We start from the raw sequence: 112,623 nt of genomic DNA, 5'->3' as shown, positions 1-112,623 counted from the left end.
ACTGGCGCAACGGCCTGTCCGCACCCAACCCGCGCTCGCGCGACAAGGTGGTGGCCTGCACCCGCTACCTGCGCCTGACCGAGGCCGAGGCCAACCGCCTGCTCAGCGCGGCGGGCTTGCAGCCCGAGTTTCCGCTGCAGGCCGGGCCGGCCGGCGCCGCGCAGCCGTTTGCCGCCTTCCAAGACCGGCTGTTCGCGCAGCTGGCGCAGGCCGTGCCCTATGCCATCGCACTGCTGCTGTCGCCCGCACACTGGGGCCAGCCGCCGTTCCGGCAAGAGCTGCTGCAGCGCGCCAAGGCGCAGTACGGCGATGGCGCGGTGCTGCACATCCAGCCGCCCTACAGCGTGAGCACCGTGCCGGCCGAATACTTTGCCGCCATCGGCCGCCAGTGCGGTCTGGGCGATGTGGCCACCGACTATGAATTCGAATCCGCCCTGGAGCGCCGGCTGGTCGCTGGCGAGCGCCTGTTCTGCCTGGTCAGCCGGTTCGAGCAGGGCACGCCCGCACTGCGCGAGACCCTGGCGGGCATCCTGCGCAGCCTGAGCGAGATGCACAGCGGCCGCCTGCACCTGCTGCTGTGCGGCGGCGAGGCACTGGCTGACCTCAAGTACCGCAGCGGCGACCTGTCGCTGCTCAACATCGCGCAGGTCCACCATTGGCCCGACCCGTCGCTCGAAGACCTCACGCTGCTGGCCCGCCACCGCTGGCCCGACCAGGCCTGGCCGCAGTCCGTGCTGGCGGCCTTGCAGGACGTGAGCGGCGGCCACCCCGCGCTGTTCGAAGAAGGCCTGCAATGGCTGGTGGACCACGGCGTGGATGAGGCGCAGGCCCGCTCTGCCGCCTTGCGCAGCCACCTGGCCGGCAGCCCGCGCCTGTGGCAGACCCTGCTGCCGCTGGCACAGGCCCCTGCCACGCGCCAGCGCCTGGCCCAGCTGCTGCAGGCCGACGAACTGGGCCGCGCGCGCCCGTACCTGCAGGACGACGAACTGCGCCGCCTGTTCTGGGGCAACCTCATCCATGTGCGGGGCACGGGCGATGCCGCGCGGCTGCACTGGCGCAGCCCGGCCATCCGCGAGGCGGGCCTGATGGTCGTGGAATCCGCGTCCGGCGCTGCATGAGCCCGCTGCTGTCCAAGGCGCTGGTGCGCGCGGTGGTCGTCGCAGCCATCACCCTGTTCGTGGGCAGCGCGCTGCTCACGCCCAAGCTCAATCCGGTCACGCGCGGCTCGGTGCTGGGCGCCGAGAACGCAGGCATCGTCTGGGGCGAACTGGTGCAGTGGCGCGTGGCCCTGATGCAGGCCCACAACGAGCTCGATGCGTGGCCGCAGGACATCCAGAAATACGCGCCCCCCATCGGCAACCCGCAGTTGCGCGTCACGTCGCCCCGGCCCTACGTGCTGCAGGCCGACATTGCCGCCAACCCCGAGCTGGGCAAGCTCGCAGGCACCCAGGTGGTCGTGCAACTCAAGCCCGGCACCACCACCTGGAGCTGCCGGCCCGGGCGCCCACCCATCCCCAGCGGCTACCTGCCCATCAACTGCCTGGAAGGGCAGGGGGACGACTTCACGCCCGTGCCGGCGTCCGAGCGCGACCCGTTCGCGGGCCTGCGCCAGCTCATCTACTGGTGCGCCGGCATCTTCCTGGCCGGCGCCGTGGTCTGGGTGGCGCGGCACCCGCTGCTCGGGCCCGCGCAGCTGCAGCCCGCACGCCTGCGCCGCACGCCGCTGGCGCGGCTGCCCCGGCTCGACCGCCTGCTGGGCTGGACGGGCCGGCGCCAGGCCACGCTGCTCGCGGCCGACATCCGCATGGTGGACTGGCGCCGTGCGGTGCAGTGCGCGCAGCCCGGCCCGCCCGACGCGGCGAACGCACGGGCAGAGGGCCTGGTCCGTGCGCTGGCCGAGCGCGTGTCCGCCCGCAGCCAGCCCAGCAGCGACTGGGCGCTGCTGGGGCCGGTGTTCGAGTGGCAGTTTCCGCCCGACCTGCCCGTGTCGCTGGACCGCTGTCTGGTCTTCGTGCCCACGCCCGGCGTGGACGAGGCCACCGTGCTGCGCCAGTTGCGTGCCGCGCAGACGGGCAGCGACGTGCTGCTGGTGCTCAGCGCGCACAGCGCTGACTCCCCCATGCCCCTGCTGCAGGCGCACGCGGCCGACCACGCCAACCTGCATGTGATGGTGGACAGCGCCAGTCAGACCGAATGGCTGGTGGGCGGCGAGGCCCTGCAGGTGCTGCTGCGCCTGCTGGCGGCCCAGCTGCGCATCACGCGCATCTCGCCATACCAGACGCGGGGCGGCATCACACGCGAAGGCTCGTTCTTCGGCCGGGCCCAGCTGCTGGCCCGCGTGATCAACCGCGAGCCCGCCAACTACCTGGTGGTGGGCGGCCGCCAGCTGGGCAAGAGCAGCCTGCTCAAGGCCGTGCAGCGCCGCCTGCAGGGCCACCCGCACACCGTGTGCCACTACGTGTCGCTGCGTGACCACCGCCTGGCGCCGCGCATGGCGCTGCAGTTCGGCCTGCCGGCCGACACACCGCTCGAAGCCATCGTGGACCACCTGCAGGCGCAGTACCAGGGCAAGCGTCTTTACCTGCTGATCGACGAGGCTGACCTGTTCTTTCGCGACGAGTCGCACAACGGCTACCCGCAGCTGTCCACCCTGCGGGCGCTGAGCGAAGAAGGGCGCTGCTGGTTCATGCTCGCGGGCTTCTGGGACCTGTACGCCACCGCCGTGCTCGACTACCAAAGCCCGCTGCGCAACTTCGGCGAGGTGCTGGCCATCGGTGGGCTGGAGCGCGCCGCCTGCCGCGACCTCGCCACCGAGCCCTTGCGCCGCCTGCGCCTGGGTTTTGCGAGCGACACGCTGGTGGAAAAGCTGGTGGACGCCAGCGGCCAGCGTGCCAACCTGGTCGCCATCCTGTGCCAGGAATGCCTGGAGGCGCTGCAACCCAGCGAGCGCGCCATCGAGGCGCACCACCTCGCGCAGGCCCTGGCCTCGCAGCCGGTGCAGGACGCCCTGGCTGGCTGGGGGCGACTGAGCCACGACGAGGCCGCCTGCCGCCTGGACCGCGTGGTGGTTTACCACACCGCCCAGGCCGGGCACAGCAGCCTGGTCGCCCTGGCCCAGCTGCTGCAAGGCCACGGCGTCCTGGCCGACGCCCAGGCCCTGCGCCAGTCGCTGGCCCGCCTGCAGCTGGCCTATGTGCTGCGCAAGCACGACGCCGAGTACCGCTTCGCCATCCCACTGCTGCAAGACCAGTTCGAATCCGCCGAGCTGGAGTTGCTGCTGCACCAGGAGCTGGCGGTGATGTCCAAGGCCTGAGGCCGCCCGCATCTTTCACCCTGACCTATTCATAGCCCTTCATAGCCCTTCATAGCCCTCCATGGCCACTTCCTCCTCCTCTGTCACCCTGGACTATGACATCGGCTTCGATGCCATCGTTGCCGAACTCGATCGCCTGGTCCGTGCGGGCGTGCACCCGGACCGCATCAGCGTGTCCCACTATGCCGCCGTGCAATGGGTCTGCGAGGCCCACTGGGTGTACTCCGATGGCCCGGACGCCGCCTGTGCCGCCCGGCGCGTGGACGCCCAACTCGCCCTGCTGCGCTTGATGCTGGAGCGTGGGGCGGATCCCAACAAGCGCAAGAACCGCAATTCCACGCCGCTGGCTGTTTGCTGCCGGCAGTTCGCCACCTATTTCCAGGAGCGTGCCCTGGAGAGACTGGGCCTCGTGTTGGCCGCAGGCGGCGACCCGCGCCAGACCAAGGACCCCGCGCTGTGTATTGCCTTGGGCCTGCGCGAGATGCGGGGTGAGGTTTTCGACATGGCGTTCCGCGAGGATGCGTCTCCAGGCCATGCCGATGCGGTTTTCCAAGCCGTCGACATGCTGCTGCAGGCAGGCGCCGACATGGAGGTACTGGAGCACCGTGCGATGTACCGGCCGTTCCTGATGGCGGCGTACATCGGCAGCGTGCCGCTGCTGCGGTGGTTGAAGGACCGGGGCGCCGATGTGCAGGCCACCAACCCCGATGGGTCCAATGCGCTGATGTACGCCGCAGGCGACGTGGACGGCCTGGCCCGCAGCCGCGCGGGGTTCTCGACCACCTGGCATCGGATGGGCGACCCTGTCGCCAGCACGCGCCAACTGCTCGATTGGGGCCTGGACCCGGCCGCCGCCAACGCGCGCGGCCGCACGCCGCTGCGCCTGGCCGTCAGCGCCGGCAACCTCGATGTGGCCGCCGTGCTGGCCGAGGCGCTCGCAGGCCAGGGCAAGCTCTTGGCGGCCGATGTGCGCTTGTTCAGGGGCACCGACCACGAGCCCCGCGTTGCAGCGTTGACCACCTCGGCGCCAGCCAGAAAGCCCGCCAAGCCCAAGGCCGCGCCCGATGGTGTCGCCCAGCGCGCCACCTGGGACCGTGCCCCTGCACTCATCGACGGACCCACCGACTGGCAGCCCAGCCAGTACCCCGAGTGGCTGCGCACCTGTCTCAAGGACGTGATCGCACGGCTGGGATCGGGCGCGGACCCGCGCGTGCCGCCAGGCACGTTGTACCTGGAGTACGACGACTACTCTCGCAGCCTGCGGCTGTCTCGCACCAAGTCGTACCTCAGCCGCAGCGGCGCGGTGGAAATGGGCGTCCACGTGTTCGATTGGTCGATCATGCGCGTGCGCTTCTCGCAGGTGGAGGGCGACGACTGGGTGCTCCGCGAAGCCATCGATCTGCCCATGGCGCCCGGCGCGCCGCCCGCCACCGACGTGCTGTGCGACGCCATCGGGCAGCTGTGCGCCCGCTACCTCAACACCTCGGCTTGAGCACAAGCGCCCGTTCGCCTTCCGGCACCTTCCCACCGTCACCACCCGACCCCATGACCACCAAGCCCAAATGGACCGACCGTCTCTACAGCCCTGTCCGCGTGCTGAACCATGCCGACAAACTTCATCTCGAGAAATTCAGCGACGCCGATCTGGACCAGATCGCGGGCTGCGATGACGTCCTGGACATGGACCTGCGCAGCAACCGCACCGCGCAGCCGGTGGATTTGTCGCGCCTGGCGCACATCCAGGGACTTCGGCGGTTGAGCCTGGAGCGCATGCAGTTCACCAATCTGCAGGCACTCAAGGCGCTGCCTCATCTCAACTCGCTGACCATTGCGCATTGCGACTTCAACGACTTCGACGCGCTCAATGGCCTGAACGTTGAGACGCTGTTCTTGTGGAACAACAAGCTCGCCCGCTTCCCGGCAGGGCTCGACCTGCCCAGGCTGGAGAACCTGTACCTGTCGAGCAACCGCATCACCGACCTGTCCTTCGTCGCCAGCTATCCCGCCCTCAGGTGCCTGCATGCAGACGGCAACCGGATCACTGATTTGTCACCCTTGGCAAGTTGCACGGCCTTGGAGTCCCTGTGGATCGATGACAACCCGCTGGCCACGCTGGCGCCGCTGGCAGGCCGGCGCTACCAGCGCATGCATGTGAGCAATGAGCTGAGCGCCGAGCGAACGGCCCTTGGGCTGGAGTTGCCGGAGGAGCCGTATGTGCGCGACGCGGCAAGCATCGAAGCCTCGCGCATCGCGCAGCTGATGGAGGCCGAGGACTGGCCGCAGCTCTACGCCGTCACCGATGTGGCCTTGTTGGGTGACGCATTCTCCAATCTCGTGCACGGGCACTTCGACGAGGACATGGTGCGCGGCGCGCTGGCACACCCGGCCCCTGGCGCGTTCGATGCGATGGTGACCCACGGCCTGCGTCCGCACTATTGGGACGAGTCCCAACTGTTGGTGACCGTACTGAGCAGCTTTGGCGAGCGCCTGGTGACCCCGCTGACCCAGAGCTTTCACGCCGAACTGGCGTTTTACCCGGAGTACGAACCGTTCTACGCGGGCAAATTGAAGCACGAGCATGCCACCATCGCACGCATCCTGGTAGAGGCACCCCTGCCAGTGTTTGCCGACCTGTTCCTGGCGTTCTTCAACCAGCGCGGGGACTTCTCCGAGGCCCACCTGCACCACTACAAGCGCTTGCTCGACGTGGTGGGCAAGGTGAATTCACCGCAATTGGTGGACCCCATCATCGACCTGCTGCGGTTTGAAAAGCACATCCTGGGTGGTGACGCGGCTTTCATGAAAAAAGTCTTCAAGGCCATTGGCCAGTTGGGCGCCAAGGCCGATGCGGCCGTGCTGGCCAGCCGCTTTGACGTGTCCGCTGAAACCCGGCCTGATGTGGCGGAGGCCTTCGAGGCCACCCTCAAAAAGCTGCAAAAGAAGAAGAGCTGATGCGCCGCAGGTGGCGACCGCCGCTCACCGGGCAGACAATGCGGCCCACAGCAGCCTGTGTGCTGCGCACCCCTGCGGAGGTCTCCCATGCCCATCGAGCTCGATCACCTTCTGGTCCCCGCGCGGGACAAGGTCGCCGCCGCGCGGGTGCTGGCGGGGCTGCTGGGCGTGCCGTGGTCAGACACCGGCGTGGGGCCCTTTGCGCCGGTGTTCGTGAACGACGGCCTCACCCTCGACTTTGACGAGTGGCCGGCGCCCATCCCGCGCATCCACTACTGCTTTCGCGTGAGCGAGGCCGAGTTCAGCGCCATCCTGGCGCGCATCGAGGCAGCGGGCATTGCGTACCGCAGCGCAGTGCACGGGCCGGTGGACATGCAGGTGGACACCGCCCATGGCGGGCGCATCGTGTACTGGAACGAGCCGGACGGCCACCAGTGGGAGATGCTGACCGTGAGCTACGCGCGCCGGTAGCGCTGCACCCGGCGCAAGGCTCCACGGCCGACCTGCCTGATTGAATGCAGATAGAAATCAGGCCGATGAATACCCGGTGCCGTGGTAGCCCGGCAGCCTAGTGGTGTAGAAGTCGGGGTGGATCCAGGTGTAGTGCCCCAGGACGAACGCGCATTTGTCGATGTCCGCCGTCGATAGATTCACGGCATAGCTTTTTTGCAGGTAGTCGGGCGTGGCTTGCTGGGAGTCCTGGTAGGCAAACCCGAACCGGCCATAGAAGGTTTCAGAGCCCCCCACGGTCGTGATGTGCACCTGCGCCGGCGTGGCGTTCTGCCGCAGCAGGGCCATGCGCGACAGCAGCAGCAAGGTGCCCAACCCTTTTTGCTGGTGCGCGGGTGCACCATGCCGAACGAGAGGGTGACAAACTGCTGGCCTTCAACGGGGTCGGCCGTCATGCCACCCACGGCCACCACCGCGTTGTCCTGCTCGATCACCACGATCAGCACTTTTCCATCACGCAGCCATTGCGCAAACATCGGATAGAACCCGGCCGGAAAGTGCAGCGGCTCGTTGAGCAGGTAGATCTGCTCGCACTGCGCAATGTCTTCGGGCTGCAGCAGCCGGACTTTGCACAGGGGCAAGGCGCCGACGAATCCCATCTGGAATTCACCCTCTTTCCGTGCAAAGAAGCGCCTGATCTTTTGAATTGTTCCAGTCATCATTCAAGACGCCCCGTCGCTGACGGTGGCCCCGCGCGGGTGCGTTCGATGGCGCGGCAGCGCCATCGCACCCTGCGCGCCGCCAACACCGATACCGCTACCGCTCAATCATCTCCTGCACCTTGGCCGCCAGCGCCGCCACGTCGAACGGCTTGGTGATCACCTCCATGCCAAACGCCAGCAGCCCGTTGCCCACCGCCGCGTTCTCGGCGTAGCCGGTGATGAACAGCACCTTCAGGTCCGGGCGCGTCACGCGCCCGGCGTCGGCCACCTGGCGGCCGTTGAGGCCGCCGGGCAGGCCCACGTCGGTCAGCAGCAGGTCGATGCGGCGTTCGGACTGCAGCACGTGCAGGCCTGCGGGGCCGTCGCCGACCGAGATCACGTTGTAGCCCAGGTCTTCCAGCTCCTCGGCGATCAGGCCGCGGATGGTGGCCTCGTCCTCGATCACCAGCACCACCTCGCCATCGGCGCGGTGGTCGAAGGTGGGCTGCACGTGCGGGTTCTCCTGGTCGGCCTCGCCCATGTAGCGCGGCAGGTACAGGCACATGGTGGTGCCTTCGCCGGGCACCGAATAGATGCGCACCTGCCCGCCCGACTGCCGCACGAAGCCGTACACCATCGACAAGCCCAGGCCCGTGCCCTGGCCCATGGGCTTGGTGGTGAAGAACGGGTCGAAAGCGCGGGCGATCACCTCGGGCGTCATGCCCACGCCGGTGTCGGTCACGCACAGCGATATGTACTGGCCGGGCGGCAGCTCGCGCTCGGCCGCGGCGCGGTCGTCCAGCCATTTGTTGGCCGTCTCGATGGTCAGGCGGCCCCCGTTGGGGGCCATGGCGTCGCGCGCGTTGATGCACAGGTTGAGCACCGCGTTCTCCAGCTGCGACGGGTCCACCTGCGTGAGCCACAGGCCGCCCGCGCCCACCACCTCCACCTCGACCGACGGGCCCACCGTGCGGCGCACCATTTCCTCGATGCCGCCCACCAGGCGGTTCACGTCGGTGGGGCGCGGGTCCAGCGTCTGGCGGCGTGAAAACGCCAGCAGCCGCTGGGTGAGCGCCGCCGCGCGGCGCACCGCGCCCTGCGCCATGCCGATGTAGCGCTCGGTGTTGTCGAAGTTCCGGGCGTTCAGGCGCTTTTCCAGCACCTGCAGGCTGGCGCTCATGCCCGCCAGCAGGTTGTTGAAGTCGTGCGCGATGCCGCCGGTGAGCTGGCCGATGGCCTCCATCTTCTGCGACTGGCGGAACTTGGCTTCGACCTCCATCAGCTCGTTCGTGCGCTCGGTCACCTTGCGCTCCAGCGACTCGTTCATCTCGCGCAGCTGGGCTTCGTTGGTGCGCAGCTCGGCCTCGGAGCGCGCGCGCTCGGCGGCGGTGCGGGTGCGGGCCGCGATCTCGCGCATGAACTCGCACTCCTCATGGGTCCACTGGCGCACGTCGTCCTGGTTGACGAAGAGCACCGCCACCAGGCGCCCGTGCTCCACCACCGGAATGTTCATGAAGGCGCGGCCGCTGAGCGCATCCAGGGCGTCGGCGGCCATGGCGGTGCGGGTGTCCAGCCGCGCATCGGTCACGCGCACGAACTCGTCCCGCTTGAGCTCGTCGACAAAGGTGCCGAAGTCCCGCAGGCAGAGGCTGCCCTGCAGCGTCTGCACCCCGGGGGCCGTCCAGTCGCACTGCACATGCAGGGTGTCGGATTCGTGGTCCACGCGGCCGTAGCCCGCGCGGCTGACCTTGAGCGTGTGGCCCAGGATGCGGGCGGCGGCCAGGCTGATGTCGTCCACGTCGTCCAAGCCGCGCAACTGGCTGGTGAACTCGATCAGCGCGTCGCGCTTGGCCTCGGCCGCCACGCGCTCGGTCACGTCCAGGCCTTCCACGAAGATGCCGGTCACGGTGCCCGAGGTGTCGCGGATCGGCTGGTACACGAAGTCCATGTACCGCTCGCTCACCGCTTCGCCCGCATGCTGCCGGATGTCGAAGCGGGCGCCGTAGGCCGTGGCCGCCTTGCCGCTGGAGTACACGCCGTCGAGCATGGCCACATAGCCCTGTTCGGCCGCTTCGGGCAGTGCGTCGGCCACCGTGCGGCCCAGCAGGCTGCGGTCGCCCACCATCTCGAGGTACTTGGGGTTGGCCAGCTCGATGCGGTGGGTGGGGCCCTGCAGCAGCACCATGAAGCTGGGCGACTGCTCGAACAGCGTGGCAAAGCGCTCGCGCTCCATCAGCAGGCGCCGGTCGGCCAGCACCTTGTCGGTGGTCTCCACCACCAGCGCCTGGGCGCCCACCGGCGTGCCCTGGTCGTCCACCAGGGGGGAGTAGTTCAGGTCCACCCACAGCGGGCGGTACACGCCGTCGCGGTTCAGGCTCAGTTCCTGGTCGTCGTAATGCAGCGTGCCGCCGGCCAGGCAGACCTTGAGCACGCGGTCGTTCAGGTCGGCCGCTTCGGGCCAGGCCTCGCGGATGTTCATGCCCAGCAGGCCGGGGTGGCGCCCGCCCGCAAAGCCGGCGTACGGGTCGTTGTAGATCAGCACGCCCGGCTCGCCCCACAGCGTGGCAATCGGCATGGGGCAGCGCAGCATGTTGACCAGCGCGCCGGTCAGGTAGGGCGGCCACTGCTCGATGGGGCCCAGGTCGGTGGTGCTCCAGTCAAAGTCGGCAATGAGCCCGGCCATCTCGCCGCCGGCTGACAAAATGAAATTCTTGACGTGGGATGTGCCGTTGGCCATGCGTGCCAGTTCCTGTGATGGGTTTGTGCGCTGGGCGGTGGTCTGGCACCGTTGATTCCGCGCAATGATAAAGACACCGGCTTCCCGGTTTGTAGGCCAGTTGCCTATAGCCCCATCGGAGACAGCAACTTCTGGATACACCTGTGCTATCGGTGCTGCTGGTGCTAGTGGTGCTGTTGGTGCGCCTGCTGCGCCTGCTGCGCCGGTACGGGCGCATGCGCCATCACCAGGGCGTACAGCGCCTGCGCCGCCACCGACAGGCTCTCGTCGCGCCGCCGCACCAGGTAGATCTGCCGCGTGAGGCCTGCCAGCGCCAGGGGGCGTGTGACGAGGCCCGGCTGCTCGAAGTGGAACAGCGTGAGCGCCGGCACCACGCTGATGCCCAGGCCCGCGCGCACCATGCCCATCACGGTGGCCAGTTGCTCCACCTCCATCAGCGTGTGCATGGCCTGCGGGTGCAGGGCGGCCTCCAGGTACTGGCGCACGCTGCTGGTGCGCGCCAGGTGGATGAAGGGCCAGGCCGCCAGGTCCTGCGCGGTGACAGCCTTGCGCCGGCGCGCCAGCGGGTGGTCTGCAGGGCACACCAGGTAGAAGCCGTCGCTGCAAAAAGGCTCGGCCTGCAGCGCAGGGGTGTCGGCGCGGATGGCGGCCAGTGCAAAGTCGGCATGGCCGCTGGCCACGCGCTCGATGCAGGGCTCGGACAGCACGTCGGCGATGTCGATCTCGATGCCGGGGTGCGCTGCGCGGTACTGCGCCAGCACGGCGGGCAGCCAGCCCGCGGCCAGCGACGGCAGCAGCGCCACGGCCACGCGCCCGCGCTGCAGCGTGGCGGCATCGCGCACGGCCGACAGCGCGTTGGTGATCTCTGCGCGGATGCGGCGGGCCGATTCCAGAAAGTTGTGCCCCTCGGGCGTCAAGTCCACATGCCGCGTGCTGCGGTCGAACAGCCGCAGGCCCAGGTCGTCCTCCAGCGCGCGGATGAGCGCGCTGAACGCAGGCTGCGACAGGTGGCACAGGGCTGCCGCGCGGGTGAAGCTGCGCTGCTCGGCCAGCGCGATGAAGGCGTCGATCTGGCGGCTGGAGAGGTGGGCGGTGCTCATGGGTGAAGGCGAGGGCAGAAAAGCCCGCAAGGGCTATTTATCTGCAATGCAAATGGATTCATCATAAATATCGATTTCACAGAATACCGCAGTGTTTCTACAGTGCGGCCCAGGAGACAAACATTCATGGCGAACAACACCCATCTGCGGGTCGGCTGCGCCGCCGGCTTTTCGGGCGACCGCACGGACGCGGCCTTGCCCGTGGTGCAGGCGCTCATCGCCAGCGGCCAGCCGTCGGTGCTCATCTTCGAGACCCTGGCCGAGCGCACGCTGGCCCTGGCGCAACTGGCCCGCCGCACCGACCCCGATGCGGGCTACGAGCCGCTGCTGGCCGACCTGCTGCGCCCCGTGCTCGGGCTGTGCCTGGCGCACGGCGTGCGCATCGTCAGCAACTTCGGCGCGGCCAACCCGCACGGCGCCGCACGCCGCATTCAAGCGCTGGCGGCCGAGCTCGGCCTGGCCCGCCCGCGCATCGCCGTGCTGCAGGGCGACGACCTGAGCGGCCCGGCCCACCGCGCGCTGCTGCAGGACGCCCTGGGCAGCGCCATGCCCACTGAGCCCATCGTGAGCGCCAACGCCTACATCGGCGCACAGGCCATTGCCGATGCGCTGCGCGCCGGGGCCGACATCGTGGTCTGCGGCCGCGTGGCCGACCCGTCGCTCGTGCTGGGCCCGGCGCTCGCGCACTACGGCTGGGCGCTGGACGACTGGGACCGCCTGGCCCGCGCCACCATGGCCGGGCACCTGCTCGAATGCGGCGCGCAGGTCACGGGCGGCTACTTTGCCGACCCCGGCTACAAGGACGTGCCGGGCTTGGCGCAACTGGGCTACCCCATCGCCGAGATCGACGCCGACGGCCACTGCACCATCACCAAGCCGCCCGGCACCGGCGGGCGCATCGACGAGCGCACCGTCAAGGAGCAGCTGCTGTACGAGCTGCACGACCCGGCGGCCTACCTCACGCCCGACGTGGTGGCCGACATCACCCGGGCCCGCGTGCAGGCCGTGGGCCCCGACGCCGTGCGCCTCACCGGCGTGCAGGGCCACGCGCAGCCCGCCACGCTCAAGGTCAACGTGTGCTTTGAATCCGGCTGGTTCGCCGAGGGCGAAATCTCCTACGCAGGCCCGCGCGCCCAAGCCCGCGCGCGCCTGGCGGGCGAGGTGCTGCGCGAGCGGCTGGCCGGCCTGGGCCCGCTGCGCATCGACCTGATCGGCGTGACCAGCATCTTCGGCGACGACACCAGCCGGTGGCTAGATGCGCCCGCCAGCGATAGCAACAGCAACAGCGGCGACGCCCGCAACGACGTGCGTGATGTGCGCCTGCGCGTGGCCCTGCAGCACCGCGACCACGCCAGCGCCCAGCGCCTGGTGCGCGAGGTGACCGCGCTCTACACCTGCGGGCCTGCGGGCGGCGGCGGCGTGCGCACCGCCATGCGCCCACGCCTGGGCACGGTGTCGTGCCTGGTGCCGCGCGATGCGGTGGCAGTGCGCTTCGAGATGGTTGATTGAGGGACCACACACCATGACTTCTGCAACCCCGGCCGCAACCCAGCCCTCCACCACGGCAACCACCACGGCAACCATCACTGTTCCGCTTTATCGCCTGGCCCACAGCCGCACCGGCGACAAAGGCAACCGCTCCAACATCAGCGTCATCGCGTGGCACCCCGCGCTGTGGGATGTGCTGGTCGAGCAGGTCACCGAAGCCGCCGTGGCGCGCCAGTTCGCGCTGCGCCAGCCGCGCCAGGTCACGCGCTACCTGCTGCCGCAGCTGCAGGCCATGAACATCGTGCTGGACGATGTGCTGGACGGCGGCGTGAACGATTCGCTCAACCTCGACAGCCACGGCAAGGCGCTGAGCTACCTGCTGCTGGACATGCCCGTCACCGTGCCTGCCGCGCTGGCACCGCACCTGGGCGGGCCGCCGCCGTAGCGGTCGCTTGTTTGACGGGCTCCCGATTCACCTTCCGCTTTTCCATACCTAAACACAAGGAGACAACCATGAACCGATCCACTTCGCTGTTGAACCAGGGCCGACGCCACGCGATGGCCGCCGCCGTGCTGGCGCTGGGCGCGCTGCAGGGCGGGGCTGTCCATGCGCAGGCCTACCCCGCCAAGCCCATCACCTTCGTCGTGCCGTTCGCGGCCGGCAGCGCCACCGACCAACTGGCGCGCGCGCTGGGGCAGTCCATCACCAACGACACCAAGCAGGCGGTGGTCATCGACAACAAGGCCGGTGCCAGCGGCATGATCGCGGCGTCGGCCGTGGCCAAGGCAGCGGCCGATGGCTACAGCGTGCTCATCACCACCAACACCACGCATGCGGCCAACGAGCATCTGTACAAGAAGCTCTCGTACGACCCGGTGAAGGACTTTGTGCCGGTGACCGGCCTGGGCAAGGGCGGGCAGGTGCTGGTGGTCAACGCCACCGCGCCATACAAGAACGTGGGCGAGCTGCTGGCCTTTGCCAAGAAGAACCCCGGCAAGCTCAGTTTTGGCAGCGGCAGCTCGTCGAGCCGCATGGCCGGCGAGATGCTCAAGCAACTGGCCAGCGTGGACATCCTGCACGTGCCCTACAAGAGCAACCCGCTGGCCATCACCGACCTGCTGGGCGGGCAGATCGACCTGATGATCACCGACACCTCCACCGGCGTGCCCCAGGTCAAGGCGGGCAAGCTGCGTGCGCTGGGCTATTCCACCCAAAAGCGCAGCGCCCAACTGCCCGACGTGCCCACGCTGGACGAGGCCGGCGTGAAGGGCTACGACATGGGCTACTGGTTTGCGGCCTACGTGCCGGCCGGCACCCCCGCACCGGTGGTGGCGCGCCTGAACGAGCTGCTCACGGCGGCCACCAGGAGCGCGGCGGCCAAGAGCTTCTACGACAACGCGGGGTCCGAGGCATGGACGACCACGCCCGATGAACTCGCCAAGTTCCAGGCCGCTGAAACCCAGAAGTGGGGCAAGGTGATCAAGGCCGCCGGGATCGAGGCCGAGTAAGCCAGCAGGCCACCCAAGCCAGCCCACAAGCCGCAGCCCCCGCGCAGGGCCGCGGCTTCTTCCACCCCGTTTTCCGTTCTGCCAGTCCGCCCTCCTTCCCCGGCAGGCGCGGGCGGAGCCTTGCCGCGCGCAGTGCACCAGACGCTGCCGTTTTTCTCCCAGAGCCGCTTGAGCGGCCACCACCCACCATCCATCCCAGGAGACAACATGCAACCCCTTCACGCACTCGGAAAACTCGCCCTCACGGCCGCCGCCGCGGCAGCCCTGGCCGCTTGTGGCGGCAGCGGCAGCAGCAATGGCGACGACGCCCGCAAAGGCCCGGCCCTCAAGCTCCAGATCACCGCCACCGAGGCCTTCCCCGGCAGCTACGGCGACGTGGGCGAGTACGAGCGCCTCACAGGCACCATCAGCGGCGAGGTCGACCCCAAGGACCCCAAGAACGCCACCATCCAGGACCTGGCGCTCGCGCCCACCAACGCCAACGGCATGGTCGAGTACCAGGCCGACTTCGTCATGCTCAAGCCCAAGAACATGGCCAAGGCCGGCGGTGTCTTGCGCTACGACGCACCCAACCGCGGCAACATCCTCACGATGCTCAACCCCACGGCCACGCCCAGCGATGCGGTGTACCTGGAGCGCGGCTACGTGATGCTGTACTCCGCCTGGCAGGGCGACGTGCCCAAGACCACCCCGGCGCGCCTCACGGTGACCGTGCCCGTGGCGAAGAACAAGGACGGCAGCAGCATCACCGGCCCCTACCGTGCCGAGCTGGTGCCCACTGTGGCCAGCGCATCAATGACGCTGCCCGGCGGCGTCTTCAATGGCACCATGATCCCGTACGAGCCCGCCAGCCTGGACAACACCCAGCCCGGCTACTCGCTCACCCGCCGCGCCAACGAAACGGATGCACGCGTGCCGGTGCCCGCAGCCGACTGGAAGTTCGCCACCTGCGATGCGGGCACCAATGCCTTCCCCGGCACCGCCAGCCCCACCAGCGTGTGCCTCAAAGGCGGGTTCGACCCGGCCTACCTGTACGAGCTGGTCTACGTCGCCAAGGACCCCAAGGTCATGGGCGTGGGCCTGGCCGCGCTGCGCGAAACGGTGAGCTTCTTTCGCAGCAAGGCGGCCGACTCGTCGGGCACGCCCAACCCGCTGGCGGGCCGCATCCAGTACACGCTGGGGCAGGGCACCTCGCAGTCGGGCAACGCGATGAAGACGTTCCTGCACCTGGGCTTCAACCAGGCGCTCGACGGCGGCAAGGTGTTCGACGGCATCTTCGCCCACGTGGCCGCGCGCCAGACCCACATCAACACCCGCTTTGCCGTGCCCGGCGGCGGCGGGGGCCTGCGCACCGACCACACGGCCTTCGGCCAGACGGCGCCGCGCGGGCTGGACAAGGACTACAACGACGACATCAGCGGCCGCCAGGGCGGCGTGATGAAACGCTGCGCCGCCACCAGCACCTGCCCCAAGTTCTTTCTGGGCCTGTCGGGCACCGAGTTCTGGCAACTGCAGGGCTCGCCCGTGCTGACCGATGCCCGCGGCACCAAGGACCTGGCCCAGCCCGACAACGCGCGCATTTATTACTACGCCAGCACCCAGCACGGCGGGGCAGGGGGCACGGCCAGCATCGCGTACGCGCCCACGCGCGCTACCTACCCCACGGGCACGGTGGTGCACTTCAACGACACCTTCCGCGCGCTGTTCCTGAACCTGGAAGACTGGGTGGTGCGCGGCACGCAGCCGCCCGCCAGCCAGGTGCCACGCATCGACAATGGCACGCTGGTGCGGCCCGAGGCGCTGGCCTTTCCGGTCATGAAGGGGCTGACCTGGGCGGTGGGCGGCTTGCAGACGGCCATTCCTGAGTTCAGCTACCGGGGCCTGTACAACAACTTCCCGTTGTTCGACTTTGGCCCGCAGTACATCCCGCAGGACGAATCGGGCATTGCCACCATCCTGCCCCCGCGCAACCTGGGCCGCGACTACGCGATCATGGTGCCGCAGGTCGATGCGTCCACCGGCCTCACCCGCGCCGGCATCCGCAGCGTGGAAGCGCGCGCGCCTCTGGGCACCAGCATCGAGTTCAACTACGTCGCCACGCCCGGCATCACCGACCTGGCCAACCTCACCGGCAGCTTCATCCCCTTCCACAAGACGCGCGCCGCACGGCTGGCAGCGGGCGATGCGCGGCCGTCGCTGGAAGAGCTGTACGGCACGCAAGACGGCTACGTGGCGGCCGTGACCGAGGCCGCCAACGCACTGGTGGCGCAGCGCCTGCTGCTGCAGCGCGACGCGGACCTGCAGATTGCGCGGGCCAAGGTGGCGGCGGTGTTGCCTTGAGGTGACTGGGTATTTGGGGTGGGGCTGAGGTTTTGGTGCCGTTGTGCTTCTTGGCGGTGGCCCCCCTCTCCCCAACCCCTCTCCCGCGAGGGGCGAGGGGCTAAGGTCCGCGGGGGCGCATGGCGTTAGGGGCTTAAGCAGACGGCGCCACATGCAGGGCGGGGCGCAGTCCCCTTCGCCGACGCTCCTGCATTCACACCCTCTCCCCTCGCGGGAGAGGGCGGGGGAGAGGGGGTGGTGGATCAAGCATTCATGCATCCTTGCCCACAGCTCCCTCTCCCCGACCCCTCTCCCGCAAGGGGCGAGGGGCGAGGTGCCAGGGCGCCGGGGTGCTGTTGATCGCCTGTCCAGCATCAAGCAAAAAACAGCCTCTACCGCTGGATCAGAAAGCGCTACCAGCTATCGAAAAGATAGCGTTTTACTCATCTGCCACGCCTACCCGCGCCAACTACCAAGGCACCCCTTCAAACCGCTGCACCAAAAAATCCAGCAGCGCCCGCACCGCCGGCGACAAATGCCGACGTGACGGGTACAGCGCGTAGATCGTCATCACTGGCAAATCCCACGCGGGCAGCACGGCCTGCAGCTCGCCACTGCGCAGCAACGGGTTGGCCAGGTACGTCGGCTGCATCGCAATGCCGCCCCCCGCCAGCGCCGCGCGCATCAGTGTGGTGGCCTCGTTGGCGCTGAAGTGGCCCGACACGCCCACGCGCTCGGTCTCTGCGTCCCGGGTCAGCGTCCACACGCTCTTGCCAAAGTTGGCATAGCTCAGGCAGCGGTGCTGCGCCAGATCGGCCGGCACCTGGGGCGTGCCGTGCGTGGCCAGGTAGGCGGGTGATGCCACCAGCACCGAGTCACACCGCGCCAGCGGCCGGCCGATGAGCAGCGGGTCGGGCTCGGCGCTGATGCGGATGGCCAGGTCGATGCGGCGCTCCACCAGGTTCAGCGACCCCTCGCTCGCGTCCAGGTCGATCTTGAGCTGCGGGTGTTGCGCCAGAAAGTCCGCAATCGCCGCGCCCATCTGCGCGAACGCGAACGACACGCTGCAGGTCAGCCGCAACTGGCCGCGCAGCTCGCCCTCGGTGGTGCTGGCGGTTTCTTCCTCCAGGTCTTGCGACAGCGCCAGCATCTGCTGGCAGCGGCGCAGGCAGTGCTCGCCGGCATCCGTCAGCGTCACGCTGCGGGTGGTGCGCTGCAGCAGCCGCGCCTGCAGCCACTGCTCCATCTCGCCCACATAGCGCGTGACCATGGCGCGCGACATCTCCAGCCGCTCGGCCGTGGCGCTGAAGCTGCCGCTGGTGGCCACTTCCACAAACACCCGCATGGCGGTCAGGCGGTCCATATTTGCTCTATTGGTGCAACAAATATGCGCATTTTATGGGGTTTATTGGATCGATTGGCGCAAATAAACTTCGCTTCGACATCAACGCCAAGCCCTGACAACCCCTTCAACGTTCTGGAAAAACCACCATGTTCCGCACCACCCTCATCGCCGCCACCCTCGCCGTCGCCTTCACTGGCGCCCAGGCTGCCCAGCCCCTGCAAGTCAAGGTCTACAACGCCGACGGCAACAGCTTCAACGTCAACTCCACCGTGGTCTACGGCGAGAAGGAAGCCATGGTCATCGACGCCGGCTTCACCCGTGCCGACGCACTGCGCATTGCCGCCAACGTGCTCGACACCGGCAAGGAACTCAAGACCATCTACGTGAGCCAGGCCGACCCCGACTACTACTTCGGCGTGGAAACGCTCAAGGAAATCTTCCCCAAGGCCGACGTGGTGACCACCCCCGCCGTGCTGGAGAAGATCAACGCCAAGCTGGCGACCAAGCTCTCGTTCTGGGGACCCAAGATGGGTGCCAACGCACCGCGCACGCCTGTGCTGCCCAAGGCCATCAGCGGCAACACGCTGAGCGTGGACGGCCAGGTGGTCGAGATCCGCGGCACCACCGGCGTGCTGGCGCACCGCCCGTATGCGTGGATCCCGTCCATCAAGGCCATCGTGGGCAACATCGCGGTGTCGGGCACCAACACCCACGTGTGGACGGCCGACACGCAAACCGTGGCCGAGCGCAGCGCCTGGGTGGCCCAGCTCGACGAGATGGCCGCACTGCAGCCCACGGTGGTCGTGCCCGGCCACATGCCTGCCGGCGGCACGCTCGATGCTGCCAACATCACCTACACCAAGGGCTACCTGCAAGCCTTCGAGAAGCATGCCGCAGCCACCAAGACCAGCGCTGAACTCATCGACGCGATGAAGAAGGCCTACCCCGCAGCGCCCATGGGCCTGTCGCTGGACATCGGCGCCAAGGTCAACAAGGGCGAGATGAAGTGGTAAATCGCTGAATTCTGGAAAGGCCGCGACGAACCTGCGGTTCATCCATCGCTTCCGTTGGCGCTGGTGCCGCCGTTCAGGCTCCCACAACCGCTCGGGCTCTCACGACCGTTCGGCTCCCACACCCGTTCGGGCTGAGCTTGTCGAAGCCCCGCGCGGCGCTTCGACAAGCCTGTCCTGAGCCTGTCGAAGGGCTCAGCGTGAACGGGTGGGAGATGATCGAACGCAGATAGAAAGTTAGTCCCATAGATAGCTATAAGACTTCGTTCTGCAGCGCCACCGCCAGCCATCCGTTTTTCACAAGGAGCCCACCGTGTCCACGCATTCACTCCAGCAAGTCCTGCAGCACCTGCACGCCGGGCGCTGGAACGCGGCGCACGACCTGGTGCAGCACGACGGCTCGATGCTCGCAGCCTGGCTGCACGGCATCCTGCATGTGCAGGAAGGCGACCTCGAAGATGCCGAAAACTGGTACGACCGGGCCGGCCGCCACTTCCGCAGCCGGGGCACGCTGGTAGAAGAGCTCGCACTTTTCGAAGCCGCACTTGCTGCATCAGCACCCCCTGCCGCATCCCCCACCGCATCCCCCACAGCATCCCCTGATCCTGAAAGCCCCTGACCCACCATGTCCTCCATCTCCGTCACCTATCTGTTCGACCCCCTGTGCGGCTGGTGCTACGCCGCCGCGCCCGCGCTGAAGCACCTGCAGGGCGTGGATGGCATCCACGTCTCGCTCGCGCCCACCGGCCTGTTTGCAGGCGCAGGCGCGCGGCCCATGGATGCGGAATTTGCCGCCTATGCGTGGAGTAACGACCAGCGCATCCAGCAGCTCACGGGCCAGCCCTTCACGCAGGCTTACCGCGACCAGATTCTGGGTGCGCCGTCTGGCCGTTTCGACTCAGGCCCTGCCACGCTGGCGCTGACTGCCGTGGCCCACACCGCGCCCGAGCGCGAGTTGGAGGCCCTGCATGCGCTGCAGCATGCCCGCTATGTGGACGGGCGCGACACTGCAGAGCCTGCCGTGCTGGCCGATGTGCTCAATGCCCTGGGCCTGGTCGACGCCGCGGCGCTCAAGCTGGCGCCCGATGCAGCCCTGCGCACGCTGCTGGCTGAACGTGTGGCCTACGCCCAGTCCACACTGCGCGCCGTGGGTGCACGGGGTGTGCCGCAACTGGTGGTGACAGGGCAGAGCGGCGCGCTGCGGCTGTTGGGGGGCGATGCGCTGCTGGGGCCGCGCGAGCAGTTGGTGGCGCTGGTGCGGGCAGCGGCCTGACGGACAGCCACTCGCAGTCAACGAAAAAACAATCACCGTTCACGCGCAGCTCGCCGAAGCGCGGTGAAAGGCTTCGACAGGCTCAGCCCGAACGGTTTTTGAGGGGCTCAGCCCGAACGGTGTGGGGCGAGTGAAGATGCAGCCACAACTACCCGTTCACGCTGAGCCCTTCGGCAGGCTCAGGACAGGCTTGTCGAGGCGCCGCGCAAGGCTTCGACAGGCTCAGCCCGAACGGTGTTTGAGAGCTCAGCCCGAACGGTGTGGGGGTAAGTGAAATGGAATCCCCAATATCCGTTCACGCTGAGCCCTTCGACAGACTCAGGACAGGCTCGTCGAAGCGCCGCACAACGCTCCGACAGACTGTGACCTGCACCGACCCCCGCTCACTCCATCGACGGATCGATCAACACCTTCGCACCCGTATTCCGCGCACCATAAAACGCGATCGCATCGGCGCTCACAGCCCCGGCCAGCGACACCGTGCGCGCATAGTGGCTGGCAAACGTGGTCTTCAACTCCGCCGCCACGCGCGCGCGCAGCGCCTGGGCCGCGGCATCCCCGATCTTGGCCAGGAACGGAAACAGCAGCCACCCGCCAATGCCCCAGGCCATGCCGAACGTGCGGTGGATCTCGGTCGGCCGCGTGTCCAGGTGACCATACAAATACACCTGCTTGTGCACCGCCGATCCATACCGGCTGTACTCCTGCGCCTTGCGGTTGATGGCCGCTTCCATGCACTGCAGGATCTGCCCGGCCAGCGTGCCGCCGCCGGTGGCGTCGAACGCGATAGTCGCGCCCGTGGCCACCAGCGCCTCGGTCAGGTCGGCCACGAAAGTGGGCGCGCTGGTGTCGCACACATACTGCGCGCCGATGCCGCGCAGCAGCGCTGCCTGCTCGGGCTTGCGCACGATGTTGACCAGGCCGATGCCGTCCTTCTGGCAGATCTTGTTCAGCATCTGGCCCAGGTTGCTGGCCGCGGCGGTGTGCACCAGCGCGGTGTGGCCCTCGCGCTTCATGGCCTCCACCATGCTCAGCGCGGTCAGCGGGTTGACGAAGCACGATGCGCCCTCGGCCGCCGTGGTGCCTTCAGGCAGCGGCAGGCACTGCGCCGCCGGCATGGCGCGGTACTGCGCGTACATGGCGCCGCCAATGACGGCCACCGTGCGGCCCAGCAGTGCCTGCGCTGCGGGCGACGCGCCCGCAGCCACCACCAGGCCCGCGCCCTCGTTGCCCACGGGCATGCTCTGGCCCAAACGTGCGGCCATGCCGGGCATGGCGCGGTCGGGGATGCGGGCCGTGGCCACCGGGCGCTCGGCCGTGCCCGTGACCTGCACCGTGGACAAATCGGCGGGGCCCAGCAGCAGGCCGATGTCCGACGGGTTGATGGGCGTGGCCTGCACCTGGATCAGCACCTCGTCAGGCCCCGGCGTGGGCACGGGCGTGGGCTCCAGGCTGATCTGCAAGGTGCCGTCGGGCTGGACGAGCGAGCGCAGTTGCAGTGCGGTGGTGGGAATGTCGGTGGTGGTGGTCATGCTTGGCTTTCGGTAGGAAGAAGGGCGCGCCGTTGGTTCAATTGCGCGCCCCGGTGCCAAACATTAGAACTGGATTGCGCCGCAGCCACGGTCGCGCAAGTGCCTTGCGGCGGCAGGGTTGCTGTCGTGGTCCGCAGTGCCGGCCGGCACGCTGGCCGTGTCGCCACGCACCATCAACTCCCCAGCGTGCGCAGCATCTGCTCGTACATCGCATCCACCGCTGGCGAGCGCAGCGACACCTTGCTGCGCAGCACCGCCACCTCCATCGAATCGAGCAGCGGCAGGTCAAACTCTGCCGGCAGGTCCTGCAGTATCTGCAAGTGCGCGGGCACGCTGCAGCGCGTGAGCACCGCCACGGCCAGGCCGCTCTCCACCGCGGCCAGCTGCCCCGCCAGGCTGGAGCTGTGGTACACGATGCGGTGCGCACGCCGCCGCGCCGCCAGCGCCTTCATCGTGGCGATGCGGGCCAGGCTGGCCGATTCGTACACCGCAATCGGCAGCGGGTCGCGCCGCCACACCTCGTGCTGCGGCGAGCCCACCCACACCAACGGCTCATCAAACAAAAAGTGCCCGCGCTGCGGCTTGTCGCGCGAGACCAGCGCCAGGTCCAGCTCGCCGCGCCCCAGGCGCGGGATCAGCGACGTGGACTGCTCGCACGTCAGCTCGATCTCCACCCCGTGGTAGCGGTGCGCAAAGCTGCGCAGCACCGGCGTGAGGTAGGCGCTGGCATAGTCGTCCGGCACACCCAGCCGCACGCGCCCGGCCAGCTGCGGGCCGAACAGCGCCGTGTGCGCCTCGGCCTGCAGGTCGAGCACGCGGCGCGCGTACGACAGCAGCTCGGCCCCGGCCGGCGTCACCTCCAGGTGGCGCGGCCCGCGCAGCAGCACCGGGCGGCCGAGCGCAGCCTCCAGCTTCTTGATCTGCATGCTGACTGCGGATTGGGAGCGGTGCACCAGCGGCGCCGCGCCCGAGAGCGAGCCTGCGTCCACCACGGCCACAAAGGCGCGCAGCCAGTCGATCTGAAAGTCTGGGTGGTTCATGGTGGTGACAGGGCCTTGGTGGGGGGGCAGTGGTGTGATCTGGCGTCTTGCCGTGTGGCTGGCGACTGCGCAGATTCTCTGGTCCGTCGCACAGGGATTGGGGCGGGCTTCGACAGGCTCAGCCTGAACGGTCGGTGTGAACGTGAGTGTGGGTGTGGGTGTGGGTGTGGGTGCTTATGGCCGCGGGTGGAGACGCAGGGTGTCGTGCACTGTCAAACGCCATTTTTAAAGGCATTCGTTTATCGAATGATATCCGTTCGAATTATCCGTTTTACACCACAACGCTAAACCCCGAGCATCAGCCCCATGAATCTCAAAGCCGGCATCGCAGCGTCCCTATCCCCCGCAGAGCCATCGCAACCACCTGTCCAGCGCGAGCGCGACGGCCAGTGGCTGCTCATCGCCGGGGGCGTGCTGCTGGGCACCATCGGAGTGTTTGTGGAAGAGGCGGGCCAGCACCCGCTGGTGACGGTGTGGTTCCGCTGCGCATTCGGCGCGCTGGCGCTGCTGGCCTGGTGCCTGGCCACGGGCCGGGGGCGCGAGCTGCTGCTCAGCGGCCGCACCCGCTGGGTGGCGTGCGCCACCGGCGTGCTCATGGTGTTCAACTGGGCGCTGTTCTTCGCGGCCATCCCGCGCACCTCCATCGCCGTGGCGACGGTCATCTTTCACATCCAGCCCATCTGGGTCATCGTGTTCGGCGCGCTGTTTCTGCGCGAGGCCGTCTCGCCCACGCAGTGGCTGGCCACCCTGGCCGCGTTGGGCGGCCTGGTGCTGACCACCGGCCTGCTGGACGGCACCGCAGCGGCTGCGGCCGCCAGCAGCAGTGGTGGTGGCGGCGGCTACATGGCGGGTGTGCTGATGTGCCTGGGCGGCTCGCTGTGCTACGCGGGCGTCACGCTGCTGGCCAACACGCAAAAGGCCATCAGCCCCTTTGCGATGGCGCTGTGGCAGTGCCTGGTGGGCGCCGTGGCGCTGGTGTGGGCCCCCTTCGTGCTGGGCTGGCCGCAGCAGGGTGCTGCATGGGCCTGGCTGCTGGGCCTGGGCGTGGTGCACACGGGGCTGGCGTATGTGGTGCTGTTCGCCGGCATGGCCCGCCTGGCGCTGGGGCGCATCGCGGTGCTGCAGTTTGTGTACCCGCTCACCGCGGTGCTGGTGGACTGGGCGGTGTATGGCCGCACGCTCAGCGCCGTGCAACTCGCGGGTGTGGGGCTGATGGCGGCGGCGTTGTGGACGATCCGGCGGCCCCAGTTGTCCGCCAAGCAGGCCTGACGCTGCGCGGGGCGCTTTAGCTGAAGACCGCTGTAATTTCCTGTAATCGCCAAGCCGTCCGGTCGGCGCCACGATGGGCTCGCTTCCTCAACAGGTGATGAAGCCGAGGGCGCCGAAAATCGTCAAAGAGTAGGCATTCAGGAGAGCGGAAAATGAAAAAATTCATGACTGCAGCGCTTGCCGTGCTGCTGTGCGGGACGGCCTTGGCCAGGCCCACGTATGTGTTCCAGCCGGACTGGGATGCAGAAATCAACAACGACGTGAACAATCCCGCCACCGGAAAGCCCTACACGCAAACTCAGGTCCAGACATTTCTGGATAACGTCAAAAACCGAGGTGACGACGAATCCAAGGCCGCCCAGGTTTTGCGCGCGTGTGGGCAGGTCCAGATAAAGAAAGGGTGCCATCAGGCCTCCGAGCCCCACATCACGATCTGGGTGGATGGCCGGGTCAAATCCAACCAGGTCAAAGCCTGCCAGAAGGTCGACCCTGACAGCGCCGTGCATGTGAACGGCTGCGATGCGCGCTGAGCGGCTCCATGTTGTCAGCGGGGCAGACTTGCCGCCGCTGACGAAAACCGCTCAGGGCGCCTTGCCCGCCGCGATGCCTGCCGTTGCAGACGCCGGAATGTGCCGCTGAAAGAACTGCACCACCTGCGCATTGAACACCTGGTGAAACGCCACCCGGTCAAACCCCGGCGCATCGCGGCAAATGTCCGGCGCCACCTCGGCCAACGCCGGCGAGCAGGGCGCCAGAAAGGCATAGTGCCCCGCGTTGGCGGCCAGATGCCAGTCGGGCGCGCGGGGCAGGCCCTGGCGCACGGTTTCCACGCTGTTCAACGTGACGCCGTCGCCACCCAGCGCCGAGGCCCACAACTGCACCGGCACGCCGACCTGCCGAAGGCCCTTGGCGTCGAACACGCTCAAGGGATCGACGATGACCGCCGCCTTGATGCGCGCATCCGGCGCGGGTGTGGCCGGTATCTCGTTGCGGCGGATCTCGCCGCACAGCGGCCGGGTGGACAGCGGTGGGCACAGGTCTGGCCGCAGCGTCCAGTCCGGCACAGCGCCAGTGGCCACCAGCCCCGTGTAGCCCCCGCGTGAAAAGCCGAAGAAGCCGACCTTGCCCGCGTCCAGCTGCGCGCGCTGGGGCCACGCGCCCAGCATGTAAACCGTCAGCCGCTTCATGTCCACGGGCCGCGTGGCAAACGCCGACAGGTGGCCCTGGCGGCTCATGTCCTGAAAGTTGTCGCCCGGGTGGTGGATGGAGGCCACCACATAGCCCGCATCGGCCAGCGCTGCCGCCGTATCGTGGTGCCCCAGGGCCGATCCGCCCGCGCCGTGCGACACCACCACCAGCGGCAGACCTGGGCCGGTCACGGGGCAGTCCCGCGTGCCTTGCAGCACCAGCGGCGCCAGGTCGATGGGGCCCGGCGGCGTGCTGCACGGCGACCACACGGCGCCGCGCAGCGCGGGCCCGTCCTGGTCGGCGGGCACCTCGATGAAGGCAAAGCCTGCGGCGTGGGCCAGGGTGGCGGCGCTGCAGAGCGCCGCGGTGGACAGCCAGCGAAAGGCAATGCCAAAGCCAGAGCGGGCATGCAAGCGGGAGATGAATCCAGTGGAGGTCATGGTGATGGATGGCTGGGGCGGTTGGGAACTGGCAGGCCGGTGCGCAGGTCGGCGTGCGCGGCGTTGCGCCGCACAGTGTGCCGCAGCCTGCGCGCCGGGACCGGGCCGATCTTGCGGCCTTGCAGCGTGGCTGCACCGGTGGTCCGCTCGGCAGTCAACCCTGTGAACCGGTGACGCAGAGCCCTGTGGCTGATGATGGCGGGGCTACCGACGTGCGGCGCAGGGCTTCGACAGGCTCAGCCCGAACGGTTGGGGGAGCTCAAAGAACGGCAGCCAAAACCTCAGTCAAGGTCCGTTGCCGTCGACGCCCACCCATGCCGCCTCGTTATTGCTCGAACACCATCGCCTGGTGCGCGCCCACGCCCGCCAGCACGCCTTCGGCCGACGCCAGCGTGGCGTTGTGCCGCATCAGCGTGGCGTCGCCCGCGGCGTACACGCCGGGCACCGTGGTCATCTTGTTCGCATCGGTGCGGATGCACGGGCCCATGGGGCCGTCGTCCATGGCGCAGCCCAGTTGCTCGGCCAGCGGGCTGGCGGGGCGGGTAGTGGCCGCTACGTACAGGGCGTCCAGCGGCAGCAGGCGCGCGCCGCTGTCGCCGTGGGCCTGCAGGCGCACGCCGTGCAATGCCACGCCGTCGCCTTCCAGCGCCGCAATGCGCGCAGGCTCCACCGCAATGCCCAGCGCCAGCAGCCGCTCGCGCTCGGCGGGCTCCAGCGTGGTGTCGCCGTTCAGGAAGAGGGTGGTGGGGCCCCAGTCGGCGATCAGCTGCGCGTGCATGCCGGACTGCGGCGAGTGGTACAGCACGCCCAGGCGCTGGCCCGCAAACTCGTAGCCGTGGCAATAGGGGCAGTGCAGCACGCTGGTGCCCCAGCGCTCGCGCAGGCCAGCGATGTCGGGCAGGCCATCTTGCACGCCAAAGGCCAGTACCAGCTTGTGAGCCTCCAGGTGCGTGCCATCGTCCAGCACCACGGCAAAGCCGCTCTCCGGCGACCCCGCGCTTTGCTGCGCCGTGGCGGACACGGCCGTGCCCTGGCGCAGCGCCACCGTGGGGTAGGCCAGCAGCTTGCGGCGCGCCTGCTCGATCATCGCCAGCGGCGGCTCGCCGTCCTGCCCGAAGAAGCCATGCGACGCGGCGGCAAACCGGTTGCGCGGCTGGCCCGCATCCACCACGCACACGCGCCGCCGTGCACGCGCCAGCTGCATCGCGGCCGACAGGCCGGCAAAGCTGCCGCCTATCACGATCACCTCATACGCCTGGGTGGTTGTCATTGCTGCTGCCGCCATGAGAAATCTCCTTGTGACCGTGGCACCCGGCCACCATGCGTTGATGAAACTCGGCCGACAGCTGCGCCAGCGTCACCTCGCCCAGGCGGGCCAGCAGCACCTCTTCGGCGGCCTGGTACGCGTCCGTCAGCGCGCGGTTGACGGCCTGCTCGACGATGCAGCCCGGGCTCTCCACCCTGTTGCCCACCGCCAGCAGGGTGGGCGCGCCCAGCGCTTCGTGGATGTCGCGCAGGGTCACTTCGGACAGCGGGCACGACAGCACCCACCCTCCGCCATGCCCCTTGGCCGACGAGACAAAACCCGCATACCGCAGCCCGGCCATCAGGCGGCGGACCACCACAGGGTGGGTCTGCATGGCCTGCGCCAGCGACTCGGACGTGGCGGGGCCATCCATCTCTGCCATGTGCAGCAGCGCGTGGAGGACGTTGGAAAGGCGGCTATCTCGTTTCATGCAACATTCAAAGTTGCGTGATGTTAGCATGGGCCCAGAAGGAGCGCTGGCGGATTCACCGGCCACTACTGAATTGATAGCTGCTAGCGCTTGATAGACAAGCGGTAGGGGCCAATTTGGCTTGATTTTCTGGCCCCTGTGGTGCACCCCCACCCGTTCGGGTTGAGCCTGTCGAAACCCTGCGCCAACCCGGCAAGCCCTTGGCTCACCCCACCGCAAAACGCCATACCCACCGCATCCACCGCACACCACACCATGCCCCATCCCACCACCACGTCCCCCTTCACCGACCCCGCCGCCGTCGCCCGCTACGCCGAAGGCCCGCGCCGCAACGTGCCCGGCTACGACAGCCTGCTGCCCATGGTCCGCATCCTGCTGGCCGAGCGCGTGCCCGCCGACGGCCGGGTGCTGGTGGTGGGTGCGGGCGGCGGGCTGGAGCTGGAGGACATGGCGCGCGCGCACCCCGGCTGGCGCTTCGACGGTGTGGACCCCAGCCAGCCCATGCTGGACCTGGCGGCGCAGCGGCTGCAGAGCGCGGGCGTGTCGGGCGACCGCGTGGCGCTGCACCACGGCTATGTGCAGAGCGCACCGGCCGGGCCGTTCGATGGCGCGACGTGTTTGCTGACTTTTCACTTTGTGCCGCGCGAGGAGCGTGCGGCCATGGTGGCCGAGATCCGGCGGCGGCTGAAGCCCGGCGCGCCGTTCGTCGCGGTGCATCTGAGCGTGGCCGATGGTGAAGGTGCTGGCGTCGAAGGCGGTGGCGAAGGCGGGGCAGGGGAGCGCGACCTGTGGCTGTCGCGCTATGCGGCATTTCAGGTGGCGTCCGGCATGGCGCCGGAGATGGCCGAGCGGGGGCGGGCCAAGGTGGCGGCCGAGCTGGCGGTGCTGACGCCGCAGGAGGACGAGGCGATCCTGCGCGAGGCCGGGTTCGGCGATGTGCGCATGTTCTACATGGGGTTTGCGTTCCGGGGCTGGGTGGCAACGGCCTCCAGTGAACGCGGCGCCCACTCGCCCTGAAACCGTTCACGTTGACTGAGCCCTTCCACAGGCTCAGGACAGGCTTGTCGAAGGGCCGCCGCGCAAGGCTTCGACAGGCTCAGCCCGACGGTTGCTCAACTTCAGGGAACCCCCCGACCAGCCAGCCGTTGGTGCAAGAAAACCCTCAACGCACAGGCGCCAGCGCCCACCGGTCCTTGGCCGCCTTCACCAGAAAATCAATCACCGCCTTCACCCTGGCCGCATTGCGCCGGCCCGGTGACGACACCGCGTACAGCGTGTGCACCGTGCGGGACGCAAAAGGCGCCAGCACCTCCACCAACCGGCCTTGCGCCACATCGGCCGCCGCGAGCGGGCAGGACAGCATGCCAATGCCCGCGCCGCCCACCAGCGCGTGGTGCACCAGGGCCGAACTGCTGGCGGCCAGGCGGGAGCGCACGGTCACCTCCAGTGGCTTGCCCTGTGCGCTGCCGCGTGGATTGAGAAATGTCCAGGTCACCGCCGGCCCCTGCGCGGTGTGCGTGACGGTGTGGTGCTGCTGCAGATCGCTGGGGTCGGCGGGCGTGCCGTGCAGGCGCAAATATTCCGGAGCCGCGTACAGGCGCCGCTCGAAACGGCCCAGCGCGCGCGCAACCACCAAGTCGCTGTGGCCCACGGTGGTGCGCAGCGCCACGTCGATGCCCTCCGTCACCAGGTCGGCCACGCGGTCATCGGCCAGCAGCTCCACCCGCAGGGCGGGGTAGCGCGCCTGCAGGTCCGCCAGGTGGGGCAGCACCAGCGCTTCGCAAATCTCCTGGCTAGAGGCCAGGCGCAAGGTGCCCGCCACGCGGCTGCGCTGGTCCGACAGCGATGCCCCGATGTCCTCCAGCTGCGCCAGCAAGGCACGCGCTTCCTGCGCCAGCTCTGCGCCCTCGGGCGTGGCCGACAGGCCGTGCGTGGACCGGCGCAGCAAGCGCACGCCGTAGCCGGCCTCCAGCCGGTCCACACCACGCGCGACCACCGACACCGCCACATCCATCTCGCGCGCCGCTGCAGAAAACGAGCGCAGGTCGAGCGACCGCACCAGCCACCGCAGGTCGGCCGGATCGGGGAGGAAGGAGCGAGGTTCTTGTTTCATCGAGCGCGCCTTTGCGTGCGGAGCAAAAGCCATTATCGCCACGGGCGGTTTCCGTGGCGGGGCGCAATTTCTACAGTGAAGGCTCGTTCAACCCGATGCATTCAACAGGAGTCCTCCATGCCCATCCTCAACGTCAAAGTGTCTGCCCAACGCACGCCCGAGCTGTCTGCCCGCATTGCAGAAACCCTGCTGGACCTGACCACCCGCGTGCTCGGCAAGCGGCGCGACCTCACCGCCGTGGTCCTCACCTTTGTGGACCCCGCCGACTGGTACATCGCCGGCCGGTCGCTGGCCGACCTGAAGCAGTCAAGCTTCTACTTCGACGTCAAGGTGGTGGACGAAACCAACACCAAGGCCGAAAAGGCGCGCTACATCGCCGAGGCGTTTGAAGCCTTCGAGGGCCTGCTGGGCACGCTGCACCCCGAAAGCTACGTCTACGTGCAGGACGTGCGGGCCGCCGCCTACGGCTTTGGCGGCCGCACACAGGAATACCGCCACCAGCACCCCGAGCAATAAACAAGCAACCCAGCAATCAAGCAATCCATCCACCAACAACTACCCAGGAGCACCGACATGACGATGACGACAACGAACGACCACCTTCTTGCCGACGTGATCGTGGCCCAGACGCTGGAGCGTGCGGGCCTGGCGGGCTGGATCCCCGAAGGCGAAGGCAAGTGGTCCCTGCCCATCCAGTTCCTGCCCGACGATGCGGGCTGGGTGGAGCTGATGCGCCTGTCGCCAGGCACGCGGCTGGGCCTGCACCGGCACACGGGCGAAGTGCACGCCCTGACGCTGGCGGGCGAGCGCCGCCTGAACGATGGCCGCGTGGTGCGGCCGGGCGACTACATCCATGAGCCCGCGGGCAATGTGGACTGGTGGGAGGCGACGGGCACCGAAGAACTGCTGGTGTATGTGGTGGTCAAGGGCAGCGTGGAATATTTGGGGCCGCACCATGCAGTGCTGCAGCGGATCACTATGGCTGATCGGCGGGCGGATTACCGCCGGTGGTGCGAGGCGGTGGGAGTGTCGGCGCGAGATCTTTGCTAGGGGCCCTGCCGGGCGTGGCACGCTATGCAGCGCAGGCTAGTACGTGTCCCGTAGAAATATGAGTTAAAAAGAGCTCCAGCGCTTATTGGTAGAGCGCTCGTAGCTATTGAATAAATAGCAATTTTTTTCCGCCCTTGGCCGCGTGCTGTTGGTGAACGTAGGGCCGTGGAGAGCGGCTTTTGGTTGTCGCGCTATTTGGCATTGCAGGTAGCGTCTGGCATGGCGCCGGAGCTGGCGGACGGCGGATGGACCAAGGTTGCCTCAGAACTGGTTGCGCTGATGCCGGAGGAGGACGAGGCGATGCTGCGCGAGGCCGGGTTCGGCGATGTGCGCATGTTCTACATGGGGTTGGCGTTCAGGGGCTGGGTGGCGAGCGCTTAGAAATGGATTGGATTGGAGGGGACGAGCGTGAGGCTAGGAAGACCGTTAAGCAAAATAATGAATAATTCGTTTTGGGACTTTTTTAAAAATTTCGATCATTATATAAATTTTATTCAATAAATTGGTTGTTGGCGACGTGACTGCAGGCTGCGGTATGCAGCAGTCTGTTGTTCTTCCGAATATTGTCTCATTGAAAAATCATCTGGCCATTCACGCGCACATTTACGTCTAATCTGATAAAAAACTTCTTCTGGGATGTCTGAAGGTCGTCCTTGGCGGAGTTTTTCAACGGCTTCTTGTTGCTGATTTATGCAATAAGCGCGCATCGAAAAATCCTCCGGCCACTCCCGCTCGCAGTGCTGCGCGATGATCTCCCCAGAGGCCGCATAGTCGTCGTCTTGAGATGGTATTTGAGTAGCAGTTACTCCAATTAGGTGTTTATCTACTATGTGCTCTTTTGTTGGGGTTGAGTCAACTGGTATTTCAAGTGTTGTCGCATAGTAAACAAGCGCTTCAAGTTGGTGTTGGTAAACGGCGGGTGACTCGCTTTGAATATGCATTCTTGAGGCTAATTCAGCAATCAATTGGTGAATGTCTGCCATGCTGTCACAGCTTAGCGCATTTAGGCCACGAAGAGGACCTTTTAGCGCTTGAGGGCGTAATCCGGGCGCCAGTAGAGGTATTAGGTGACGTCTAGCCCCCCAGCGTGCTCCTAGTTCAAATAGTACATATGCTGATGCGAGGCTTTGCGAGGAAATTACTCCGATAAAGCACTCTGCGCCTAGCGCTTCTTCGCGCAATTGTTCATCAGTGTCTGAGCCCCCTGGCAGACGATAGCCATCTACGCTTGTGCATCGAATGTCCTGTGCTTTGACCATCAAAGCAGTAACAATCAATTGAACAAATATTGCAGCGAGTTCAGCGTCTTCGCTGCTATGACTGATAAAAAGCTTAATCATAGAATTTTTATCTGATTGCTGGTTGCTGCCAGTAGGGGAGGCGCCAGGAGCTGGCTTCTTTATGATCACCTTGAATATAAAAATACATGCTTGCTATGCTGTTGAGGCGCATTCCGTAAAAACTCGAAGAGCTTTGTTGTATACGGCCGGTTTCTCTGTGCTTATCTTTAGACGTTGAGATAGATCTTCTATTAATTGGAGCATGTCTGGTTCGGAAGATCCGTTGATTGCATGTATCTCGGAGAGTGGGGCTTTTAAGTCATGTGCCTTTGTTCCATTTGTCATGATTGGTGCTAAGTATTTGTTGGCTCCCCATCGTGCACCTAGTTCAAACATGACGTAAATCGATGCCATGCTTGCTGGACTAAGTATTGCGATAAATATTTCACTTTCGAAAACTTCCGCCTTGAGCTGATTATTTGATTCCGCTCCGGCAGATAATTTATAGCCATCGACGCTTGTGCATCGAATGTCGCTGGAGCGTATGTTTAAAGCCAGTCGAATTAAATCAATTAAAGACTCTGCAATTTTTTTATCTACACTGCTGTGGCTAATAAATATTTTCATTGTTGTAGGATTTTCGATTTTTTTTGGGATTGAAAGATCAACATGTTTTAAGAGTGATAGCGCTTCGCTGATTTGTTCGTCGGTGCTTCGTGCCCATATTGGCTGAATGTAAATAACGCCAGGAGACGGTCGAGGAGATGGTCGCCATCGCGCTACGAATTCCTGGGCTTTAGTGAGTAAATAGCTGACTTCCGATACTGATTCTTCAGACGGGTTGCTTAAGAGCAATGAAAGTGCATCCTCCACTAGAGGTGCGATTGAAGCTAGATGCTTAGGTTCGGAAGCAATGGCAGCTTTCGCACTTTTGACTACACTACGAGTTCGATTCCAATAATTCATAGCAGTAAATTAAAAATTTCTCTAAGATGTGCAATAAGAATCCGCATGTTCTGTAACTACGGCCTGAAATCTACTCCACATTACGAGTATGACGGCGAGGATGAATGAAATCTGGGAGATTTGCAATCGAAAGATTTCAACAATGGTCGGGCATTCACATCGGGCGTGTAGAGATGCCGGTCGCACATTTATCCTAACAATTTGCACTTTAGATTCAATGGTGTTTAACCTAAATTAGGTCAAAGTTAAGTCTTGCCCGGCCAAAGTAGACCGCATAGCATCCCTGTCAAGCACCCACCCCCATGAGGTGCTACACAACAACGACAGGAGACAAGCCTTGCCATCCACCCGCTGGAGTCACTGCGGCACCGAAGACCTGGACGTCTTGCAGACCATCTTCTGGTCCGCGGGCGCGTCGCGCAATGCGCTGGCGCAGCGCCTGGCCTATTCCAAGAGCAAGGCCAACGCCATGGTTGCGGCGCTGCTGGACGAGGGCCTGCTCGACGAGGTGGGCCTGCAAGAATCCTCTGGCGGCCGGCGGGCCGAAACCCTCCGCTTGAGCGAAACCCTGGGCGTGGTCATTGGCGCCGACCTGGGCGCAACGAGCATGCAGGTAGCGATCATGCGGCCCGACATGACGGTGCTGGCGCGGCACCGCGAGCCCATCGATGTGCGCCAGGGGCCGGGCGTGATCCTGGCGCGGCTGCGCGGGCTGATGCGGGAGCTGATGGCGCGCTGCGGGCTGGCGGCGTCGCAGGTCATTGCCATCGGCATGGGGCTGCCGGGGCCGGTGGATTTTGAAAGCGGGCAGCTCGTCAACCCGCCGCTGATGCCCGACTGGGACGGCTTCTCCATCCGCGACTACCTGCGCGAGGCATTTGCCGCGCCGGTGTTTGTGGACAACGACGTGAATCTGATGGCGCTGGGCGAGCTGTGGCGGCTGCAGCGCAATCTGCCCAACTTTTTGGTGATCAAGGTGGGCACGGGCATTGGCTGCGGCATCGTGTGCCACGGGCAGGTGTACCGGGGCGCCAACGGGTCGGCCGGTGACGTGGGCCATATCTGCGTGGACCAGAGCGGGCCGCGCTGCCACTGCGGCAACCAGGGCTGTGTGGAGGCGATGGCGGCAGCGCCCGCCATGGCGCGCATGGCGATGGAGGCCGTGGACCGGGGCGAGAGCGCGATGCTGGCCGAGCGCCTGCAGGCCACCGGCACGCTGACGACTGAAGACGTGGCCCAGGCCAGCCGCGCGGGCGATGTGGCGGCCAACGCAATCATTCAGCGGGCGGGCAGCCTGGTGGGGCAGATGCTGGCGTCCATCGTGAATTTCTTCAACCCGTCGCATGTGTTCATTGCGGGGCGGGTGACGGACATGGGGCCGCTTTTCCTGGCGTCGGTGCGGCAGAGCGTGTACCACCGGTCGCTGGCGCTGTCGACGCGGCACCTCGAGATTCAATACGCGCCGCTGGCCGACGATGCGGGGGTGGTGGGCGCGGGTGTGCTGGCCATGCAGCAAAGCTTGGCGCTGTCGCCGCGTGCCTCTTCTTCTGCGACCAAAGCCAATGCCGTGGGGGCCACACGATGAGCGTCGCTGTCGAGTTTCGCAATGTGACCAAGGAGTTCGGCCCCGTGCGCGTGCTGCACGGCGTGGGCTTTGCCCTGCAGCCGGGCCGGGTGTACGGCCTGCTGGGCGAGAACGGCGCGGGCAAGTCCACCTTGATGAAGATTTTGGCCGGGTACGAGAGCCCCACCACCGGCGAGGTGGTGGTGGACGGCGCGGTGCGCGCCCCGGGTGGCGGCTCGCGCGCGGCCGAAGCGCAGGGCATTGTGCTCATTCACCAGGAGTTCAACCTGGCGGACGACCTGACGATTGCGCAGAACATCTTTCTGGGCCACGAGATCAAGAAGGGCCCCTTCCTGGATGACAAGGCGATGCGCGAGAAGACGCGTGCTGCTCTTGCACAGGTGGGTTTGCCGCTGGACCCCGACACGCGCGTGAGGAAGCTCATCGTGGCCGAAAAGCAGCTGGTGGAGATTGCCCGCGCGCTGGCCCGCAATGCGCGCCTGCTCATCATGGACGAGCCCACCGCCACGCTGACCCCGGGCGAGACGGAGCGCCTGTTTGCGCTGATGGCTGGCCTGAAGGCCGCGGGCGTGACCATCATCTACATATCGCACAAGCTCGACGAAGTGGAGCGCACCACCGACGAGGTGGTGGTGATGCGCGACGGCCTGCTGGTGGCGCGCGAGGCCACGGCCAGCGTGACGCGGCGGCAGATGGCCAACCTGATGGTGGGCCGCGAGCTGGCGGATTTGTTTCCGCCCAAGCTGCCAGCGCCTGCGGGTGGAGAGCCCGCCATTCAGGTGCGCGGCCTCACGGTGCCCGGCTGGGCCGAGGACGTGAGCTTTGACGTGCGGCGCGGCGAGATACTGGGCTTTGCCGGGCTGGTGGGCGCGGGGCGCACGGAGCTGTTCGAGGGCCTGCTGGGCCTGCGCCCGCGCTCGGCCGGCACGGTGGAGCTGGCGGGCAAGCCGGTGAATTTGAAAAGCCCGCGCGATGCGGCGCGCCATGGCCTCACGTACCTGAGCGAAGACCGCAAGGGCAAGGGCCTGCACGTGCACTTCAGCCTGCGGCCCAACCTGACGCTGATGGCGCTGGAGCGCTACGCCAAGCCCTGGCTCGACCCGGCGGCCGAGCAGGCCGCGCTGCGCGATGCGGTGCAGGAGTTCGGCATCCGCACCGGGTCGCTGGAGGTGCGGGCGTCGTCGCTGTCGGGCGGCAACCAGCAAAAGCTGGCGCTGGCCAAGGTGCTGCACCCCGGCCCCAGCGTGGTGGTGCTGGACGAGCCCACGCGCGGCGTGGACGTGGGCGCCAAGCGCGAGATCTATCACCTGGTGCAGCGCCTGGCAGAGCAGGGGCTGGCGGTGGTGGTGATTTCTTCCGAACTGATGGAGCTGATCGGCCTGTGCCACCGCGTGGCGGTGATGCGCGCCGGGCGGCTGCAGACCACGCTGCAAGAACCACATTTGACCGAAGAGGAGTTGATCGCACATGCCACAGGTACCCGCTGAAAACGCATCCACCGCAGCGGGCCGCCACGGCGGCGCCACGGCCTGGTGGGGCAAGCTGCACGGCCTGGGCCCGGTCATCGGGCTGGTGCTGCTGTGCATTGCCGGCACGCTGCTCAACAGCAACTTCGCCACCTACGACAACGTGATGAACGTGCTCACGCGCACGGCCTTCATCGGCATCATCGCGGTGGGCATGTGTTTTGTGATCATCTCGGGCGGCATCGATTTGTCGGTGGGGTCGATGGCGGCGCTGATCGCAGGCTCGGTGATTTTGTTCATGAACGCGATGGCGCCCGTGCTGGGCTCGCCCATGGCGGCCGTGGTGGTGGGCATGCTGCTGGCGGTGGTGCTGGGCGCGGTGTTCGGGCTGGTGCACGGCCTGCTCATCACCAAGGGGCGCATCGAGCCCTTCATCGTGACGCTGGGCACGCTGGGCATCTTCCGTGCGTACCTCACGTATTTTTCGAACGGCGGGGCCATCACGCTGGAGAACGATCTGTCGGACATCTACAGCCCGGTGTACTACGCCAACCTGCTGGGGGTGCCGATTCCGGTCTGGGTCTTTTTGCTGGTGGCTGTCATCGGCGGCGTCATCCTGAACCGCACGGCCTACGGCCGCTATGTGCAGGCCATCGGCTCCAACGAGCAGGTGGCGCAGTACGCGGCGGTGGACGTGCACAAGATCAAGATCCTGACGTACATGCTGCTCGGGGTGTGCGTGGGCATTGCCACGCTGCTGTACGTGCCGCGCCTGGGGTCCGCATCGCCCACCACGGGGTTGCTGTGGGAGCTGGAGGCCATCGCCGCGGTGATCGTGGGCGGAACGGTGCTCAAGGGTGGGGCGGGCAGCATCACCGGCACGGTGGTGGGCGCGATCCTGCTGTCGGTGATCAGCAATATCTTGAACCTGACCAGCATCATCAGCGTGTATTTGAACGCGGCGGTGCAGGGGTTCGTGATCATCGCCGTGGCTTTCATGCAGCGTGGAAAGAGGTGATGGCCGTGTCGCCACTTCATTCCTTTCATTCGCCCCGCGAGGCCGCCCCGACCCCCGAACCGTTCGGGCTGAGCCCTTCGACGTGGCTCAGGACAGGCCTGTCGAAGCCTGGGCACTCGCGCCCCATGGTGACAGCCCTTCGACAGGCTCAGGGCGAACGGGGGAGTGGCGCAGGCCCCAGGTGCTTGCACCCGTTCCGAAGCGCTTCCACCGGTTTTTGATTTCGTCAGTGTTCCCCAGTCGGCCAGGCTTTCATGGCCATTTTCAGCAAAGCAACAGCAACAGCAACAGCAACAGCAACAGGAGACAACGCATCATGAACAGCAAGACATCAACTTCGTCCTTCACCCGCCGCCTGGCCCTCTCGGCCGTGGGGGCCGCAGCCGCACTGGCGCTGGCAGGCCCGGCGATGGCGCAGGCCAACAAGACGGTGGTGGGCGTGGCCATTCCGTCGGCCACGCACGGCTTCACGGGCGGCATCGTGTACTGGGCCAACCAGGCCAAGAAGGACCTGGAGAAGGCCCACCCCGGCCTGCAGGTCATCGTCAAGACCGCAGGCGGCGCGCCCGAGCAGGCCAACCAGCTGCAGGACCTGGTCACGGTCAACAAGATCAACGCATTGGTCATCTTCCCGTTCGAATCGGCCGCGCTGACCAAGCCCGTGGCCCAGGTCAAGGCCAAGGGTGTGTACGTGACGGTGGTGGACCGCGGCCTGACGGACACCAGCGCGCAGGACGCGTATGTGGCCGGTGACAACACCGCGTTTGGCAAGATTCCGGCCGAGTACATCGCCAAGGCGCTGAACGGCAAGGGCAACGTAGTGGCCATGCGCGGCATTGCGACCACGCTGGACAACGAGCGCATGGACGCGTTCAACGCGGTGCTCAAGAACCACCCCGACATCAAGCTGCTGGATGCCAAGTACGCCAACTGGAACCGCGACGATGCTTTCAAGGTGATGCAGGACTACCTGACGCGCTTTCCGCAGATCGACGCGGTGTGGGCCGCCGACGACGACATGGCCGTGGGCGTGCTCAAGGCCATCGAACAGGCCAAGCGCAAGGACATCAAGCTGGTGTTCGGCGGCGCGGGTGCCAAGGGCATGATCAAGACGCTGGCCGACGGCAGCAACCCGCTGATCCAGGCCAACGTGTCGTACAGCCCCAAGTTCATTTATGACTCGATCAAGCTGACGGCCGAGGCGCGCATCAAGGGCGAGAAGCTGCCTGCGACGACGATCATCCCGTCGGTGCTGATCACCAAGGAAAACGCGAAGAACTTCTACTTCCCCGACTCGCCGTTCTGATGGTGGTTTTGAGATAAAAAAGGTCTCTACCGCTTGTCTGGTAAGCGCAAGCAGCTACTAAAAATATAGCGGTGACTGCTTGCTGGGCAAGTGGAAGCCATGGCTCTCAACCCATCCAGCCCGAACCCGAACCCGAACCCGAACCCGAACCCGAACCCGAACCCGAACCCACCCCCGCCCGTTCGGGCTGAGCTTGTCGAAGCCGCACCCAGCCGTGCCCGGCCTTCGACAAGCTCAGGCTGAACGGATTTGGGAGGTTGGGAGGTTCGGATGTTGGGATTCAACGATTGCCAGACAAAAGCCATGGCAGTCACCACGACCCGAATGGCTCAACACCACCCCCGCCCGTTCGGGCTGAGCCTGTCGAAGCCACACCCTGCGTGCCCGGCCTTCGACAAGCTCAGGCTGAACGGTGGGTGGACCGAATAACCAGGACGCACGCACCATGCCCAGACCCGTCACCCTTTTCACCGGCCAGTGGGCCGACATGCCGCTGGCAGAACTCGCGCCCCTGGCCAAGAGCATGGGCTATGACGGCCTGGAGCTGGCCTGCTGGGGCGACCATTTCAACGTGCAGGAGGCGCTGTCGACGCCCCAGTACGTGAAGGACAAGCACGCGCTGCTGGCCCAGCACGGCCTGCAGTGCTTTGCCATCGGCAACCACCTGGTGGGCCAGGCCGTGTGCGACCTGATCGACGAGCGCCACCATGCCATGTTGCCGCCCCACGTGTGGGGCAACGGCGAGCCCGAGGGCGTGCGCCAGCGCGCCGCCGAAGAGCTGGCCGATACCGCGCGTGCGGCTGCGCAGTTCGGCGTGAAGACGGTCACCGGCTTCACGGGCTCGTCGGTGTGGCATTCGATCTACGCGTTTCCGCCCACCACGCAGGCGTATTGGGACAAGGGGTTCGTGGACTTCGCAGACCGCTTCGGCCCCATCCTTGATGTGTTCGAGGAGCACGACATCAACTTCGCGCTGGAGGTGCACCCCACCGAGATCGCGTTCGACATCGCCTCGGCCGAGCGTGCGATTGCAGCGGTCAACCAGCACCGGCGCTTCGGCTTCAACTACGACCCGAGCCACCTGGCCTACCAGGGCGTGGACTACGTCAAGTTCATCCGCCGGTTTGCCGACCGCATCTACAACGCCCACATGAAGGACGTGTGGTGGGGCAAGGGCGACGGCACGGTGGGCACCTTCGGCGGGCACACCAGCTTTGGCGATGCGCGGCGCACCTGGGACTTTCGCAGCGTGGGGCGCGGGATGATCGATTTCGAATCCATCATCGTCGCGCTCAACGACATCGGCTACCGGGGCCCGCTCTCGGTGGAGTGGGAGGACAGCCGCATGGACCGCGTGCACGGCGCCACCGAGAGCGCGGCGTTCTGCAAGCGGCTCGACTTCAAGCCCGCGGCAGGCGCGTTCGACGCGGTGTTTGCGCGCGACCAGCAGAACGTGTGAGGGCTCTCCAGCCACCGCCCCCATTCAACCGCCATCCACCACTCCCTCACCGTTCGGGCTGAGCCTGTCGAAGCCAGGGCAGGGTGCTCGACAGCCCCTCGACAAGCTCAGGGCGAACGGCCGGGTGGTGTCGGCAACAGCGAACCAAGAACAACAAACAAAGGCCTTCCGTATGTCCAGTGAAGTCAGAAAGCTCCGCTACGCCATGGTGGGCGGCGGCCACGGCGCCTTCATCGGTGCGGTGCACCGCAAGGCCATGGCGCTCGACGGCCAGTTCGCGCTGGTGGCCGGTGCGCTCTCGTCATCGCCCGAGCGGGCCCGCGCATCCGGCGCCGAGCTGGGCCTGGCGGACGACCGCAACCACGGCAGCTGGCAGGACCTGCTGGCCGACGAGCTGCGCCGCAGCCCCGATGAGCGCATCGACCTGGTGAGCATCGTCACCCCCAACCACGTGCACCACCCGGTGGCCCTGGCCTTTGTGCAGGCGGGCTTTCATGTGGTGTGCGACAAGCCGCTGGTGCACACCAGCGCGCAGGCCGATGAGCTGGTGGCGGCGGTGAAGAAGGCCGGCACCGTGTTCGGCGTGACCTACAACTACACCGGCTACCCGATGGTGCGCGAGGCCCGCCACCTGGTGCACAGCGGCGCCCTGGGCATGCTGCGCAAGGTCACCGTGGAATACAACCAGGGCTGGCTGGCCACGGCAGTGGAGCAGGGCGGCGGCAACAAGCAGGCCGACTGGCGGCTGGACCCGGCCCGCAGCGGCGCGGTGGGCACCATGGGCGACATCGGATCGCACGCTGAGAACCTGGCCGCCACCGTCACCGGCCTGCGGCCCGAGGCGCTGTGCGCCGACCTCACCACCTTCGGCGCAGGCCGCCAGCTGGACGACGACGCACAGCTGCTGCTGCGCTATGCGGGCGGCGCACGCGGCGTGATCGTCGCGTCGCAGGTGGCGGCGGGGCTGGAGAACGATGTGCGCCTGCAGGTGTCCGGCACGCTCGGCACGCTGGTGTGGCGGCAGGAGGACCCCAACCACCTGGTGCATTCGCCGGTGGACGGGCCGCGCCGCATCCTCACCCGTGGCTCGCCCTGGCTGAGCGAATCGGCGCTGCGCGCAGGGCGCATTCCGGCCGGGCACCCGGAGGCTTTCATCGAAGCGTTTGCCAATGTCTACCTGGGCGTGGCGGCCGACATCCGGGCGCGGGCCGCGGGGCGCACCGCCACCGCGCTGGAGGCCGACTACCCGCGCGTGGAAGACGGGGCCGAGGGCGTGCGCTTCATCGAGAAAGTGGTGGAGTCCGCCGCGAGCGAGCGCAAGTGGACGCCCTTGGGCTGACCCGTCCGGACTGGCGTGGCAGGGCTGGGACAATGGCCCATGACCTCTGAAAAATCCAAGATGATCGCCGGCGCGCTCTACAACGCCGCCGACCCCGAGTTGACCGCCGACCGCCTGCGCGCGCGCCAGCTGTGCCACGACATCAACACCACCCGGCCCGACACCGCGGGCACGGTGAAGGCGCTGGTCGCGCAACTGGTGCCGGGCGTGCCGGCCAGCGTGGCGATCACGCCGCCTTTTCAGTGCGACTACGGCTACAACATCACGCTGGGCGAGGGCGTGTACTTCAACGTGAACTGCGTGGTGCTGGACGTGGCGCCAGTGCACATCGGCGCGCGCACGATGATGGGGCCGGGCGTGCAGATCTTCACCGCATCGCACCCCATGTCGCCCGAGGAGCGTGCGGGTGGGCTGGAGCTGGGCGTGCCGATCACCATCGGCGCGGACGTGTGGATCGGCGGCGGCGCCATCGTCTGCCCGGGCGTGACGATTGGCGATGGTGCTGTGATTGGTGCGGGCAGCGTGGTCACCCGGGATGTGCCGGCGCGGGTGTTTGCGGCGGGGAACCCGTGCCGGGTGGTGAAGCCGTTGGATCCGTTGGTGGTGTGAGTCTGGTGGGGTCGAGGCTGATCTGGCTCCAACGCTGTTCACCTTGAACCATAGCTAGTTCGCCCTGAGCCTTAATTCCGTTCACCCTGAGCCTCAATTCCGTTCGCCCTGAGCCTGTCGAAGGGCTGCCACCACAGGGCGCGTGTGCCCTGGCTTCGTTCGCCCTGAGCCACGTCGAAGGGCTGCTCATTCAGGGCGTGTGAGCCCTGGCTTCGACAAGCTCAGCCCGAACGGTTATGGGGAGTGGGTAAGGGCGCGCTTCTGATGCTGCCCTGGCTCACCGACGCGAACTCACGCATTCGCCAGCTGAAACCGCTGATCGAAATTCATCTTCCCCAGCACCCGCAGCGCCGCCGCACGCGTGGCGCTGTCCACCTTGCTGATGTCCAGGCTGTAGCGCTTGGCGGTGGACACCACGTCCACGCATTTGTGGCCCCATTGCACGGCCACGAGCAGGGTGGGGCGCTGGCCGGCCTCCACACCGCCCACGGAGACGCCGCGCTGCTCGGGCCGCAGCATGAATTCGAGATGCGGCGTGCGCGTGAGCGTGAGGCGGCTGGCACCGAGCGGGCCCAGGGCGAACGAAACGACCCAGTCGTCTTCGTCTTCCACGGTCAGAAACGGGACATGCTGGGGTGCTGCCATGGTGGGGCGTTGGGTGGGTGGTGGATGCTGGCGGGTTGCCAGACTGGTAGCGCTGCCCGGGTTGCGGGCGGCGGTCAGTATGCCGTTGCAAAAGCCGTGCCGAGGTCGGGAGAACCCGAGGTTGGGCCTTTCCAACGCCGCGGGGTTTCGTCAGGTGGCTGCAAGCCAAAACGTGCTGTGGTGGCGCGGTGCGGGCGGGTCCGCGCGGCCCGCCGCGGTTCAACTATTGGTTGATTCATAGATTCAATCAGCGGTTGAATCGCCGTGCTCGCCCGGCCCTGGGCTACTTTGGGCCAGGGCCGTCGCCAGCTCGCCCACCGTCTGCAGCGCGGCTTCCAGGCGGCTTTGCGCCGGGTGCCCGTAGTTGATGCGCACGCAGTGGGCAAAGCGCCGGTCGGCCGAGAAGATCTGCCCCGGCGCCAGGCTGATGCCCTGCTGCAGTGCCTGGCGGTGCAGTTGCAGGGCGTCGACCTGCGGCGGCAGCTCCACCCACACAAAGTACCCGCCCTCGGGCTGCGACACCCGCGTGCCCGGCGGGAAGTGCCGGGCCACCGCGCCCAGCGCGATGGCCTGCTGCTGCGCCAGGCTGCGGCGCAGCTGGCGCAGGTGCCGGTCGTAGCCGCCCTGGGCCAGGTATTCGGACAGCGCCTGCTGCGACGGCGTGGCGGCCGAGAGGGTGGTCATGAGCTTCAAGCGCTGCACCGCCGTGGCAAAGCGGCCCGCCGCCACCCAGCCCACGCGGTAGCCGGGCGCCAGGCTCTTGCTGAACGAGCTGCAGTGCATCACCAGGCCGTGGGTATCGAACGCCTTGGCCGGGGGCGGGCGGTGCGGGGCGAAGTGCAGCTCGCCGTACACGTCGTCTTCGATCAGCGGCACCTGGTGGCGGGCCAGCAGGGCGACCAGCTCGCGCTTCTTGCTTTCGGGCATCAGGCTGCCCAGCGGGTTCTGAAAGCTGGGCATGAGCCAGCAGGCCTTGACCCGCTGGTGGGCGGGCTGGCGCTCCAGCGCCTCGGCCAGGGCGGCCAGGTCGATGCCGTCGCGCGGGTGGGTGGCAATCTCCAGCGCCTGCAGGTTCAGCCGCTCCAGCGCCTGCAGCGCGGCGTAGAAGGTGGGGGATTCGACCACCACGATGTCGCCCGGCTGGGTGACGGCCTCCAGGCACAGGTTCAGGGCCTCCATCGCGCCGTTGGTGATGATGATTTCTTCCACAGCCACCGCGCTGCCGTGCAGGCCGTAGCGCAGCGCGATCTGCTGGCGCAGGCGTTCGTCGCCGGGCGGCAGGCTTTGCACGATGTTCCAGGGGTCGAGCTTGCGCATGCCGCTGGCCAGGCAGCGCGCCAGCCGGTCCAGCGGAAACAGCTCCAGCCCCGGGAAGGCCGAGCCCAGCGGCACCAGGTCGCGGTCGCGCGCCAGGCCCAGCACTTCGAACACCAGGTCGCTGATGGCCACGCCGGTGGAGGTGCGCGCGGGCTGCGAGGGCAGGGGCTCTGCGGGGCGCGACCCGGTGGCGGGCAGCCGCGCGCTGACGTAGTAGCCCGAACGCGGCCGGGCGTGGATGAGCCCCTGGGCCTCCAGCAGGTAGTACGCCTCGAACACGGTGGACGGGCTGATGCCGCGCGTGCGGCTGGCCTCGCGCACCGACGGCACGCGGTCGCCCGGGCGCAGTGCGCGGCTGTGGATGAGCTGGGCGATGGCGTCGGCGTGGCGTTCGTAGCGTTTCATGGGGGGCGGGCTGACGGGGTGGGCCCCTTGGGCCATGGGGGCCTGGGAGCGGATACAGCGCAAACTGATCTGTATTTTTAACTGGAAACTGAATCTGTACTGTTTTGGGGGTTGGGCGTAGAGTGCCGTGGTGCGCTGGTGCGGGCGGTGATGAACGCCCGGCCCAGCTGGCGACCCTGTCGATCCCCACCCGAATAAAACCCATGATTGATTGCCTGCGCAGCCTGCTGCGCCCTGTTTCTGGCTGGCCTGCTGCTGCGGTGGCGGCTGTCTCGGTAGCGGCGGTTTTCAGCGCCAGCGCGCTGGCCGCGCCCGCTGCTCCCACCCCGCCAGCCACGGCGTCGGCCACGATGTCCGCATCTGCCACGGCTGCAGCAGCGCCCACGGTGCCTGCCGCCGCCATGGCCTCGCGCGTGCTGGCCTGCACCGCCTGCCACGGCAAGGAAGGGCGGGCCACGCAGGAGGGCTACTTCCCGCGCATCGCGGGCAAGCCGGCGGGCTACCTGGCCAACCAGTTGCTCAACTTCCGCGACGGGCGGCGCAGCTACCCGCAGATGACCTACCTCATCGAGCACCTGACGGACGACTACCTGCGTGAAATGGCCGATCACTTTGCGGCGCAAGACGTGCCGTACCCGCCGCCGCCCGCACCCCAGGCGCCAGCCGCCGCGCTGGAACAGGGGCGCGTGCTGGTGCAGCAGGGCGACGCCGCGCGCCGCATCCCCGCCTGCGTGTCGTGCCACGGCAGCGCCATGACGGGCGTGGCGCCGTCCATCCCGGGCCTGCTGGGCCTGCCGCGCGACTACCTCAACAGCCAGCTGGGCGCCTGGAAGACCGGCCAGCGCCGCGCCCATGCGCCCGACTGCATGGCCGACATCGCCCGGCAGTTGACGCCCGACGATGTGAGCGCCGTGTCGGCCTGGCTGGCGGCCCAGCCCGTGGCCGGGGGCGGCAAGCCCGCGCGCACCCTGCCGGCCGCCATGCCCGCCCGCTGCGGCGGCGTGGCCGAGGTGCCGGTGGCTGCTGCAGTTTCAGCACGTTGAGAAGGATGCACCCATGAAACGCATCCTCTGGACCCTTTCTTCCGTGCTGGCAGCCGTGGGCATCGCGGCCGCGGCCGTCATCACGCTCAACCTGCGCGGCGAAGAGCCGCTGCCCGCGGCCGAGACGCTGCAGAGCACGCCCGCGCTGGTGGCGCGCGGCGAGTACCTGGCGCGCGTCGGCAACTGCATGGCCTGCCACACCACGCAGGGCGGCGCGCCGTTTGCGGGCGGGCGCGGCATCGAGACGCCGTTCGGCGTGGTGCACACCTCCAACCTCACGCCCGACCCGGCGCAGGGCATCGGCAGCTGGACGTCCGCCGAGTTCTGGCGCGCCATGCACCATGGCCGCAGCAAGGACGGGCGGCTGCTGTATCCGGCCTTTCCGTATCCCAACTACACCCAGGTGACGCGCGCGGATTCGGACGCCATCTTTGCGTACCTGCAGAGCGTGCCCGCTGCGGCGCAGGCCAACCGCGAACACGCGCTGCGCTTTCCGTACAGCACGCAGGCGGCGCTGGCGGTGTGGCGTGCGCTGTTCTTTGCTCCGGGCGCCGCCAGCACCGCGGCCGACGCCGCGCCCACGAAGACGGCGGAATACGACCGCGGCGCCTACCTGGTCAACGGCCTGGGCCACTGCACGGCCTGCCACACGCCGCGCAACGCGCTGGGCGCCACGGCCGACGCCAAGGCCTTCAACGGCGGGCTGATCCCGGTGCAGAACTGGTATGCCCCCGCGCTCAACGCGGCGGCCGAGGCGGGCGTGAAGGAATGGGCCACGGACGACGTGGTGGCCTTGCTGAAAACCGGCGTGGCCCCGCACGGATCGGTGCTGGGCCCCATGGCCGAGGTGGTGTTCCGCAGCACGCAGTACCTGACCGATGCCGACGCCCGTGCCATGGCCGTGTACCTGCAGGCGCTGCCGCAGCAGGCCGCCCGCGCCACCCCGGCGCCCTACACCGCGCCACCCGCCGCCGCCATGGCGCGGGGCGGCAAGGTGTACGAGCAGCAGTGCGCGCAATGCCACGGCGATGCAGGGCAGGGCCAGGCGGGCGCCTTCCCGGCGCTGGCGGGCAACCGCGCCGTGCTGCTGGCCGACCCGACCAACGTGGTGCGGGTGGTGCTGCAGGGCGGCTACCTGCCCGCCACGGCCGGCAACCCGCGCCCGCACGGCATGCCGCCGTTTCAGCAAACGCTGGGCGACGAGGACGTGGCGGCGGTGACCACCTTTGTGCGCAACAGCTGGGGCAACCGGGCGCCCGGTGTGGGTACCATCGAGGTTTACCGCGCCCGCGAACGGCGCGGCATGTAAAGGTGCGGTAGTGCGGTGGCAGGGTCTGCCGGCAGCGCCCGCCGCGCCGCCCACCCCCGAAGGAGCCCCCGTCGATGCAAAGCCCGGCCTCGTTGCCAGACCCCACGCCGCAGAGCCCGGCCGCCGCCACCCCGGGCGGCTGGTGGGCCGTGTGCCTGTGCGCTGCCTGGTGCGGCACCTGCGGCGTGTACCGCCTCCTGTTCGACGAACTGGCCCGCGCGCACCCGGACGTGCGCTTCGAATGGGTGGACATCGAGGACGACGCGGAGATCGCCGGTGACCTGGATGTGGAAACCTTCCCCACGCTGCTGATCGCCGATGGCGAACGGGCGCTGTTCCTCGGGCCGCTGTTGCCGCAGGCGCCGGTGCTGGGGCGGCTGCTGGCCAGCCTGCAGGCGTCGTCGCCCCAGGCGGGCGGTGCGGGCAGTACAGGCGGTACGGGGGGTGAGGCGCAAGAGGTCTTCGAGCGCGTGCGTGCTGCGCGCAGCCGGTAGGCGCTGCGGCGGTTTTCTCTTCTGTTGGTGCGGAATGCTCCTTTTTTTATAGCTGCTGGCGCTTGATAGACAAGCGGTAGAGCCGGTTTTTGCTTGGATTTTGTGCCTACGCCCCGTCCCCCCTGGTTCCAGATCGGTTCATTGCAGGCCCAGTGCGACAAAGGCACCTGGTCGCGCGGGGCAGCGCTGCACCGCCAGGGGGCCGTGCTGCGCATCGCCGTCAAGCCGGACGGCATGGCCGGGTGGGCGCTGGACGGCGAGGTGCTGGGCAGCCAGCCGGTGCCGTATGCCGTGCGCGTCCAGCTCACCCTGTCCGACGCCGGCGTGGTCCAGTCGTGGTGGGGCGAATGCAGCTGCCCGGTGGGGGCCGACTGCAAGCACGCGGTGGCGCTGGCGCTCAAATCCGTGCACCTGGGCGGCGAGCCGCCGGCCACGGCCACGCAGGCCACCCAGGCTGCGGACGCGCTGAAGGCCCTGCAAGAGCGCAAGGAAGCGCTGGCCCGCACCGAGGCCGAGGCGCGGCTGGTGCACTGGCTGCGCGAATGGGACCGCGCGGCGGGCGCGTCGGCCACCGCACCCGCTGACCCACAGGTGGACCGGCCCGAGCAGTACCTGTATCTGGTCTCCACCGTGGGGCTGCCCCGCGCCACGCTGCAGCAAATGCAGCTCGAAGCCGTGGTCTCCTACCCCAAGCTGACCGGCGGCTGGGCCAAGCCCAAGCCGGTGCGCACCCAGCCCGCGCCAGGGCAGGCGGTGTACGACCGCGCAAGCGACGCCGACCGCCAGGTGCTGCAGCTGCTGCGCGCCATGCCGCGCGGGCTGGGCTACTACTCGGCCTACAGCGCCGGGCCGGTGGCGGTGCTGGAGGGCTCGGTGGGCGTGCTGGCGCTGCAGCAGGCGGCCAGCACCGGCCGCCTGTTCGCGGATGCGGGCGGCTCCATGGTGGGCACGCCCCTGGCCTGGGGGCCGCCGCTGGCTATCGCCTGGGCCTGGCACGAGTCACGCGCCCCGGCTGCGGCCGGTGGCGACACCACCTGGGCGCTGCGCCCCGGCCTGCCCGGCACCACGGCCACGCTGTGCAGCAACAGTCCGCCTTTGTACGTGGACGCTGCCAACGGCCTGTGCGGCACGGTCGACTTGCAGGGCCTGAGCGCGGCGCAACTGGCCATGCTGCTCAAGGCGCCGGCGCTGAGCACCGCGGCGCTGCAAAAGCACCAGGCCGAGCTGGCCACCCGCCTGGGCGGCGTGCTGCCGCTGCCGCCGGTGGGGGCGCCCTTCGCCCGGGTGCAGGGCGTGAAGCCCCTGGCGCGGCTGTTTCTGGCGCCCACACCGCCTGCAGATATGCCCGACATGGGCCTGATCACCGCGCAATTGCAGTTCGACTACCAGGGCCACGTGGGCTGGTGGGCGGGGCAGGACCTGGCCTTGATGGTCCCGGGGGCCGACGGCGTCCAGGTGCTGCTGCAGCGCGATGCAGTGGCCGAGCTGTCGGCCATCGAACGCCTGCTTCACCTGGGCCTGCTGGGCACCGACGACGGCCTGTTCGGCATTCCCGGCGAGCAGCCGCAAACCGCCTGGATGCACTGGGCCGACAACGGCTTCGCGGTGCTGCGCGACGCAGGCTTTGCCGTCACGGTGGATGCGGCGCTCAACGGCTGGATCACCCATGCCGACACGCTGGCCGTGGCGCTGCAGCCAGACGGTGCGGGCGATGGCGATGGCAAGGGAGGAGAAGGCGCAGGCGGAAGCGGAGGCGATGAGGCCACGTCCCCCTGGTTTGCGCTGTCGCTGGGCATGGAGGTGAACGGCGTGCGCCACAACATCCTGCCCTGGCTGCCCGACCTGATCGCCGCCGCAGCCGACCAGCCGCTGGATGCCGCCACCGGCCTGCCCCAACTGCCGCCCTATGTCTACCTGCCATCGCTGCAGGGCCCGGGGTTCGTGCGCCTGCCGACCGACACCCTGCGCCCCTGGATGGCCGCGCTGCTGGACCTGGTGGGTGACCGGGCGCACGACTTCACCGCCGACAGCCTGAAGCTGTCGCGCCTGGACGCCCTGCGCACCAGCGCCGCGCTGGGCCAGGGCGTGCCGTGGCAGGGCGCCCACGCGCTGCGCGCCGTGGTGGACCAGCTGCAGGGCGCCAGTGCCTTGCCCCAGGTGCCGCTGCCCGCCGGCGTGCGCGCCACCCTGCGGCCATACCAGCAGCAGGGCCTGAACTGGCTGCAGTTCTTGCGCGCCCACGGCCTGGCCGGGGTGCTGGCCGACGACATGGGCCTGGGCAAGACGCTGCAGACCCTGGCCCACATCCAGGTCGAAAAAGACGCCGGGCGCCTGACCGACCCCGCGCTCGTCATTGCACCCGTGAGCCTGATGGGCAACTGGCAGCGCGAGGCGGCGCGCTTTTGCCCCGGCCTGCGCTGCCTGGTGCTGCATGGCGCGGGCCGCCATGCGGTGGCCGACGCGGTGGCCGAGCACGACCTCGTGATCGCCCCGTATTCGCTGCTGCAGCGCGACCGCGACCGGTGGCTGGCTCAGCCGTGGCACCTGGTGGTGTTGGACGAGGCGCAGAACATCAAGAACGCCAGCACCCAGGCGGCGCAGGTGGTGGGCGCGCTCAACGCGCGCCACCGCCTGTGCCTGTCGGGCACACCCATGGAAAACCACCTGGGCGAGATCTGGAGCCTGTTCCACTTTTTGATGCCGGGGTTTCTGGGCAGCCAGCAGCGCTTCAAGCAGGTGTTTCGCACGCCGATCGAAAAGCAGGGTGACGGCGCGCGCATGGCGCAGCTGCGCGCGCGCATCACGCCGTTCATGCTGCGGCGCACCAAGGCCCTGGTGGCCGGCGAGCTGCCGCCCAAGGTCGAGACCGTGATGCCAGTGGAGCTGGCCGGCGCGCAGGCCGACCTGTACGAGACCATCCGCCTGGGCATGGAGAAAACCGTGCGCGAGGCGCTGCACACCAAAGGGCTGGCCAAATCGCAGATCACCGTGCTGGATGCCCTGCTCAAGCTGCGCCAGGTGTGCTGCCACCCGCAACTGCTGCCGCTCGACGCCGCCCGGGCCGTCAACGCATCGGCCAAGCTGGAGCAACTGATGGTGATGCTGCCCGAGATGCTGGCCGAGGGGCGGCGGGTGCTGCTGTTCTCGCAGTTCACCAGCATGCTCACGCTGATCGAGGCCGAGCTGAAAAAGCGCGGCCTGCCCTGGGTCAAGCTCACCGGGCAGAGCCAAAAGCGTGACGCGGTCATCGCGCAGTTCACCAGCGGGCAGGTGCCGCTGTTCCTCATCAGCCTGAAGGCGGGCGGGGTGGGGCTGAACCTGCCGCAGGCCGACACCGTGATCCACTTCGACCCCTGGTGGAACCCCGCGGCCGAGGCCCAGGCCACCGACCGCGCCCACCGCATCGGCCAGACGCAGAGCGTGTGGGTGATCAAGCTCGTGGCGCAGGGCACCATCGAAGAGCGCATCCTGGCGCTGCAGGACAGGAAGGCGCAGCTGGCCGGCAGCCTGTACAGCGGCGCCGCCGCGCGCAAGGAGCCGCTGTTCACCGAGGGCGACCTGGCCGAGCTGCTGGCGCCGCTATCGCAGTGATAGCGGCTGGCGCGTGTGGGGCGCGCGCCACGTGCCGTTTTGGCTGTGGGTATTTGTCGCCCATGGCGTGCACCCCGCTCGCAGCCGCATGAATGCTGGTTTTCGCCGGATTCGGGGTGCGTTCACAACAGTTTTGCGAGTGCGCGCCTTTGCAAATCAACACTTTGCACGCTACAATACGAGTCTCACGACCAAACGGGCGGGTACCAACCGCCCGTTTTTTTTGGTCGAACGCTTTTGGAGCTCGAAGCTGTCGGAGAAGAGTCTCCGGGGGTTATCGGGTTTTTTGTTTTGGACTGACGCAAAAAAATGGGTGCACACGCCGTGTGCACCATGGGTGGGCCAGGTGCCTGATCCCGGTTTGCGCCAGATCTTGTGGTTTATCCGGGATTGAACTGAACACGTGGCATTGCAGCAAGTCGTTGAACAAATAGTGACGGGCCTGGGGTATGACCTGGTGGAGATCGAACGCTCCGCCGGTGGTCTGCTGCGCATCACCATCGACTTGCCCTGGGTGCAGCCGGCCGCCGATGCGCCCGCGCCCCTGCTCGATCAGTTCGTCACGGTCGAGGATTGCGAGAAGGTCACCCGCCAGCTGCAGTTTGCGCTGGAGGTCGATGGCGTCGAGTACAAGCGCCTTGAGGTGTCCTCACCCGGCATCGACCGCCCCCTGCGCCACGAACAGGACTTCGTGCGTTTTGCAGGCTCGGTCATCGACATCACTTTGAAGGCGCCCATCGGCGCCGCAGCGAGCGGGCAGGTCAACGCCACCCGCAAGAAATTTCGCGGCACGCTGGAGCGGGCCGAGGCAGGGGGCTGGCAGATCGTGTGGAGCGAAGAGCCCGCCGTGAAGCCGGGAGCCAAGGTCAGCAAGAAGCGCGTGCCCGCGCCGCTGCAGGCTCTGGGCTTTTCCCTGGATGAAATCAGGGATGCCCGTCTGGCGCCCATCGTGGACTTCAAGGGGCGTGCAGGCAAGGCTGGGCCAGCAGCGCCCGCCTGAGCCGCCGAACGATCGAACAAACGAGGTGGGGCTGCAGCGCGCTGCCACTGCCCTCAGGTGATTGAAATAGGAGAGTCGTCGCATGAATCGCGAATTGTTGATGTTGGTTGAGGCCATTTCACGCGAGAAGAACGTGGAGCTGGACGTGGTCCTGGGCGCCGTGGAGTCTGCCCTGGCCCAGGCTACCAAGAAGCTGTACCAGGGCGAGGTGGACATTCGCGTGTCCGTTGATCGCGACAGCGGCAACTACGAGACTTTCCGCCGCTGGCTGGTGGTGCCCGATGATGCCGGCCTGCAGAATCCTGAAGCCGAAGAGCTGCTGATGGACGCGAAGGATCGCATCCCGGACATCGAAGTCGGCGAGTACATCGAAGAAGGTGTCGATTCCGTGCCCATCGGCCGCATCGGCGCCATGGCGGCCAAGCAGGTCATCCTGCAGAAGATCCGCGACGCAGAGCGCGAAATGCTGCTCAACGACTTCATGTCGCGCGGCGAACGCATCTTCACCGGCACCGTCAAGCGCATGGACAAGGGCGACATCATCGTCGAGTCCGGCCGGGTGGAAGGCCGCCTGCGCCGCAGCGAAATGATCCCCAAGGAAAACCTGCGCAGCGGCGACCGCGTGCGGGCCATGATCATGGAAGTGGACCTGACGCTGCGTGGCGCGCCCATCATCCTGTCGCGCTCTGCGCCCGAGTTCATGATCGAGCTCTTCCGCCAGGAAGTGCCCGAGATCGAGCAAGGCCTGCTCGAGATCAAATCCTGCGCCCGTGACTCCGGCTCCCGCGCCAAGATCGCCGTGCTGTCGCACGACAAGCGCGTGGACCCCATCGGCACCTGCGTCGGAGTGCGCGGCACCCGGGTGAACGCCGTGACCAACGAGCTCGCCGGCGAGCGCGTGGACATCGTGCTGTGGTCCGAAGACCCCGCCCAGTTCGTCATCGGCGCGCTGGCCCCGGCCAACGTGTCCTCCATCGTGGTCGATGAAGAAAAGCACGCCATGGACGTGGTGGTGGACGAGGAAAACCTCGCCATCGCCATCGGCCGCGGCGGCCAGAACGTGCGCCTCGCGTCCGATCTGACCGGCTGGAAGATCAACATCATGGACGCCGCCGAAAGCGCGCAAAAGCAGGCCACCGAGACCGACACGGCCCGCAAGCTGTTCATGGAAAAGCTGGATGTGGACGAGGAAATCGCCGACATCCTGATCTCCGAAGGCTTCAACAGCCTCGAAGAAGTGGCCTATGTGCCCCTGCAGGAAATGCTGGAGATCGAAAGCTTCGACGAAGACACCGTCAACGAGCTGCGCGCCCGTGCCAAGGATGCGCTGCTCACGATGGAAATCGCCCGCGAGGAAAGCGTGGATGAGGTCTCCCAAGACCTGCGCGACCTTGAAGGCCTCACCCCCGAATTGATCGGCAAGCTGGCCGACGGCGGTGTGCATACACGTGACGACCTGGCCGATTTGGGCCTAGATGAACTGACCGACCTGACCGGACAGTCTGAAGAAGATGCCAAAGCCTTGATCCTGAAGGCGCGCGAACATTGGTTCGCGGGGCAGCAAGAGTAAAGGTCAGGGAGGCACGAACCATATATGTCCAGTAATACTGTCGCCGAGTTCGCTAACGAACTCAAGAAATCGCCTGAAACCCTGCTCGACCAGCTCAAGGCTGCTGGCGTGGGCAAGGCCGCCCCGTCGGATGCACTGACCGAGTCGGACAAGCAAAAGCTGCTCGCCTACCTGCAGGCCAGCCATGGCACGGCTTCGGCCGACCGCAAGAAGATCACGCTGGTGAAGAAATCCACCAGCGAGATCAAGCAGGCCGATGCCACCGGCAAGGCGCGCACCATCCAGGTGGAAGTGCGCAAGAAGCGCACCTTCATCCAGCGCGATGAAGATGTCGCGACCACGGCCGAATCTGCCGCGCAAGCCGTCGAAGAAGTCGCTGTCTCCAGCGAGGACATCGAACTGGCCCGCCGCGAGGAAGAAGCCCGCGGCCAGGCCGAGCTGATCCGCCGCCAGGAAACCGAGCTGGCCGAAAAGCGTGCCGAGCGCGAAGCCCGCGAAAAGCGCGACCGCGAAGCCGAAGAGCGTGCCGCCGCCTACGCAGCCCAGGAAGCAGAGAAGAAGGCCCAGGCCTCTGCCGTCAAGCAGGAAGCCACCCGCGAACAAGCTGCCGAGGCCGCTGCGCGCAATGCCGCCCAGACCGAAGCCCGCGAAAAGGCCGCTGCTGAATCCAAGGCCCGTGCCGACGAAGAAACCGCACGCGCTGCCGACCTGGACGCCCGCCGCCGCAAGGCCGAGGCCGAAGCTGCCGCCATCCGCTCCATGATGGCCACGCCCAAGAAGGCGGTCATGGTCGCCAAGAAGCCCGAAGAACCCAAGCCAGTGGCCAAGCCCGCTGCCGTGGGCGACGCGAAGAAGGGCACGCTGCACAAGCCGGCCGTTGGCACAGGCGTTGCCCGTGCGGGCGCCCCTGCCGCAGCAGGTGCCGGTGCACCCGGTGCAGGCAAGGAAGTCAAGTCCGCCAAGCTGTCCTCCAGCTGGGCTGGCGACGCTGCCAAGAAGAAAGAAATCAAGACCCGCGGCGACAGCAGCGGCGGTGTCGGCCGCAACAACTGGCGCGGTGGCCCGCGCGGCCGTCGCGGCGACAACCGCGACCACCGTGACGACCACCAGCAGGCAGCCCCGGTGGAGGCGCGCATCATCGAAGTGCACGTTCCCGAAACCATCACGGTGGCGGAGCTGGCACACAAGATGTCGATCAAGGCCAACGAAGTCATCAAGGCCCTGATGAAGATGGGCCAGATGGTCACCATCAACCAGCCGCTGGACCAGGACACCGCCATGATCATGGTGGAAGAAATGGGCCACAAGGCGGTGGTGGCTGCGCTGGACGACCCGGAAGCCTTCACCGACGACGATACGAGCCAGAAGGACGTCGAGCTGTTGCCCCGCGCCCCTGTGGTTACCGTCATGGGCCACGTGGACCATGGCAAGACCTCGCTGCTCGACTACATCCGCCGTGCCAAGGTGGCCGCGGGCGAAGCCGGCGGCATCACGCAGCACATCGGTGCCTACCACGTGGAAACGCCACGCGGCATGGTGTCGTTCCTCGACACCCCCGGTCACGAGGCCTTCACGGCCATGCGTGCCCGCGGTGCCCAGGCGACCGACATCGTGATTCTGGTGGTGGCAGCGGACGACGGCGTCATGCCCCAGACCAAGGAAGCCATCAAGCACGCCAAGGCGGCTGGTGTTCCTATCGTGGTGGCCATCACCAAGGCCGACAAGCCCGATGCCAACCCAGACCGCGTCAAGCAGGAACTGGTGGTCGAAGAAGTGGTGCCTGAAGAATACGGTGGCGATTCGCCATTCGTGCCTGTGTCTTCCAAGACCGGCATGGGCATCGACACGCTGCTCGAACAAGTGCTGCTGCAGGCTGAAGTGCTGGAACTCAAGGCACCGGTCGACTCGCTGGCCAAGGGCCTCGTGATCGAAGCGCAGCTCGACAAGGGCCGCGGCCCTGTGGCGACCGTGCTGGTGCAGTCCGGTACCCTCAAGGTCGGCGACATCGTGCTGGCAGGCCAGACCTATGGCCGCGTGCGCGCCATGCTGGACGAAAACGGCAAGGTGGCCAAGACAGCAGGCCCGTCGATCCCGGTGGAAATCCAGGGTCTGACCGAAGTGCCTCAGGCCGGCGACGAATTCATGGTGCTCACGGACGAACGCCGTGCCCGCGAAATCGCGACCTACCGTGCCGGCAAGTTCCGCAACACCAAGCTGGCCAAGCAGCAGGCCGCGAAGCTCGAGAACATGTTCGCCGACATGACGGCAGGCGAAGTGAAGATGCTGCCTATCATCGTCAAGGCCGACGTGCAGGGTTCGCAGGAAGCGCTGGCGCAGTCGCTGCTCAAGCTGTCGACCGACGAAGTCAAGGTGCAACTGGTGTACGCCGCAGTGGGCGCCATCAGCGAGTCGGACATCAACCTGGCGATCGCCTCCAAGGCCATCGTGATCGGCTTCAACGTACGGGCAGATGCCGGTGCACGCAAGCTGGCCGAAGGCAATGGCGTCGATCTGCACTACTACAGCATCATTTACGACGCTGTGGACGAGCTGCGCGTGGCCATGTCCGGCATGCTGGCTCCAGAGCAGCGCGAGGAAATCATCGGTACGGCCGAGATCCGCACGGTGTTCGTGGCGACCAAGATCGGCACGATTGCCGGTTCGTACATCACCTCGGGCATGGTCCATCGCAACGCACGCTTCCGCCTGCTGCGCGACAACGTGGTGGTCTACACCGGCGAAGTCGATTCGATCAAGCGCCTCAAGGACGATGTCAAGGATGTCAAGGAAGGCTTTGAGTGCGGTATCAAGCTCAAGAACTACAACGACATCAAGGAAGGCGATCACCTCGAATTCTTCGACATCAAGGAAATCGCCCGGACTCTGTGATGCACGCTTGCACTACCAACCACTGCCAGCGCCCTGCAGGCGCGGTGATGCACGCAGGCCTTCAACAGGCTGCGGAGCACACCGTGCTGGCAGGCGCCATGGAACTGGCTTCGCCAGGCCATGGGCGTCGCCCCCCGGAAGGGGGAGGGCGCGACGCGACACAGGGGAGGTATTGACACTATGGCTGCCAAGAAGAAATCTGCCACCCCCAACCGCGCCTTCAAGGTCGCCGATCAGATCCAGCGCGATCTGACGGAGCTGATCGCGCGCGAGTTGAAGGACCCGCGTGTGGGCATGGTGACGCTGCAAGGCGTGGAGGTCACTCCCGACTATGCGCACGCCAAGGTGTTCTTCAGCCTGCTGACGGGCGACCCTGTGGAAACGCAGGCTGCGCTCAACCAGGCTGCGGGCTTCCTGCGCAACGGATTGTTCAAGCGCCTGCACATCCACACCGTGCCTACGCTGCACTTCGTGTTCGACCGCACCTCCGAGCGTGCGGCCGACATGAACGCCTTGATCGCCAAGGCTGTGTCTTCGCGCGCTAAAGAGGAATAGTCATGCACGCGCCTCGCACCAGGGTGCAGCGGCGCCCTGTGCACGGGGTGTTGCTGCTGGATAAACCGCTCGGCCTGTCGAGCAACGACGCTTTGCAAAAGGCGAAGTGGCTGCTGCGCGCCGAAAAAGCGGGCCACACCGGCACGCTCGACCCGCTGGCCACCGGCGTGTTGCCGCTGTGCTTCGGCGCTGCCACCAAGTTCAGCCAGCTGCAGCTCGACGCCCCCAAGACCTACGAAGCCGTAGCGCTGCTGGGCACCACCACCACCACCGGCGATGCCGAGGGCGATGTGGTGGAGCGCCGCGCCGTGGTGCTGGCAGACCTCACGCCCGAGCGCCTGGCCGCCGTGCAGCAGCAGTTCACCGGCCCCATCAAACAAGTACCGCCCATGCACAGCGCCCTGAAGAAGGACGGCAAGGCGTTGTACGAGTACGCCCGCGCAGGCATCGAAGTGGAGCGGCCCGCACGCGACGTGGTGATCCACGCGCTGTCCCTCGCGCTGCTGGCGGACAACCCGGACGCCATCGCTGTCCGGATGGTGGTGCGCTGCAGCAAGGGCACGTACATCCGCACGCTGGGCGAAGACGTGGGCGCCGCGCTGGGCGTGGGGGCCCACCTGACCTTTCTTCGGCGCATCGATACCGGTGGTATCGGTGTGGAGCGCTGCGTCACGCTGGCAGAACTCGAAGCCATGGAGGAGGGCGCGCGGCTTGCGCAGCTCGAGCCGCCGGAATCACTTTTGGCACAACATGTGCGTGTCACGCTGGACAGCGAGAATGCCGCTCGCTTCCTATCGGGCGTACGCCGCCGTGGTACCTGGCCAGACGCCGGTGCCGTGGCGGTGTTTGGCGACGCGCCCCCAGCGCTGCTGGGGGTGGGCCACATCGTTGGCGGGGAGCTGGTGCCCGACAGGCTCCTGAGTCCGCTGGAAATTCAACAAATTTTGGAAGGCACGCCGCATCCCGCGCCACATCCCGCTTGAGGGACAGGGCACGGCAAGGCACATTGGAAAAACTATGACGAAACAGATCCGCAACATCGCCATCATCGCCCACGTTGACCATGGCAAAACCACCATGGTCGACCAACTGCTGCGCCAGTCCGGCACGTTCGCCGACCACGAAAAAGTGGTCGACACCGTGATGGACAACAACGCGATTGAAAAAGAGCGTGGCATCACCATCCTGGCCAAGAACTGCGCCGTGAGCTGGGAAGGCACCCACATCAACATCGTGGACACCCCTGGTCACGCGGACTTCGGCGGCGAAGTGGAACGTGCCCTGTCCATGGTGGACAGCGTGGTGCTGCTGATCGATGCGCAAGAGGGCCCCATGCCCCAGACGCGTTTCGTGACCAAGAAGGCCCTGGCCCTGGGCCTGCGCCCCATCCTGGTGGTCAACAAGGTGGACAAGCCCGGTGCCAACCCCGACAAGGTCGTGAACGCAGCGTTCGACCTGTTCGACAAGCTGGGTGCCACCGACGAGCAACTGGACTTCCCCGTGGTGTATGCCTCGGGCATCAACGGCTGGTCGTCGCTCGAAGAAGGCGCTCCTGGCGAGCAGTGGGGCCCCGACATGTCGGCCCTGTTCAACACCATCCTCAAGCACGTTCCCCCGAACTCGGGTGATGCCAATGCCCCCCTGCAGCTGCAGATCTCGGCGCTGGACTTCTCCACGTTCGTGGGCCGCATCGGCGTGGGCCGCATCAGCCAGGGCACCATCAAGCCCATGATGGACGTGGTCGTCATGGAAGGCCCCGATGGCAAGGCCGTCAAGGGCCGCGTCAATCAGGTGCTGACGTTCCAGGGCCTGGATCGCATGCAGACGCCGCTGGCCGGCCCTGGCGACATCGTGCTGATCAACGGCATCGAAGACATCGGTATCGGCGTGACCGTGACCGACCCGGCCAACCCCTCGCCGCTGCCCATGCTGAAGGTGGACGAGCCCACGCTGACCATGAACTTCTGCGTGAACACCTCGCCACTGGCAGGCCGCGAAGGCAAGTTCGTGACCAGCCGCCAGATCTGGGACCGCCTGCAAAAGGAACTCCAGCACAACGTGGCGCTGCGTGTGAAGGAAACCGACGAAGAAGGTATCTTCGAAGTGATGGGCCGCGGTGAACTGCACCTGACCATCCTCTTGGAAAACATGCGCCGCGAAGGCTACGAGCTGGCTGTGTCCAAGCCCCGCGTGGTGTTCAAGGACGTGAACGGCGAAAAGCACGAGCCTATCGAGCTGGTGACGGCCGACATCGAAGAAGGCCACCAAGGCGGCGTGATGCAAGCCCTGGGCGAGCGCAAGGGCGAGCTGGTGAACATGGAGCCGGACGGCCGTGGCCGCGTGCGCCTGGAGTACCGCATTCCTGCGCGGGGCCTGATCGGCTTCACCAACGAATTCCTGAACCTGACGCGTGGCTCGGGCCTGATCAGCAACATCTTCGACAGCTACGAGCCGCACAAGGGCGATATCGGCGGTCGCAAGAACGGCGTGCTGATCTCCATGGACGACGGTGAAATCTTCACCTACGCCCTGGGCAAGCTGGACGACCGCGGCCGCATGTTCGTGAAGGCGAACGACCCCGTGTACGAAGGCATGATTGTCGGCATCCACAGCCGCGACAACGACCTGATCGTGAACGCCACGCGCACCAAGCAGCTGACCAACTTCCGCGTGTCCGGCAAGGAAGACGCGATCAAGATCACGCCGCCCATCGACGCCACGCTGGAATACGCTGTGGAATTCATCGAGGACGACGAGCTGGTCGAGATCACGCCCAAGTCGATCCGCATCCGCAAGCGCTTCTTGACCGAAAACGAGCGCAAGCGCGCAGGCCGCTCCTGAGTTGCCGGCGTGAAGACGCTGCATTCTGTAGAGTGAGCGCACGCAGGGGCTGAGGTTTGTACCGAGGTTTCCTGTTTGTCGCACAAAGGGCCACTGCCATGCTGTGGCCCTTTTTTCATTTCTGACGCCCCACCGCAATCCACTGCATACGCCCCATGTTCTTGCCCAAGCTCACGCACTCCCGCGCCGTGGTCCTGATGGTGGCGGTCACGTTGATGTGGTCCATCGCGGGCGTGGTCACGCGCCACCTGGAGGCCGCGCGCAGCTTCGAGGTCACCTTCTGGCGCAGCCTGTTCACGGTGCTGGCGCTGCTGGTGATATTGCCGCTGCTGCAGGGGCGGGCGGTGTTCGCGTCCTTGCGCCACAGCGGCCGGGCGCTGTGGATATCGGGCCTGTGCTGGAGCGTGATGTTCACCGCCTTCATGGTGGCCATCCTGCTCATGCCCGTGGCCAACGTGCTGGTGACGATGGCGGCGGCCCCGCTGCTCACGGCGCTGTTTGCGCGTGTCTTCATCGGCCACCACATCGCGCCCCGCACCTGGGTGGCCATCGGCGTGGCGGCGCTGGGCATCGGGTGGATATATGGCTCGCAGATGGCGGGCCTGCCGATCATGGGCACGCTGGTGGCTTTGTGCGTGCCGGTGGCCGGTGCCGTGAACTGGACGGTGGTGCAGCACTCGCAGCGCCACGGCCACGCGGTGGACCTTGTGCCTGCGGTGCTGGTGGGCGCGGTGCTGTCGGTGGTGGCGACGCTGCCGCTCGCGCTGCCATTTCAGGCGTCGGCACACGACCTGTGGCTGCTTGCGCTGCTGGGCGTGGTGCAACTGGCCATACCGTGTGTGCTGGCCGTGCGCTGCGGGCAGGTGCTGAAAGCGCCGGAGATCGCGCTGCTCAGTTTGCTGGAGGTGATCTTCGGTATCTTGCTCGCCTGGCTGGGTGCGGGCGAAGAGCCCGGCGCCGCGGTGCTGGGCGGCGGTGCGCTGGTGATCGGCGCGCTGGTGTTCAATGAGGTCATGGGGGCGCGGCGCGCCTCGCAGTGAGCAAGGCGCAGCGCGGCCGGGAATGCAGCGCATGCCGCAGTGGGTGCGCATTTCAGTGTGTGTGAAACCTACCTTTTTAAGGAATAAAAAATGACGGAGACAGTGGCAGTGGTGGACAAAGAAGTTCTGAGCGAAGTGCGGGGCCAGGTGGGCCTGATCACCTTGAACCGCCCGCGCGCGCTCAATGCGTTGTCGCTGGGCATGGTGCGCGATCTCATGGGCGTGCTGCTGGCGTGGCAAAACGATGCGCGGGTGCTGGCCGTGGCCATTCGCGGCAGCAACAAGGAAGGGTCTTTTGGCGCCTTCTGCGCGGGCGGGGACATCCGCTTTTTGCACCAGGCCGGCAGCCAGGGCAACCCCCAGCTCGAAGACTTCTTCACCGAGGAATACGCGCTCAACCACCTCATCCACACCTACGGCAAGCCCTACATCGCCTTCATGGACGGCATCGTGATGGGCGGCGGCATGGGCATCAGCCAGGGTGCCGCGCTGCGCGTGGTGACCGAGCGCACGAAGATGGCCATGCCGGAGACCGCCATCGGCCTGTTCCCGGACGTGGGTGGCGGGTACTTCCTGAGCCGCTGCCCCGGCCGCGTGGGCGAGTGGCTGGCCCTGACGGGCGACACCATCGGTGCCGACGAAGCCATCGCCAGCCACCTGGCCGATGGGCGCGTGCCTTCGGACCAGTTGCCTGCAGTGTGGGAGGCCCTGGCCACGCAGACGTTTGCGGACGGGGCAGCAGTCAAAAACTATGTTGCTACAAAATTTGTAGCTGCTAGCGCCCATCCATCCAGCGGTAGGGCCGATATTGACCAGTATTTTGCGCTGCCCAGCGTGGGCGACATCGTGCGGGCACTGGAGTCTGCCGACAGCGATTGGGCGCGTACCACGGCGGCCACGCTGCGCAAGCGCTCGCCGCTGATGCTGCACGTGGTGCTGGAGCAGGTCCGCCGCGCCCGCGACATGGGCCTGGCCGACGACCTGCGCATGGAGCGCGACATGGTGCGCCACTGCTTTTACCTGCGCCCCGGCCAGAGCGAGACGGTGGAAGGCATCCGCGCGCTGGCCGTGGACAAGGACCACGCGCCAAGGTGGAACCCCGCGCGCATCGAAGACGTGACGCCCGACATGGTGGCGCCGTTCTTTGCGAGCCCCTGGCCTGCGCACGCGCATCCGCTGGTCGCGCTGGCCTGATACGGCGTCGCCTTCCACTGTCTCACGCCGTGGGTTCGCCTTGTCGTGCTTCAGCTATTGCGAGTATTTGCAACGCCGCAAACTTCCCGAGACCGCAGATGCCCACGGCGCGGTGATTCGTGCAGAGGCTCCCTAGAGCTGTCTGTACACCGCCGACGCCAGCACCAGCAGTTGCTGGCGTGATAGGCGGCCGCTGAGCGCATAGCCAAAGCCCTGGTCCACCCAGTAAAAGCCAGGGACCGGTCCGTCGCTGGTGAACTGGAAGGCGGTTTCTTCGGCATCGGGCTTCTTCGGTGCAGCCGTTGCCGCGCCGGGCTGGCCTACGGCGACGGCGCCCAGGTACAGGGTGATCCGCGCACCTTGGGCGTTCTGGTACATGAACTGCGCGCGCGCACCCGCATCTCCGGGCGCGCCGGGCAGCAGGCGGCCACCCACCAGCTCGTAACCTTCGTCGGCCAGCACGGGCAGCTTGAGCGGGCGGCTCAGTCGTTTGGACAGCCACTGCACCAGGTGTTCCTGTTGGGCTGCGGGCACCTCCACGGCGTGCCGCACCTCGGGCTGGTACACCGCGTGCGCGACCGCAGCCTGCTGGGCAAAGCGTTGGCCGGTGCTGGCCAACACGAGCGTCGGCGCGTCGGGGCGGCCCGTGCCGGGCCACAGGCTGCGTCCGGTCCAGCCCAGGGCAAAAGCCATCAGTACCGACGCCGCCATGCCGCCCCAGCGCCACCACTGGGTCTGCCGCTGCTGGCGCACCGACGCGCGCTGTGCCGCGGCCAGCAGGGCTTCGGGCACGGGCTCGGTGAGCAGGCCGTGGTGCAGGCCGCGCAGTTGCTGGCGTTGGTGCTGCCAGTGGGTCACGGTCTCTTCGGCGCCCGCCTGGCGTTCTAGCTTGTCGCGCAGTGCCGCCGCCTGCGTCGGCGGGAGGCGACCGTCCACCAGCGCATGCCACGCGGCGGCTTCATCGCCGTCGGCGGGTGGAGGAGGGGGGTGGTGCTTGTGGTCCATGGCGGGCTGGCGTGCATCAAACATGGGTTATTTGAGGCGGCGCAATGTGGGTGGCTGGCCGGTGGGATGGGGAAGAGGCTGGGGCGCAGGTTGCTGCGCGGTGGTTGTCACCGCGCCCGGCGCTGGTGCCGGTGGCCGCTCCATCAACAGGCGCAGGCGGCTGCGGGCCCGGGACAGGCGCGACATCACCGTGCCCACGGGGATGCCCAGCACCCGCGCGGTATCGGCATAGTCCATGTCCTCCAGCGTCACCAGCAGCAACACGGCGCGCTGGTCGGGTGGCAGGCGCTGCAGGCAGCGCTCCAGGTCCAGCGCGTCGTCCCCCATGCCGGCGCTGCTGCCTTGCAGGGTATCGTGCAGGTCGTCGATGCCCGCATGGGGCCAGGGCGGTTGGGTGCGCACCTGGTTCAGGTACAGGTTGTGCATCAGCGTGAAGAGCCACGCCCGCAGGTCGCTGCCGGTGCGCCACAGCAGCCACTTGCTGCAGGCGCGCTCCAGCGTGTCCTGCACCAGGTCGTCCGCTGCCCAGGCATCGCCCGTCAGCACCCGCGCATACCTGCGCAGGGCGGGCAACTGCTCGACGACCTGGGTGCGGTTCATGCAGACCGTTTGGTGCGCTTCGAGGCGGCCGGGTCCATCAGGGCTTGGCGGTGCGCCAGGCCTGGTTCACGCCGTCGCCTGTCTTGTCGCCGGGCTTGGTGTCCTTGACCCAGTAGTACAGCGGCTTGCCCTTGTAGGCCAGCTGGGTCTTGCCGTCGTCGCGCGTGATCACGCTGTAGTCGCCGCCGGGCGCCTTGGCGGCCATCAGCGGTGGCCAGTTGGTGGCACAGGGGCCGTTGCAGACCGACTTGCCGCTGCCGGTGGCGTCGCGGTCAAAGGTGTACAGCGTCATGCCGCCAGCGCCCACCAGCACGCCGTCCATGGTCTTCACAGGGCCATCGGCCGCCATGGTGGAGCAGCCGGCAATGGCAATTAAAGCGGCGAGGGACAAGAAGGTCTTTTTCATGGTGTCTCCAGGTGGAAGAAGAGGGTTTGCAGACAACGGCGCATGCCGCCTTGCAACTCCATGAACACCGCGGCGCAGCGGTTTATTCCACTGCGCATGAAAAAACTAAATACATCCAACGCGCACAGGCGGCAAAACTGGCGCGATCCAAGCCAGCGCCCCCGTGCAAGGGCCGCCAAGCTGCGAAGCGGCGCTCCGATTGTGGACACCGGGGCGTCCCCCTCGGGGGCAAGGCGCGCAGCGCCTCAGGGGGCTATCGACTTCTGCTTTTCATCGCGCGTTCCACCTCGCGCTTGCCTTCGCGGTCCTTGATGGTGTCGCGCTTGTCGTGCTCGGCCTTGCCTTTGGCCAGGGCGATATCGCACTTCACGTAGCCGTTCTTCCAGTGCAGGTTCAGTGGCACCAGTGTGTAGCCCTTTTGCTCGACCTTGACGATCAGGTGCTTGATGTCGTCCTTCTTGAGCAGCAGTTTCTTGGTGCGGATGGCGTCGGGGTTGACGTGGGTCGACGCGGTCTTGAGCGGGTTGATCTGGCAGCCCATCAGGAACATTTCGCCCTCGCGGATCAGCACGTAGCCATCGGTCAGCTGCACCTTGCCTTCGCGAAGGGCCTTCACTTCCCAGCCGTACAGGACGACGCCTGCCTCGTGGCGTTCTTCGAAGAAATAGTTGTAGGCCGCCTTTTTGTTGTCGGCAATGCGGGCAGTGGGATCGGGTTTCTTGGCCATTGGGTTTAGATGCGGCACAAACCGGGAGATAAAAGGCCTCCCTACAATGTTGTCGTCGCAACAGCGATTCTAATTTCTCCGGCTTGCGCGCTTTCGCTCAAGCTCCGTCTGCATGAAAACCGTCCACAAGTCCGTCCTCATCTGGTACAGCCCAGAAGAAATGTTTGCCCTGGTCACCGGGGTGGAGCACTATCCCCAGTTCCTGCCCTGGTGCGACCACGCCGCCGTGCTGGAGCACACCAGCGAGGGCATGACCGCGGAGGTGGGCATCTCCTTCAGCGGAATCCGCCAGACCTTCGTGACCCGCAATACGCACGAGGCCGGCAAGCGCGTGCAGATGCACCTCGTCAAAGGGCCCTTTTCCCAACTGGAGGGCGACTGGCACTTTCACACGGTGGGCGACGGCAGCCAGCGCGCCTGCAAGGTGGAGTTGCTGCTGCACTACGGCTTTGACAGCACGGCCCTCGCTGCGCTGGTAGGGCCGGTGTTCGATCGCATTGCGGGCAGCATGGTGGATGCCTTCGTCAAGCGCGCCGAGCAAGTGTATGGCTGAGGCGCCCGGGGCCGCGTCGGCAGCCGCACCGGCGCTCGTCCCGGTGACTGTGGCCGTCTGCCTGGCGCCGCGGGAGGTGCGCGAATGGACTCTGGAGCTGCCTGCTGGTGCCACGGTGCAAGACGCGCTGCAGGCCTGTGACGTGGACGTTCAGGGCCTGCAGAAGGCGGCTTCCGGTGTCGCCGCCGTGGGCATCTGGGGGCGGCCTGCAGCGCTGGATGCCGTGCTCAAGGGCCAGGATCGGGTCGAGGTCTACAGGGCCTTGACGGTAGACCCCAAGGTCGCGCGCCGCGAGCGCTTTGCGCGGCAGGGTGCGCGCACGACCGGGCTGTTTGCCAAGCAGCGCCCGGGCGGCAAGTCAGGCTACTGACGTTGCGGGCTAGCCCATTGGTGCTGGCGACCAGCGCCAGCGCTGGCCATTAACGCTTGCAGTCGGCGGCGATGATGCCGTCCAGCCGCTTGGTTTCCGCTGCGCGGCCTGCTTCATCAAGGAAGATGCGCTCGCCCTGCGCATTCGACTGGGTGATGGGCCTGCCGGAGTCGAATGCCGCCTTGGCTTGCCGAGCACGGTTGCAGTTGTCGGCTTTGGCTTTGGCCACCTTGTCTTCTTCGGCCTTCTTCTTGGCGGCCTCGGCGGCTTCGGCCTGGGCTTTCTTCTCTTCCAGAGCCTTGTCCTTGCCGCTGCCCGCGGCGCTGGCGGCAGCACGGGGTGCTGTAGATGCAGCGTCGGCCGCTGCAGCGGCGGGGGTGCCGTCCGCCGGGACCGCTGCGGGAGCGGCTATGGTCGGCCGGCCACCGCTGGGCTGTTTCAGAATGCTCTTGTCGGGGATTTCCTGTGGCGGGGGCCGGTCACTGAAGACCTTGCGGCCGTCTTTGTCGATCCACTGCCATTGCGCTGCTGCGCCCATGGCCCAGGTGCAGGCAATGGCCAGCAGGAGAAGCTTGTGCGTTTTCATGCAAACAAGTTTAGCCGCCAGCCTGTGGCACTGCCAGTGCCATCGGATAGGCGGTGCTTTTGGCGCGACACATTGCACGGACCGGGTGGCATTTTTGCCTCTGAAGGCTGCCGGCATAGGCGCCACACCGCGTTTTGCCTGCTCCCTCAGCCTGCAAGCCGCACAGGGCGCGGGTACAATCCGTCTTTTGGAGCCTTCTCATGCGCCTTCTTGGAAAAGCGCTCACCTTCGACGATGTGTTGCTGGTGCCAGCGTACTCCCAGGTCCTGCCCAAGGACACGTCCCTCGCGACGAAACTCTCCCGTAACATCCAGCTGAACCTGCCTCTCGTGTCCGCCGCCATGGACACCGTGACCGAGGCGCGCCTGGCCATTGCCATTGCCCAGGAGGGTGGCATCGGCATCGTGCACAAGAACCTCACGGCGCAGGAGCAGGCCGCCCAGGTGGCCAAGGTCAAGCGCTACGAGTCCGGTGTGCTGCGGGACCCCGTGGTCATCACCCCCGAGCACACCGTGCTGCAGGTGCTGCAGCTGTCCGAGCAACTGGGCATCTCGGGCTTCCCGGTGTGCGACGGCGGCAAGGTGGTGGGCATCGTTACCGGCCGTGATCTGCGCTTTGAAACGCGCTACGACGTCAAGGTCCACCAGATCATGACGCCCCGCGAAAAGCTGATCACCGTCAACGAAAAGGAAGGCACCTCGCCTGCCGAAGCCAAGGCGCTGCTCAACAAGCACAAGCTCGAGCGCATCCTGGTCGTGAACGACGCGTTCGAGCTCAAGGGCCTGATCACCGTCAAGGACATCACCAAGCAAACCAGCTTCCCCAACGCCGCCCGCGACCCCTCGGGCCGCCTGCGCGTGGGCGCCGCTGTCGGCGTGGGCGAGGGCACCGAAGAGCGTGTCGAAGCCCTGGTCAAGGCCGGTGTGGACGCCATTGTGGTCGACACCGCCCACGGCCACAGCCGCGGCGTGATCGAGCGCGTGCGCTGGGTCAAGCAAAACTACCCACAGATCGACGTGATCGGCGGCAACATCGCCACCGGTGCGGCTGCGCTGGCACTCGTCGAGGCGGGTGTCGATGCGGTCAAGGTCGGTATCGGCCCAGGCTCCATCTGCACCACCCGCATCGTGGCCGGTGTGGGCGTGCCCCAGATCATGGCCATCGACAGCGTGGCCACCGCCCTCAAGGGCACCGGCGTGCCGCTGATCGCGGATGGCGGCGTGCGCTACAGCGGCGACATCGCCAAGGCGTTGGCCGCGGGCGCCAGCACCATCATGATGGGCGGCATGTTCGCAGGCACCGAAGAAGCGCCTGGCGAAGTCATCCTGTTCCAGGGCCGCAGCTACAAGAGCTACCGCGGCATGGGCAGCATCGGCGCCATGCAGCAGGGCAGCGCCGACCGCTACTTCCAGGAGTCGACCACCGGCAACCCCAACGCCGACAAGCTTGTGCCCGAAGGCATCGAAGGCCGCGTGCCCTACAAGGGCTCCATGGTCTCCATCGTCTTCCAGATGGCTGGTGGCGTGCGCGCCGCCATGGGCTACTGCGGTTGCGCCACCATCGACGACATGAACAACAAGGCCGAGTTCGTCGAGATCACCACTGCCGGTATCCGCGAAAGCCACGTGCACGATGTGCAGATCACCAAGGAAGCCCCGAACTACAGGGCTGACTGAGCACTGCCGATCCAATCTGGCCTGATTGAAAATATCAGGTCAGAATGATATAGTCTGGTCTGAATTCATCATTCAGGCCAGACTTTTCTTTTTGGGGCACGCGCATCCATGCAGTCCGTCGGTATCTACGAAGCCAAGAGCAGGTTCTCCGCCCTGATCGAGCTGGTCGAGCAGGGCGAAGAAGTGCGCATCACCCGCCACGGCAAAGAAGTGGTGCGCCTGCTGCCCGTGCGTCGCCGTCCGGTCATCACCGACGAGCAGATCGCCCGCGAACTGGGCCAGATGGATGCGCTGCACGCCAGCATCCGCCCCGCGGCCGAGGTTGCTGCCGCCCCCGACACATTGCGCCGCAAGGGCAGGGCCGCAGCAGCATGACCGCCTTCGTCCTCGACGCCTCCGTCACCGCCGCCTGGCTGCTGCCCGATGCCGCCAGCGAGCACACCCGCCGCCTGTACACCCTGATCCGCCGCGACGAGGTCGAGCCCCAGGCCCCCAACCTCTGGCAGTGGGAGTGCAGCAACCTCATCAGCAGCGGTGTGCACAGCGGCCGCATCCCGCCCGCCTCGGTCGAAGGCCTGTGGGGCGTGCTCGAAGCCATACGCCACCGCGTGGAGCTGCACGAGCTGGCCCCCGCCCAGCACAAGGCCGTGATGGACGTGGCGCTCGACACCGGCCTGCCCACCTTCGACGCGGCCTACCTATGGCTGGCCCGCTCGCTGCGCCTGCCCCTGGCCACGTTCGACCCCGAGCAGGCCGCTGCAGCCCAGCGCAGCGGCGTCCAACTGCTGGACCTGTCCACCCTCTGAGTTGGCCCGCACCGCCGCATCCTCCGCATTTTTCTTTTTTATCCCCTCGACGCCACCACCGCCATGCAACACCAGAAAATCCTCATCCTCGATTTCGGCTCGCAAGTCACCCAGCTCATCGCCCGCCGCGTGCGCGAAGCCAACGTGTACTGCGAAGTGCACCCTTGTGACGTGACGGACGAGTGGGTGCGTGACTACGCCAAGGACGGCTCGCTCAAGGGCATCATCCTGTCCGGCAGCCACGCCAGCGTGTACGAAGACACGACCGACAAGGCGCCCGAAGCCGTGTTCCAGCTCGGCCTGCCCGTACTCGGCATCTGCTACGGCATGCAGACCATGGCGCACCAGCTGGGCGGCAAGGTCGAAGGCGGCCATAAGCGCGAGTTCGGCTTTGCCGCCGTGCGCGCCCGCGGCCACACCGCGCTGCTCAAGGACATCGCCGACTTCACCACGCCTGAAGGCCACGGCATGCTCAACGTCTGGATGAGCCACGGCGACAAGGTCACCGAGCTGCCCCCGGGCTTCAAGCTCATGGCCAGCACCGACAGCTGCCCCATCGCCGGCATGGCCGACGAAGAGCGCCGCTTCTACGCCCTGCAGTTCCACCCCGAAGTCACGCACACCGTGCAGGGCAGGGCGCTGCTCGACCGCTTCGTGCTCGGCATCTGCGGCACCCGCCCCGATTGGGTCATGCGCGACCACATCGCCGAAGCTGTGGAGCAGATCCGTCAGCAGGTGGGTGATGAGGAAGTCATCCTCGGCCTGTCGGGCGGCGTCGATTCCTCCGTGGCCGCAGCGCTGATCCACCGCGCCATCGGCGACCAGCTCACCTGCGTGTTCGTCGACCATGGCCTGCTGCGCCTGAACGAAGGCGACATGGTCATGGACATGTTCGTCGGCAAACTGCACGCCAAGGTCATCCGCGTGGACGCGAGCGACCTGTTCCTGGGCAAGCTGGCCGGCGTGAGCGAGCCCGAAGCCAAGCGCAAGATCATCGGCGGCCTGTTCGTCGACGTGTTCAAGGCCGAGGCTGCCAAGCTCAAGGCCGGCGACGGCGGCCACAAGGGCGCCACCTTCCTGGCCCAGGGCACCATCTACCCCGACGTCATCGAATCCGGCGGCGCCAAGAGCAAGAAGGCCGTCACCATCAAGAGCCACCACAACGTGGGCGGACTGCCGGAGCAACTGGGTTTGAAGCTGTTGGAGCCTCTGCGCGATTTGTTCAAGGACGAAGTGCGCGAACTCGGCGTGGCCCTTGGCCTGCCGCCCGAAATGGTCTACCGCCACCCCTTCCCCGGCCCCGGCCTGGGTGTGCGCATTCTGGGCGAGGTGAAGAAAGAGTACGCCGACCTGCTGCGCCGCGCTGACGCGATCTTCATCGAAGAGCTGCGCAACCATGTGGACGAAGCCACCGGCAAGACCTGGTACGACCTCACCAGCCAGGCCTTCACCGTCTTCCTGCCGGTCAAGAGCGTGGGCGTGATGGGCGATGGCCGCACTTATGACTACGTCGTCGCCCTGCGCGCCGTGCAGACCAGCGACTTCATGACCGCCGACTGGGCCGAGCTGCCGTATGCGCTGCTAAAGAAGGTGTCGGGGCGCATCATCAACGAGGTGCGGGGCATCAACCGCGTGACATACGACGTGAGCAGCAAGCCGCCAGCGACGATTGAGTGGGAGTGAAATCAGGTCCTTCGGGAGTTATCGCTACCTATCGAAAATCCGCCGTAACGTGTTGATTTCAAAGGAAATACGTCACGGAAGCTATCGGTGACTATCGCCGGGCAGCGCAACGGATTGACGGTAGAGGTGACGGTAAGAACCGGAGGCCGGATTAAGACCTTCTTGTTTACTATCGAGACCAAATCGGTCTTTGACGGTAAATCACTCCTCTGGAAAGCTTGCTTCATGCGGCCTTCCGGGCATCAGCAGGTCTCCTGACCCCTGACGGTAAAAGCCGTCATGAACAGGAGGAAAAACCTCGATGCTTACCGACACCGCACTGCGTAATTTCAAGCCCAAGCCCAAGACTTACAAGGCTTCCGACCGTGATGGCATGTACGTGACGGTATCGCCCACCGGCACCGGCACCTTCCGCTTCGATTACCGTCTCAACGGCCGGCGGGAGACGCTCACCATTGGCCGGTATGGGCTGTCCGGTATTTCGCTGGCGATGGCCCGCGAAAAGCTGCTGGATGCCAAGAAGGCCGTCGCCCAGGGCAAGTCCCCGGCGCATTAGAAGCAGCGCGAGAAGCGCCGCCTGACCGCCGCCAAGAACTTTGGCGACATGACCGCTCAATGGCTGGCTGGCGCCCGGATGGCCGACAGCACGCGAGCGATGCGCAAGAGCATCGTCGATCGGGACATCCTGCCGGCCTTCAAGAACCGCTTGCTCAACGAAATCACCGCCGATGACCTGCGCGCCTTGTGCGGCAAGGTGAAGGGGCGCGGGGCACCAGCCACTGCGGTGCATGTCCGCGACATCGTGAAGCAGGTCTATGCCTTCGCCATCCTGCATGGTGAGAAAGTGGACAACCCGGCGGCCGACGTGGGCGCGGCTTCTATTGCGACCTTCGTGCCCAAGGACCGTGCCTTGTCGCCCTTGGAGATCCGTCTGATGTCGCGGCAGATGGAGTCGGTGGCTACTTATCCCACTATCCGGCTGGCGTTGCGCATGATCCTGTTGACGCTGGTGCGCAAGAGCGAACTGATCGAGGCTACCTGGGACGAGGTCGATTTCGAGAACGCGACCTGGACCATTCCGAAGCAGCGGATGAAGGGGCGCAACCCGCATGTGGTCTACCTGTCGCGCCAGGCGCTGGACATTCTGGTGGCGCTGCACACCTGTGCGGCCGGATCGAAGTTCGTGCTGCCGTCGCGCTACGACTCCGACCGGAGCATGTCCCACGCGACCCTCAACCGGGTCACGCAGATCGTGGCGCAGCGGGCGAAGGCTGCGGTGGGCAGGGGCGCATGCTACAGCGCCGCTGCCAGCGCCGCCACCTGGTCCCTGAGCCACTGCTGCGCCGGGTGCGCGTCATTGCGCCGGTGCCACATGAGGTCGTAGCCAATCACCGGCAGCGTGACGGGCGGCGTGAACGATGCCAGCTCGCGCCAGTGCGGCGAGTGGCCCGCCACGCGGCCCATCACCGTGGCCACCATGTCGGTCTGCGCCACCATGCTGGGGGCGGCGAACATCTGCGGCAGCGCCAGGCCCAGCGTGCGGCGCTGGCCCAGGTAGGCCAGTGCCTGGTCGACCAGGCCGTGGCGGTCGCCCTCGGGCGAGACCAGCACATGGCGCAGTGCCAGGAAGACCTGCATGCTCATCCCATCCTTCACCGCCGGGTGGCCGCGGCGCACGATGGTGATGAACTCGTCGCGCATGACGGAGCGCGTGAGGATGCGGTTTTCTGCCTGGGTGGGCGGCACGCCGATGGCCGCGTCGATGGTGCCGGCATCGAGCAGGTCCACCGCGCTGTCGCGGCTGCCGATGGCGTGCACCGACAGCGACAGCCCGGGGCCCAGTTTCTCGAGCGCCCGGGTGAGCAATGGCAGCAGCACGAAGGCCGGGTATTCCGACAGGCCCAGCGTGAAGGTCATGGCGCTGGTGGCGGGCTCGAACTGCTCTTTGGGCAACAGTGCGGCCTTGATCTGCTGCAGCGCCTGCGATACCGGCCCGGCCAGTTCGCGTGCCTTGGGCGTGGGCACCAAGCCCTGCGCGCTGCGCAGGAACAGGGGGTCGTTGAACAGCGTGCGCAAACGCGACAACGCGGCGCTCATCGCGGGCTGGCTGACGCCCACGCGCACGGCGGCGCGGGTCACGTTGCGCTCGCTCACCAGCGCGTCGAAAGCGGCCAGCAGGTTCAGGTCGATGCCATGAAAATCCATAAATCAAATAATAATTTATATCGGTTATCTGTTGGACAGATTGTGACCGGGTCTTGAGAATTCACCTACCGCTTCTCAAAACCCCCTTCACCCCCTGAACCGAAGACCACCATGAATGCCCTGCGAATCCCCCAGCCCCGCCAGCCGCACGCCGCCTTTGCGGCCCCTGCACCAAGGCCCGCACCGTTCGCCCGCAAGGCCGTGCTGCGCCAGTCCGCCGCGCTGTGCGCCGCCGCCGTGATGGCCTGTGCGCTGGGCAGCATGCCCGCATTCGCCGCTGGCAAGGATGTGTCGGCGCAGAAGGTGGTGAACCTGGCCAACATCACCGAGGTGAGCCCCGGCGTGCACGTGATCGAAGACCGCCAGCAGGTCTTTCTGGTGCCCAACGTGACCATCATCGTCGGCCGCGACGCGGCACTGGTGGTGGACACGGGCCTGGGCACCCGAAGCGCGCAACTGGTGCTGCAGACCGCCAGAAAGCTGGCGGGCAACAGGAAGCTGTACCTCACCATGACGCACTTCCACCCGGAGCATGGCTTTGGCGCGCAGGCCTTCAAGGGCCAGGCCACCATCATCTACAACCGCGCGCAGCGCGACGAGCTGCTCAAGAAGGGGCCCGCGTTCCGCGAACTCTTCTCGGACAAGCTGGATGTGGCGCAGGCCATGAAGGACGTGCGCTTCGTGATGCCCGATGTGGTGTACGACACCGAGGCCGAGATCGACCTGGGCGGGCGCGTAGTCAAGCTCAACTACTACCAGCCGGCGCACACGCTGGGCGACCAGGTGATCTCAGTGCCCGAGCAGGGCGTGGTGATTCTGGGCGACCTGCTGGAGACGAAGTCGTTCCCCATCATGCCGTGGTTCCCGGACCTTGCGGACACCGACGTCGATCCGCTCAACTGGCGCGAGATCTTTCGCAAGGTGGCCGCCACCAACCCCAAGATCGTGATCCCCGGGCACGGCCGCATCGGCACGGCCGCCGACCTCGATGCATCGGCGCGCCACATGGACGTGGCCCGCGAGGAGGTGGCGCGCCGCTGCGCCGCAGGCAATGACCTGGCCACCATCCAGAAGGAGCTCACGCCCATCCTGGAAGCGCAGCACCCCGACTGGGATCTGAAGGACTGGATTGCGATGGAAGTCCAGTCGTACTACGAACGGCTTTGCCGCAAGTAAGAGCGGGCCCAGAGACACCGCCACTCTTCACTCTTGTTCGCCACCAATCACCCTCGTTGAAAGAGCCTTCCCCATGAAAGCCGTTGGATACCAGACACCCCAGCCCATCACCCATGCCGATGCGCTGGTCGACATCACCTTGCCCGACCCCGTGGCCACCGGCCGCGACCTGCTGGTGGAGGTGCAGGCCATCTCCGTGAACCCCGTGGACACCAAGGTCCGCAAGAGCACGGCCCCCACCGAAGGCCAGGCCTGGAAGGTGCTGGGCTGGGACGCCAGCGGCATCGTCAAGGCCGTGGGCCCCGAGGTCACGCTGTTCAAGGTCGGCGACCGCGTGTGGTACGCCGGCTCTTTCGCCCGGCACGGCACCAACGCCGAGCTGCACCTGGTGGACGAACGCATCGCGGGCCATGCTCCGGCAACGCTGGACTTTGCGCAGGCCGCTGCGTTGCCCCTGACGGCCATCACCGCGTGGGAGATGCTGTTCGACCGGCTGGGCATAGCCCCCGGCAAGAAGCCCGAGGGCAAGACGCTCTTGATCATCGGCGCATCGGGCGGGGTCGGCTCCATCATGACGCAGCTGGCCGTGCGGCTGACCAGCTTGACGGTGATCGGCACCGCATCGCGCCCCGAGACCCGGGCCTGGGTGAAGGAGCTGGGCGCCCACCACGTCATCGATCACAGCAAGCCGCTGGCCGAGGAGCTCAAGGCCATCGGCTTCCCCACGGTGGACTGCATCGTCAGCCTGACGCAGACCGAAACCCACCTGGCGCAGATCATCGAAGCCATCGCACCGCAAGGCCAATTCGGCCTGATCGACGACCCCAAGGCACTCGACGTGATGCCCTTCAAGCGCAAGTCGGTCTCCATCCATTGGGAGATGATGGCCACGCGTTCGATGTTCCAGACGGCCGACATGGTCCACCAGCACCACCTGCTCAACGAGGTGGCCGCGCTGGTCGACGCCGGCCTGGTGCGCACCACGCTGGCCGAGCGCTTTGGCAGCATCAACGCCGAGAACCTGAAGAAGGCGCATGCGCTGATCGAATCGGGCACGGCGCGCGGCAAGGTGGTGCTGCAGGGGTGGGCGTGATGGCCGGGCGCGTGAACGCAGGCGCACTCCATCGGCGCGCCTTTGCAGCCGCCCTGGTGGCCGCCCCCGCGCTCTGGCTGGGCGCCCGCGCGCAGCCCGCTGCCGCGCGCATCGCCACGCCGTCGCAGACCGAAGGGCCCTTCTACCCTGTGCGCCTGCCCGCCGATGCCGACCATGACCTGCTGCGCAACGGCCGGCTGAGCTACGGCGGCGGCCAGCCGGCCTGGCTGGACGGCACGGTGACCGACATGGCGGGCAGGCCGGTGCGCGGCGCGCAGGTCGAGATCTGGCAGAGCGACGCCGATGGCCACTACCACCACCCGGGCGACTGGGGCAGGGCGGACGCCGCCTTCCAGGGCTTTGGCCGCGTGGCCGTGGCGCAGGACGGCAGATACCGCTTTCGCACCATCCGCCCCGTGCCCTATGCGGGGCGCACCTCGCACGTGCACTTCAAGGTGCGGCTGGGCCAGCGCGAGCTGCTGACCACGCAGCTGTATGTGGCCGGCGATGCCGGCAACGCGCGCGACCCGGTGTGGCGCGGTCTGTCAGAGGCCGAGCGCGGCGCCGTCACCGTGCCGTTTGCGCCGGGCGCCGATGGGCTGCTGGCGCGGTTCCCCATCGTGGTCGCTGTCTGAATCGGTGCAGCAACCTTCCTGCCGCAGTACCAATCCCCGGTTGTCCACCAACCCATCCCTCCAGCGAGAACTTTGCATGAAATACCTCCCTGCCATCAGCGCCATCGCCCTGGCCAGCATCACCTTTTTCGCACAGGCGGCACAGCCGCTCAAAATCAGCGTGCTCACCGCGCCGGAAACCAGCTTCGGGGTCAACGCCACGCTGGTCACCGGCGACACGGAGGCCATGGTGATCGGCTCGGGCTTCACGCGGGCCGATGCCCTGCGCATTGCCGCCGCAGTGCTCGACAGCGGCAAAGCGCTCAAGACCATCCTCATCAGCGACGCCGACCCCGACTATTACTTTGGGGCAGAAGCACTGCAGGCACTTTTCCCCGATGCGCAGGTGGTGGCCACCCCGGCCGTGGCCCAGGAAATCAGCGAGCACCTGCAGGAAAAGATGAAAGTCTGGGGCCCACGCCTGGGCGCCAACGCACCCAAGCGGCCAGTGGTGCCGCAGGTGCTGCCCACCACGACACTGAGCGTGGACGGGCACAGCGTGGAAATACGGGGCACCGCGGGCGAGCTTGCCAACCGCCCCTATGTCTGGATTCCTTCGGCCAGGGCCATCACCGGCAATGTAGCGCTGTGGTCGAACCTGCATGTGTGGACTGCCAACACGCAGACACCGGCCCAGCGTATGGCCTGGCTGGCCCAGCTGGACGAAATGCAGTCGCTCAAGCCCGCACTGGTGGTGCCGGGCCACATGAAGGCGGGCGACGCGCTGGACGGGCGCTCCATCGACTTCACGCGCCGCTACCTCAAGGACTTCATCGCGGCCATCCCTGAGGCCAAGGATTCGCAGGCATTGTCGGCGGCACTGAAAAAGCTATACCCGGACGTGGGCCTGCCGATCGCGCTGGACATCGGCGCCAAGGTGGCCAAGAGAGAGATGGCCTGGTAGCAAGGGCGTGTGCGTCGGCGAAGCGGGGCGGTGCAATTCGCCCTTGCGCGCCGGCGCCACCCCATCTGCTCGCTGCGCCAACAGGGGCGACATCCTGACGAACCGGCTCAAGGCGCTCTCGATCAGCCTGTCGGCCTTGAGCATGATGAGCCCATGGCGTCACTTATGATTGAGGCCGATTGATGATCGTGTCGCCAGAGTCGTCTCCCGGCGAATCGCTCCATCTCCCGCGCCAGCTAAAGATGTTCGGTTTTGACGGTAAAAGTGACGGTAAAGGCCCTTCTCAGTCAATGCTAAGCCCTTTAACCATGCGGGTCTGCGTGACCTGTTGATGATCGAGTGGGAATAAGTTGAGACGCTTTCGAAGGTCGTGACGCAGCCCGTCACGCAGGGTCAAGCCATCGACCTTCGAACTCACTCAAGATCACTGTTTATTTATACAGTATGGGCGCAAAATTCAGCTCTGACTGAATTTTGGGATTGCCATGCTGCAGCGCCACGATCTCTACTTTTTGCTCTATCCGCCCGCCCATCTGGCGGCGATGCTCGCCCAGTTGATGCACCGAATGGGTCTTCTGCCGTGGGCTGACTACGGCAAGCCCATGGGCGAGGAGAGGTTGCACATCACTGTGCAGAAGTTGGGACAGTTCGACGGGGGTGTCCCGGGTGATGAGCTGGATCGCTTGGTCGCCGTGGGTAACGCACTGGCCGCCGAGCCGTTCGATATTTCATTCAACCTGCTCCAGGCATTCCACCGCGGCGGCGGCAAGGGCATGGCGCAATTGGCTGGGTCTGCGGCGGGGTTGCAGGGCGTTCGCAATTTTGAGCATTGCCTCGCTGCCACGATGCGCCGCATGGGTTGCGCCGACAGCCAGATTCGCCGCAGCTTCAACCCGCACATCACACTCAACTACGGCTATGACCGCACCATCCGCAGCGCCATAGCGCCTGTCGCTTGGCGTGTCACCCAGTTCGCGCTGGTGGACAGCCTTTACGGCAAGGGCCAGCACGATGTGGTGGCGCGGTGGCCGCTGGTGTCGCGCCAGCAGGTATTGGGCGATTGGTAACGCGATGGACTCGCGGCGAAGAAGCCGCGGTCCGAGCCGGGACCTGCCTTCATCAGTGCACCTCGCCGCGGTGCCAGTTCCAGGCGTGCTGCAAGATGACGTCGATGTCTGCGAACTCTGGCACCCAGCCCAGTTCGTGGCGCACGAGTGCCGCATTGGCGACCAGCACGGACGGGTCGCCCGTGCGGCGGGGGTCGTCTCGGACTTCGATCAGGCGGCCTGTGACACGGCGCGCAGCTTCGATCACTTGCGTGACGGAGTGGCCGCCGCCGTTGCCCAGGTTGTAGGTGGAGCTGGCAGCCCCGGCGTTGAGCGCTTGCAGTGCCAGCAGGTGGGCGGCGCACAGATCCTGCACGTGCACGTAGTCACGCACCGCTGACCCGTCGGGGGTTTCAAAGTCAGTGCCAAAGCGGGCGATGATGCGGCGCTGCCCGGCAGCGACCTGCAACACCAGCGGGATCAGGTGGGTCTCGGGCTCGTGCCGCTCGCCGAGCGATCCGTCTGGATGTGCGCCCGCCGCATTGAAGTACCTGAAGACCACAGACCGCAAACCGTGGGCCACGCCGTAGTCGTGCAGCGCGTTCTCGACCGCGAGCTTGGTGTTGCCGTACGCGTTGATCGGCACGGTGGGGTGCCCTTCCAGAATGGGCACGTCGATGGGGTTGCCATAGACCGCTGCGGTGGAGGAAAAGATCAGCTGCCCCACTTCGCAGCCGATCATGGCATCGAGCAGCGACAGGGTCTGGACCAGGTTGTTGTGCCAGTAGAACGCTGCACGCGTGCTCGACTCGCCCACCAGGCTCGCCGCAGCGAAGTGCATGACGCATTGCGGCGAAAACTCGCGCAGCACGTTGGTCATGAACACCTTATCGCCGATATCGCCCACACGCAGCGCCACGCCGGCGGCAAGCGCGTTGGAATGGCCAGTGGAGAGGTTGTCGACCACCACCGGGAAGTACCCCCGATCCCGCAGCATGGCCACCATGTGGGAGCCGATGTAGCCTGCGCCTCCGCACACGATGACGGCAGGCGCTCTCATGACAGCCCTTCGGTGGCGGGCGTGGTGCGTGCAGGCTCGGCAGCGTCCTCGACATCTTGCAGGTACCTCTGGAGGGCGTCTTCCAGCGTGGGCATGATGCTGCCGCGCTCGCTGGTGAGGGCCGAGAACCGCGGGCGTGGGGCTTGTTGGTGCAGCGCGTCGTCGTGCACCGCGCGGACCAGCCCTTGATCGAGGCCTGCTGCATTGGCCGCCATGCTGGCAAGACCGGCCCAGCTGACGGCGCCTGCGTTGGCCAGGTGCCACACGCCGCTTTCCGCATCGATGAGCAGATCCAGCGCAGCGTGGACCAGGTCCGGCACATACGTGGGGGAGACCACCTGGTCCCGCGCAGCCACCCAGGGCTCGTCGCGGCGCAGGGCGTTCAGCCCGCCGGTGATGAAGTTGTGCGCATCCCACGGCCCAAAAAACGCTGCAGTCCGGATGACCAGTGCGCCTGGCAGAGCCTGCAGCATGCGGTGCTCGCTTTCATGCTTTGCGCGGCCATAGGCATTCAAGGGGCGTGCAGCGGCCGACTCTGCGTACGGTGCCTGCTGTGCGCCATCGAACACCAGGTCGCTTGAAAAGCCCGCAAGCTGCACGCCGTGCTTTGCACACAGGCGTGCCAGGGTCTGGGGTCCGAGGACGTTGTCGCGCCACTGCTCGCGGGTCTGCACTTCGGCAGCGTCTACCCGCACAAAACCGGCCGCGTTGACGACGGCCCAGGGTTGCCAGCGGGCCAAGGCATTGGCCACCGAGGCTTCATCCGCAATGTCCATCTCGGCCCGGGTGAGCAGGTGGTGCGGTATGCCGCGGCGCGTGCATATCCTGGCAAACGCCTGGCCGAGTGTTCCTGTGGCGCCTGTGATCAGCACAGGCCGGCCCGACACGGCTACTGCTTGCAGTGTGCCGACAGGGCCATAGGTCAGGCGCTCTTCACGCTGCCACCACCCCGCACTGGGGATCACCGGATGCTTGGCGCCGGCGCCCGACGAGAGCTGCCGGGCAAGGCGTCCCAAAGCTGTGATGCGTGGTGGCTCGGACCTCACGTCCCACAGGCCGGGTTCGTAGTGGCCGTCCCACCTGGTGACCAGGCTGTTCCAGTCGAAGGTGCCGTGGCTTGCCCAGCAGGTCACTGCCCGCACGTCATGGCCTTCGTCCTGCACGGTGCAGGCGGCGCTGAAGGCCTGCTGCAGCCAGCGCAGCTGGTCCTCGCGCGAGCAGCCCAGGTGAACTTCAGACAGCGCGACGGCGCCGCCATAGCGCTGGGACGTTTCTCTCAGGCGGTCCGCGAACCCGCCCGCCAACGCACCGTTCACGCGTATGGCCTCGACGTCCGCATAGCGGTGCAGTGCGTTGCCACCCACGCATGTGGAGGGGTACAGCCACAGCCGCTCATCCAGATGCCGTTCGCTGGTCAGGTAGCAGTTGATGCCCAGAATGTCGGGGGCGCAGGGGTCGGCGTGGAGTGCGTCGAGCTCTTCCTCGCTGGCGCCTGCCGTGCGCAGGTACTGCCACATGGGGTGCTCGCGCCCGACGCGTCCGCTCAGCAGATCGAAGGTTAGCCAACGCCGCAGGTTTTCAAAATCGGCCTGGTACTGGAGCTTCGGCGAGCTCGTCACAAAGCCCAGGTCCTCGGTCTGGATGAGCTGGGCATCAGGCTGGTGTCGGCGTATGGCGCGCATCGCCAGCACCGTGGCGTGTATCTGGTTCAACAACGCCCGCACAAAGCTGGCGTCGTCCGCGCGATGGGGGTACCACATGCCGTAGAGCGCGCTGAAGCGCGCGGTGGTGAGGGGCTCGTTGACGGGCGTCCAGGCACGTACGTGCGGATAACGGGCAGCGACAGCATCCGCATACGCCGCCAGCAAGCTGGGGAACGCCGGGTCCAGCAGGTTCGTCCAGGCGGGGCCGCTGCCATGGTGCAGCAGGCCGACGATGGGCTCTACCTTCAGGTCGGCAAGCCGGGCCAGCGCCTTGTCACTCCATTGCCAGTCGTGTTGGCCGGGGGATTTTTCAGTGCGTTCCCAGATGAGTGGAAAGCGCATTTTGCGGATGCCCAGCGAGGCGAGGTCATCCAGGTTGTCCAGTCGGTTTGCGAAACTGGTGGCCGAAAACTGATCGTGAAAACGGTCTCCAACGCGGTTGACCGTGCATTCCGGTCCGGCCCACAGTTCAATGGCCATATCAAACTGCAGTGGCGACGGAAGGGGGCGAGTGGGCCGGCGCCATCACCCGTTCTTCGCCTTTGGGCGGTGACGCTGCATGCGCCTCTTGCAGCCGCTTGAAAGTGGCCAACGACTGGCCTACGACCTGGTCCATGTTGTAGTAGCGGTACGTGGCCAGCCGCCCCACAAAAGTCACGTTGTCCATCGCCTCGGCATCGGCCTCATACAGCTTGTACAGCGCAGCGTTGGCGGGTCGCGGGATGGGGTAGTACGGGTCGCCGTCGGCGCACGGGTATTCGCGCACGATGGACGTAGCAGGGTGCACCTGCCCTGTGATGTGCTTGAACTCGGTGGTGCGTGTGTAGGCGTGGTCGTTGGGGTAGTTCACCGTGCCCACGTCCTGGTACTGCGCCTGCTGCACCGTCGTGTGCTCGAACCGGATGCTGCGGTACGGCAGCTTGCCGTGCCGGTGGTCAAAGAACGCGTCCACCGGGCCGGTGTAGATCATGTGCTTCCAGGGGAAGAGATCCTGCACCTCGCGGTAGTCGGTGTTCAGCATCAGTTTGATGTTGGGGTGGTCCAGCATGCGCGCGAACATGCGCGTGTAGCCGTGCAGCGGCATCGCCTGGAATTTGTCGGAGAAGTAGCGGTCGTCGCGGTTGGTACGCGTCGGCACGCGCGCGGTCACGCTCGCGTCCAGCTCGCTTGGGTCCAGGCCCCACTGTTTGCGGGTATAGCCCCGAAAGAACTTGTTGTACAGCTCGCGGCCGATGCGGTTGACCACCACGTCTTCGGACGTCTTGACGGGGTCCACCGTTTCAGCGACCGTCTGAAAGAAGTTTTCCACTTCAAACGCGGTGAGGCTCAGCCCGTACAGCTGGTTGATGGTGTCCAGATTGATGGGGATGGGCAACTGCTGGCCGTCCACGCTGGCCAGCACGCGGTGTTCATACGGGCGCCACGCTGTAAAGCGCGACAGATAGTCAAAGATGTCTTCGGAGTTGGTGTGAAAGATATGCGGACCGTACGGGTGCACCAGCACGCCAGCGTCGTCGTAGTGGTCGTACGCATTGCCCGCAATGTGCGAGCGCTTCTCGACGACGAGGATGCGGTGCCCGGCGTTGGCAAGGCGCTCTGCCAGCACGCTGCCCGCAAAGCCCGCGCCCACGATCAGATAGTCGAATCCTGCCGGTGCAGCCGCGGTGATGGCGTCACTGCTCAGCGAAGTTGTTGCATTCATGGTGGTACCGATCAGGACGTTGTCAGGTCGGTGGCTGCTACGCGCGCGCCGGGGGCGGTGGTCGCGCGCCCCACGGGCCGCACGCGGGTGTCGAGCACCTGTGCGATGAGATCGCCCATGGCCGCGGCGGTCGCGTCCCATGACGTCCCGGCCAGGATGGACTGCACGGCCCGCTCATCCGTCAGCCGCTGCGCAGCATCGCGCTGCATCAGCGCCTCTGATGCTTCCACAAAGCCGGCAGCGTCAGCCCGTATCTTCACCAGGTCGCCATAGCTTTCCACCACATCACGAATCGCGGTACTCACGCAGGGGCGTCCGCCCGCCATGTATTCCAGTGTCTTGGTCGGGCTGATGAAGCGGGTGGAATCGTTGAGTGCAAAGGGCAGCAGGCACACGTCCCAGCCCTGGATGAACGCAGGCAGCACCTGGTAGTCCTGCTGGCCCATCCAGTGGATGTTTGGCAGCTTGGGCAGACCTGCCGGGTCGATCTTGGCCGTGGGGCCCACCATGACGATCTGCCAGTCGGGCCGCAGCGATGCGATGCCCGCGACGAGGTCGATGTCGACCCGCTCGTCGATCACGCCGCAGTAGCCCAGCCGCGGCCGCGGAATCGCTGCCTGCAAAGGGTGGTCGGCCGTGGGTGTGCTGAAGTGCCGGGCATCGACACTGCTTGGAAAGCAATGCACGCTGTCATGCAGCGTGCGCTTGGCTTGGTACAGGCTGCGGCCACCGGTGAAGACGATGTCTGCCTGGTTGAACAAGGCCTTTTCCTGCGCCATCAGTTCAGCAGGCGCACCCTTGAACATCGACAGCTCGTCCATGCAGTCGTACACGATGCATTCGGGCTCCAGGACGTCGGCCATGAACATCGCCATGGGTGTGTAGAACCACGCGATATACGAGCTGATGCGTCGCGAATGCATGGCCGCCAACACCAGGCGCTGCATCGCGGCCTCGTTCGCACCGTGCATACCGTGCTGTGTTGAGCGAAGGTGGGGCCGCCACACCTGCACGCCGTCTGCGACGTCGATGACTTCCAGATGGTCAGACGCTGCACCAGGTACAGGCTCTTCCACGTAGACCACCGGCCACTGCTCGGCGAGGCGAGTCAGCAGATGTTGGGGACGCTGATAAACGAAGTTCCAGCGGAGGTGGGAGAAGACAAGAAGTGCGTGCATCAGCGATTGTGGGTGGTGGCCCCGCTGATTGCACGCATTGAGCCTCATGTCGGGCCCACCTCCTACGCGATGAGATCTTTGCGCGCGTCGACTCGCTCGTCAGTGGCGTCAGTGGCTGGTGGCTCCATTGCGTTTGCGGACAGGTGCCTGTTCCTGCAAACCCAGGCTGCTGCGGGCAAAGCGCCTCCGGTAGTCCCGGGGCGCAACGCCCAGGTGGCGCTGAAAGGTCACCCGCATGCGCTCTTCATCGCCAAAGCCGCACTGCGTGGCGATCTGGTCCACGTTGTGGGTGGATTCCTCCAGCAGGCGCTTGGCGGCTTCCAGCCGAAACACCTCCACCGCCTTGGCTGGCGTGCGCCCGGTCTGGTCCTTGTACTGGCGCGCAAAGTTGCGCGGGCTCATGCGGGCGCGATCGGCGAGAAACTCCACCGTCAGGTCCTGGCGCTGCAGGTGGGCGCTGATCCACAAATTGAGCTCTTCGAATGCCGGCGATGTGTCGGCCTGCGACCGCAGCAGGGCGCTGAACTGGGACTGCCCGCCGGGCCGCTTGAGGTACACCACCAGTTCGCGTGCGACCTCCATGGCCACCTCGTGGCCGCAATCGGCCTCCACCAGCGCCATGGCCAGGTCGATGCCCGCGGTGACGCCGGCTGAGGTCCACACGGAGCCCTGCTGCACGAAGATCGCGTCGCGGTCGATCTCCACCGTGGGAAAGCGCTCGTTCATGCGGTCGAACATGAGCCAGTGCGTGGTGGCGCGCTTGTGGTCCAGCAGGCCCGCTGCAGCCAGCAGAAACGCGCCACTGCACACCGATGCGGTGCGCCGCGTCTTGGCCGATGCGCGCCGCAGCCACTGCACCAGCGGGGCGGACTGGTCGAGCACCACATCCATGTGCGGCGAGCCGGGCACGATGAGCGTGTCCACCGTAGCGGCGCGGCATTGGCGCAGCGCCACGGTCTGCAGCTCCAGCCCCTCGGCGCTGCGCACCAGGCCGCCCGCCGGGCTGGCGGTGATGCGTTCATAGCCCTTGAGGCCACGCGCTTCCATGGCCTTGGTCGCGGCCCAGAACACGGTCTGCGCGCCTGTCAGGTCTAGCAGACCCACGTCGGGAAAGGCGACAAACAGCACGCGCCGGGCGCGCGCGCGTTGTGGCAGGATTTCAGGGGTATTGGTCATTGGAGACGGATGGGTTCGATCCTACCATCGAGGCATTCCAGCGCAGCGCCACGCGTCCGCGCACCATTCACCGACCCAGGAAGCACCATGAAGATCGTCGTCATCGGAGGCACCGGCCTCATCGGCCGCAAGCTCGTCCAGCAACTCAGCGCGCGCGGGCACGAGGCCGTGGCCGCATCGCCCAACACCGGCGTCAACACGCTCACGGGCGAGGGCCTGGCCGCAGCACTGCAAGGCGCGCAGGTGGTGGTGGACGTGGCCAACTCGCCTTCGTTCGAGGACAAGGCGGTGCTCGACTTCTTCGAGACCTCTGGCCGCAACCTGCTGGCGGCCGAGGCGGCTGCGGGCGTGCAGCACCACGTGGCGCTGTCGGTGGTGGGCACCGAGCGGCTGCAGGGCAGCGGGTACTTCCGCGCCAAGCTGGCGCAAGAGAAGTTGATCAAGGCCGCCGCCATCCCCTACACCATCGTGCATGCCACGCAGTTCATGGAGTTCCTCGCTGGCATTGCGCAGGCGGGCACCGAGGGGCAGACGGTGCGCCTGTCGCCAGCGCTGGTGCAACCCATCGCTTCCGACGACGTGGCCGCAGCGATGGCCGATGCGGCCTTGGGCACGCCCGTCAACGGCACCATCGAGATTGCCGGGCCTGAGCGGGTCGGGCTGGCTGCGCTGGTGCAGCGATACCTCGCGGCCATGGGCGACGCGCGCACGGTGGTGGCCGATGCTGCAGCACCGTACTTCGGCGTGCAGCTCGACGACCGCTCGCTCACGCCGGGCGACGCGCCGCGCCTGGGCGCCATCACGTTCGATGCCTGGCTGGCAAAGCAATGAACGTTGGCAAGGGGTACCGCCTTTCCGAGTTCTTGGTGTGGACGCGGCGGGAGATCTATGTCCTGGTCGCGCTGGGGCTGGTGCCGGTGTGTCTGTACCAACTGGCTAACTGGCGCTGGCTCGGCGTGCCGTGGACCGTGGTGGCGCTGATCGGCACGGCCACGGCGTTCATCGTCAGCTTCAAGAACACGCAGACCTATGGCCGCACGGTGGAGGCGCAGCAGGTGTGGACGGGCATCCTGAACGCCAGCCGCGCCTGGGGCCTGGTCAGCCGCGACTACCTGAAAAGCGAGGCAGCCACCCGCCAGCTGGTCCACCGCCACCTGGCCTGGGTAACGGCGCTGCGCTATCAGATGCGCCGCCGCCGCGCCTGGGAGAGCACGAACCGGCGCACCAATGCCGACTACCAGCGCCACTACTGCGTGCCCGAGCAAGAGACGGCGCTGGAGGTGGAACTGGCGCGGTTTCTGAATGCGGACGAGCTGCGCGAAGTGCTCGCATCGCGCAACAAGGCCACGGCCTTGCTGGCTCGGCAGAGCAGCACCATCCTGGCGTTGTTCCAGGCCGGCGACGTGCCCATCAACTTCTTCATCGAGATGCAGAAATCCATCAAGGAACTGCTGGACCACCAGGGGCGCAGCGAGCGCATCAAGAATTTCCCGTACCCGCGCCAGTACGCCATCATCAACACGTTCTTCATCCGCTTCTTTTGCGTGCTGCTGCCCTTCGGGCTGCTCAAGGAGTTCGATGCGCTCAACGCCGTGGCCAGCGGATGGATGCAGGGCCACATGGTGTGGCTGGTGGTGCCCTTTAGCGTGATGATCTCGTGGATGTACACCACGCTGGAGCAGGTGGGCGCCAGCACCGAGAACCCGTTCGAGGGTGGAGCGAACGATGTGCCGATTGCGCAGATCAACCGCATGATCGAGGTGGAGCTGCGCGAGCTGCTGGGCGACACGGATTTGCCGCCACTGCTGCGCCCGCGCAACAACGTCATTCTGTGAGGGGGGTGGGTGGTACGGCAAAGCCGACGCCGACGCCGCCAACACTCTGCTTTGCTTGCACCCACGCGCCCGAGGTGCATCTCAGCCCGGCGAGTCCGCAGTTCATAGCCGCTGCCGGTACGCCGCCGGCGTCTCCCCGAAGTGGCGCTTGAACAGGGTGATGAACGCGCTGGCCGTGGCATAGCCCAGGTCCAGCGCGATGGTGTTGATGGGCAGGTTGGCGGCCAGCATTTCCAGCGACCGCATGAGCCGGGCGCGCTGGCGCCAGGCCGTGAAGTTGAAACCCGTCTCCTCCACGAATCGCCGGCTCAGCGTGCGCGAGCTCAGGGCCGCCCAGCGGGCCCACGCCTCCAGGTCGCGCCCGTCCGCCGGGTCCGCGATCAGGGCGCGGGCCACGCGCTGCAGGCGTGCGTCTTGGGGCAGGGGCAGCCCGAGGGGCTCGACGGGCAGGCTGCGGATTTCGTCGAGGATCACGCCGGCCACGCGCGACTGGCTCGCATCCAGTGGGCCCTGGGGCCATTCGGCTGCGCGCAGCACAGCCTCGCGCAGCAGGCTGGAGGTGCGCAGCGTGCAGGGCTTGGCGGGCAGGCCCTGGCAAGCGGCAGGTTCGACGTAAACGCTCCAGCCATGGAATGGGCCATGCGACTGCGCCGCATGCAGGTGGTGCGGTGGCAGCCAGACGGCGTGGATCGCGGGCACCACCCACAAGGCATCCACCACCCGCACCGAGATGAGCCCGCGCAGCGAGCCGAAAAGCTGGCCACGCGCGTGCTGGTGCGGCTCGGACATGCGCTCGCCGTCCTGCGTGCCGGCGAGCGCGATGACCAGCGGGCCGTCAGGCGCATCGATGGTGGCAAGGTCGAGCTTCAGGTCGGACATGGTGAGCGGGAGCATCTGGAAAATGGCGGATCCGAGCAATCAGATGGCTTGTTAATTCTACAGCCGCCATGTAAATGCATCTTATTCTTGTTTTCATCGCATCAACAAGGAGCCAAGCCATGCGTGCACAAGATGTTCTTCCGGACGATGTCAATGAAGTCGAGGTGGGCGGTATCACCGTCCGCAAGGGGTCGGTGGGGGCCTTCCTTGCCAATGCGCGGGTGTTGCAAGACCTCACTGCGTCTACTGAGGCCCGTACTGCCGCAGTGGGCCACATCGAAGCCTTGGCGCCAGCACTGCGTGCTCTGGGGCTGTTCGATGTGCTCGAGGTGCGGGACCCGCAGTTGCGTGCCCTGGTGGCGCTGCCGGCCCCAGCCCCCTCAGCCCCAGCCCCTGGGCCGGGCAGAACCGATGCGCCCGACCTCAATGCGCTGTACGCGCCGCCGTCCGAGATGATCCAGAAAGCCGTGCTCGACCGCCTCATCGGCTTTCATGAAAGCTATCTGAAGGCCGCGACGTTTTTCTGCCTGGCCACGGGCAGCGGCCAGGGGCTCGATGCCTCTCCGCGCGGCGGCCCGCCGGGCTTTGTGCACGTGCTCGACGCGCACACCGTGGCCTTTGCCGACTGGCCGGGCAACAACCGCATCGAGTCGCTGCGCAACCTGGAGCGCGACGACCGCGTGGGCATGCTCTTCATCTTTCCGGGGCTGGAGGTGTTCCTGCGCATCAACGGCCGCGGCAGGGTGTCCACCGCGCCGGAACTGCTGGCCGAGCTGGCGGAACAAGGGCGCACGCCCAAGGCCGCGACGGTGGTGGCCATCACCGAAGTGCTCATGCACTGCGGCAAGGCGGTGAACTGCGCCAGGCTGTGGGCCCCGGCGTCGCAGGTGGACCGCACTGCGCTGCCCACGGTGGGGCAGATGCTGTCAGAGCTGACGCGGCTGGGGGGTGCCACCGCACCGATCGGCGACGAGCAGGTGGGGCAGATCAACGCGCACTACGACCACGAGGTGCGGCATGCGCTTTACTGAAGACCGCGTGCAGGGCCTGCTGGAACGTGCCTTCGACCGGCTGCTGCTGCGCAACACACGGGTGGCTGCGGTGCAACGGGTGTCGGATCGCTTTCGTCTCATCGACCTGGAGGGCGATGCCCTGCAGGGCGCGGCCTGGGCGCCTGGGAACAAGCTGCAGGTCAAGGTGGCTGGTCCGTTCACCGCGCGCACGTTCACCCCCATCGTGTTCGATGCGGTGCGCGGGCATGTGCGCCTGCTCGGCTATGCGCATGGAGCGGGGCCTRGCAGCGACTGGCTGCGGCGCGTGCAGGTGGGGGATGCCTGCCAGGTCTTCGGGCCGCACCGCTCACTGGCGCTGGGCGATCTGGCCGGGCCGGTGGTGTTGTATGGGGACGAGACGTCGTTCGGCTTGGCGGCTGCCGTTGGGGCGGCCATGGCCGGCAGGGCCGTGCTGCGTTGCGTGTTCGAGGTGGAGTCCGTTGCCGAAGCCACATCGGCTTTGCAGGCCTTGGGCGTAGAGGCCGCCATGCTGGTAGAGCGCAGCGACGAGGCATGCCGCATGCAAGCCGCCAGTGACCTGTGGTCGCGGGGCAGCGGCGATGGCACGCTGTTTGTGCTCACGGGGCGCGCGCAGTCGATCCAGCAGGCGCGCCACGCGCTCAAAGGGCGTGGTGTGCCAGCTTCGCGCATTTTGTCCAAGGCGTACTGGGCGCCTGGAAAGGCAGGAATGGACTGATCGACCGTGGCCTGGTTGCATCTGTCTCTGCACCGCACTGGCCCAGCGCGCCCGCCAGCGCTAGAGCGGCGACCAGGGGCGGTTAGCACTCATTTTGGGCAATCCTAAGGGGAGATCTTTGCCGACGCGCCACTCGTTGTTGCGCTCCTTGTGCGTGCAAGAGCACACGCGGTGTCACTGGCCTCGATCGGCACGCCGCTAAGGGCCTTCGCGACTCCGAAATTGGTGTTAACGACATTGCACGAGGCGCTGAGGACGTCCTGGCCTGACACGCAGCGTGCGTGCCAGGCCAGCAATCATCCGCCACATGTACAGCCCTGAGAAGTGGCAGAGCAACTTGTGGAGCCAACTGTGCTGGACGGTGCGCGAGTTCAACTGCTCTACACAGCCTTGTCTCGGCCTGCCCTACCGGATGCTGGGGCGCTGGCGGCTGGAGCACCATCGTTTTCACTGATGCATGGGGACAGCACGTGTGGCCTGTTGCCTGCGCGGGCGATGGACCCAGGCCCTGCAACAACACTCTGACGAAATATTGACTCCGATTGACTCCGAATTTTTCCACGTCCATAATTCGCAGCACTGGTCCGGTTTTCACTGCACCAGCCCCTCAGCAACATTGCTGATCACATACCGGCTATGAAAGCCCCTGACATGCGCGTACAGCGCGGTCAGGGGCTTTTTGCTTTTTGGAGTTTGAATGTCGTTGTCGTCCGATTCGGGAAAACTCCCCGCGCCAAGCACTGCGGGGCACCTCGTCACCGTGGCGAGCATCCAGATGGAGCCGCGCATCGGCCGCAAGGACGAGAACCTGGCGCGCTCGGTGGCCCTGGTCGAGCGTGCGGCCGCAGGCGGCGCTGCCCTGGTGGTGCTGCCCGAACTGGCCAACACCGGCTACGTGTTCGAGAGCCGCGCCGAGGCCTTCGCACTGGCCGAGCCTGTGCCCAATGGCCCCAGCACACAGGCCTGGATCGAGGTGGCCCGCCGCTGCAACACGCTCATCGTGGCCGGCATTGCCGAGCGCGATGGCGAGCGCCTGTACAACGCGGCCGTGGTCGTCGGCCCCACGGGCTGGCTGGGCACCTATCGCAAGCTGCACCTGTGGGGTGACGAGCACCTGTTCTTCGAAGCCGGCGACAAGGGCCTGCCGCTGTTCCACACCCCGTGGGGGCGGCTGGGCGTGGTGATCTGCTACGACGGCTGGTTCCCTGAGGTCTACCGCCTGCTGGCCATGCAGGGCGCCGACGTGGTGGCCATGCCCACCAACTGGGTGCCCATGCCCGGCCAGCCCGCAGGCAGCCCGGCCATGGCCAACACGCTGGCCATGGCCAGCGCCCACAGCAACGCGCTGAACATCGTCTGCGCCAACCGCACCGGCACCGAGCGTGGCCAGCCCTTTATCGGCCAGAGCCTGATCGTCGATGCCCAGGGCTGGCCTGTCGCAGGACCCGCCGCCGAGGGCGGCGAAGACCTGGTGCTCACGGCGCAACTGGACCTTCGGGCCACACGCCAGGCGCGCCAGCTCAACGCCTTCAACCACGTGCTGCGCGACCGCCGCGATGACGTCTACGACCCCATGCTGGGCACCGGCTGGCCGCTGCCGCGGCACTGATGCCTGCCTCCGTTTTTTCCCGCCCCGTGTTCTCTTTTTCGTTCACCCCCAACCCAAGGAGCCTTCTGATGATGTCCCCCTTTGCTTCCCTCCTGCGCTATGGCGCAATCGCCCTGGCGGCCGCGCTGGCCCTGCAGGCCCAGGCCGCCGACCCCATCCGCATCGGTGTGGCCGTGGGCCTGTCGGGCGCCAACAGCGTGGTGGCACCGGCCGTGGTGCAGTCCTCGCAACTGGCGGTCGAAGAGATCAATGCCGCCGGCGGCATCCTCGGTCGCAAGGTCGAGCTCGAGATCGTCGACGATGCCTCGGGCGCCGTGGGCGCGCAGAAGGCCTTCGACACCCTGGTGTTCCAGAAGAAGGTCGACGCCGTCATCGCCATGGAGACCAGCGCTGCGCGCAATGCGGCCCTGCCCATCATCTCGCGCGGCAAGGTGCCCTACATCTACACCTCGTTCTACGAAGGCCGTTCGTGCAACCCCTGGATGTACGTCAACGCCTGGGTGCCCGAGCAGCAGGTGGCGCCCATCGTCAACTACTTCTGGTCCAACCTGAAGGCGCGCAACTTCTTCCTGGTGGGCAATGACTACGCCTTCGGCCGCGGCATGCTGGATTTCACCAAGAAGTACATCGAGAAGAATGGCGGCAAGGTGGTGGGCGAGGAGTACCTGCCCATCGACGGCTCGGACTGGACCCCGGTGCTCAGCAAGATCCGCGCGGCCAAGGCCGATGCGCTGATCAGCGCCACCGCAGGCGGCGCGCCCAACGTCTCGCTGGCCAAGCAGCTGCAGGGCTCGGGCCTGAACCTGCCCTACGGCAACCTGGCCATTGATGAAGCCACCGCGAAGAACATGGGCGACGTGGCGACGGGCATGTACATGTCCGCCTCGTACCTGACCACCATCGAAACGCCCGAGAACCAGAAGTTCATCGCTGCGATGACGAAGAAGTTCGGCGCCGACCTGAAGACGCCCAATGAGCTGTCCGAACCCCAGTACGAGGCCTTCTACCTGTACAAGGCCGCCGTCGAGAAGGTGGGCGCGGTGGACAAGGACAAGATCATCAAGGCGCTGGGCGAGGTGTCCTATACCGGCCCGCGCGGCGAGGTGAGCATGAACAAGAGCCGCCATGCGCCACTGGCAATGCGCCTGGGCCAGATCCAGGCCGGCGGCGCCATCAAGATCTTGCAGACCTTCAAGGGCGTGGACCCCGGCGCGCAGTGCCCTGACCTGAAGTAAGCCTGCAAGCACAGGCGGCCGGTATCCCACTGCGGTGCCGGCCGCTCGCTCCACCTGGCCGCAACGGCCGGATTTTCCTCCAACACCACCACGACCCGCTGCACAAGGGGTGGCGCCACCCGCGCCACCTTGGGCGCAGCCATGCCCGATTCGAGGAGTTTTCCATGACCTTGCACCGATTCACCCACTCCATCGCCAGCCGCCTGGCGCTCGGCTTTGGCTGCCTGCTGGCGTTGATCGTGAGCGTAGCCGGCATGAATGCCTGGTCCTCGCACCAGGTGGGCAGCCAGGTGCGCCAGATCGTGGAGGTCAACAACCAGCGCGCCGCCTTCGCCCGCGAGCTGCTGGACAACATCAACCTGATGGCCGTGCAGGTGCGCTCCATCGTGCTGCTCACCGACATGGCCGAGCTCAAGGCCGAAGGCGCCACCCTGGAGACAGCGCGCGGCGAGTACGTGCGCGCCGAAAAGGCGCTGGCCGCAGCCATGGTCGATGCCCAGGCCGACGAGCGCCAGCTGGCAGCAGACATTGCCACGCTGGGCGCGCGCGGCATGGCGCTGGTGCAGCAGGCCGCCAAGCACGGCCTGGCCGGCGCCAACATCGATGCCACCACCACGCTCACGCAGGAGTTGCGGCCGGTGGAGGCGCAGTGGCGCGCCAGGGTCAATGAACTGATTGCCCTGCAGACCCAGCGCAATGCCGTGCTGGCCACGGCCGTGGGCGCGCAGATCCAGCGTTCCACGGCCATCGGCGCACTGCTGGCGCTGGCTGCGGTGGCCCTCGGTGTGCTGGTGGCCTGGCGCATCGCGCGTGGCATCCAGCGACCGGTGGAGCGCGCGGTGCGCATCGCCGAGCGCATTGCCGAGGGCGCGCTGGACAATGCCATCGAAGGCGCGGGGCAGGGCGAGGTAGGACGCCTGCTAGACGCCATTGCCACCATGCAGCGGCGCCTGCGCGGCCTGGTGGCCGACATCCGCGACGCGGCCGTGAGCATCGATACCGCCAGCTCCGAGGTGGCGGCCGGCAACCTGGACCTGAGCCAGCGCACCGAGCAGGCCGCCACGCGCCTGCAGGAGACGGCCCATTCGCTGGACCAGCTTGCCGGCAACCTGCGCCACAGCGCCGAGGCGGCAGGCGAGGCCAACGGCCTGGCCGGCAATGCGGCGGCTGTGGCCCAGCGCGGCGGCGCAGCCGTGGGCCAGGTGGTGACCACCATGGGCCAGATCACCCAGTCATCCCGGCACATCGCCGACATCATCGGTGTCATCGACGGCATCGCCTTCCAGACCAACATCCTGGCGCTCAATGCGGCGGTAGAGGCGGCACGCGCGGGCAACGCCGGGCGTGGATTTGCTGTAGTGGCGGGAGAGGTGCGTGCGCTTGCGCAGCGCAGTGCGTCGGCAGCCAGGGAGATCAAGGGCCTCATCGACGACAGCCTCTCCCACGTTTCTGCGGGCGCGCGCCTGGTGCAGGGCGCCGGCACCACCATGGCTGACATCGTGAGCAGCGTGGGGCAGGTGTCGGGCATTATTGGCGAGGTAGCCGGAGCATCCACCGCTCAGAGTGGGCGCATCCTCGACATCAACCACGCCATCGCCGAGCTGGACCACGCCACACAGCAGAACGCAGCGCTGGTGGAAGAGGGCGCCGCTGCGGCCGCCAGCCTGCAGGATCAGTCCCGCCGTCTGCTCGCGCTGGTGTCCACCTTTCACCTGGGAGCCGAGCCCGTCGACAGCGCGCCGCTGGCAGGCACCGCCAGAGCCGTGCCTGCAGCGGCCTTGCGCGAGGGCGCGCCGCAGTGGCTGCCCCTTGCCGCTGCGCGTTGACCACGGCGGGAGATGCTGCGATGAAGAAGCTTCTGAACACCCTGCAGATGGCCGCGCTGGCCCTGTTCGCCACGGCGGTGCTGCTGGCCATGGCCACCACCGTCTCGGCGCAGCCGCATGCCGCTGAGCCCATCCGCATCGGCGTGGCCGTGGGCCTGTCAGGTGCCAACAGCGTAGTGGCACCTGCCGTAGTCCAGTCCTCGCAACTGGCGGTCGAGGAGATCAATGCCAACGGTGGCATCCTGGGGCGGCCAGTGCAGCTTGAAATAATGGACGATGCCTCTGGCGCCGAGGGCGCGCAGAAGGCTGTGGAAGCACTGGTGTTCGGCAAGAAGGTGCACACCCTCATTGCCATGCAGACCAGCGCGGCGCGCAATGCGGCGCTGCCCATCGTCGCGCGCGGCCAACTGCCCTACATCTACACCTCGTTCTACGAAGGCCGGTCGTGCAGCCCCTGGATGTACGTCAACGCCTGGGTGCCCGAGCAGCAGGTGGCGCCCGTGGTCGAATACCTGGCGCACAACCGGAATGCGCGCAGCTTCTTCCTCGTGGGCAGCGACTACGCCTTTGGCCGCGGCATGCTCGAGTTTGCGCGCCAGACCCTCAGAAAGGGCGGTGGGCAGGTGGTGGGCGAGGAGTACCTGCCCGTGGACGGCAGCGACTGGGCGGCGGTGATCGCCAAGATCCGCACGGCCAGGCCCGACGCGATCATCAGTGCCACCGCGGGCGGCGCACCCAACGTGTCGCTGGCCCGGCAGCTCAAGGCCGCCGACGTGCGCATACCGCTGGGAAACCTGTCCATCGACGAAAGCACTGCGCGGGAGATGGGCAGCGCGGCCACGGGCATGCTCATGGCGGCGTCTTATTTCCCGTCCATCGACACGGCGCACAACCGCTCGTTCCGCATGCGCATGCTGGTGCGCTTCGGCGCGGACCTCAAGGCGCCCAACGAACTCTCGGTGCCGCAGTACGAGGCTTTCTTCCAGTACAAGGCGGCGGTGGAGGCAGCAGGCAGCACCGATGCCGCCAAGGTCATCAAGGCGCTGGGTGAGGTCACGGTAACCGGCCCGCGCGGCACGCTGCGCATGGGCAAGGGCCGGCACACGCCGCTGGCCATGCGCCTGGGGCAGGTGCGCTCCGACGGCAGCATCCGCATCCTGGAGACCTACGCGAGCGTGGACCCGGGCGCGCAATGCCCGCAGATGGAGTGAGCTCGGCCGCTTGAATGACCCGCCTGAGGGCGCCTGCAGGGAGGACAAATCGCGAATAAAGCAGCTTCGCAGTTGATTGACGCTGGTGTGACCGGCTGTCATAATTGAAATGACCGCGTTGGCCAAGCCACTGCGGTCCCTCAGCAGCATTGCTGACCACATACCGGCTATGAAAGCCCCTGAAAGCGCACACCGCGCGGTCAGGGGCTTTTTGCTTTCTGGAGCTTGAAAAATGTTTTCTGTGGGACCCCTCCCGCTGTTCCTTTCACTGACCGATTCCGTGCGCCAGGCCCGCCTGGCAGGCACGGCCTGTGCATTGCCTGTGCAGGCACTGCTTGCGATATGCACAAGACCCACGAGACCCCGGAGACAGCCCATGACCCCTACCGCCGCCACCACCGCGTTGTCCCTGCGCGGCCCGATTCCCTCCCATTCCTAGGAGCACACCATGGTTCTCTTGCTGGATCTGCTCACCACGGCGGCGATGCTGTTCGTCGTCACGGCGGGGCTGATGATGGTTTTCGGGGTGATGAAGATCGTCAATTTTGCGCATGGTGCCCTGCTCACGCTGGGCGGCTATGCGAGCTACGTGGTCACCCGGCTGCAGATGGACCCGTGGCTGGCCTGGCCGCTGGCTATCGTGGTCGGCATTGCCGTGGGAATGCTGGTGGAAGGGCTCATCGTGCGCCCGCTGTATAAGCGGCCTCTCGACGCCATCCTGGCCACCTGGGGGCTCGGTATCGTCATCGGCCAGCTCATCGTGATGGGATTCGGGCGCGAGGTGCAGTTCGTCGGTGCGCCGCTGTCGGGTACCTGGCAGGTCGCGGGGATCGACTATTCGGCCTACCGCCTGGTGCTGGTGCCGGTGGCCATCGTGCTGTGCCTGGCGCTCACGGGGCTGCTCAACGGCACGCGCTTTGGCGTGCGCACCCGCGCCGTGATCATGAACGAGGACCTTGCCAGCAGCCTGGGCATCCATTCGGGTCGCGTGCGTTTCATCACCTTCAGCCTGGGCGCGGGCCTGGGCACGCTGGCCGGCGCCATGATCACGCCGCTGTCCAGCGTCGACCCCAACATGGGCCTGCCCTGGCTGGTCAGCGCCTTCATGCTGGTCATGGTCTCGGGCCACTCCATGGCCAGCCTGCTGGTGACCTGCGTCGTGTTCGGCGCGGCCCAGGTGCTGGTCAGCACCTACGCCAGCCCCGTCCTCGGCGGGCTGACCATCGCCGTCCTCGCCGCAGTCACGCTGCGCATCCGTCCCAAGGGGTTTGCCCGTGGCTGATACCACCACCCATTCCAATGCGGCATTGCCGCCCGTCATGCCCGCCGAACCCGCTGACCCGGTGGTACGGGCGCGTCCCTTCAACAGCCTTCTGGTGCTCGGTTCCATCGGTGTGGCGCTGCTCGTGGCCGGGCCCTGGGTGTTCGACACTTACCTGCTGAACATCCTGATCAAGGCCTTCTTCTTCGCCATCGCGGCGATCACGGTGGACATCCTCTGGGGCTACACCGGCTACCTCACCTTCGGCCAGTCGGCCTTCTTCGGCATCGGCGCCTATGCCGCCGGGCTGGTGTTCACCCACGTCGGGTTCAGCACCTTCACCGTGCTGCTGGCCGTCGGTGCCACGGTGCTGGCCAGCGCGGCGGTGGCCGGCCTGGTGGGCTGGCTCTCGTTCTACCGCGGGGCTTCGCCGTTCTTTGCGACGGTGATCTCGCTGGTGCTGCCCATCGTGCTCACGCAGTTGCTGCTGTCGGGCGGCAGCTTCACGGGGTCGAGTTCGGGGCTCACGGGCTATCCGAGTTTCGACTGGTCGCTCGAGGCCTGGTACTGGGTGGCCGGCGCCATGCTGGCCGTGGCCGGCGCCATCGGCTGGGTGCTGGTGCGCAGCGATGCGGGCCGCGTGCTCGCGGCCATCCGCGACAACGAGGTGCGCTGCACCTACCTGGGCATCGACACCTCTCGGGTGAAGATCGCGCTGCTTACGGCCATGGGTGTGATGGCCGGTATAGCAGGCTTTGGCTACGGCGCGTTCAGCGGCGTGGTGGCGCCAGAGCTCACGGGCTTTGCGCTGGGCACCGAGCTCATCATCTGGGTGGCCCTGGGCGGGCGCGGCACGCTGTGGGGGCCGCTGGCCGGTGGCGTGCTGATCAACGTGGCCACGGCCTACCTGAGCAGCAGCATGCCCTTTGCCTGGCAACTGATTCTGGGCGGGGCGTTCGTGGTGGTCATCGTGCTGTTTCCGCAGGGGCTGATTCCGCTGCTGCTCAAGCCCTTCGGCGTGTTGCAGGGTGCCAGGCGAATGCCGCAGCTGCAGGAGCGGCGCGGCAGCACCGACGGCCAAGCGACCGATGCGGTGGCCATCCGCCTGCAGGGCGTGACCAAGCATTTTGGCTCCCTCAAGGTGCTGCAGGGCATCGATTTCGAGGCCCGCCCAGGCGAGCTGGTGGGGCTGATCGGGCCCAACGGCGCCGGCAAGACCACGCTGATGCGCTGCATGAGCGACGGCGCCGAGCGCAGCGGCGGCACCGTGGCGCTGTGCGGCAGCGACATTCGCCAGCTACCGCCTGAGGCCTGCGTGCGCCTGGGCCTGGGCCGCAAGTTCCAGAACGCCAACATCTTCGAGTCGCTGACCGTGGCCGAATGCCTGCGCATCGCCGGCACGCGGCTGGAGCGCCCCTCGCTGCTGCACCAGGACACGGTGCTGCGCCTGCCGCCCTATGCGCTGCATGTGGTGCGGGCCACGGCGCTGGAGGGCAAGCTGGCCAGCGTGGCGCGCGACCTTTCGCACGGCGAGCAGCAGGCGCTGGAGCTGGCCATGGTGCTGGCGCTGGAGCCGCGCGTGGTGCTGCTCGACGAGCCCACGGCCGGGCTGACCAAGACGGAGCGCACGCAGATCGGCGAGGTGCTGTCGTCGCTGGCGCACCGCTATGGGCTGTGCTGCCTGCTGGTGGAGCATGACCTCGATTTCGTGGAAATCGTCTCCACGCGCATCGTGGTGCTGCACCAGGGCGCCATCGCCATGCAGGGCAGCTTCCAGGAGGTGGTCAACTCGCCCCTGGTCAAGACCATCTACTCGGGTAGCACGCATGCCATGAAGGAGGCCGCATGAACGCCATCGCATCTCCCTCGGCTCTGGTGCTCGACGGCATCACCAGCGGCTACCGCGCGTCCGTAGTGCTGCGCGGCCTGAGCCTGGACATCCGCAGGGGCGAAGCCGTGGCCCTGCTCGGCAAGAACGGCATGGGCAAGAGCACCCTGCTCAAGACGGTAATGGGCTACCTGGCCAAGAAGGCCGGCGCCATCCACCTGCATGGCGAGAACATCACCCGCCTGCCGCCGCACCGCATCGCGCGCCAGGGGGTTGCCTATGCCTCGCAGGAGCAGCCGCTGTTTGCCGACCTGAGCATCCGCGACAACCTGCGCCTGGGCCTGGCGCGGGAGTCGCTGTTCGACGAGCGCTTTGCGGCGGTGGAGCCGCTTTTTCCGGTGTTCGGCAGCCGCCTGGCGCAGTACGCCGGCACGCTCTCGGGCGGCGAGCAGAAGATGCTGCTGCTGGCGCGGGCGCTGATGGTGCGGCCCTCGGTCATCCTGCTCGACGAAATCACCGAAGGCCTGCAGCCCTCGGTGATCGACCGGCTGGCCAATGCGCTGCTGCAGGAGCGCGAGCAGCACGGCACAACGCTGCTGATCGTGGAGCAGAACGTGCCCTTCGCGCTCAAGGTGGCTGATCGCTACGTGGTCCTGAAGCAGGGCGAGCTAGTCGACGAGGGCCTGGCCAAGGCCGATGGAGCTGTCGAGGCGGTTTTCAGCCACCTGAGGGTCTGAGATGCGCACCATGGACCATTCGCTGTCGGCGCCGCCACCGGTGCCGTTACCCCTGCCGCTGTGCCAGCTAATCGCCACCGGCGGCACCATCGCCATGAAGCTCGACCCCGAGCGGGGCGGGGCCGTGCCTGCGCTGTCGGGCGAGGACTTGCTGGCGGCCGTGCCCTCCATGTCGCGCGTGGCGCGGCTGGAGGTGCGCGAGTTGTTCAACATCCCCTCCGACCACATGGACCCGGGGCGCTGGGTGCAGCTGTGGCATGCGGTGCACGAGGCGCTGTCACGGCCGGAGATCACCGGCGTCATCATCTCCCACGGGACCGACACGCTGGAGGAGACGGCCTGGTTCCTGGACCTGACCCTGGCCAGCGACAAGCCCGTGGTGCTGGTGGGCGCGCAGCGCAATGCCTCGGTGCCCGATTTCGACGGTCCGCGCAACCTGCTCAACGCGGCGCGCATCTGCGTGGCCAGCCAGGCGCGCCGCCGGGGCGTGCTGGTGGCGATGAACAACCAGATCAACGCCGCCCGCGAGGCCACCAAGACCCACACCGCCGACGTGGAGGCCTTCAAGTCCGGCGACTTCGGCCTGCTGGGCGTGGTCGACGAGGATCGGGTGGTCTTCTCGCGCCAGCCCACGCGCCGCCAGCATGTGCCGCTGCGCGCGGGGGATCTGCCGCGGGTGGAGATCGTGCCCATGTTCGCAGGCGCCAGCGGCGACCTGGTGCACGCCGCAGTGGCGCTGGGTGCGCGGGGCATCGTGGTGCAGGCGCTGGGCTTCGGCAATGTGAACGTGGACATGTTCGCAGCCATTGAAGAAGCTATCGCGCGTGGTGTGGCCGTGGTCATCTCCACCCGCGTGCCCAACGGGCGCGTACAGCCGGCCTACGGATTCGACGGCGGTGGGCGCACGCTGCAGGCGGCGGGCGCCGTGTTCGCCGACAATCTGAGCCCGCACAAGGCGCGCATCTTGCTGATGCTGTTGCTGCAGGGCGCGAGGACGCCGCACCAGTTGCAAAGCATGTTCGACCAATGAAGGAATGCCATGTCCGATGATCCCTCCATGCAGCAGCCCGATGACGGCTGGCGCGTTGGCGTGCTGTTTTCCCGCTCGGGGCCCACGGGCGTCACCGAGTCGGAGCACTTCTTCGGTACGGCCCTGGCCATCGAGGAGATCAACCAGCTCGGCGGCGTGCTCGATCGGCCGCTGATCCCTGTGGTCTACGACCCCAATGGCGACATTGCCGAGTACCGCAAGCTCGCCACGCGGCTGCTGCTGGAGGATGAGGTCAATGTGGTCTTCGGCTGCTCGCGTTCGTCGAGCCGCAAGGCGGTGCTGCCGGTGATCGAGCGCAACAACGCTCTGCTGTGGTACTGCTCGTTCTACGAAGGCTTCGAGTACTCGCCCAACGTGATCTACACCGGTGCCGTGCCCAACCAGAACAGCGTGCAGCTGGCCGCCTACCTGATGCAGAACCGGGGCACGCGCTTCTTCCTCGTCGGCGCGGATTACATCTACCCGCGCGAATCGAACCGCATCATGCGCGACATGGTCGAGCAGCATGGCGGCGAGATTCTCGAAGAGGTCTACCTGCCCATCGAGGCCGGCCCGTCCGAACTCAAGGAAGTGCTCGCGGACATCAAGGCCCAGCAGCCCGACGTGGTGTTCTCCACGCTGGTGGGCCAGTCGGCGCGGCTGTTCTACCAGCTGTACCGCGACTTCGGTCTGGATCCCAAGACCATGCCGATCGCCAGCCTGTCCATGGCCGAGGAGGAGATCCGCCTCATCGGCCCGGCGCTGTGCGAGGGGCACATCACCTCGGCCACGTACTTCGGCTCGGTGCAGAACGAGAGCAACCAGCGCTTCGTGGCGCTGTGGCGCAAGCGCTTCGGCGACCGGCCCACCAGTACCTGGTCCGAGATGGCCTATACCCAGGTGCACCTGTTCGCGCGGGCCCTGCAGCGCGCAGGCAGCATGGACCGGCGCAAGCTGGTGGAGGCGGCGCGCGCCGTGTCCTTCGACTCGCCCGAAGGGCGCGTGACGGTGGATGCCGAGAACAACCACTGCGCGCTCACACCGCGCATCGGCATCTGCCGCGCGGATGGTCAGTTCGACATCGCCTGGGAGGCGTCGGAGCCAGTACGGCCCGACCCGTACCTGTCTACTTTTGGTTTCTCTGAATTCTGGCTGAGGTAAGTCGATGAGCTCCAGCCTACGCCGTCTCTATGAAGACCTGCGCAGCATCAGCGTCACCGTGGTCTACCCGCCGGGGGAAGACCGCGACGTGGTGGTGCAGCAACTGCAGCGCATCGGCTGCCGCCTGAAGGTGGTCTGGCCGTTCCCGCCTGAGCCGCCCACGGGCGTGGACGTGATTTTTTTCCAGGTCTCGCAGGACCTGGAGGGCAGCAGCGCCTGGAACGCCAGCGCCGTGGACTCCGCCTTCGTCGCCCTGTCGGACTATGAAAGCCCGACCACGCTCAAGCTGCTGCTCGACACCAAGGCGCATGGTGTCATCACCAAGCCGTTTCGCTCCTCGGGCATCCTCAGTACCCTGGTGCTGGCGCGGGCCTCGCAGGGCTTCCAGCAGCGCCAGCAGGGCAAGATCGAGAAGCTCGAATCCACCATCAAGTCGCGCCGTCAGATCGAGAAGGCCATCCGCGTGCTGGTCGATTACCAGCGCATGACCGAAGCCCAGGCCTACGAGCACATGCGCGAGCGTGCCACCGGCCTGCGCGTGACGGTGGCCGAGGTGTCGGCCATGCTGCTGGAGACGCACGAGGCCATGGAAAAGCTGGGCTTCGGCGCCGCCAAGCCGGCAGGCAAGGCCAGGTAGGTCCGCAGCCGTCAGCCGATGGTCATCAGGCTGGCATTGCCGCCTGCCGCTGCCGTGTTCACGCTCAGCGCGCGCTCGGTCACCAGGCGTTCCAGCGGCACCTCGGTGCTGCCGGGTTGCAGGGCCGTGACGGCAACGATGGGGCCGGGGCGGCGTGCGATTTGCTCACAGAGGCTGCGCAGTGATTCGGGGCTGCCATGGTGCAACACGGCGGCCAGGTCGATGCTGCCGTCAGCCAGGGCGTTGCCGGCGGTGGTGATGCGCGCCTGCACCTCGGCGGGCAGTGTAGTGCGAAGGGCGGTGTGGGCATCGCTCCACACGGCCTCGCCGCCGCTGGCCAGCACGGCGGCCAGCTGGGTCAGCAGTTCATCCTGCGTGGTGGCGATGCACAGCACGGTGGCACGTGGCAGCAGGCTGTAGACGTTGCGTTCGCCAGTGGGCCCGGGCAGCGTGCGCGCCGTGCCGCTCTGGGTCTCGGCGGCAAAGCGGCGGCAGGTGGCGGCGAGCGCGCTGTGGCCCTGCGTTTGGGCCCAGCGCTCCAGCGCATGCAGTGGGGTGAGCAACTTGTCCCGGCTGGTGGTGTCGGGCGGGGTGGTGCGGTCGGCGGCGGCGAAGGTCTGCGCCAGTGCGTTGGCCGGGCGCTCGGCCAGCAGGCGCAGCAGGTACAGCGGGCCGCCAGCCTTGGGGCCTGTGCCCGACAGGCCTTCGCCGCCGAAGGGCTGCACGCCCACCACGGCACCCACCATGTTGCGGTTGACGTACACGTTGCCGGCGTGCGCGCGGTCCACCACGCGGGCGATGGTCTCGTCGATGCGGGTGTGAACGCCCTGGGTCAGGCCGTAGCCGGTGGCGTTGATCTGGTCGAGCAGCTGGTCCAGGTCCTGGCGCGCATAGCGCACCAGGTGCAGCACGGGGCCGAAGACTTCGCGCTTCAGCTCGCTGATGCTGTTCAGCTCGATGAGCGTGGGCGGCACAAAGGTGCCCTGCGCGGCCTCGGCTTCATCGCTGCGGCAGTGCTGGTACACGGAGAGGCCCTTGGCCTTCAGGGCATCGATGTGCTTGTGGATGCCCGCCTGGGCCTCGGCGTCGATCACCGGACCGACGTCTACCGCCAGCGCTGCGGGATTGCCCAGGCGCAGCTCGCCCATAGCGCCCTTGAGCATCTCGACCACGCGGTCGGCGGCGTCATCTTGCACGCACAGCACGCGCAGGGCGGAGCAGCGCTGGCCGGCGCTGTCAAAGGCCGAAGACACAGCGTCGGCCACCACCTGTTCCACCAGGGCAGAGGAGTCCACGATCATCGCGTTCAGACCACCCGTCTCGGCGATCAGCGGGATGGGGCGGCCGGCGGCATCGAGTCTGCCGGCGATGGTGCGTTGCAGGATGCGTGCGACTTCGGTGGAGCCGGTGAACATCACGCCCATGACACGGTCGTCGCCGATCAAGCCCGCGCCCACGGTCTCGCCCTGGCCGGGCAGCAGCTGCACCGCGCCGCGCGGCACGCCGGCCTGCCACAGCAAGCGCACGGCCTCGACCGCGATCAGCGGCGTCTGCTCGGCCGGCTTGGCCAGCACCGGGTTGCCCGCGGCCAGCGCCGCGGCCACCTGGCCCATGAAGATGGCCAGCGGAAAGTTCCAGGGGCTGATGCAGGCCACCGGGCCCAGGGGTATGTGCGTGGTGTTGTCGAAGGTGCTGTCGACCTGGGCCGCGTAGTAGCGGAGAAAGTCCACGGCCTCGCGCACCTCGGCGATGGCGTTGCTGGCGCTCTTGCCGGCCTCGCGCATCAGCAGGCCCATCAGCGGCTGCAGGCGCGCTTCGAGCAGGTCGGCGGCGCGCTGCAGGGTGGCGGCGCGTTCGGCAGGGGCGGTGGCGGCCCAGGCGGATGCCGCGTGCTGCGCGTTCTTCAGGGCCTGGTCTACGTCGTCGGCCGTGGCCTCCTGCACCTGGCCGACCAGGTCGCGCAGGTCGGCGGGGTTGCGCACGGGGATGGTCGGGCCGGTGGGCGCATCGGTAGCGAGCAGCGGGCCGGCCTTCCAATCGTGCTGCGCGCTGGCCTGCAGCGTGGCGGCGAGCTGCGCCAGCGTGGCGTCGCTGGCGATGTCGAGCCCTTGCGAGTTGGTGCGGCCGTTGCCGTACAGCGCCGCTGGTAGCGGAATGCGCGGGTGGGGCAGGGCGGCCGTGCCCTCACGAGCGGCGGCTTCGTCCACCACCTGCACGGGGCTGCGCACCAGTTCGGCCAGGGCGATGGTCTCGTCGGCGATGCGATTCACGAAGGAGGTATTGGCACCGTTCTCGAGCAAGCGGCGCACCAGGTAGGCCAGCAACGTCTCGTGCGTGCCCACGGGGGCGTAGATGCGGCACGGCCGGCCCAGGCCGGCCTTTCCTGTTTCTCGGCCCAGCTTGCCCGCACTGACGGCGCCCACCACCTGCTCGTACAGCGGCTCGCCCATGCCGTGCAGGCACTGAAACTCATACTGCCCCGCGTAGTAGTTGCTGCCCGCCAGGTGGTAGATGGTGGCCAGGGTCTCGGCGTTGTGCGTGGCGAACTGCGGGTACACGGCCTCGGGCGCGGCCAGCAGCTTGCGTGCGCAGGCCACGTAGGAGACATCGGTGTGCACCTTGCGGGTGTAGACCGGGTAGTCGGCCAGACCGTCGATCTGAGCGCGCTTGATCTCGCTGTCCCAGTAGGCGCCCTTGACCAGGCGCACCATGAGGCGGCGGCGGGTGCGGCGTGCCAGGTCGATGACGAAGTCGATGACGTAGGGGCAGCGCTTCTGGTAGGCCTGGATCACGAAGCCGATGCCGTTCCAGCCCGCAAGGCTGGGCTCATGGCACAGGCGCTCGAGCAGGTCGAGCGAGATCTCCAGCCGGTCGGCCTCTTCGGCGTCGATGTTGATGCCGATGTCGTAGCTTTTAGCCAGCTCGGTCAGGCGCAGCACCAGCGGGTAGAGCTCGTCCATCACGCGGGCGAACTGCGCGCGGCTGTAGCGCGGGTGCAGGGCCGACAGCTTGATCGAGATGCCGGGGCCTTCGTAGATGCCGCGCCCGGCCGATGCCTTGCCGATGGCGTGGATGGCCTGCTCGTACGAGGCGTAGTAGCGCTCGGCATCGGCGCTGGTCAGCGCGGCCTCGCCCAGCATGTCGTAGGAATAACGAAAGCCCTCGGCCTCCATGCGGCGCGCGTTGTTCAGCGCCTCGGCAATGGTCTCGCCGGTGACGAACTGCTCGCCCATCATGCGCATGGCCATGTCCACGCCCTTGCGGATCAGCGGCTCGCCGCCCCGGCCGATGAGCCGGCCCAGCGATGCGCCCAGGCTGCCTTCGCTGTGCGTGGCGACCAGTTTGCCGGTGATCAGCAGGCCCCAGGTGGCGGCGTTGACGAACAGCGAAGGGCTCTTGCCCAGGTGGGGCTCCCACTGGCCGTTGCTGATCTTGTCGCGGATGAGTGCATCGCGCGTGGCCGCATCGGGGATGCGCAGCAGCGCCTCGGCCAGGCACATCAGGGCCACGCCCTCCTGGGACGAGAGCGAAAACTCCTGCAGCAGCCCCTGCACGATGCCCGCGCGGCCGCTGGCGGCCTTGCGCTGGCGCAGGGCGCCTGCGATGCGCAGCGCCAGTTGTTGCGATGCCGCGGCCAGGTCCTGCGGCCCACGGGCCTGCTCCAGCAGCGGTGCCAGGGCTTCGGGTTCCGGGCGGCGGCAGGCGGCGGTGATGGCGGCGCGCAGCGGGTTGGCCAGCGGGGTGCGCGGGGCAAAGTCGGCAAAGGCGGCGGCGGTCGTTGTCATGGCGGGTTCTCGAAGAGAAATGTTCGGGCCCGACGGCTGTCAGACCCACTGAAACGGATCATCTCTGGAGTCGCGATGAATAAATGGTCGAAAATTGGTTTATTGACCGAATTAATCACTAGTGCCAATGACCAACGACACCGATCTGGACCGTATCGACCGCAGAATTTTGTCGATCCTGCAGGAAGACGGGCGCATTGCCAACCTCAAGCTGGCGGAGGCTGTAGCCCTATCGCCCACCGCGGTGCTGGCGCGTGTGCAGCGGCTCACGCGGGACGGCTTCATCCTGGGCTACGAGGCGCGGCTCAACCCGCTGCGGCTGGGCGCGGGCATGCTGGTGTTTGTGGAGGTGCTGCTCGACCGCACCACGCCCAACGTGTTCGACCAGTTCAAGGCCGCCGTGCAGGTGCACCCCGAGATCATGGAGTGCCACATGGTGGCGGGTGGCTTCGACTACCTGCTCAAGACCCGTTCGGCCGACATGAATGCGTACCGCGTGTTCGCCGGGGCCGTACTGTGGCAGCTGCCCGGCGTGCGCGAGACGCGCACCTACGCCGTGATGGAAGAGGTCAAGCACACCAACCACCTCTTTCTCCATCTGTCGTGAAGCGCTGCGGCACCACAGCCGCGCCGTTGGCCCGCAGCGGCTTTCACGCGACAGCGGCGTTGGCTGGGCGGGGCAAAGCCAGCATAATGACCGGTAAATACGTCTGACTCAGGAGAAGAAACATGAAGGTCCTTCCATACGCTGCCGCAGCCCTGGTGGCTGCATTCTTCAGCCAGTCGGCCATGGCGTCGTGCTACGTGGTGTACGGCCCCGACAAGGACATCGTGTACCGCGCTCCGGAGCCACCGATCGATTTGTCCCGCCAGATCCACGAGACCTTGCCGGTGGTGGCGCCCAACTCGACGCTGGTGTTCACGCCCGACAATCACAATTGCGATCTCACCATCAACAAGCTGCCGCTCGCCTCCGCCTCCATGCGCGGTGCGCCGGGCATGCGCGCTGCACGCGCCGACCGCAGCTGAGGTATTCCTGTCACGGCTCGGACAGGCGCAGTCCCGGGCCTGAGACAATCGGGGGATGAGCGAACCGAAAGAACTATCCCCCTCGTTTGAACCCGCCGCACAAGACGGCGCAGACCTGCCCGACGGCTGGCTGCAGGTGCAGTCCATGGACCTGGACGCCCAGGGCGTGGCCCGCAAGCCCGATGGCAAGGTCGTCTTCATCGACGGCGCCCTGCCGTTCGAGCTGGTCACGGCCAACACCCACCGCAAGAAGAACAACTGGGAGCAAGCCAGCCTGACGGCGATCCACCGCGAGTCGTCGCAGCGCGTGCGCCCTGGCTGCCCGCACTTCGGCCTGCACGCCGGGGCCTGCGGCGGCTGCAAGATGCAGCACCTTCACGTGGGCGCGCAGGTGGCCGTCAAGCAGCGCGTGCTGGAAGACAACCTCTGGCACCTGGGCAAGGTCAAGGCCGAAACCGTCATGCGGCCCATCGAGGGGCCCGCCTGGGGCTACCGCTACCGCGCCCGCCTGTCCGTGCGCCATGTGATCAAGAAGGGCACGGTGCTGGTGGGCTTTCATGAGCGCAAGAGCCGCTACGTGGCGGACATGCAGACCTGCAGGATCCTGCCCCCGCACGTGGATGCGATGCTGATGCCGCTGCGTGCGCTGATCGCCGGAATGGACGCGCGCGACACCTGCCCGCAGATCGAGCTGGCCTGTGGCGACACGGTGACCGCCCTGGTGCTGCGGCACTTGGAGCCGCTGAGCGCCGACGACATTGCGCGGCTGCGTGCCTTTGCCGCCGAGCACGGCGTGCAATGGTGGCTGCAGCCCAAGGGCCCGGACACGGTGAAGCTGCTCGACGAGGGCGGCGAACAGCTGTCGTACGCGCTGCCGGACTTTGGCATCACCATGCCCTTCAAGCCCACCGACTTCACGCAGGTCAACCCGCACATCAACCGGGTGCTGGTCAGCCGGGCACTGCGCCTGCTGGATGTGCAGCCGCACGAGCGCGTCATCGACTGGTTCTGCGGCCTGGGCAACTTCACGCTGCCCCTGGCCACGCAGGCCCGCGAGGTGCTGGGCATCGAGGGCAGCGAGGCGCTGGTCGCCCGTTCGCGCGAAAACTATGCATTAAATCAGGCTCTGCCGCGCGGCAGTAAAGCGCTGGCAGCTACTGATTTTGTAGCACGCAACCTTTTCGAGATGACGCCCGCAATGCTGGTGGCCGACGGCTCGGCCGAGAAGTGGCTGGTGGACCCACCGCGCGAAGGTGCCTTTGCGCTGGCCACCGCGCTGGCAGACCTGGAGCAGTCCCGCATCGGTGCCGAGGGTGCAGGCCCGCTGCCGCCCGGGGCCGAGAGCTGGACCCCGCCGCAGCGCATTGTGTATGTGAGCTGCAACCCCGCCACGCTGGCACGGGATGCGGGCCTGCTGGTGCACAGGGCCGGTTACAAGTGCACTGCGGCGGGCATGGTCAACATGTTCCCGCACACGGCGCACGTCGAGAGCATGGCGGTGTTCGAGCGGGCTTGATCGCCCGCGATTGGAGCCCCGATGGACGCCCTGGTGGCGTTGCCGCCTTGGGCGTCTTCAGGTCTTAGTTTGAAATGGCTCCTGAAAGGAGCCTTCATCTGCGAGCGGCTCAGCTGCGGCTTCGGCTGGCTGCAGGGTCCCGCGTCTCGGTCTCGATGTCGGCACTGCCCTTGCGCTCGGGCTTCTTCACCTCGCCCAGCACCGACGGCGCGCCTTCGATCTTGTTCTCGCGCATGTAGGCGTCCATGTCCTTCCAGCCGGCAAAGACGGATGCCTTGGCGGCCTTGGGGTTGAGCGTGTAGCAATCCTCCAGGCCGCGCAGGGCGTGGCGGCAGGCGCCGCCGATGGCCTTGGCCTCGGCATCGCGCTGCGCCACGCGCGGATCAGGGCCCAGGCCAGGGATCTTGTCGCAGCCAGTCAGCAGCAGCGCAAGGGCGGCTACGGCCAGCAGCCGCAGCGGGGTGGAGGGCAGATTGCGATACATGTACTTGCATTATCGGCAGGACTGCGCCGCTATTGAGGCTTGACCTTGGTGCGGGCTCAACAAAAACAAAAAGGCTCCCGAAGGAGCCTTGTGGCGCACGCTGTGAAGCGGCCGTAGAAACTGGCGCGGTCCCAGGCCAGTGCAACCGTGGAACCGGCTTCGCCGGGCCACCGGGTGCGTCCCCCTTGGGGGAAGCGGCGCATCCGCTCAAGGGGCTTATTCCTTTTCTCCGCCCATGATGCCCAGCAGGGCCAGCAGGCTCTGGAACACGTTGAACACGTCCAGGTACAGGGCCAGGGTGGCGCTGATGTAGTTGGTCTCGCCGCCGTCCAGGATCTGCTTGATGTCGTACAGCATGTAGGCGCTGAAGATGCCGATGGCCGCCATCGAGATCGCCATCATGCCCACGCTGGAGCCGACGAACACGTTGATGATGCCGCCCACCATGAGCACCATGGCGCCCACGAACAGCCACTTGCCCATGCCCGACAGGTCGCGCTTGATCACGCTGGCCAGGCTGGCCATCACGAAGAACACGCCGGCGGTGCCCGCAAACGCGGTCATGATGAGGTCGGTACCGTTCTTGAAGCCCAGCACCATGCCGATCAGGCGCGAGAGCATCAGCCCCATGAAGAACGTGAAGGCCAGCAGCACGGGCACGCCGGCTGCAGAGCGCTTGGTCTTTTCGATCGCGAACATGAAGGCGAACGCGCCGCCCAGGAACACGATCAGGCCCACGCCGCCGCGCAGCGACTGGGTGATGCCGGTGGCCACGCCGACCCAGGCGCCCAGCACCGTGGGGATCATGCTCAGCGCGAGCAGCCAGTAGGTATTGCGAAGAACCCGGTGGCGGTCTTCCTGCGAGATGCCATAGCCCGCAGAGTGGCCCAGGGTGGTGACATGGTCATTCATCTTGTGTCTCTCCTTGTTGGCCTGCACAGCGCAGACATTGCAAATTCTAGGTGGAGACGGTTTTTGGCCTTGCAATGACCGCACCCGCTTACCTACTTTTGGTAAGGGTACTTTCACCCTGCATAGGGGTGAGCAGCCCTGGCGATGCCGCTATGCTTGATGGTTCACTGCTTCGGCGGGCCCCTGCGGTTCGTCCGGGCGACCTTTCTTCGACTCTTTCTTTTCCTCCACCCGGACACATCCATGAAGACCAAGCACGAACTCGAACTCGCCGACGTCAAGGCCATTGCCGCCGCTGCCGAAGCCGAAGCCCTGAAGAACCATTGGGCCGTGACCATCGCCATCGTGGATGATGGCGGCCACCTGCTGTGGCTGCAGCGCCTGGACGGTGCCGCGGCCGTGTCCTCGCACATCGCCCCCTCCAAGGCCCGCACGGCCGCCCTGGGCCGCCGCGAGAGCAAGGTGTATGAAGACATCGTCAACGGTGGCCGCACCGCGTTCCTGAGCGCGCCCGGCATCGACGGCCTGCTCGAAGGCGGTGTGCCGATCCTCAAGGACGGCCAGTGCCTGGGCGCGGTGGGCGTGAGCGGCGTGAAGTCCACCGAAGACGCGCAGGTCGCGCGTGCCGGCATCGCTGCACTGGGTCTTTGAATTTGCTATCAAATAGATAGCTTCCAGCGCTTGCCCATCAAGCGCTGGCGGGTAAAATCTATTGAAATGCACCGGGTGACGCTGGCGTCGCCCACAAAAAAACCGGCTCAAGGCCGGTTTTTTTGTTGCGAGCGAAGAACCCTGGGGTACAAAAAAAGCCTGGCTACGCGGGGGTGAACCCGTTGGCTGGCAAAAACGACCCTTGCGAGCTTGTTGAAAGCCCGGGAGTCGCCCCACGATGAAACTGGGTACCGCTGGCGGCGCTATAGGTGCAAAGACCGGTCAGGCGCGGGCTGCGGCGGGTGTTGGTGATGGCTGTAACTGCCGCCTTATTTGGTCAGGATCAGCTTGCCGAGCTTGGTGGCCTGCAGGCGGTACACCGACCCGTTGTGGCTGATGGCGACGGCCTTCTGGCCCTGCAGCAGGGAGCTGCTGTCGACCGCAGCTGCGGTAAGTTCGGTGCGTTGGCTGGCTTGCCCGTCGGCGTGCGAGACCCCCTTGCTGGCAGAAGCGGGGCGCAGGATCGAAGCGGCGGTCAAAGTGGCTTGCATGGGTTTTTCCTGGTGCGTTTGATTGCGTTTTGCTAATGATAACGATTCGCAATTACAAGTCAAGCGACTGGAGTGTTTCTTTTTGTTCTTTTGCTCGCCGGGCAGAATCTGACCACAGCGGTCATTCAGATCAAGGATTCCGAACATGATGAAGATTGACGGTGCGTGCTACTGCGGTGCGATCGCCTACGAGGCCGAGGTGCAGCCGGGCACCATCACGGTCTGCCATTGCGATGATTGCCAGGGCCACTCGGGGTCTGCCTTCCGGGCGAACATGGCGGCTCCTGCGTCCAGTTTTCGGCTGACCCGGGGTACGCCCCGCACCTACATCAAGACCGCCGCCAGCGGCAACCAGCGCGCTCTGGCGTTCTGCGAGGTGTGCGGCAGCTCGCTCTATGCCTGCGCTGTGAGCGATCCCGCCACTTATTCACTGCGGATCGGCACGATCGAACAACGGCACGAGCTCGGCTCGCCGCAGCGGCAGATCTGGACATGTAGGCGACATGACTGGGTGGGGTTGCCGGAAGGCACGGCGTCGTTTGAGGGGCAGCCGTAACTGCGAGCGATCGCGGACTTCGACGGGTCGTTCCGGGCCCGGAGCGCATGTTCCCTGGCTGGGTGGTGTAGGCCTGACTACAGGCGAGCAGCAAACCGCGACGATTCCTAGCTCAACCCCATGTTTTCCGCCGCTAGCCGCAGTTCCGCCCAAAAAACCGGAGGCGAATGACAGAGTTCGCCAAGGGACTCTGCTTCATGAAGCGCCAAGCCGAGTTCGTTGTGACTTAGGAACTCATCCATCTGACGAAGAATTTCCACTGCTCCGCTGGGGAGTGGAGACGGAAGGTAGTTTTTGCTTGCAATCAGATGGCCGGAAGTGATTGCCCACGAAGACGGTAAATCCTGGGTCACCATTTTTATCGACCTCCATTCGCTATGCCTGCTTCTTGCCGGGGGCCGTCATCGTATCAATAGCCGAATCCAGCAAAAGAGACGACGGCATCCCGGAAAGCTCCTCCAAAGCAATGCTGAATAGGGTCATCTGTTTGGTTTTTCTGCGTGGCTGAGCAATGGATGCTTGGAGTCTGTAGCGGATGAGCCCCCATCGAAGAAAGCCAAAAGCAAAAGCGAAGCCCCAAAAACATACCCGGCGCGCCCTCTGCAAGCAAAGCGTGCAGCTGGCGGGCCGGGTGGCAGGGGAGGGTAAGAGAGGCTGACTCGCAGCCTCCGCATCAAGGCGCCGGATCCGTCACGAACCCGATCTTGCGCACACCCGCCCGCTGTGCCGCCGCCATGGCCTGGGCCACGCGTTCGTAGCGCACTTCCTTGTCGCCGCGGATGTGCAAGTCGGGCTGGGGCTGTTTGGCAGCTTCGGCCTGCAGGCGGGGGAAGAGTTCTTCTTCCGTGACCTGCGTTTCGTTCCAGAAGTACTTGCCGTCGGCCGACACCGACAGGCGCACGGTTTCGGGCTTGACGTCCTCGGGCTGGTTGGTGGCGCGGGGCAGGTCCACGTTGACCGAGTGCTTCATCACCGGCACGGTGATGATGAAGATGATGAGCAGCACCAGCATGACGTCCACCAGGGGCGTCATGTTGATTTCGTTCATCACGTCATCGGCATCGTCTTGGGTTCCGAAGGCCATGGCTTACGCGCCTTTCTTGAGGGGCAGGACCTTGGCCTGTTCGCCGCCGGCGTTCACGCGGGCACCGGTCACGAAGTAGGCGTGCAGGTCGTGGGCAAAGCTGTTGAGGCCGCCCAGGATGGACTTGTTGCCGCGCACCAGGGCGTTGTAGCCCAGCACGGCAGGGATGGCCACGGCCAGGCCCAGGGCCGTCATGATCAGTGCTTCGCCGATGGGGCCGGCCACCTTGTCGATCGTGGACTGGCCCGACGTGCCGATGGCCACCAGCGCGTGGTAGATGCCCCAGACGGTGCCGAACAGGCCAATGAACGGGGCGGTGGAGCCGACCGAGGCCAGGATGGCCAAGCCCGACTGCAGGCGTGCGGTGAACTCGTCGATGCAGTTGCGCAGGCAGCGCGTGACCCAGTCGCTCACGTCCAGGCTGTCGTGCAGGTGGGCCTTCGTGTTGCGGTGGTGGGCGGTGGCTTCGCGGCCTTCCAGGGCCAGGTGGCGGAAGGGGTTGGTGTTGTCGCTGCCCAGCTTGGTCAGGCCTGCGGCAAAGTCCTCGCTGTGCCAGAAGTCCTGCGCAGCGCGGGTGTGCTTCTTGAACTTGATGATGTCCAGGGCCTTGATGAAGATGACGATCCACGAGGCCAGCGACATGGCCAGCAGGATGATGGCGACCGCGCGGGTGACGAAGTCACCCTGGATCCATACGTTGGCGATGCCGAATTGCGATTCCATGAAAAACTCCCTGAAGCTGATCTAAAGCGTTGATTGACCGATTGACCGATTGACCGATTGACTGATTATTCGAGCACGAAGTTGACAGGGACCAGATTCCACATGGTCGTAGGCACGCCGTCGCGTTTGCCGGGCACGAAGCGCCAGCGCATGACGGCCTCCTGGGCCTGCTTGTCCAGCCGGTCGAAACCGCTGGACTTGTTGATTTCCACCTGCTGCGGCGTGCCGTCGGTGCCGATCAGCACGCGCAGCACGACCTTGCCCTGCTCGCCCATGCGCTTGCTGATGGCGGGGTAGCTGGGCTTGGGGTTGTTCAGGTAGGCCGCGTCGCTCGACGGCAGCTCGATCTTGGGCGGGGCCGGCGGCGCTGGCGGGGCGGGCGGCGCCGGGGGGGCTACCGGGGCTTCGATGGGCGGGGCGGGCGGCTGGGGCGTGGTGATGCCGACAGGCGCGTTGGGCGCCGGCGTGGGGTCCGGGATGGCCACGGGCATGGGCGCCGGGCGCGGTGCCACCTTGGGG

101 protein-coding genes and 1 pseudogene (2 of these 102 cut by a window edge) are annotated in these 112,623 nt (G+C 66.6%); 69 read left to right on the top strand and 33 right to left on the bottom strand.

The features are described 5' to 3' along the window. The 5 genes from ASF16_RS21765 to ASF16_RS21745 form a co-directional block, all read left to right on the top strand. Positions 1 to 1,118: the 3' portion of a hypothetical protein gene (locus ASF16_RS21765; protein ID WP_056172115.1), read on the top strand. It extends 109 nt beyond the left edge of the window; 1,118 of the gene's 1,227 nt are visible here — the last part of the coding sequence; its start codon lies off the left edge, out of view; its stop codon occupies positions 1,116 to 1,118. Further along, complete coding sequence (locus ASF16_RS21760) at positions 1,115 to 3,313, top strand: ATP-binding protein (protein ID WP_056172113.1); 2,199 nt, start codon at positions 1,115 to 1,117, stop codon at positions 3,311 to 3,313. Before ASF16_RS21765 ends, ASF16_RS21760 begins: the two co-directional genes overlap by 4 nt. A 61-nt stretch (positions 3,314 to 3,374) precedes the next feature. Next, the gene (locus ASF16_RS21755; RefSeq protein WP_056172110.1) at positions 3,375 to 4,805 is read left to right on the top strand and encodes an ankyrin repeat domain-containing protein; all 1,431 of its coding nucleotides are present in this window, start codon (positions 3,375 to 3,377) and stop codon (positions 4,803 to 4,805) included. A 53-nt stretch (positions 4,806 to 4,858) separates the two neighbouring features. After that, entirely contained in the window at positions 4,859 to 6,265 is a 1,407-nt protein-coding gene (locus ASF16_RS21750) for a leucine-rich repeat domain-containing protein (protein ID WP_056172108.1), read from the top strand. 87 nt (positions 6,266 to 6,352) lie between these two features. Further along, positions 6,353 to 6,736 (top strand): VOC family protein, encoded by a 384-nt coding sequence (locus ASF16_RS21745; RefSeq protein WP_056172107.1) that lies wholly within the window; start codon positions 6,353 to 6,355, stop codon positions 6,734 to 6,736. Positions 6,737 to 6,793: 57 nt separating this feature from the next. Here the strand turns inward: ASF16_RS21745 and ASF16_RS21740 are convergent, their stop codons facing one another. Beyond that, on the bottom strand, positions 6,794 to 7,090 hold the full coding sequence (locus tag ASF16_RS21740) for a hypothetical protein (RefSeq protein ID WP_056172105.1): 297 nt from the start codon (positions 7,088 to 7,090) through the stop codon (positions 6,794 to 6,796). Positions 7,091 to 7,110: 20 nt separating this feature from the next. Here ASF16_RS21740 and ASF16_RS26350 point away from each other — a divergent pair, with 20 nt between their 5' ends. Beyond that, the gene (locus tag ASF16_RS26350) at positions 7,111 to 7,593 is read left to right on the top strand and encodes a hypothetical protein (RefSeq protein ID WP_156372182.1); all 483 of its coding nucleotides are present in this window, start codon (positions 7,111 to 7,113) and stop codon (positions 7,591 to 7,593) included. Here the strand turns inward: ASF16_RS26350 and ASF16_RS21735 are convergent. Both ASF16_RS21735 and ASF16_RS21730 read right to left on the bottom strand, forming a co-directional pair. Next, the gene (locus tag ASF16_RS21735; RefSeq protein WP_056172103.1) at positions 7,532 to 10,153 is read right to left on the bottom strand and encodes an ATP-binding protein; all 2,622 of its coding nucleotides are present in this window, start codon (positions 10,151 to 10,153) and stop codon (positions 7,532 to 7,534) included. The genes ASF16_RS26350 and ASF16_RS21735 overlap by 62 nt on opposite strands. A 164-nt stretch (positions 10,154 to 10,317) precedes the next feature. Beyond that, complete coding sequence (locus ASF16_RS21730; RefSeq protein ID WP_056172101.1) at positions 10,318 to 11,253, bottom strand: LysR family transcriptional regulator; 936 nt, start codon at positions 11,251 to 11,253, stop codon at positions 10,318 to 10,320. A 126-nt stretch (positions 11,254 to 11,379) separates the two neighbouring features. On the opposite strand from ASF16_RS21730, the gene ASF16_RS21725 reads away from it, so the two are divergent. From ASF16_RS21725 to ASF16_RS21710, 4 genes are all read left to right on the top strand, one after another. Beyond that, positions 11,380 to 12,762, top strand: a complete 1,383-nt coding sequence (locus ASF16_RS21725) for an acyclic terpene utilization AtuA family protein (RefSeq protein ID WP_056172098.1) — start codon at positions 11,380 to 11,382, stop codon at positions 12,760 to 12,762. A gap of 13 nt (positions 12,763 to 12,775) precedes the next feature. After that, positions 12,776 to 13,186, top strand: a complete 411-nt coding sequence (locus tag ASF16_RS21720; protein ID WP_056172096.1) for a hypothetical protein — start codon at positions 12,776 to 12,778, stop codon at positions 13,184 to 13,186. Between the two features lie 68 nt (positions 13,187 to 13,254). After that, positions 13,255 to 14,250 carry a tripartite tricarboxylate transporter substrate binding protein gene (locus ASF16_RS21715; RefSeq protein ID WP_056172093.1) on the top strand — a complete coding sequence of 332 codons (996 nt, stop codon included), beginning with the start codon at positions 13,255 to 13,257 and terminating at the stop codon, positions 14,248 to 14,250. 207 nt (positions 14,251 to 14,457) lie between these two features. Beyond that, positions 14,458 to 16,590 (top strand): alpha/beta hydrolase domain-containing protein, encoded by a 2,133-nt coding sequence (locus ASF16_RS21710; protein ID WP_056172282.1) that lies wholly within the window; start codon positions 14,458 to 14,460, stop codon positions 16,588 to 16,590. A gap of 448 nt (positions 16,591 to 17,038) precedes the next feature. Here ASF16_RS21710 and ASF16_RS21705 read toward each other — a convergent pair whose 3' ends face one another. Continuing rightward, complete coding sequence (locus tag ASF16_RS21705; RefSeq protein ID WP_056172092.1) at positions 17,039 to 17,932, bottom strand: LysR family transcriptional regulator; 894 nt, start codon at positions 17,930 to 17,932, stop codon at positions 17,039 to 17,041. Positions 17,933 to 18,060: 128 nt separating this feature from the next. On the opposite strand from ASF16_RS21705, the gene ASF16_RS21700 reads away from it, so the two are divergent. The 3 genes from ASF16_RS21700 (at position 18,061) to ASF16_RS21690 (ending at position 20,197) form a co-directional block, all read left to right on the top strand. Then, on the top strand, positions 18,061 to 18,927 hold the full coding sequence (locus tag ASF16_RS21700) for an MBL fold metallo-hydrolase (RefSeq protein WP_056172090.1): 867 nt from the start codon (positions 18,061 to 18,063) through the stop codon (positions 18,925 to 18,927). Between the two features lie 310 nt (positions 18,928 to 19,237). Then, complete coding sequence (locus ASF16_RS21695; RefSeq protein ID WP_056172089.1) at positions 19,238 to 19,543, top strand: hypothetical protein; 306 nt, start codon at positions 19,238 to 19,240, stop codon at positions 19,541 to 19,543. Between the two features lie 6 nt (positions 19,544 to 19,549). After that, positions 19,550 to 20,197: a DsbA family protein gene (locus tag ASF16_RS21690; protein ID WP_082517087.1), complete on the top strand. Its 648-nt coding sequence runs from the start codon at positions 19,550 to 19,552 to the stop codon at positions 20,195 to 20,197. Between the two features lie 383 nt (positions 20,198 to 20,580). Here the strand turns inward: ASF16_RS21690 and ASF16_RS21685 are convergent, their stop codons facing one another. Continuing rightward, complete coding sequence (locus tag ASF16_RS21685) at positions 20,581 to 21,729, bottom strand: zinc-binding dehydrogenase (protein ID WP_056172086.1); 1,149 nt, start codon at positions 21,727 to 21,729, stop codon at positions 20,581 to 20,583. 173 nt (positions 21,730 to 21,902) lie between these two features. After that, on the bottom strand, positions 21,903 to 22,769 hold the full coding sequence (locus tag ASF16_RS21680; RefSeq protein WP_056172084.1) for a LysR family transcriptional regulator: 867 nt from the start codon (positions 22,767 to 22,769) through the stop codon (positions 21,903 to 21,905). Positions 22,770 to 23,075: 306 nt separating this feature from the next. Between ASF16_RS21680 and ASF16_RS21675 the strand changes: the two genes are divergently transcribed. Together ASF16_RS21675 and ASF16_RS21670 are read left to right on the top strand one after the other, a co-directional pair. Continuing rightward, a complete protein-coding gene (locus tag ASF16_RS21675) occupies positions 23,076 to 24,038 on the top strand; it encodes a DMT family transporter (protein ID WP_056172082.1) in 963 nt (320 codons plus the stop codon). Positions 24,039 to 24,190: 152 nt separating this feature from the next. Then, complete coding sequence (locus tag ASF16_RS21670) at positions 24,191 to 24,568, top strand: hypothetical protein (protein ID WP_056172080.1); 378 nt, start codon at positions 24,191 to 24,193, stop codon at positions 24,566 to 24,568. 51 nt (positions 24,569 to 24,619) lie between these two features. On the opposite strand, the gene ASF16_RS21665 is transcribed toward ASF16_RS21670, so the two are convergent. The 3 genes from ASF16_RS21665 to ASF16_RS21655 all read right to left on the bottom strand — a co-directional run bounded on the left by ASF16_RS21665 (position 24,620) and on the right by ASF16_RS21655 (position 27,402). Continuing rightward, the gene (locus ASF16_RS21665) at positions 24,620 to 25,666 is read right to left on the bottom strand and encodes a dienelactone hydrolase (RefSeq protein WP_235507472.1); all 1,047 of its coding nucleotides are present in this window, start codon (positions 25,664 to 25,666) and stop codon (positions 24,620 to 24,622) included. A gap of 325 nt (positions 25,667 to 25,991) precedes the next feature. Then, positions 25,992 to 26,951, bottom strand: coding sequence for an NAD(P)/FAD-dependent oxidoreductase (locus ASF16_RS21660; RefSeq protein WP_235507471.1), 960 nt, complete (start codon positions 26,949 to 26,951; stop codon positions 25,992 to 25,994). Further along, complete coding sequence (locus tag ASF16_RS21655) at positions 26,914 to 27,402, bottom strand: Rrf2 family transcriptional regulator (RefSeq protein WP_056172076.1); 489 nt, start codon at positions 27,400 to 27,402, stop codon at positions 26,914 to 26,916. The genes ASF16_RS21660 and ASF16_RS21655 overlap by 38 nt, the downstream gene beginning before the upstream one ends. Positions 27,403 to 27,657: 255 nt before the next feature. Between ASF16_RS21655 and ASF16_RS21650 the strand changes: the two genes are divergently transcribed. Further along, a complete protein-coding gene (locus ASF16_RS21650) occupies positions 27,658 to 28,419 on the top strand; it encodes a class I SAM-dependent methyltransferase (RefSeq protein WP_056172073.1) in 762 nt (253 codons plus the stop codon). A 145-nt stretch (positions 28,420 to 28,564) separates the two neighbouring features. Here ASF16_RS21650 and ASF16_RS21645 read toward each other — a convergent pair whose 3' ends face one another. Then, a complete protein-coding gene (locus ASF16_RS21645; RefSeq protein WP_056172071.1) occupies positions 28,565 to 29,515 on the bottom strand; it encodes a LysR family transcriptional regulator in 951 nt (316 codons plus the stop codon). Between the two features lie 117 nt (positions 29,516 to 29,632). On the opposite strand from ASF16_RS21645, the gene ASF16_RS21640 reads away from it, so the two are divergent. From ASF16_RS21640 to ASF16_RS21630, 3 genes are all read left to right on the top strand, one after another. Next, entirely contained in the window at positions 29,633 to 30,031 is a 399-nt protein-coding gene (locus tag ASF16_RS21640; RefSeq protein WP_056172070.1) for a 4-oxalocrotonate tautomerase family protein, read from the top strand. 57 nt (positions 30,032 to 30,088) lie between these two features. Continuing rightward, the gene (locus ASF16_RS21635; RefSeq protein ID WP_156372181.1) at positions 30,089 to 30,565 is read left to right on the top strand and encodes a cupin domain-containing protein; all 477 of its coding nucleotides are present in this window, start codon (positions 30,089 to 30,091) and stop codon (positions 30,563 to 30,565) included. Positions 30,566 to 30,784: 219 nt separating this feature from the next. Beyond that, positions 30,785 to 30,946, top strand: a complete 162-nt coding sequence (locus ASF16_RS21630; RefSeq protein WP_156372180.1) for a hypothetical protein — start codon at positions 30,785 to 30,787, stop codon at positions 30,944 to 30,946. Between the two features lie 113 nt (positions 30,947 to 31,059). Here ASF16_RS21630 and ASF16_RS25680 read toward each other — a convergent pair whose 3' ends face one another. After that, complete coding sequence (locus tag ASF16_RS25680; protein ID WP_082517086.1) at positions 31,060 to 31,905, bottom strand: toll/interleukin-1 receptor domain-containing protein; 846 nt, start codon at positions 31,903 to 31,905, stop codon at positions 31,060 to 31,062. Positions 31,906 to 31,998: 93 nt separating this feature from the next. Continuing rightward, positions 31,999 to 32,811 carry a toll/interleukin-1 receptor domain-containing protein gene (locus ASF16_RS25675; protein WP_082517085.1) on the bottom strand — a complete coding sequence of 271 codons (813 nt, stop codon included), beginning with the start codon at positions 32,809 to 32,811 and terminating at the stop codon, positions 31,999 to 32,001. A 337-nt stretch (positions 32,812 to 33,148) separates the two neighbouring features. On the opposite strand from ASF16_RS25675, the gene ASF16_RS21625 reads away from it, so the two are divergent. From ASF16_RS21625 to ASF16_RS21595, 7 genes are all read left to right on the top strand, one after another. After that, positions 33,149 to 34,396, top strand: coding sequence for an ROK family transcriptional regulator (locus tag ASF16_RS21625; protein ID WP_369817185.1), 1,248 nt, complete (start codon positions 33,149 to 33,151; stop codon positions 34,394 to 34,396). After that, positions 34,393 to 35,883 (top strand): sugar ABC transporter ATP-binding protein, encoded by a 1,491-nt coding sequence (locus tag ASF16_RS21620; protein WP_056172064.1) that lies wholly within the window; start codon positions 34,393 to 34,395, stop codon positions 35,881 to 35,883. Before ASF16_RS21625 ends, ASF16_RS21620 begins: the two co-directional genes overlap by 4 nt. Beyond that, entirely contained in the window at positions 35,864 to 36,880 is a 1,017-nt protein-coding gene (locus tag ASF16_RS21615) for an ABC transporter permease (RefSeq protein WP_200926955.1), read from the top strand. Before ASF16_RS21620 ends, ASF16_RS21615 begins: the two co-directional genes overlap by 20 nt. Positions 36,881 to 37,196: 316 nt before the next feature. After that, positions 37,197 to 38,186, top strand: a complete 990-nt coding sequence (locus ASF16_RS21610) for a substrate-binding domain-containing protein (RefSeq protein WP_056172273.1) — start codon at positions 37,197 to 37,199, stop codon at positions 38,184 to 38,186. A 445-nt stretch (positions 38,187 to 38,631) separates the two neighbouring features. Beyond that, the gene (locus tag ASF16_RS21605; protein ID WP_056172062.1) at positions 38,632 to 39,645 is read left to right on the top strand and encodes a sugar phosphate isomerase/epimerase; all 1,014 of its coding nucleotides are present in this window, start codon (positions 38,632 to 38,634) and stop codon (positions 39,643 to 39,645) included. Positions 39,646 to 39,817: 172 nt separating this feature from the next. Then, the gene (locus tag ASF16_RS21600) at positions 39,818 to 40,984 is read left to right on the top strand and encodes a Gfo/Idh/MocA family protein (protein WP_056172060.1); all 1,167 of its coding nucleotides are present in this window, start codon (positions 39,818 to 39,820) and stop codon (positions 40,982 to 40,984) included. A 39-nt stretch (positions 40,985 to 41,023) separates the two neighbouring features. Further along, positions 41,024 to 41,593 carry a sugar O-acetyltransferase gene (locus ASF16_RS21595; RefSeq protein WP_056172057.1) on the top strand — a complete coding sequence of 190 codons (570 nt, stop codon included), beginning with the start codon at positions 41,024 to 41,026 and terminating at the stop codon, positions 41,591 to 41,593. A 291-nt stretch (positions 41,594 to 41,884) separates the two neighbouring features. Here ASF16_RS21595 and ASF16_RS21590 read toward each other — a convergent pair whose 3' ends face one another. Next, the gene (locus ASF16_RS21590) at positions 41,885 to 42,238 is read right to left on the bottom strand and encodes a hypothetical protein (protein ID WP_056172054.1); all 354 of its coding nucleotides are present in this window, start codon (positions 42,236 to 42,238) and stop codon (positions 41,885 to 41,887) included. Positions 42,239 to 42,481: 243 nt separating this feature from the next. Further along, positions 42,482 to 43,960 (bottom strand): PLP-dependent aminotransferase family protein, encoded by a 1,479-nt coding sequence (locus tag ASF16_RS21585; RefSeq protein ID WP_056172052.1) that lies wholly within the window; start codon positions 43,958 to 43,960, stop codon positions 42,482 to 42,484. 203 nt (positions 43,961 to 44,163) lie between these two features. On the opposite strand from ASF16_RS21585, the gene ASF16_RS21580 reads away from it, so the two are divergent. The 12 genes from ASF16_RS21580 (at position 44,164) to ASF16_RS21525 (ending at position 61,486) form a co-directional block, all read left to right on the top strand. After that, positions 44,164 to 45,003 (top strand): c-type cytochrome, encoded by an 840-nt coding sequence (locus ASF16_RS21580; protein WP_056172050.1) that lies wholly within the window; start codon positions 44,164 to 44,166, stop codon positions 45,001 to 45,003. 13 nt (positions 45,004 to 45,016) lie between these two features. After that, on the top strand, positions 45,017 to 46,312 hold the full coding sequence (locus ASF16_RS21575; RefSeq protein WP_056172049.1) for a cytochrome c: 1,296 nt from the start codon (positions 45,017 to 45,019) through the stop codon (positions 46,310 to 46,312). 74 nt (positions 46,313 to 46,386) lie between these two features. Then, positions 46,387 to 46,806, top strand: coding sequence for a thioredoxin family protein (locus ASF16_RS21570; RefSeq protein ID WP_056172048.1), 420 nt, complete (start codon positions 46,387 to 46,389; stop codon positions 46,804 to 46,806). Positions 46,807 to 47,040: 234 nt separating this feature from the next. Beyond that, on the top strand, positions 47,041 to 50,397 hold the full coding sequence (locus tag ASF16_RS21565; RefSeq protein WP_235507482.1) for a DEAD/DEAH box helicase: 3,357 nt from the start codon (positions 47,041 to 47,043) through the stop codon (positions 50,395 to 50,397). Positions 50,398 to 50,800: 403 nt separating this feature from the next. Further along, the gene (gene rimP / locus ASF16_RS21560) at positions 50,801 to 51,397 is read left to right on the top strand and encodes a ribosome maturation factor RimP (protein ID WP_056172044.1); all 597 of its coding nucleotides are present in this window, start codon (positions 50,801 to 50,803) and stop codon (positions 51,395 to 51,397) included. Between the two features lie 82 nt (positions 51,398 to 51,479). Beyond that, the gene (gene nusA, locus ASF16_RS21555; protein ID WP_056172042.1) at positions 51,480 to 52,967 is read left to right on the top strand and encodes a transcription termination factor NusA; all 1,488 of its coding nucleotides are present in this window, start codon (positions 51,480 to 51,482) and stop codon (positions 52,965 to 52,967) included. 24 nt (positions 52,968 to 52,991) lie between these two features. Next, complete coding sequence (gene infB, locus ASF16_RS21550; protein ID WP_056172040.1) at positions 52,992 to 55,856, top strand: translation initiation factor IF-2; 2,865 nt, start codon at positions 52,992 to 52,994, stop codon at positions 55,854 to 55,856. 180 nt (positions 55,857 to 56,036) lie between these two features. Next, a complete protein-coding gene (gene rbfA / locus ASF16_RS21545; protein ID WP_056172037.1) occupies positions 56,037 to 56,411 on the top strand; it encodes a 30S ribosome-binding factor RbfA in 375 nt (124 codons plus the stop codon). A 2-nt stretch (positions 56,412 to 56,413) separates the two neighbouring features. Continuing rightward, positions 56,414 to 57,394: a tRNA pseudouridine(55) synthase TruB gene (gene truB / locus ASF16_RS21540; RefSeq protein ID WP_056172035.1), complete on the top strand. Its 981-nt coding sequence runs from the start codon at positions 56,414 to 56,416 to the stop codon at positions 57,392 to 57,394. 34 nt (positions 57,395 to 57,428) lie between these two features. Continuing rightward, the gene (gene typA / locus ASF16_RS21535) at positions 57,429 to 59,252 is read left to right on the top strand and encodes a translational GTPase TypA (RefSeq protein WP_056172033.1); all 1,824 of its coding nucleotides are present in this window, start codon (positions 57,429 to 57,431) and stop codon (positions 59,250 to 59,252) included. 155 nt (positions 59,253 to 59,407) lie between these two features. Beyond that, on the top strand, positions 59,408 to 60,292 hold the full coding sequence (locus tag ASF16_RS21530) for a DMT family transporter (protein ID WP_200926954.1): 885 nt from the start codon (positions 59,408 to 59,410) through the stop codon (positions 60,290 to 60,292). 90 nt (positions 60,293 to 60,382) lie between these two features. Further along, positions 60,383 to 61,486, top strand: a complete 1,104-nt coding sequence (locus ASF16_RS21525) for an enoyl-CoA hydratase/isomerase family protein (RefSeq protein ID WP_056172031.1) — start codon at positions 60,383 to 60,385, stop codon at positions 61,484 to 61,486. A gap of 132 nt (positions 61,487 to 61,618) precedes the next feature. On the opposite strand, the gene ASF16_RS21520 is transcribed toward ASF16_RS21525, so the two are convergent. From ASF16_RS21520 to smpB, 4 genes are all read right to left on the bottom strand, one after another. Beyond that, entirely contained in the window at positions 61,619 to 62,515 is an 897-nt protein-coding gene (locus ASF16_RS21520) for an anti-sigma factor (RefSeq protein WP_082517084.1), read from the bottom strand. 3 nt (positions 62,516 to 62,518) lie between these two features. After that, positions 62,519 to 63,091 (bottom strand): RNA polymerase sigma factor, encoded by a 573-nt coding sequence (locus ASF16_RS21515; RefSeq protein ID WP_056172028.1) that lies wholly within the window; start codon positions 63,089 to 63,091, stop codon positions 62,519 to 62,521. Positions 63,092 to 63,128: 37 nt separating this feature from the next. Continuing rightward, positions 63,129 to 63,497 carry a hypothetical protein gene (locus tag ASF16_RS21510; RefSeq protein WP_056172026.1) on the bottom strand — a complete coding sequence of 123 codons (369 nt, stop codon included), beginning with the start codon at positions 63,495 to 63,497 and terminating at the stop codon, positions 63,129 to 63,131. A gap of 253 nt (positions 63,498 to 63,750) precedes the next feature. Next, positions 63,751 to 64,224, bottom strand: coding sequence for an SsrA-binding protein SmpB (smpB, locus tag ASF16_RS21505; protein WP_056172023.1), 474 nt, complete (start codon positions 64,222 to 64,224; stop codon positions 63,751 to 63,753). Positions 64,225 to 64,336: 112 nt separating this feature from the next. Here smpB and ASF16_RS21500 point away from each other — a divergent pair, with 112 nt between their 5' ends. Continuing rightward, on the top strand, positions 64,337 to 64,777 hold the full coding sequence (locus ASF16_RS21500) for a type II toxin-antitoxin system RatA family toxin (protein ID WP_056172021.1): 441 nt from the start codon (positions 64,337 to 64,339) through the stop codon (positions 64,775 to 64,777). After that, positions 64,770 to 65,147 carry an RnfH family protein gene (locus tag ASF16_RS21495; protein WP_056172020.1) on the top strand — a complete coding sequence of 126 codons (378 nt, stop codon included), beginning with the start codon at positions 64,770 to 64,772 and terminating at the stop codon, positions 65,145 to 65,147. Before ASF16_RS21500 ends, ASF16_RS21495 begins: the two co-directional genes overlap by 8 nt. A gap of 49 nt (positions 65,148 to 65,196) precedes the next feature. Here ASF16_RS21495 and ASF16_RS21490 read toward each other — a convergent pair whose 3' ends face one another. Continuing rightward, positions 65,197 to 65,733: a DUF4124 domain-containing protein gene (locus ASF16_RS21490; protein WP_056172017.1), complete on the bottom strand. Its 537-nt coding sequence runs from the start codon at positions 65,731 to 65,733 to the stop codon at positions 65,197 to 65,199. A 200-nt stretch (positions 65,734 to 65,933) separates the two neighbouring features. Here ASF16_RS21490 and guaB point away from each other — a divergent pair, with 200 nt between their 5' ends. The 5 genes and pseudogenes from guaB to ASF16_RS21465 form a co-directional block, all read left to right on the top strand. After that, on the top strand, positions 65,934 to 67,409 hold the full coding sequence (guaB, locus tag ASF16_RS21485) for an IMP dehydrogenase (RefSeq protein WP_056172015.1): 1,476 nt from the start codon (positions 65,934 to 65,936) through the stop codon (positions 67,407 to 67,409). Positions 67,410 to 67,517: 108 nt separating this feature from the next. Further along, positions 67,518 to 67,784 (top strand): type II toxin-antitoxin system Phd/YefM family antitoxin, encoded by a 267-nt coding sequence (locus tag ASF16_RS21480; protein ID WP_056172013.1) that lies wholly within the window; start codon positions 67,518 to 67,520, stop codon positions 67,782 to 67,784. Continuing rightward, positions 67,781 to 68,215, top strand: coding sequence for a type II toxin-antitoxin system VapC family toxin (locus tag ASF16_RS21475; RefSeq protein WP_056172011.1), 435 nt, complete (start codon positions 67,781 to 67,783; stop codon positions 68,213 to 68,215). The genes ASF16_RS21480 and ASF16_RS21475 overlap by 4 nt, the downstream gene beginning before the upstream one ends. 63 nt (positions 68,216 to 68,278) lie before the next feature. Beyond that, entirely contained in the window at positions 68,279 to 69,898 is a 1,620-nt protein-coding gene (gene guaA / locus ASF16_RS21470) for a glutamine-hydrolyzing GMP synthase (RefSeq protein ID WP_056172010.1), read from the top strand. Positions 69,899 to 70,199: 301 nt separating this feature from the next. Next, positions 70,200 to 71,174 (top strand): annotated as a pseudogene (locus ASF16_RS21465) (tyrosine-type recombinase/integrase); the annotation flags it as partial. Positions 71,175 to 71,191: 17 nt separating this feature from the next. On the opposite strand, the gene ASF16_RS21460 reads toward ASF16_RS21465, so the two are convergent. Next, the gene (locus tag ASF16_RS21460) at positions 71,192 to 72,103 is read right to left on the bottom strand and encodes a LysR family transcriptional regulator (protein WP_056172008.1); all 912 of its coding nucleotides are present in this window, start codon (positions 72,101 to 72,103) and stop codon (positions 71,192 to 71,194) included. A gap of 111 nt (positions 72,104 to 72,214) precedes the next feature. Between ASF16_RS21460 and ASF16_RS21455 the strand changes: the two genes are divergently transcribed. From ASF16_RS21455 to ASF16_RS21435, 5 genes are all read left to right on the top strand, one after another. Then, complete coding sequence (locus ASF16_RS21455; RefSeq protein WP_056172006.1) at positions 72,215 to 73,279, top strand: MBL fold metallo-hydrolase; 1,065 nt, start codon at positions 72,215 to 72,217, stop codon at positions 73,277 to 73,279. Between the two features lie 73 nt (positions 73,280 to 73,352). Then, the gene (locus tag ASF16_RS21450; protein WP_056172004.1) at positions 73,353 to 74,372 is read left to right on the top strand and encodes a zinc-binding alcohol dehydrogenase family protein; all 1,020 of its coding nucleotides are present in this window, start codon (positions 73,353 to 73,355) and stop codon (positions 74,370 to 74,372) included. Further along, a complete protein-coding gene (locus tag ASF16_RS21445) occupies positions 74,372 to 75,007 on the top strand; it encodes a protocatechuate 3,4-dioxygenase (protein WP_200926953.1) in 636 nt (211 codons plus the stop codon). The genes ASF16_RS21450 and ASF16_RS21445 overlap by 1 nt, the downstream gene beginning before the upstream one ends. A 76-nt stretch (positions 75,008 to 75,083) precedes the next feature. Further along, complete coding sequence (locus ASF16_RS21440; RefSeq protein ID WP_056172002.1) at positions 75,084 to 75,950, top strand: MBL fold metallo-hydrolase; 867 nt, start codon at positions 75,084 to 75,086, stop codon at positions 75,948 to 75,950. A gap of 485 nt (positions 75,951 to 76,435) precedes the next feature. Beyond that, positions 76,436 to 77,017 carry a 2'-5' RNA ligase family protein gene (locus ASF16_RS21435; protein ID WP_056172000.1) on the top strand — a complete coding sequence of 194 codons (582 nt, stop codon included), beginning with the start codon at positions 76,436 to 76,438 and terminating at the stop codon, positions 77,015 to 77,017. Positions 77,018 to 77,069: 52 nt separating this feature from the next. On the opposite strand, the gene galE is transcribed toward ASF16_RS21435, so the two are convergent. From galE to ASF16_RS21410, 5 genes are all read right to left on the bottom strand, one after another. Next, positions 77,070 to 78,056, bottom strand: a complete 987-nt coding sequence (gene galE, locus ASF16_RS21430; protein WP_056171998.1) for a UDP-glucose 4-epimerase GalE — start codon at positions 78,054 to 78,056, stop codon at positions 77,070 to 77,072. Then, complete coding sequence (locus ASF16_RS21425; RefSeq protein ID WP_056171996.1) at positions 78,053 to 80,239, bottom strand: SDR family oxidoreductase; 2,187 nt, start codon at positions 80,237 to 80,239, stop codon at positions 78,053 to 78,055. Before ASF16_RS21425 ends, galE begins: the two co-directional genes overlap by 4 nt. A 1-nt stretch (position 80,240) precedes the next feature. Beyond that, positions 80,241 to 81,461, bottom strand: coding sequence for a UDP-galactopyranose mutase (gene glf / locus ASF16_RS21420; RefSeq protein ID WP_056171994.1), 1,221 nt, complete (start codon positions 81,459 to 81,461; stop codon positions 80,241 to 80,243). 11 nt (positions 81,462 to 81,472) lie between these two features. Next, complete coding sequence (locus ASF16_RS21415) at positions 81,473 to 82,639, bottom strand: glycosyltransferase (protein ID WP_056171992.1); 1,167 nt, start codon at positions 82,637 to 82,639, stop codon at positions 81,473 to 81,475. Positions 82,640 to 82,747: 108 nt separating this feature from the next. Then, positions 82,748 to 83,815 carry a GlxA family transcriptional regulator gene (locus tag ASF16_RS21410; protein WP_056171990.1) on the bottom strand — a complete coding sequence of 356 codons (1,068 nt, stop codon included), beginning with the start codon at positions 83,813 to 83,815 and terminating at the stop codon, positions 82,748 to 82,750. Between the two features lie 87 nt (positions 83,816 to 83,902). Here ASF16_RS21410 and ASF16_RS21405 point away from each other — a divergent pair, with 87 nt between their 5' ends. Together ASF16_RS21405 and ASF16_RS21400 are read left to right on the top strand one after the other, a co-directional pair. After that, the gene (locus ASF16_RS21405; RefSeq protein ID WP_056171988.1) at positions 83,903 to 84,646 is read left to right on the top strand and encodes an SDR family oxidoreductase; all 744 of its coding nucleotides are present in this window, start codon (positions 83,903 to 83,905) and stop codon (positions 84,644 to 84,646) included. Further along, a complete protein-coding gene (locus ASF16_RS21400; RefSeq protein ID WP_056171986.1) occupies positions 84,643 to 85,650 on the top strand; it encodes a bestrophin family protein in 1,008 nt (335 codons plus the stop codon). Before ASF16_RS21405 ends, ASF16_RS21400 begins: the two co-directional genes overlap by 4 nt. Positions 85,651 to 85,752: 102 nt before the next feature. On the opposite strand, the gene ASF16_RS21395 is transcribed toward ASF16_RS21400, so the two are convergent. Then, positions 85,753 to 86,529 (bottom strand): helix-turn-helix domain-containing protein, encoded by a 777-nt coding sequence (locus ASF16_RS21395; protein ID WP_056172266.1) that lies wholly within the window; start codon positions 86,527 to 86,529, stop codon positions 85,753 to 85,755. A gap of 362 nt (positions 86,530 to 86,891) precedes the next feature. On the opposite strand from ASF16_RS21395, the gene ASF16_RS21390 reads away from it, so the two are divergent. From ASF16_RS21390 to ASF16_RS21335, 12 genes are all read left to right on the top strand, one after another. Continuing rightward, a complete protein-coding gene (locus ASF16_RS21390) occupies positions 86,892 to 87,560 on the top strand; it encodes an MSMEG_1061 family FMN-dependent PPOX-type flavoprotein (protein WP_056172264.1) in 669 nt (222 codons plus the stop codon). Next, entirely contained in the window at positions 87,547 to 88,278 is a 732-nt protein-coding gene (locus ASF16_RS21385; RefSeq protein WP_156372178.1) for a siderophore-interacting protein, read from the top strand. Before ASF16_RS21390 ends, ASF16_RS21385 begins: the two co-directional genes overlap by 14 nt. 775 nt (positions 88,279 to 89,053) lie before the next feature. After that, the gene (locus ASF16_RS21380) at positions 89,054 to 89,887 is read left to right on the top strand and encodes a nitrilase family protein (protein ID WP_235507481.1); all 834 of its coding nucleotides are present in this window, start codon (positions 89,054 to 89,056) and stop codon (positions 89,885 to 89,887) included. A 71-nt stretch (positions 89,888 to 89,958) separates the two neighbouring features. Beyond that, positions 89,959 to 91,122, top strand: a complete 1,164-nt coding sequence (locus tag ASF16_RS21375) for a substrate-binding protein (RefSeq protein ID WP_056172262.1) — start codon at positions 89,959 to 89,961, stop codon at positions 91,120 to 91,122. Between the two features lie 164 nt (positions 91,123 to 91,286). Beyond that, entirely contained in the window at positions 91,287 to 92,948 is a 1,662-nt protein-coding gene (locus ASF16_RS21370) for a methyl-accepting chemotaxis protein (protein WP_056171981.1), read from the top strand. A gap of 20 nt (positions 92,949 to 92,968) precedes the next feature. Further along, a complete protein-coding gene (locus ASF16_RS21365; protein ID WP_056171979.1) occupies positions 92,969 to 94,159 on the top strand; it encodes a substrate-binding protein in 1,191 nt (396 codons plus the stop codon). Between the two features lie 448 nt (positions 94,160 to 94,607). Further along, positions 94,608 to 95,441: a branched-chain amino acid ABC transporter permease gene (locus tag ASF16_RS21360; RefSeq protein WP_056171978.1), complete on the top strand. Its 834-nt coding sequence runs from the start codon at positions 94,608 to 94,610 to the stop codon at positions 95,439 to 95,441. A gap of 37 nt (positions 95,442 to 95,478) precedes the next feature. Continuing rightward, entirely contained in the window at positions 95,479 to 97,269 is a 1,791-nt protein-coding gene (locus tag ASF16_RS21355) for an ATP-binding cassette domain-containing protein (protein ID WP_056171976.1), read from the top strand. Then, positions 97,266 to 97,985, top strand: coding sequence for an ABC transporter ATP-binding protein (locus ASF16_RS21350; RefSeq protein WP_056171974.1), 720 nt, complete (start codon positions 97,266 to 97,268; stop codon positions 97,983 to 97,985). Before ASF16_RS21355 ends, ASF16_RS21350 begins: the two co-directional genes overlap by 4 nt. 1 nt (position 97,986) lies before the next feature. Continuing rightward, complete coding sequence (locus ASF16_RS21345; protein WP_156372177.1) at positions 97,987 to 99,015, top strand: asparaginase; 1,029 nt, start codon at positions 97,987 to 97,989, stop codon at positions 99,013 to 99,015. A 9-nt stretch (positions 99,016 to 99,024) separates the two neighbouring features. Next, on the top strand, positions 99,025 to 100,176 hold the full coding sequence (locus ASF16_RS21340) for a transporter substrate-binding domain-containing protein (RefSeq protein ID WP_056171972.1): 1,152 nt from the start codon (positions 99,025 to 99,027) through the stop codon (positions 100,174 to 100,176). Positions 100,177 to 100,180: 4 nt separating this feature from the next. Continuing rightward, a complete protein-coding gene (locus ASF16_RS21335; RefSeq protein WP_200926952.1) occupies positions 100,181 to 100,813 on the top strand; it encodes an ANTAR domain-containing response regulator in 633 nt (210 codons plus the stop codon). An 11-nt stretch (positions 100,814 to 100,824) separates the two neighbouring features. On the opposite strand, the gene putA is transcribed toward ASF16_RS21335, so the two are convergent. After that, positions 100,825 to 104,598, bottom strand: coding sequence for a trifunctional transcriptional regulator/proline dehydrogenase/L-glutamate gamma-semialdehyde dehydrogenase (putA, locus tag ASF16_RS21330; protein WP_056171970.1), 3,774 nt, complete (start codon positions 104,596 to 104,598; stop codon positions 100,825 to 100,827). A 127-nt stretch (positions 104,599 to 104,725) separates the two neighbouring features. On the opposite strand from putA, the gene ASF16_RS21325 reads away from it, so the two are divergent. The 3 genes from ASF16_RS21325 (at position 104,726) to rlmD (ending at position 107,143) form a co-directional block, all read left to right on the top strand. Then, positions 104,726 to 105,205, top strand: coding sequence for an Lrp/AsnC ligand binding domain-containing protein (locus ASF16_RS21325; protein ID WP_056171968.1), 480 nt, complete (start codon positions 104,726 to 104,728; stop codon positions 105,203 to 105,205). Positions 105,206 to 105,327: 122 nt separating this feature from the next. Next, complete coding sequence (locus tag ASF16_RS21320; RefSeq protein ID WP_056171966.1) at positions 105,328 to 105,627, top strand: hypothetical protein; 300 nt, start codon at positions 105,328 to 105,330, stop codon at positions 105,625 to 105,627. Positions 105,628 to 105,682: 55 nt separating this feature from the next. Then, positions 105,683 to 107,143 (top strand): 23S rRNA (uracil(1939)-C(5))-methyltransferase RlmD, encoded by a 1,461-nt coding sequence (rlmD, locus tag ASF16_RS21315; protein ID WP_056171964.1) that lies wholly within the window; start codon positions 105,683 to 105,685, stop codon positions 107,141 to 107,143. A gap of 109 nt (positions 107,144 to 107,252) precedes the next feature. Here rlmD and ASF16_RS21310 read toward each other — a convergent pair whose 3' ends face one another. Next, entirely contained in the window at positions 107,253 to 107,627 is a 375-nt protein-coding gene (locus tag ASF16_RS21310) for a hypothetical protein (protein WP_056171962.1), read from the bottom strand. 216 nt (positions 107,628 to 107,843) lie between these two features. After that, positions 107,844 to 108,539, bottom strand: coding sequence for a Bax inhibitor-1/YccA family protein (locus ASF16_RS21305; RefSeq protein ID WP_056172257.1), 696 nt, complete (start codon positions 108,537 to 108,539; stop codon positions 107,844 to 107,846). A 243-nt stretch (positions 108,540 to 108,782) separates the two neighbouring features. Between ASF16_RS21305 and ASF16_RS21300 the strand changes: the two genes are divergently transcribed. Continuing rightward, positions 108,783 to 109,190, top strand: a complete 408-nt coding sequence (locus ASF16_RS21300; protein ID WP_056171961.1) for a heme-binding protein — start codon at positions 108,783 to 108,785, stop codon at positions 109,188 to 109,190. 329 nt (positions 109,191 to 109,519) lie between these two features. Here the strand turns inward: ASF16_RS21300 and hemP are convergent, their stop codons facing one another. Continuing rightward, the gene (gene hemP, locus ASF16_RS21295; protein ID WP_056171959.1) at positions 109,520 to 109,741 is read right to left on the bottom strand and encodes a hemin uptake protein HemP; all 222 of its coding nucleotides are present in this window, start codon (positions 109,739 to 109,741) and stop codon (positions 109,520 to 109,522) included. A 145-nt stretch (positions 109,742 to 109,886) separates the two neighbouring features. On the opposite strand from hemP, the gene ASF16_RS21290 reads away from it, so the two are divergent. Next, positions 109,887 to 110,297 (top strand): GFA family protein, encoded by a 411-nt coding sequence (locus ASF16_RS21290; protein WP_235507470.1) that lies wholly within the window; start codon positions 109,887 to 109,889, stop codon positions 110,295 to 110,297. Between the two features lie 673 nt (positions 110,298 to 110,970). On the opposite strand, the gene ASF16_RS21285 is transcribed toward ASF16_RS21290, so the two are convergent. The 3 genes from ASF16_RS21285 to ASF16_RS21275 all read right to left on the bottom strand — a co-directional run. Next, positions 110,971 to 111,381, bottom strand: a complete 411-nt coding sequence (locus tag ASF16_RS21285; RefSeq protein WP_056171957.1) for a biopolymer transporter ExbD — start codon at positions 111,379 to 111,381, stop codon at positions 110,971 to 110,973. Positions 111,382 to 111,384: 3 nt separating this feature from the next. Beyond that, positions 111,385 to 112,104, bottom strand: coding sequence for a MotA/TolQ/ExbB proton channel family protein (locus ASF16_RS21280; protein ID WP_056171955.1), 720 nt, complete (start codon positions 112,102 to 112,104; stop codon positions 111,385 to 111,387). A gap of 65 nt (positions 112,105 to 112,169) precedes the next feature. Further along, positions 112,170 to 112,623: the 3' portion of an energy transducer TonB gene (locus ASF16_RS21275; RefSeq protein ID WP_056171953.1), read on the bottom strand. 233 nt of this gene lie beyond the right edge of the window; 454 of the gene's 687 nt are visible here — the last part of the coding sequence; its start codon lies beyond the right edge, outside the window; its stop codon occupies positions 112,170 to 112,172.

The sequence above is a fragment of the Acidovorax sp. Leaf78 genome, from assembly GCF_001422735.1.
Classification (GTDB): Bacteria; Pseudomonadota; Gammaproteobacteria; order Burkholderiales; family Burkholderiaceae_C; genus Acidovorax.
Note: the sequence above shows the minus strand (reverse complement) of the source record. Positions and strands in the feature narration are given on the sequence as shown.

What these genes read in the sequence shown, in the direction of transcription:
- ASF16_RS21760 (WP_056172113.1), top strand. Translation starts at nt 1,115, where the DNA reads ATGAGCCCGCTGCTGTCCAAGGCGCTGGTGCGCGCGGTGGTCGTCGCA.
- ASF16_RS21755 (WP_056172110.1), top strand. Translation starts at nt 3,375, where the DNA reads ATGGCCACTTCCTCCTCCTCTGTCACCCTGGACTATGACATCGGCTTC.
- ASF16_RS21750 (WP_056172108.1), top strand. Translation starts at nt 4,859, where the DNA reads ATGACCACCAAGCCCAAATGGACCGACCGTCTCTACAGCCCTGTCCGC.
- ASF16_RS21745 (WP_056172107.1), top strand. Translation starts at nt 6,353, where the DNA reads ATGCCCATCGAGCTCGATCACCTTCTGGTCCCCGCGCGGGACAAGGTC.
- ASF16_RS21735 (WP_056172103.1), bottom strand. Translation starts at nt 10,153, where the DNA reads ATGGCCAACGGCACATCCCACGTCAAGAATTTCATTTTGTCAGCCGGC.
- ASF16_RS21730 (WP_056172101.1), bottom strand. Translation starts at nt 11,253, where the DNA reads ATGAGCACCGCCCACCTCTCCAGCCGCCAGATCGACGCCTTCATCGCG.
- ASF16_RS21725 (WP_056172098.1), top strand. Translation starts at nt 11,380, where the DNA reads ATGGCGAACAACACCCATCTGCGGGTCGGCTGCGCCGCCGGCTTTTCG.
- ASF16_RS21720 (WP_056172096.1), top strand. Translation starts at nt 12,776, where the DNA reads ATGACTTCTGCAACCCCGGCCGCAACCCAGCCCTCCACCACGGCAACC.
- ASF16_RS21715 (WP_056172093.1), top strand. Translation starts at nt 13,255, where the DNA reads ATGAACCGATCCACTTCGCTGTTGAACCAGGGCCGACGCCACGCGATG.
- ASF16_RS21710 (WP_056172282.1), top strand. Translation starts at nt 14,458, where the DNA reads ATGCAACCCCTTCACGCACTCGGAAAACTCGCCCTCACGGCCGCCGCC.
- ASF16_RS21705 (WP_056172092.1), bottom strand. Translation starts at nt 17,932, where the DNA reads ATGGACCGCCTGACCGCCATGCGGGTGTTTGTGGAAGTGGCCACCAGC.
- ASF16_RS21700 (WP_056172090.1), top strand. Translation starts at nt 18,061, where the DNA reads ATGTTCCGCACCACCCTCATCGCCGCCACCCTCGCCGTCGCCTTCACT.
- ASF16_RS21690 (WP_082517087.1), top strand. Translation starts at nt 19,550, where the DNA reads ATGTCCTCCATCTCCGTCACCTATCTGTTCGACCCCCTGTGCGGCTGG.
- ASF16_RS21685 (WP_056172086.1), bottom strand. Translation starts at nt 21,729, where the DNA reads ATGACCACCACCACCGACATTCCCACCACCGCACTGCAACTGCGCTCG.
- ASF16_RS21680 (WP_056172084.1), bottom strand. Translation starts at nt 22,769, where the DNA reads ATGAACCACCCAGACTTTCAGATCGACTGGCTGCGCGCCTTTGTGGCC.
- ASF16_RS21675 (WP_056172082.1), top strand. Translation starts at nt 23,076, where the DNA reads ATGAATCTCAAAGCCGGCATCGCAGCGTCCCTATCCCCCGCAGAGCCA.
- ASF16_RS21670 (WP_056172080.1), top strand. Translation starts at nt 24,191, where the DNA reads ATGAAAAAATTCATGACTGCAGCGCTTGCCGTGCTGCTGTGCGGGACG.
- ASF16_RS21665 (WP_235507472.1), bottom strand. Translation starts at nt 25,666, where the DNA reads ATGACCTCCACTGGATTCATCTCCCGCTTGCATGCCCGCTCTGGCTTT.
- ASF16_RS21660 (WP_235507471.1), bottom strand. Translation starts at nt 26,951, where the DNA reads ATGGCGGCAGCAGCAATGACAACCACCCAGGCGTATGAGGTGATCGTG.
- ASF16_RS21655 (WP_056172076.1), bottom strand. Translation starts at nt 27,402, where the DNA reads ATGAAACGAGATAGCCGCCTTTCCAACGTCCTCCACGCGCTGCTGCAC.
- ASF16_RS21650 (WP_056172073.1), top strand. Translation starts at nt 27,658, where the DNA reads ATGCCCCATCCCACCACCACGTCCCCCTTCACCGACCCCGCCGCCGTC.
- ASF16_RS21645 (WP_056172071.1), bottom strand. Translation starts at nt 29,515, where the DNA reads ATGAAACAAGAACCTCGCTCCTTCCTCCCCGATCCGGCCGACCTGCGG.
- ASF16_RS21640 (WP_056172070.1), top strand. Translation starts at nt 29,633, where the DNA reads ATGCCCATCCTCAACGTCAAAGTGTCTGCCCAACGCACGCCCGAGCTG.
- ASF16_RS21635 (WP_156372181.1), top strand. Translation starts at nt 30,089, where the DNA reads ATGACGATGACGACAACGAACGACCACCTTCTTGCCGACGTGATCGTG.
- ASF16_RS21630 (WP_156372180.1), top strand. Translation starts at nt 30,785, where the DNA reads ATGGCGCCGGAGCTGGCGGACGGCGGATGGACCAAGGTTGCCTCAGAA.
- ASF16_RS25680 (WP_082517086.1), bottom strand. Translation starts at nt 31,905, where the DNA reads ATGATTAAGCTTTTTATCAGTCATAGCAGCGAAGACGCTGAACTCGCT.
- ASF16_RS25675 (WP_082517085.1), bottom strand. Translation starts at nt 32,811, where the DNA reads ATGAATTATTGGAATCGAACTCGTAGTGTAGTCAAAAGTGCGAAAGCT.
- ASF16_RS21620 (WP_056172064.1), top strand. Translation starts at nt 34,393, where the DNA reads ATGAGCGTCGCTGTCGAGTTTCGCAATGTGACCAAGGAGTTCGGCCCC.
- ASF16_RS21615 (WP_200926955.1), top strand. Translation starts at nt 35,864, where the DNA reads ATGCCACAGGTACCCGCTGAAAACGCATCCACCGCAGCGGGCCGCCAC.
- ASF16_RS21610 (WP_056172273.1), top strand. Translation starts at nt 37,197, where the DNA reads ATGAACAGCAAGACATCAACTTCGTCCTTCACCCGCCGCCTGGCCCTC.
- ASF16_RS21605 (WP_056172062.1), top strand. Translation starts at nt 38,632, where the DNA reads ATGCCCAGACCCGTCACCCTTTTCACCGGCCAGTGGGCCGACATGCCG.
- ASF16_RS21600 (WP_056172060.1), top strand. Translation starts at nt 39,818, where the DNA reads ATGTCCAGTGAAGTCAGAAAGCTCCGCTACGCCATGGTGGGCGGCGGC.
- ASF16_RS21595 (WP_056172057.1), top strand. Translation starts at nt 41,024, where the DNA reads ATGACCTCTGAAAAATCCAAGATGATCGCCGGCGCGCTCTACAACGCC.
- ASF16_RS21590 (WP_056172054.1), bottom strand. Translation starts at nt 42,238, where the DNA reads ATGGCAGCACCCCAGCATGTCCCGTTTCTGACCGTGGAAGACGAAGAC.
- ASF16_RS21585 (WP_056172052.1), bottom strand. Translation starts at nt 43,960, where the DNA reads ATGAAACGCTACGAACGCCACGCCGACGCCATCGCCCAGCTCATCCAC.
- ASF16_RS21580 (WP_056172050.1), top strand. Translation starts at nt 44,164, where the DNA reads ATGATTGATTGCCTGCGCAGCCTGCTGCGCCCTGTTTCTGGCTGGCCT.
- ASF16_RS21575 (WP_056172049.1), top strand. Translation starts at nt 45,017, where the DNA reads ATGAAACGCATCCTCTGGACCCTTTCTTCCGTGCTGGCAGCCGTGGGC.
- ASF16_RS21570 (WP_056172048.1), top strand. Translation starts at nt 46,387, where the DNA reads ATGCAAAGCCCGGCCTCGTTGCCAGACCCCACGCCGCAGAGCCCGGCC.
- ASF16_RS21565 (WP_235507482.1), top strand. Translation starts at nt 47,041, where the DNA reads ATGGCCGGGTGGGCGCTGGACGGCGAGGTGCTGGGCAGCCAGCCGGTG.
- nusA (WP_056172042.1), top strand. Translation starts at nt 51,480, where the DNA reads ATGAATCGCGAATTGTTGATGTTGGTTGAGGCCATTTCACGCGAGAAG.
- infB (WP_056172040.1), top strand. Translation starts at nt 52,992, where the DNA reads ATGTCCAGTAATACTGTCGCCGAGTTCGCTAACGAACTCAAGAAATCG.
- rbfA (WP_056172037.1), top strand. Translation starts at nt 56,037, where the DNA reads ATGGCTGCCAAGAAGAAATCTGCCACCCCCAACCGCGCCTTCAAGGTC.
- truB (WP_056172035.1), top strand. Translation starts at nt 56,414, where the DNA reads ATGCACGCGCCTCGCACCAGGGTGCAGCGGCGCCCTGTGCACGGGGTG.
- typA (WP_056172033.1), top strand. Translation starts at nt 57,429, where the DNA reads ATGACGAAACAGATCCGCAACATCGCCATCATCGCCCACGTTGACCAT.
- ASF16_RS21530 (WP_200926954.1), top strand. Translation starts at nt 59,408, where the DNA reads ATGTTCTTGCCCAAGCTCACGCACTCCCGCGCCGTGGTCCTGATGGTG.
- ASF16_RS21525 (WP_056172031.1), top strand. Translation starts at nt 60,383, where the DNA reads ATGACGGAGACAGTGGCAGTGGTGGACAAAGAAGTTCTGAGCGAAGTG.
- ASF16_RS21520 (WP_082517084.1), bottom strand. Translation starts at nt 62,515, where the DNA reads ATGTTTGATGCACGCCAGCCCGCCATGGACCACAAGCACCACCCCCCT.
- ASF16_RS21515 (WP_056172028.1), bottom strand. Translation starts at nt 63,091, where the DNA reads ATGAACCGCACCCAGGTCGTCGAGCAGTTGCCCGCCCTGCGCAGGTAT.
- ASF16_RS21510 (WP_056172026.1), bottom strand. Translation starts at nt 63,497, where the DNA reads ATGAAAAAGACCTTCTTGTCCCTCGCCGCTTTAATTGCCATTGCCGGC.
- smpB (WP_056172023.1), bottom strand. Translation starts at nt 64,224, where the DNA reads ATGGCCAAGAAACCCGATCCCACTGCCCGCATTGCCGACAACAAAAAG.
- ASF16_RS21500 (WP_056172021.1), top strand. Translation starts at nt 64,337, where the DNA reads ATGAAAACCGTCCACAAGTCCGTCCTCATCTGGTACAGCCCAGAAGAA.
- ASF16_RS21495 (WP_056172020.1), top strand. Translation starts at nt 64,770, where the DNA reads ATGGCTGAGGCGCCCGGGGCCGCGTCGGCAGCCGCACCGGCGCTCGTC.
- ASF16_RS21490 (WP_056172017.1), bottom strand. Translation starts at nt 65,733, where the DNA reads ATGAAAACGCACAAGCTTCTCCTGCTGGCCATTGCCTGCACCTGGGCC.
- guaB (WP_056172015.1), top strand. Translation starts at nt 65,934, where the DNA reads ATGCGCCTTCTTGGAAAAGCGCTCACCTTCGACGATGTGTTGCTGGTG.
- ASF16_RS21480 (WP_056172013.1), top strand. Translation starts at nt 67,518, where the DNA reads ATGCAGTCCGTCGGTATCTACGAAGCCAAGAGCAGGTTCTCCGCCCTG.
- ASF16_RS21475 (WP_056172011.1), top strand. Translation starts at nt 67,781, where the DNA reads ATGACCGCCTTCGTCCTCGACGCCTCCGTCACCGCCGCCTGGCTGCTG.
- guaA (WP_056172010.1), top strand. Translation starts at nt 68,279, where the DNA reads ATGCAACACCAGAAAATCCTCATCCTCGATTTCGGCTCGCAAGTCACC.
- ASF16_RS21460 (WP_056172008.1), bottom strand. Translation starts at nt 72,103, where the DNA reads ATGGATTTTCATGGCATCGACCTGAACCTGCTGGCCGCTTTCGACGCG.
- ASF16_RS21455 (WP_056172006.1), top strand. Translation starts at nt 72,215, where the DNA reads ATGAATGCCCTGCGAATCCCCCAGCCCCGCCAGCCGCACGCCGCCTTT.
- ASF16_RS21450 (WP_056172004.1), top strand. Translation starts at nt 73,353, where the DNA reads ATGAAAGCCGTTGGATACCAGACACCCCAGCCCATCACCCATGCCGAT.
- ASF16_RS21445 (WP_200926953.1), top strand. Translation starts at nt 74,372, where the DNA reads ATGGCCGGGCGCGTGAACGCAGGCGCACTCCATCGGCGCGCCTTTGCA.
- ASF16_RS21440 (WP_056172002.1), top strand. Translation starts at nt 75,084, where the DNA reads ATGAAATACCTCCCTGCCATCAGCGCCATCGCCCTGGCCAGCATCACC.
- ASF16_RS21435 (WP_056172000.1), top strand. Translation starts at nt 76,436, where the DNA reads ATGCTGCAGCGCCACGATCTCTACTTTTTGCTCTATCCGCCCGCCCAT.
- galE (WP_056171998.1), bottom strand. Translation starts at nt 78,056, where the DNA reads ATGAGAGCGCCTGCCGTCATCGTGTGCGGAGGCGCAGGCTACATCGGC.
- ASF16_RS21425 (WP_056171996.1), bottom strand. Translation starts at nt 80,239, where the DNA reads ATGGCCATTGAACTGTGGGCCGGACCGGAATGCACGGTCAACCGCGTT.
- glf (WP_056171994.1), bottom strand. Translation starts at nt 81,461, where the DNA reads ATGAATGCAACAACTTCGCTGAGCAGTGACGCCATCACCGCGGCTGCA.
- ASF16_RS21415 (WP_056171992.1), bottom strand. Translation starts at nt 82,639, where the DNA reads ATGCACGCACTTCTTGTCTTCTCCCACCTCCGCTGGAACTTCGTTTAT.
- ASF16_RS21410 (WP_056171990.1), bottom strand. Translation starts at nt 83,815, where the DNA reads ATGACCAATACCCCTGAAATCCTGCCACAACGCGCGCGCGCCCGGCGC.
- ASF16_RS21405 (WP_056171988.1), top strand. Translation starts at nt 83,903, where the DNA reads ATGAAGATCGTCGTCATCGGAGGCACCGGCCTCATCGGCCGCAAGCTC.
- ASF16_RS21400 (WP_056171986.1), top strand. Translation starts at nt 84,643, where the DNA reads ATGAACGTTGGCAAGGGGTACCGCCTTTCCGAGTTCTTGGTGTGGACG.
- ASF16_RS21395 (WP_056172266.1), bottom strand. Translation starts at nt 86,529, where the DNA reads ATGTCCGACCTGAAGCTCGACCTTGCCACCATCGATGCGCCTGACGGC.
- ASF16_RS21380 (WP_235507481.1), top strand. Translation starts at nt 89,054, where the DNA reads ATGGAGCCGCGCATCGGCCGCAAGGACGAGAACCTGGCGCGCTCGGTG.
- ASF16_RS21375 (WP_056172262.1), top strand. Translation starts at nt 89,959, where the DNA reads ATGTCCCCCTTTGCTTCCCTCCTGCGCTATGGCGCAATCGCCCTGGCG.
- ASF16_RS21370 (WP_056171981.1), top strand. Translation starts at nt 91,287, where the DNA reads ATGACCTTGCACCGATTCACCCACTCCATCGCCAGCCGCCTGGCGCTC.
- ASF16_RS21365 (WP_056171979.1), top strand. Translation starts at nt 92,969, where the DNA reads ATGAAGAAGCTTCTGAACACCCTGCAGATGGCCGCGCTGGCCCTGTTC.
- ASF16_RS21360 (WP_056171978.1), top strand. Translation starts at nt 94,608, where the DNA reads ATGGTTCTCTTGCTGGATCTGCTCACCACGGCGGCGATGCTGTTCGTC.
- ASF16_RS21355 (WP_056171976.1), top strand. Translation starts at nt 95,479, where the DNA reads ATGCCCGCCGAACCCGCTGACCCGGTGGTACGGGCGCGTCCCTTCAAC.
- ASF16_RS21350 (WP_056171974.1), top strand. Translation starts at nt 97,266, where the DNA reads ATGAACGCCATCGCATCTCCCTCGGCTCTGGTGCTCGACGGCATCACC.
- ASF16_RS21345 (WP_156372177.1), top strand. Translation starts at nt 97,987, where the DNA reads ATGCGCACCATGGACCATTCGCTGTCGGCGCCGCCACCGGTGCCGTTA.
- ASF16_RS21340 (WP_056171972.1), top strand. Translation starts at nt 99,025, where the DNA reads ATGTCCGATGATCCCTCCATGCAGCAGCCCGATGACGGCTGGCGCGTT.
- ASF16_RS21335 (WP_200926952.1), top strand. Translation starts at nt 100,181, where the DNA reads ATGAGCTCCAGCCTACGCCGTCTCTATGAAGACCTGCGCAGCATCAGC.
- putA (WP_056171970.1), bottom strand. Translation starts at nt 104,598, where the DNA reads ATGACAACGACCGCCGCCGCCTTTGCCGACTTTGCCCCGCGCACCCCG.
- ASF16_RS21325 (WP_056171968.1), top strand. Translation starts at nt 104,726, where the DNA reads ATGACCAACGACACCGATCTGGACCGTATCGACCGCAGAATTTTGTCG.
- ASF16_RS21320 (WP_056171966.1), top strand. Translation starts at nt 105,328, where the DNA reads ATGAAGGTCCTTCCATACGCTGCCGCAGCCCTGGTGGCTGCATTCTTC.
- rlmD (WP_056171964.1), top strand. Translation starts at nt 105,683, where the DNA reads ATGAGCGAACCGAAAGAACTATCCCCCTCGTTTGAACCCGCCGCACAA.
- ASF16_RS21310 (WP_056171962.1), bottom strand. Translation starts at nt 107,627, where the DNA reads ATGTATCGCAATCTGCCCTCCACCCCGCTGCGGCTGCTGGCCGTAGCC.
- ASF16_RS21305 (WP_056172257.1), bottom strand. Translation starts at nt 108,539, where the DNA reads ATGAATGACCATGTCACCACCCTGGGCCACTCTGCGGGCTATGGCATC.
- ASF16_RS21300 (WP_056171961.1), top strand. Translation starts at nt 108,783, where the DNA reads ATGAAGACCAAGCACGAACTCGAACTCGCCGACGTCAAGGCCATTGCC.
- hemP (WP_056171959.1), bottom strand. Translation starts at nt 109,741, where the DNA reads ATGCAAGCCACTTTGACCGCCGCTTCGATCCTGCGCCCCGCTTCTGCC.
- ASF16_RS21290 (WP_235507470.1), top strand. Translation starts at nt 109,887, where the DNA reads ATGATGAAGATTGACGGTGCGTGCTACTGCGGTGCGATCGCCTACGAG.
- ASF16_RS21285 (WP_056171957.1), bottom strand. Translation starts at nt 111,381, where the DNA reads ATGGCCTTCGGAACCCAAGACGATGCCGATGACGTGATGAACGAAATC.
- ASF16_RS21280 (WP_056171955.1), bottom strand. Translation starts at nt 112,104, where the DNA reads ATGGAATCGCAATTCGGCATCGCCAACGTATGGATCCAGGGTGACTTC.